Source organism: Isoptericola sp. b515 (genome assembly GCF_030588125.1).
GTDB classification, from domain to species: Bacteria; Actinomycetota; Actinomycetes; order Actinomycetales; family Cellulomonadaceae; genus Isoptericola; species Isoptericola sediminis.
The window spans coordinates 871,622-983,602 of record NZ_JAUQYR010000001.1; the positions used below are offsets into that span (position 1 = coordinate 871,622).

General features: G+C 72.9%; 107 protein-coding genes, 3 tRNA genes and 2 riboswitches (2 of these 112 only partly in view). Of the genes, 49 read left to right on the forward strand and 61 right to left on the reverse strand.

Features of this window, described 5'->3' with window-relative positions:
* Positions 1-71 carry the 5' portion of a M15 family metallopeptidase gene (locus Q6350_RS03920; protein ID WP_305065353.1) on the reverse strand. It extends 2,230 nt beyond the left edge of the window, so the window shows 71 of its 2,301 coding nt (coding positions 1-71); it begins with the start codon at positions 69-71; the stop codon falls past the left edge of the window.
* Between the two features lie 181 nt (positions 72-252).
* On the opposite strand from Q6350_RS03920, the gene Q6350_RS03925 reads away from it, so the two are divergent.
* From Q6350_RS03925 to Q6350_RS03935, 3 genes are all read left to right on the forward strand, one after another.
* The gene (locus Q6350_RS03925; RefSeq protein WP_171246758.1) at positions 253-1,041 is read left to right on the forward strand and encodes a LamB/YcsF family protein; all 789 of its coding nucleotides are present in this window, start codon (positions 253-255) and stop codon (positions 1,039-1,041) included.
* Positions 1,038-2,612, forward strand: a complete 1,575-nt coding sequence (locus Q6350_RS03930) for an urea amidolyase family protein (RefSeq protein WP_305065355.1) — start codon at positions 1,038-1,040, stop codon at positions 2,610-2,612. The genes Q6350_RS03925 and Q6350_RS03930 overlap by 4 nt, the downstream gene beginning before the upstream one ends.
* A 116-nt stretch (positions 2,613-2,728) precedes the next feature.
* Positions 2,729-3,214 carry a hypothetical protein gene (locus Q6350_RS03935; RefSeq protein ID WP_304602921.1) on the forward strand — a complete coding sequence of 162 codons (486 nt, stop codon included), beginning with the start codon at positions 2,729-2,731 and terminating at the stop codon, positions 3,212-3,214.
* 23 nt (positions 3,215-3,237) lie between these two features.
* Here the strand turns inward: Q6350_RS03935 and Q6350_RS03940 are convergent, their stop codons facing one another.
* Positions 3,238-4,485: an amidohydrolase gene (locus Q6350_RS03940; RefSeq protein ID WP_305065358.1), complete on the reverse strand. Its 1,248-nt coding sequence runs from the start codon at positions 4,483-4,485 to the stop codon at positions 3,238-3,240.
* A 58-nt stretch (positions 4,486-4,543) separates the two neighbouring features.
* Here Q6350_RS03940 and Q6350_RS03945 point away from each other — a divergent pair, with 58 nt between their 5' ends.
* Complete coding sequence (locus tag Q6350_RS03945; RefSeq protein WP_171246754.1) at positions 4,544-4,822, forward strand: YrhK family protein; 279 nt, start codon at positions 4,544-4,546, stop codon at positions 4,820-4,822.
* Positions 4,823-4,841: 19 nt separating this feature from the next.
* Here Q6350_RS03945 and Q6350_RS03950 read toward each other — a convergent pair whose 3' ends face one another.
* On the reverse strand, positions 4,842-5,690 hold the full coding sequence (locus tag Q6350_RS03950; RefSeq protein ID WP_305065361.1) for a siderophore-interacting protein: 849 nt from the start codon (positions 5,688-5,690) through the stop codon (positions 4,842-4,844).
* 208 nt (positions 5,691-5,898) lie between these two features.
* Between Q6350_RS03950 and Q6350_RS03955 the strand changes: the two genes are divergently transcribed.
* From Q6350_RS03955 to Q6350_RS03965, 3 genes are all read left to right on the forward strand, one after another.
* Positions 5,899-6,285, forward strand: a complete 387-nt coding sequence (locus Q6350_RS03955; protein ID WP_305065362.1) for a hypothetical protein — start codon at positions 5,899-5,901, stop codon at positions 6,283-6,285.
* Between the two features lie 36 nt (positions 6,286-6,321).
* Positions 6,322-10,938 carry an ATP-dependent RNA helicase HrpA gene (hrpA, locus tag Q6350_RS03960; RefSeq protein WP_305065364.1) on the forward strand — a complete coding sequence of 1,539 codons (4,617 nt, stop codon included), beginning with the start codon at positions 6,322-6,324 and terminating at the stop codon, positions 10,936-10,938.
* Between the two features lie 75 nt (positions 10,939-11,013).
* Complete coding sequence (locus tag Q6350_RS03965) at positions 11,014-11,244, forward strand: PspC domain-containing protein (protein ID WP_171246750.1); 231 nt, start codon at positions 11,014-11,016, stop codon at positions 11,242-11,244.
* Between the two features lie 62 nt (positions 11,245-11,306).
* On the opposite strand, the gene Q6350_RS03970 is transcribed toward Q6350_RS03965, so the two are convergent.
* The gene (locus Q6350_RS03970) at positions 11,307-12,611 is read right to left on the reverse strand and encodes a DUF2254 domain-containing protein (protein ID WP_304606472.1); all 1,305 of its coding nucleotides are present in this window, start codon (positions 12,609-12,611) and stop codon (positions 11,307-11,309) included.
* A gap of 70 nt (positions 12,612-12,681) precedes the next feature.
* Between Q6350_RS03970 and Q6350_RS03975 the strand changes: the two genes are divergently transcribed.
* Both Q6350_RS03975 and Q6350_RS03980 read left to right on the forward strand, forming a co-directional pair.
* On the forward strand, positions 12,682-13,203 hold the full coding sequence (locus Q6350_RS03975) for an O-acetyl-ADP-ribose deacetylase (RefSeq protein WP_171246739.1): 522 nt from the start codon (positions 12,682-12,684) through the stop codon (positions 13,201-13,203).
* 38 nt (positions 13,204-13,241) lie between these two features.
* A complete protein-coding gene (locus Q6350_RS03980) occupies positions 13,242-13,820 on the forward strand; it encodes a DNA-3-methyladenine glycosylase I (RefSeq protein WP_304602928.1) in 579 nt (192 codons plus the stop codon).
* Here Q6350_RS03980 and Q6350_RS03985 read toward each other — a convergent pair.
* Together Q6350_RS03985 and Q6350_RS03990 are read right to left on the reverse strand one after the other, a co-directional pair.
* Positions 13,796-14,266, reverse strand: coding sequence for a hypothetical protein (locus Q6350_RS03985; RefSeq protein ID WP_304602929.1), 471 nt, complete (start codon positions 14,264-14,266; stop codon positions 13,796-13,798). The genes Q6350_RS03980 and Q6350_RS03985 overlap by 25 nt on opposite strands.
* Before the next feature lie 30 nt (positions 14,267-14,296).
* Positions 14,297-14,755: a hypothetical protein gene (locus Q6350_RS03990; RefSeq protein ID WP_304602930.1), complete on the reverse strand. Its 459-nt coding sequence runs from the start codon at positions 14,753-14,755 to the stop codon at positions 14,297-14,299.
* A 77-nt stretch (positions 14,756-14,832) separates the two neighbouring features.
* Between Q6350_RS03990 and Q6350_RS03995 the strand changes: the two genes are divergently transcribed.
* The gene (locus Q6350_RS03995) at positions 14,833-15,954 is read left to right on the forward strand and encodes an App1 family protein (protein ID WP_304606471.1); all 1,122 of its coding nucleotides are present in this window, start codon (positions 14,833-14,835) and stop codon (positions 15,952-15,954) included.
* A gap of 75 nt (positions 15,955-16,029) precedes the next feature.
* Here Q6350_RS03995 and Q6350_RS04000 read toward each other — a convergent pair whose 3' ends face one another.
* Positions 16,030-16,677 carry a 1-acyl-sn-glycerol-3-phosphate acyltransferase gene (locus Q6350_RS04000; protein ID WP_304602932.1) on the reverse strand — a complete coding sequence of 216 codons (648 nt, stop codon included), beginning with the start codon at positions 16,675-16,677 and terminating at the stop codon, positions 16,030-16,032.
* Positions 16,678-16,724: 47 nt separating this feature from the next.
* Positions 16,725-17,915, reverse strand: a complete 1,191-nt coding sequence (locus Q6350_RS04005; RefSeq protein WP_304606470.1) for an NYN domain-containing protein — start codon at positions 17,913-17,915, stop codon at positions 16,725-16,727.
* Between the two features lie 104 nt (positions 17,916-18,019).
* On the opposite strand from Q6350_RS04005, the gene Q6350_RS04010 reads away from it, so the two are divergent.
* The 4 genes from Q6350_RS04010 to Q6350_RS04025 all read left to right on the forward strand — a co-directional run bounded on the left by Q6350_RS04010 (position 18,020) and on the right by Q6350_RS04025 (position 23,423).
* Positions 18,020-18,922, forward strand: coding sequence for an NADP-dependent oxidoreductase (locus tag Q6350_RS04010; protein WP_305065370.1), 903 nt, complete (start codon positions 18,020-18,022; stop codon positions 18,920-18,922).
* Positions 18,923-18,985: 63 nt separating this feature from the next.
* A riboswitch (SAM riboswitch) is annotated at positions 18,986-19,093 on the forward strand.
* Between the two features lie 68 nt (positions 19,094-19,161).
* Positions 19,162-20,127: a methylenetetrahydrofolate reductase gene (locus tag Q6350_RS04015; RefSeq protein WP_370375359.1), complete on the forward strand. Its 966-nt coding sequence runs from the start codon at positions 19,162-19,164 to the stop codon at positions 20,125-20,127.
* Positions 20,128-20,216: 89 nt separating this feature from the next.
* Positions 20,217-22,658, forward strand: a complete 2,442-nt coding sequence (metE, locus tag Q6350_RS04020) for a 5-methyltetrahydropteroyltriglutamate--homocysteine S-methyltransferase (protein ID WP_305065373.1) — start codon at positions 20,217-20,219, stop codon at positions 22,656-22,658.
* A 264-nt stretch (positions 22,659-22,922) separates the two neighbouring features.
* Positions 22,923-23,423, forward strand: a complete 501-nt coding sequence (locus Q6350_RS04025; RefSeq protein WP_304602937.1) for an FBP domain-containing protein — start codon at positions 22,923-22,925, stop codon at positions 23,421-23,423.
* 90 nt (positions 23,424-23,513) lie between these two features.
* Here Q6350_RS04025 and Q6350_RS04030 read toward each other — a convergent pair whose 3' ends face one another.
* Positions 23,514-23,732 carry a hypothetical protein gene (locus Q6350_RS04030; protein WP_171246728.1) on the reverse strand — a complete coding sequence of 73 codons (219 nt, stop codon included), beginning with the start codon at positions 23,730-23,732 and terminating at the stop codon, positions 23,514-23,516.
* 62 nt (positions 23,733-23,794) lie between these two features.
* Positions 23,795-24,358 carry an MOSC domain-containing protein gene (locus Q6350_RS04035; RefSeq protein WP_305065376.1) on the reverse strand — a complete coding sequence of 188 codons (564 nt, stop codon included), beginning with the start codon at positions 24,356-24,358 and terminating at the stop codon, positions 23,795-23,797.
* A 50-nt stretch (positions 24,359-24,408) separates the two neighbouring features.
* Here Q6350_RS04035 and Q6350_RS04040 point away from each other — a divergent pair, with 50 nt between their 5' ends.
* The gene (locus Q6350_RS04040) at positions 24,409-25,005 is read left to right on the forward strand and encodes an AAA family ATPase (RefSeq protein WP_305065378.1); all 597 of its coding nucleotides are present in this window, start codon (positions 24,409-24,411) and stop codon (positions 25,003-25,005) included.
* A gap of 13 nt (positions 25,006-25,018) precedes the next feature.
* Here Q6350_RS04040 and Q6350_RS04045 read toward each other — a convergent pair whose 3' ends face one another.
* The 7 genes from Q6350_RS04045 to Q6350_RS04075 all read right to left on the reverse strand — a co-directional run bounded on the left by Q6350_RS04045 (position 25,019) and on the right by Q6350_RS04075 (position 32,243).
* Complete coding sequence (locus Q6350_RS04045) at positions 25,019-25,405, reverse strand: glyoxalase/bleomycin resistance/extradiol dioxygenase family protein (RefSeq protein ID WP_304602940.1); 387 nt, start codon at positions 25,403-25,405, stop codon at positions 25,019-25,021.
* A 106-nt stretch (positions 25,406-25,511) separates the two neighbouring features.
* A complete protein-coding gene (locus Q6350_RS04050; RefSeq protein ID WP_171246724.1) occupies positions 25,512-25,925 on the reverse strand; it encodes a (deoxy)nucleoside triphosphate pyrophosphohydrolase in 414 nt (137 codons plus the stop codon).
* 118 nt (positions 25,926-26,043) lie between these two features.
* Positions 26,044-26,277, reverse strand: coding sequence for a LuxR C-terminal-related transcriptional regulator (locus tag Q6350_RS04055; RefSeq protein WP_304602941.1), 234 nt, complete (start codon positions 26,275-26,277; stop codon positions 26,044-26,046).
* A 270-nt stretch (positions 26,278-26,547) separates the two neighbouring features.
* Positions 26,548-26,916, reverse strand: coding sequence for a glycine cleavage system protein GcvH (gcvH, locus tag Q6350_RS04060; protein ID WP_171246722.1), 369 nt, complete (start codon positions 26,914-26,916; stop codon positions 26,548-26,550).
* A 47-nt stretch (positions 26,917-26,963) separates the two neighbouring features.
* Entirely contained in the window at positions 26,964-28,118 is a 1,155-nt protein-coding gene (gene gcvT, locus Q6350_RS04065) for a glycine cleavage system aminomethyltransferase GcvT (RefSeq protein WP_304602942.1), read from the reverse strand.
* Positions 28,119-28,124: 6 nt separating this feature from the next.
* Positions 28,125-31,025 carry an aminomethyl-transferring glycine dehydrogenase gene (gene gcvP, locus Q6350_RS04070; protein WP_304606462.1) on the reverse strand — a complete coding sequence of 967 codons (2,901 nt, stop codon included), beginning with the start codon at positions 31,023-31,025 and terminating at the stop codon, positions 28,125-28,127.
* A 140-nt stretch (positions 31,026-31,165) separates the two neighbouring features.
* Positions 31,166-31,261, reverse strand: a riboswitch (glycine riboswitch).
* Positions 31,262-31,334: 73 nt separating this feature from the next.
* A complete protein-coding gene (locus tag Q6350_RS04075; protein WP_304602944.1) occupies positions 31,335-32,243 on the reverse strand; it encodes a LysR family transcriptional regulator in 909 nt (302 codons plus the stop codon).
* 177 nt (positions 32,244-32,420) lie between these two features.
* Between Q6350_RS04075 and Q6350_RS04080 the strand changes: the two genes are divergently transcribed.
* Entirely contained in the window at positions 32,421-32,768 is a 348-nt protein-coding gene (locus Q6350_RS04080; RefSeq protein ID WP_216077440.1) for a hypothetical protein, read from the forward strand.
* A 64-nt stretch (positions 32,769-32,832) separates the two neighbouring features.
* On the opposite strand, the gene Q6350_RS04085 is transcribed toward Q6350_RS04080, so the two are convergent.
* On the reverse strand, positions 32,833-34,011 hold the full coding sequence (locus Q6350_RS04085; RefSeq protein ID WP_304606461.1) for a pyridoxal phosphate-dependent aminotransferase: 1,179 nt from the start codon (positions 34,009-34,011) through the stop codon (positions 32,833-32,835).
* Positions 34,012-34,071: 60 nt separating this feature from the next.
* Between Q6350_RS04085 and Q6350_RS04090 the strand changes: the two genes are divergently transcribed.
* Positions 34,072-34,650 (forward strand): DUF1992 domain-containing protein, encoded by a 579-nt coding sequence (locus tag Q6350_RS04090; protein WP_305065385.1) that lies wholly within the window; start codon positions 34,072-34,074, stop codon positions 34,648-34,650.
* Between the two features lie 63 nt (positions 34,651-34,713).
* Positions 34,714-35,859, forward strand: a complete 1,146-nt coding sequence (locus Q6350_RS04095; RefSeq protein ID WP_305065387.1) for an alpha/beta hydrolase — start codon at positions 34,714-34,716, stop codon at positions 35,857-35,859.
* Positions 35,860-35,912: 53 nt separating this feature from the next.
* Here Q6350_RS04095 and Q6350_RS04100 read toward each other — a convergent pair whose 3' ends face one another.
* The 3 genes from Q6350_RS04100 to Q6350_RS04110 all read right to left on the reverse strand — a co-directional run bounded on the left by Q6350_RS04100 (position 35,913) and on the right by Q6350_RS04110 (position 37,290).
* On the reverse strand, positions 35,913-36,218 hold the full coding sequence (locus tag Q6350_RS04100) for a transcriptional regulator (protein WP_304602948.1): 306 nt from the start codon (positions 36,216-36,218) through the stop codon (positions 35,913-35,915).
* Positions 36,211-36,678, reverse strand: a complete 468-nt coding sequence (locus tag Q6350_RS04105) for a hypothetical protein (RefSeq protein ID WP_305065390.1) — start codon at positions 36,676-36,678, stop codon at positions 36,211-36,213. Before Q6350_RS04105 ends, Q6350_RS04100 begins: the two co-directional genes overlap by 8 nt.
* 117 nt (positions 36,679-36,795) lie before the next feature.
* Entirely contained in the window at positions 36,796-37,290 is a 495-nt protein-coding gene (locus Q6350_RS04110; RefSeq protein WP_171246794.1) for a low molecular weight protein-tyrosine-phosphatase, read from the reverse strand.
* A gap of 120 nt (positions 37,291-37,410) precedes the next feature.
* Between Q6350_RS04110 and Q6350_RS04115 the strand changes: the two genes are divergently transcribed.
* Complete coding sequence (locus Q6350_RS04115; protein WP_305065392.1) at positions 37,411-38,340, forward strand: SDR family oxidoreductase; 930 nt, start codon at positions 37,411-37,413, stop codon at positions 38,338-38,340.
* A gap of 187 nt (positions 38,341-38,527) precedes the next feature.
* Here Q6350_RS04115 and Q6350_RS04120 read toward each other — a convergent pair whose 3' ends face one another.
* Both Q6350_RS04120 and Q6350_RS04125 read right to left on the reverse strand, forming a co-directional pair.
* Complete coding sequence (locus Q6350_RS04120; protein ID WP_304602950.1) at positions 38,528-39,175, reverse strand: hypothetical protein; 648 nt, start codon at positions 39,173-39,175, stop codon at positions 38,528-38,530.
* 114 nt (positions 39,176-39,289) lie between these two features.
* Positions 39,290-39,778: a DUF6328 family protein gene (locus Q6350_RS04125; protein ID WP_304602951.1), complete on the reverse strand. Its 489-nt coding sequence runs from the start codon at positions 39,776-39,778 to the stop codon at positions 39,290-39,292.
* A 234-nt stretch (positions 39,779-40,012) separates the two neighbouring features.
* Here Q6350_RS04125 and Q6350_RS04130 point away from each other — a divergent pair, with 234 nt between their 5' ends.
* The 3 genes from Q6350_RS04130 (at position 40,013) to Q6350_RS04140 (ending at position 41,525) form a co-directional block, all read left to right on the forward strand.
* Positions 40,013-40,411 (forward strand): hypothetical protein, encoded by a 399-nt coding sequence (locus Q6350_RS04130; RefSeq protein WP_304602952.1) that lies wholly within the window; start codon positions 40,013-40,015, stop codon positions 40,409-40,411.
* Positions 40,412-40,451: 40 nt separating this feature from the next.
* Positions 40,452-40,841 (forward strand): DUF302 domain-containing protein, encoded by a 390-nt coding sequence (locus Q6350_RS04135; protein ID WP_304602953.1) that lies wholly within the window; start codon positions 40,452-40,454, stop codon positions 40,839-40,841.
* Positions 40,842-40,922: 81 nt separating this feature from the next.
* Positions 40,923-41,525 (forward strand): dihydrofolate reductase family protein, encoded by a 603-nt coding sequence (locus Q6350_RS04140; RefSeq protein ID WP_305065395.1) that lies wholly within the window; start codon positions 40,923-40,925, stop codon positions 41,523-41,525.
* Between the two features lie 26 nt (positions 41,526-41,551).
* On the opposite strand, the gene Q6350_RS04145 is transcribed toward Q6350_RS04140, so the two are convergent.
* From Q6350_RS04145 to Q6350_RS04160, 4 genes are read right to left on the reverse strand one after another with little or no spacing between them, the layout of a single operon-like run.
* Positions 41,552-42,649, reverse strand: coding sequence for an NAD(P)/FAD-dependent oxidoreductase (locus tag Q6350_RS04145; protein ID WP_304602955.1), 1,098 nt, complete (start codon positions 42,647-42,649; stop codon positions 41,552-41,554).
* Positions 42,646-42,825, reverse strand: a complete 180-nt coding sequence (locus Q6350_RS04150; RefSeq protein WP_305065398.1) for a hypothetical protein — start codon at positions 42,823-42,825, stop codon at positions 42,646-42,648. Before Q6350_RS04150 ends, Q6350_RS04145 begins: the two co-directional genes overlap by 4 nt.
* Positions 42,826-42,835: 10 nt before the next feature.
* Positions 42,836-44,431 carry an HD domain-containing phosphohydrolase gene (locus Q6350_RS04155; RefSeq protein ID WP_305065400.1) on the reverse strand — a complete coding sequence of 532 codons (1,596 nt, stop codon included), beginning with the start codon at positions 44,429-44,431 and terminating at the stop codon, positions 42,836-42,838.
* Between the two features lie 38 nt (positions 44,432-44,469).
* A complete protein-coding gene (locus Q6350_RS04160; RefSeq protein WP_304606450.1) occupies positions 44,470-45,306 on the reverse strand; it encodes an alpha/beta fold hydrolase in 837 nt (278 codons plus the stop codon).
* Positions 45,307-45,385: 79 nt separating this feature from the next.
* Between Q6350_RS04160 and Q6350_RS04165 the strand changes: the two genes are divergently transcribed.
* Positions 45,386-46,651 carry a threonine/serine exporter ThrE family protein gene (locus Q6350_RS04165; protein ID WP_304606449.1) on the forward strand — a complete coding sequence of 422 codons (1,266 nt, stop codon included), beginning with the start codon at positions 45,386-45,388 and terminating at the stop codon, positions 46,649-46,651.
* Between the two features lie 20 nt (positions 46,652-46,671).
* Here the strand turns inward: Q6350_RS04165 and Q6350_RS04170 are convergent, their stop codons facing one another.
* Positions 46,672-48,324: an RNA-binding domain-containing protein gene (locus tag Q6350_RS04170; protein WP_305065403.1), complete on the reverse strand. Its 1,653-nt coding sequence runs from the start codon at positions 48,322-48,324 to the stop codon at positions 46,672-46,674.
* A 296-nt stretch (positions 48,325-48,620) separates the two neighbouring features.
* On the opposite strand from Q6350_RS04170, the gene helR reads away from it, so the two are divergent.
* Together helR and Q6350_RS04180 are read left to right on the forward strand one after the other, a co-directional pair.
* On the forward strand, positions 48,621-50,891 hold the full coding sequence (gene helR, locus Q6350_RS04175; protein WP_305065405.1) for an RNA polymerase recycling motor ATPase HelR: 2,271 nt from the start codon (positions 48,621-48,623) through the stop codon (positions 50,889-50,891).
* Between the two features lie 114 nt (positions 50,892-51,005).
* Positions 51,006-51,776, forward strand: a complete 771-nt coding sequence (locus Q6350_RS04180) for a SurA N-terminal domain-containing protein (protein ID WP_304602960.1) — start codon at positions 51,006-51,008, stop codon at positions 51,774-51,776.
* A gap of 54 nt (positions 51,777-51,830) precedes the next feature.
* On the opposite strand, the gene Q6350_RS04185 is transcribed toward Q6350_RS04180, so the two are convergent.
* Positions 51,831-52,634: an alpha/beta fold hydrolase gene (locus Q6350_RS04185; protein ID WP_304602961.1), complete on the reverse strand. Its 804-nt coding sequence runs from the start codon at positions 52,632-52,634 to the stop codon at positions 51,831-51,833.
* Between the two features lie 111 nt (positions 52,635-52,745).
* Between Q6350_RS04185 and Q6350_RS04190 the strand changes: the two genes are divergently transcribed.
* From Q6350_RS04190 to Q6350_RS04200, 3 genes are all read left to right on the forward strand, one after another.
* Positions 52,746-53,822, forward strand: coding sequence for an NAD(P)/FAD-dependent oxidoreductase (locus Q6350_RS04190; RefSeq protein ID WP_305065743.1), 1,077 nt, complete (start codon positions 52,746-52,748; stop codon positions 53,820-53,822).
* Positions 53,819-54,709 (forward strand): RNA polymerase sigma-70 factor, encoded by an 891-nt coding sequence (locus Q6350_RS04195; RefSeq protein ID WP_305065408.1) that lies wholly within the window; start codon positions 53,819-53,821, stop codon positions 54,707-54,709. Before Q6350_RS04190 ends, Q6350_RS04195 begins: the two co-directional genes overlap by 4 nt.
* Positions 54,710-54,885: 176 nt before the next feature.
* Positions 54,886-55,362 (forward strand): cupin domain-containing protein, encoded by a 477-nt coding sequence (locus tag Q6350_RS04200; RefSeq protein WP_171246701.1) that lies wholly within the window; start codon positions 54,886-54,888, stop codon positions 55,360-55,362.
* A 118-nt stretch (positions 55,363-55,480) separates the two neighbouring features.
* On the opposite strand, the gene Q6350_RS04205 is transcribed toward Q6350_RS04200, so the two are convergent.
* From Q6350_RS04205 to Q6350_RS04215, 3 genes are all read right to left on the reverse strand, one after another.
* Positions 55,481-56,488, reverse strand: coding sequence for an NAD-dependent epimerase/dehydratase family protein (locus Q6350_RS04205; RefSeq protein ID WP_305065410.1), 1,008 nt, complete (start codon positions 56,486-56,488; stop codon positions 55,481-55,483).
* 36 nt (positions 56,489-56,524) lie between these two features.
* Positions 56,525-57,076 carry a TetR/AcrR family transcriptional regulator gene (locus Q6350_RS04210; RefSeq protein ID WP_304602964.1) on the reverse strand — a complete coding sequence of 184 codons (552 nt, stop codon included), beginning with the start codon at positions 57,074-57,076 and terminating at the stop codon, positions 56,525-56,527.
* A 63-nt stretch (positions 57,077-57,139) separates the two neighbouring features.
* The gene (locus Q6350_RS04215; protein WP_305065413.1) at positions 57,140-57,724 is read right to left on the reverse strand and encodes a TetR/AcrR family transcriptional regulator; all 585 of its coding nucleotides are present in this window, start codon (positions 57,722-57,724) and stop codon (positions 57,140-57,142) included.
* A 145-nt stretch (positions 57,725-57,869) separates the two neighbouring features.
* Here Q6350_RS04215 and Q6350_RS04220 point away from each other — a divergent pair, with 145 nt between their 5' ends.
* The 3 genes from Q6350_RS04220 (at position 57,870) to Q6350_RS04230 (ending at position 60,858) form a co-directional block, all read left to right on the forward strand.
* On the forward strand, positions 57,870-59,042 hold the full coding sequence (locus Q6350_RS04220) for an epoxide hydrolase family protein (RefSeq protein WP_305065414.1): 1,173 nt from the start codon (positions 57,870-57,872) through the stop codon (positions 59,040-59,042).
* Complete coding sequence (locus Q6350_RS04225) at positions 59,039-60,142, forward strand: alpha/beta hydrolase (RefSeq protein WP_305065416.1); 1,104 nt, start codon at positions 59,039-59,041, stop codon at positions 60,140-60,142. The genes Q6350_RS04220 and Q6350_RS04225 overlap by 4 nt, the downstream gene beginning before the upstream one ends.
* Before the next feature lie 125 nt (positions 60,143-60,267).
* Entirely contained in the window at positions 60,268-60,858 is a 591-nt protein-coding gene (locus Q6350_RS04230) for a dihydrofolate reductase family protein (protein WP_305065418.1), read from the forward strand.
* Between the two features lie 748 nt (positions 60,859-61,606).
* Here Q6350_RS04230 and Q6350_RS04235 read toward each other — a convergent pair.
* Positions 61,607-61,690 (reverse strand) — tRNA-Leu (locus Q6350_RS04235).
* Between the two features lie 239 nt (positions 61,691-61,929).
* Between Q6350_RS04235 and Q6350_RS04240 the strand changes: the two genes are divergently transcribed.
* The 7 genes from Q6350_RS04240 to pknB are packed head-to-tail and all read left to right on the forward strand — an operon-like array spanning position 61,930 to position 71,054.
* The gene (locus Q6350_RS04240) at positions 61,930-62,649 is read left to right on the forward strand and encodes a DUF3662 and FHA domain-containing protein (protein ID WP_171246694.1); all 720 of its coding nucleotides are present in this window, start codon (positions 61,930-61,932) and stop codon (positions 62,647-62,649) included.
* 10 nt (positions 62,650-62,659) lie between these two features.
* Positions 62,660-63,139 (forward strand): FHA domain-containing protein, encoded by a 480-nt coding sequence (locus Q6350_RS04245; RefSeq protein ID WP_304602966.1) that lies wholly within the window; start codon positions 62,660-62,662, stop codon positions 63,137-63,139.
* Between the two features lie 7 nt (positions 63,140-63,146).
* On the forward strand, positions 63,147-64,484 hold the full coding sequence (locus tag Q6350_RS04250; RefSeq protein WP_305065422.1) for a PP2C family serine/threonine-protein phosphatase: 1,338 nt from the start codon (positions 63,147-63,149) through the stop codon (positions 64,482-64,484).
* On the forward strand, positions 64,481-66,109 hold the full coding sequence (locus Q6350_RS04255; protein ID WP_304602968.1) for an FtsW/RodA/SpoVE family cell cycle protein: 1,629 nt from the start codon (positions 64,481-64,483) through the stop codon (positions 66,107-66,109). Before Q6350_RS04250 ends, Q6350_RS04255 begins: the two co-directional genes overlap by 4 nt.
* Entirely contained in the window at positions 66,106-67,566 is a 1,461-nt protein-coding gene (locus Q6350_RS04260; RefSeq protein ID WP_305065424.1) for a penicillin-binding protein 2, read from the forward strand. Before Q6350_RS04255 ends, Q6350_RS04260 begins: the two co-directional genes overlap by 4 nt.
* A complete protein-coding gene (locus tag Q6350_RS04265) occupies positions 67,563-68,975 on the forward strand; it encodes a serine/threonine-protein kinase (protein ID WP_304606442.1) in 1,413 nt (470 codons plus the stop codon). The genes Q6350_RS04260 and Q6350_RS04265 overlap by 4 nt, the downstream gene beginning before the upstream one ends.
* Positions 68,976-71,054: a Stk1 family PASTA domain-containing Ser/Thr kinase gene (gene pknB / locus Q6350_RS04270; protein ID WP_304602971.1), complete on the forward strand. Its 2,079-nt coding sequence runs from the start codon at positions 68,976-68,978 to the stop codon at positions 71,052-71,054.
* A 340-nt stretch (positions 71,055-71,394) separates the two neighbouring features.
* Here the strand turns inward: pknB and Q6350_RS04275 are convergent, their stop codons facing one another.
* The 4 genes from Q6350_RS04275 to Q6350_RS04290 are packed head-to-tail and all read right to left on the reverse strand — an operon-like array spanning position 71,395 to position 73,761.
* Entirely contained in the window at positions 71,395-72,048 is a 654-nt protein-coding gene (locus Q6350_RS04275; RefSeq protein ID WP_171246688.1) for an aminodeoxychorismate/anthranilate synthase component II, read from the reverse strand.
* A complete protein-coding gene (locus Q6350_RS04280) occupies positions 72,045-72,212 on the reverse strand; it encodes a hypothetical protein (RefSeq protein ID WP_171246687.1) in 168 nt (55 codons plus the stop codon). The genes Q6350_RS04275 and Q6350_RS04280 overlap by 4 nt, the downstream gene beginning before the upstream one ends.
* Positions 72,212-73,033, reverse strand: a complete 822-nt coding sequence (locus Q6350_RS04285; protein ID WP_304606440.1) for a class E sortase — start codon at positions 73,031-73,033, stop codon at positions 72,212-72,214. Before Q6350_RS04285 ends, Q6350_RS04280 begins: the two co-directional genes overlap by 1 nt.
* Positions 73,030-73,761 carry a DUF881 domain-containing protein gene (locus Q6350_RS04290; protein ID WP_305065428.1) on the reverse strand — a complete coding sequence of 244 codons (732 nt, stop codon included), beginning with the start codon at positions 73,759-73,761 and terminating at the stop codon, positions 73,030-73,032. Before Q6350_RS04290 ends, Q6350_RS04285 begins: the two co-directional genes overlap by 4 nt.
* Positions 73,762-73,890: 129 nt before the next feature.
* Between Q6350_RS04290 and Q6350_RS04295 the strand changes: the two genes are divergently transcribed.
* Positions 73,891-74,148, forward strand: coding sequence for a cell division protein CrgA (locus Q6350_RS04295; RefSeq protein ID WP_304606438.1), 258 nt, complete (start codon positions 73,891-73,893; stop codon positions 74,146-74,148).
* Between the two features lie 87 nt (positions 74,149-74,235).
* Here the strand turns inward: Q6350_RS04295 and Q6350_RS04300 are convergent, their stop codons facing one another.
* A complete protein-coding gene (locus tag Q6350_RS04300) occupies positions 74,236-74,979 on the reverse strand; it encodes a rhomboid family intramembrane serine protease (protein WP_369810789.1) in 744 nt (247 codons plus the stop codon).
* 157 nt (positions 74,980-75,136) lie between these two features.
* A complete protein-coding gene (locus tag Q6350_RS04305; protein WP_171246683.1) occupies positions 75,137-75,676 on the reverse strand; it encodes a peptidylprolyl isomerase in 540 nt (179 codons plus the stop codon).
* 88 nt (positions 75,677-75,764) lie between these two features.
* Here Q6350_RS04305 and Q6350_RS04310 point away from each other — a divergent pair, with 88 nt between their 5' ends.
* The gene (locus tag Q6350_RS04310; protein WP_305065430.1) at positions 75,765-76,694 is read left to right on the forward strand and encodes a hypothetical protein; all 930 of its coding nucleotides are present in this window, start codon (positions 75,765-75,767) and stop codon (positions 76,692-76,694) included.
* A 73-nt stretch (positions 76,695-76,767) separates the two neighbouring features.
* Here Q6350_RS04310 and Q6350_RS04315 read toward each other — a convergent pair.
* The 11 genes from Q6350_RS04315 to dnaA all read right to left on the reverse strand — a co-directional run bounded on the left by Q6350_RS04315 (position 76,768) and on the right by dnaA (position 89,284).
* Positions 76,768-76,840 (reverse strand) — tRNA-Ala (locus tag Q6350_RS04315).
* 9 nt (positions 76,841-76,849) lie between these two features.
* Positions 76,850-76,969 carry a DLW-39 family protein gene (locus Q6350_RS04320; RefSeq protein WP_304602977.1) on the reverse strand — a complete coding sequence of 40 codons (120 nt, stop codon included), beginning with the start codon at positions 76,967-76,969 and terminating at the stop codon, positions 76,850-76,852.
* A gap of 26 nt (positions 76,970-76,995) precedes the next feature.
* A tRNA-Ile gene (locus Q6350_RS04325) sits at positions 76,996-77,069 on the reverse strand.
* Positions 77,070-77,188: 119 nt separating this feature from the next.
* Positions 77,189-78,229 carry a DUF3566 domain-containing protein gene (locus tag Q6350_RS04330; protein WP_305065435.1) on the reverse strand — a complete coding sequence of 347 codons (1,041 nt, stop codon included), beginning with the start codon at positions 78,227-78,229 and terminating at the stop codon, positions 77,189-77,191.
* Positions 78,229-80,835 carry a DNA gyrase subunit A gene (gene gyrA / locus Q6350_RS04335; RefSeq protein ID WP_304606872.1) on the reverse strand — a complete coding sequence of 869 codons (2,607 nt, stop codon included), beginning with the start codon at positions 80,833-80,835 and terminating at the stop codon, positions 78,229-78,231. The genes Q6350_RS04330 and gyrA overlap by 1 nt, the downstream gene beginning before the upstream one ends.
* A 124-nt stretch (positions 80,836-80,959) precedes the next feature.
* Positions 80,960-83,056 (reverse strand): DNA topoisomerase (ATP-hydrolyzing) subunit B, encoded by a 2,097-nt coding sequence (gene gyrB / locus Q6350_RS04340; RefSeq protein ID WP_305065436.1) that lies wholly within the window; start codon positions 83,054-83,056, stop codon positions 80,960-80,962.
* A 335-nt stretch (positions 83,057-83,391) separates the two neighbouring features.
* Positions 83,392-83,907, reverse strand: a complete 516-nt coding sequence (locus tag Q6350_RS04345; protein ID WP_304603094.1) for a DUF721 domain-containing protein — start codon at positions 83,905-83,907, stop codon at positions 83,392-83,394.
* Between the two features lie 61 nt (positions 83,908-83,968).
* Positions 83,969-85,144 carry a DNA replication/repair protein RecF gene (recF, locus tag Q6350_RS04350; protein ID WP_304602980.1) on the reverse strand — a complete coding sequence of 392 codons (1,176 nt, stop codon included), beginning with the start codon at positions 85,142-85,144 and terminating at the stop codon, positions 83,969-83,971.
* Positions 85,145-85,162: 18 nt separating this feature from the next.
* Entirely contained in the window at positions 85,163-86,062 is a 900-nt protein-coding gene (gnd, locus tag Q6350_RS04355) for a phosphogluconate dehydrogenase (NAD(+)-dependent, decarboxylating) (protein ID WP_304606433.1), read from the reverse strand.
* A 111-nt stretch (positions 86,063-86,173) separates the two neighbouring features.
* On the reverse strand, positions 86,174-87,307 hold the full coding sequence (gene dnaN / locus Q6350_RS04360) for a DNA polymerase III subunit beta (protein WP_305065439.1): 1,134 nt from the start codon (positions 87,305-87,307) through the stop codon (positions 86,174-86,176).
* A gap of 546 nt (positions 87,308-87,853) precedes the next feature.
* Positions 87,854-89,284 (reverse strand): chromosomal replication initiator protein DnaA, encoded by a 1,431-nt coding sequence (gene dnaA / locus Q6350_RS04365; RefSeq protein ID WP_171246677.1) that lies wholly within the window; start codon positions 89,282-89,284, stop codon positions 87,854-87,856.
* A 314-nt stretch (positions 89,285-89,598) separates the two neighbouring features.
* Here dnaA and rpmH point away from each other — a divergent pair, with 314 nt between their 5' ends.
* The 8 genes from rpmH (at position 89,599) to Q6350_RS04405 (ending at position 95,500) form a co-directional block, all read left to right on the forward strand.
* Positions 89,599-89,736: a 50S ribosomal protein L34 gene (rpmH, locus tag Q6350_RS04370; RefSeq protein WP_171246676.1), complete on the forward strand. Its 138-nt coding sequence runs from the start codon at positions 89,599-89,601 to the stop codon at positions 89,734-89,736.
* Between the two features lie 3 nt (positions 89,737-89,739).
* A complete protein-coding gene (rnpA, locus tag Q6350_RS04375; protein WP_304602983.1) occupies positions 89,740-90,099 on the forward strand; it encodes a ribonuclease P protein component in 360 nt (119 codons plus the stop codon).
* Positions 90,096-90,392, forward strand: coding sequence for a membrane protein insertion efficiency factor YidD (gene yidD / locus Q6350_RS04380; protein WP_171246674.1), 297 nt, complete (start codon positions 90,096-90,098; stop codon positions 90,390-90,392). Before rnpA ends, yidD begins: the two co-directional genes overlap by 4 nt.
* Before the next feature lie 48 nt (positions 90,393-90,440).
* The gene (gene yidC / locus Q6350_RS04385; protein WP_304602984.1) at positions 90,441-91,394 is read left to right on the forward strand and encodes a membrane protein insertase YidC; all 954 of its coding nucleotides are present in this window, start codon (positions 90,441-90,443) and stop codon (positions 91,392-91,394) included.
* 10 nt (positions 91,395-91,404) lie between these two features.
* Positions 91,405-91,926 carry a R3H domain-containing nucleic acid-binding protein gene (locus Q6350_RS04390; protein ID WP_171246672.1) on the forward strand — a complete coding sequence of 174 codons (522 nt, stop codon included), beginning with the start codon at positions 91,405-91,407 and terminating at the stop codon, positions 91,924-91,926.
* 138 nt (positions 91,927-92,064) lie between these two features.
* Positions 92,065-92,703, forward strand: a complete 639-nt coding sequence (gene rsmG / locus Q6350_RS04395) for a 16S rRNA (guanine(527)-N(7))-methyltransferase RsmG (RefSeq protein WP_305065444.1) — start codon at positions 92,065-92,067, stop codon at positions 92,701-92,703.
* A gap of 448 nt (positions 92,704-93,151) precedes the next feature.
* The gene (locus tag Q6350_RS04400) at positions 93,152-94,069 is read left to right on the forward strand and encodes a ParA family protein (RefSeq protein WP_171246670.1); all 918 of its coding nucleotides are present in this window, start codon (positions 93,152-93,154) and stop codon (positions 94,067-94,069) included.
* Positions 94,070-94,180: 111 nt separating this feature from the next.
* Entirely contained in the window at positions 94,181-95,500 is a 1,320-nt protein-coding gene (locus tag Q6350_RS04405) for a ParB/RepB/Spo0J family partition protein (RefSeq protein WP_305065446.1), read from the forward strand.
* A 571-nt stretch (positions 95,501-96,071) separates the two neighbouring features.
* Here the strand turns inward: Q6350_RS04405 and Q6350_RS04410 are convergent.
* From Q6350_RS04410 to Q6350_RS04445, 8 genes are all read right to left on the reverse strand, one after another.
* A complete protein-coding gene (locus Q6350_RS04410; RefSeq protein ID WP_304606430.1) occupies positions 96,072-97,064 on the reverse strand; it encodes a D-alanine--D-alanine ligase in 993 nt (330 codons plus the stop codon).
* Between the two features lie 29 nt (positions 97,065-97,093).
* A complete protein-coding gene (locus tag Q6350_RS04415) occupies positions 97,094-98,329 on the reverse strand; it encodes a PLP-dependent aminotransferase family protein (protein ID WP_171246786.1) in 1,236 nt (411 codons plus the stop codon).
* A gap of 250 nt (positions 98,330-98,579) precedes the next feature.
* On the reverse strand, positions 98,580-98,918 hold the full coding sequence (gene trxA, locus Q6350_RS04420; protein WP_304602989.1) for a thioredoxin: 339 nt from the start codon (positions 98,916-98,918) through the stop codon (positions 98,580-98,582).
* 29 nt (positions 98,919-98,947) lie between these two features.
* Positions 98,948-99,961 carry a thioredoxin-disulfide reductase gene (gene trxB / locus Q6350_RS04425; RefSeq protein ID WP_304602990.1) on the reverse strand — a complete coding sequence of 338 codons (1,014 nt, stop codon included), beginning with the start codon at positions 99,959-99,961 and terminating at the stop codon, positions 98,948-98,950.
* Between the two features lie 82 nt (positions 99,962-100,043).
* Entirely contained in the window at positions 100,044-101,864 is a 1,821-nt protein-coding gene (locus Q6350_RS04430) for a hypothetical protein (RefSeq protein ID WP_305065450.1), read from the reverse strand.
* A 91-nt stretch (positions 101,865-101,955) separates the two neighbouring features.
* On the reverse strand, positions 101,956-103,689 hold the full coding sequence (gene murJ / locus Q6350_RS04435) for a murein biosynthesis integral membrane protein MurJ (protein WP_304602992.1): 1,734 nt from the start codon (positions 103,687-103,689) through the stop codon (positions 101,956-101,958).
* Entirely contained in the window at positions 103,686-105,800 is a 2,115-nt protein-coding gene (locus Q6350_RS04440) for a DUF6049 family protein (protein WP_304602993.1), read from the reverse strand. The genes murJ and Q6350_RS04440 overlap by 4 nt, the downstream gene beginning before the upstream one ends.
* 10 nt (positions 105,801-105,810) lie before the next feature.
* Positions 105,811-106,416: an NUDIX hydrolase gene (locus tag Q6350_RS04445; protein WP_304602994.1), complete on the reverse strand. Its 606-nt coding sequence runs from the start codon at positions 106,414-106,416 to the stop codon at positions 105,811-105,813.
* Positions 106,417-106,587: 171 nt separating this feature from the next.
* Between Q6350_RS04445 and Q6350_RS04450 the strand changes: the two genes are divergently transcribed.
* Complete coding sequence (locus tag Q6350_RS04450) at positions 106,588-108,009, forward strand: CCA tRNA nucleotidyltransferase (RefSeq protein WP_305065744.1); 1,422 nt, start codon at positions 106,588-106,590, stop codon at positions 108,007-108,009.
* Here Q6350_RS04450 and Q6350_RS04455 read toward each other — a convergent pair.
* The 3 genes from Q6350_RS04455 to Q6350_RS04465 form a co-directional block, all read right to left on the reverse strand.
* A complete protein-coding gene (locus tag Q6350_RS04455) occupies positions 107,979-110,192 on the reverse strand; it encodes a SpoIIE family protein phosphatase (protein WP_305065452.1) in 2,214 nt (737 codons plus the stop codon). The two genes, Q6350_RS04450 and Q6350_RS04455, sit on opposite strands and share 31 nt — an antisense overlap.
* Positions 110,193-110,338: 146 nt before the next feature.
* Positions 110,339-111,838 carry an MDR family MFS transporter gene (locus tag Q6350_RS04460; protein WP_304602996.1) on the reverse strand — a complete coding sequence of 500 codons (1,500 nt, stop codon included), beginning with the start codon at positions 111,836-111,838 and terminating at the stop codon, positions 110,339-110,341.
* Positions 111,839-111,970: 132 nt separating this feature from the next.
* Positions 111,971-111,981: the end of an MFS transporter gene (locus Q6350_RS04465; RefSeq protein ID WP_304602997.1), read on the reverse strand. Its footprint extends 1,330 nt past the window's final position; the window shows 11 of its 1,341 coding nt (coding positions 1,331-1,341); its start codon lies beyond the right edge, outside the window — the gene reads right to left on this strand; the stop codon is at positions 111,971-111,973.

Below are 111,981 nucleotides of genomic sequence, written 5' to 3' on the forward strand. Positions count from 1 at the left end.
GCATCGTCGGACGTCAGAGGGCGCGCCACGTCCTCGCTGCCGATCTCCGTCGAATCGAGCTCGTCCGCCACGTCGTACCCTTCTCGACCCCGTTTGTCCTGGCTGGACGCATCTTCGCACAACACCTCGAGGATACGTGGCCCCTGTCACATTCCACCACCTACTGTGTGCCACGCATTCGCTGCCCGCCACCCCTCCGGCACCGACGAGCGGGCGAAGTTTTCCCGGCCCGGGACGGGGCACACTGGCGTCATGAGGACGTCGGACGCGGACACCCCGCGACGCATCGACCTGAACAGCGACCTGGGCGAGGGCGTGAGCACCTCGGAGCACGCCGGGGACGCCCGCATGCTCGAGATCGTCTCGAGCGCCAACATCGCCTGCGCGTTCCACGCGGGCGACCCGGCGACCATCCACCGCACGGTCCACGCGGCGGTCCGTCGGGGCGTGACCGTCGGGGCGCACGTCGCCTACAACGACCGCGAGGGGTTCGGGCGCCGGGACCTGGAGGTGCCCAGCGACGAGCTCCGGGCCGACCTCGTCTACCAGCTGGGGGCGATCCGCGAGATCGCCCGCAGCGCGGGCACCACGGTCCGCTACGTCAAGCCGCACGGGGCCCTCTACAACACGGCGGCCGTCGACGCGCGGGTCGCCGAGGACGTCGCCGCCGCGGTCGTCACCGTCGACCCCGAGCTCGTCCTGCTGGGCCTGCCCGGCAGCGTCGCCCTCGACGCGGCCCGTGCGGCGGGTCTCGTGACGGCCGCCGAGGCGTTCGCCGACCGCGCCTACACCGCCACCGGCCGGCTCGTGCCGCGCAGCGTGGAGGGAGCCGTCCTGCACGACCCGGAGGAGGTCGCCGCCCGGATGCTGCGCCTGGTCCACGAAGGTGTCGTCCGGTCGATCGAGGGCACGGACGTGACGATCGTCGCCGACTCCATCTGCGTGCACGGCGACACCCCGGGCGCCGCGAGGATGGCGGCCCGGCTGCGGGAGGTGCTCACCGGGGCCGGGGTGAGCCTGCGTCCGTTCGTGACGTCATGACGCCGCAGATCCGGCCGGTGGGCGACGACGCCGTCCTGGTCACGTTCGACGCCCCGGGATCGGCCGTCGCCCTGCACCGGTCGCTGCGACGCCGGCCGCTGCCCGGCGTCGGGCACACCGTGCCGGGCGCGCGGACGCTGCTGATCCCCTTCGCGCCGGGCCGCACCGACGCCGCGACGCTCGCCCGGGCGCTGCGGACGCTCACCGCGGACCCGCCGCCCGACCCGGAGGAGGCGCACCGGCACGAGCTCGCCGTGGTGTACGACGGCGAGGACCTGGCGACCGCGGCGGAGCTGCTCGGATGGTCCGTCGAGCAGCTCGTCCGCCGGCACACGACCGCCACGTGGCGGGTCGCGTTCATGGGGTTCGCCCCCGGCTTCGGCTACCTGGCGGGCGACGACCCCGCCCTGTCCCTGCCGCGCCGGGACACGCCCCGCACGCGGGTCCCGCCCGGTGCGGTGGCCATGGCCGGCGACTACAGCGGGGTCTACCCGCGCGAGAGCCCCGGAGGATGGCAGCTGCTCGGGCGGACCGACGCCGTCGTCTGGGACACCGCACGCCGGGCACCCGCCCTGTGGCGGCCCGGGGACACCGTGCGCTTCGCCCCGGCACGGGAGGTGGCCACCGTCCGCGTCCCGCGGCCGTCGACCCCGCCGGGCGCTCCCGCCGACCCGGTGCTGGAGGTGCTGGCTCCCGGGCTGCAGACGCTCGTGCAGGACCTCGGCCGCCCGGGGAGCGTGGACCTCGGGGTCTCCGGCTCCGGTGCGGCCGACCCCCGCAGCTTCCGGGCGGCGCAGCGGGCCGTCGGCAACCGGACGGACGCCGCCGCGCTGGAGACGCTCGGCGGCCTGAGGCTGCGCGCCCTGCGCCCCGCCGTCGTCGCCACGGCGGGCGCGGCCGCCGACCTCGAGGTGACCGGCGGGACCGGGCCCTCCCGGGCTCCGCTCCCCGGCCGGCCGTTCGTCCTGGGCCCCGGCGAGGAGCTCTCCGTCGGCGCGCCGCGCCGGGGGCTGCGCACCTACGTGGCCGTCCGCGGCGGCCTCGACGTCGCCCCGGTCCTGGGGTCGCGTGCCACCGACCTGCTCGCCGGCCTGGGACCGGACCCGCTCGCCGCCGGGGACGTCCTCGGTACCGCCGGGGACGCCGTCGAGGCCGTGGCGACCGCGGACACCGGCGCCCCGGACCCCAAGAGGCTGCCCGCCCCCGGCGACGTCGTGACGCTGCCCGTGGTCCTCGGCCCCCGGGACGACTGGTTCACCCCCGACGCGCTCGACCTGCTCGCCTCCCAGGAGTGGGAGGTGACGGCCCGGTCGGACCGCGTCGGCCTGCGTCTGACCGCGGAGCAGCCGCTCACCCGGACCGCGACGGCACAGGGTGCCGAGCTGCCCAGCGAGGGTGCGGTGACCGGTGCGCTGCAGGTACCGCCCGACGGCCTGCCCGTGCTGCTCGGACCCGACCACCCGTTGACCGGCGGATACCCGGTCGTGGCCACCGTCGCGGCCTCGCACCGGTGGCTGCTCGGCCAGATCCCGCCCGGTGCGCGGATCCGGTGCCGGCCGGTCCGGACCTGACCGCCGACCGGGCATCCGTCGACGACGCCGCGTCACCGCCCACTGTGCGCAACATCTCCACGAGTCGCCCCGACGTCCCCCCGGCACCCAGGGCGCTGACCAGGCAGAATCGGGCCATGACGTCAACGCTGACCATGCCGCCGGCCCGCGCGAAGCAGCGCGGGGCCACCCGGATCGCCGCCGCCAGCCTGCTCGCCCTGGCGATGATGCTCGGCGCGTGTTCCGCCCCGGCGGACGTCCAGCAGTTCATCGACGACGCGCAGAGCCAGGCCGAGGCCATCGAGGGCGACCTGCGCGAGCTCGAGGAGCAGGTTCCCGACGTCCCCGACGAGGTGCAGACGTCCATCACCGACGCCGTGGCGTCGGCTCAGGCCGCCACGGACGAGGCCCGCACCGCCCTCGACCAGGCCGCGGAGTCCGAGGACGGGGCGGTCGTGGCGCTGCAGGACGCGCAGGTCGCGCTCGAGGCGGCCTCGGCGGAGGTCGCGAACGCGACGGAGGAGGCCCGCTCCGCCGGGTCCGAGCAGGTCGCCGACCTGCTCGCCCAGCTCCAGACCCAGCTCGACGAGCTGCGCGGCGAGACCGAGGACGCCGCCGGCTGACCCGACCCGGTCCGGCAGGGCCCTCAGTCGAGCCAGGCGGTCGCGGCACCGACCAGCAGGGCGACCCCGAGGTCGAGCGTCGGGTCGAGGACCGGCGCGAACTCCGGCGAGTGGTTCGGTGCGACGCCCGCGGGCAGGCTGCCCATCCCGGCGAGCGACGCCGGGTCGACACCGGCGAAGAGCGCCGGATCCGCCCCGCCCACGTGCCAGTAGACGAGCGGGGCCCCGGCGGCCGCCGCCAGCTCCCCGACGTCCTCCGAGCCCGCGATGGGCGGCATGGCGACCACGGCGGGAGCCCCGCCGGCCCGGCGGATCGCGTCGTCGTGCGCCGTCAGGACGCCCCCCAGCGCCGCGCCGGTGCGGTGCGAGGCCTCGGGGTCGTTGACCAGCACCCCGAACCCGGCGATCTGCTCGTACTCGGGCGGTCGCGGCGCCCCCGAGGCGACGGCCTCGGCGTCGACGATCCGGTGCACGGCCGCGAGCACCCGCTCGCGCACGCCCTCGTCGAAGGTGCGGACGTTGACCAGCAGCTCGGCCCGGTCGGGGATGATGTTGGCCTGCGTCCCGGCCCGGATCGACCCCACGGTCACGACGGCCTTCTCCGCGATGCCGACCTCGCGGGACACGACGCCCTGCAGCCGCTGGACGACCGCGGCCGCCAGGAGCACTGGGTCGACCGTCGACTCGGGGCTGGAGCCGTGACCGCCGCGTCCGTGCAGGGTCACGCGCAGGGAGTCGGCCGCGGCCATCGCGGGTCCCGGCGTGAGGTTGACCGTCCCGACCGGGAACGGCATCACGTGCTGCCCGAGCACCACGTCGGGGGTCCCCACCCGCTCGTACAGCCCGTCCTCGACCATGGCCCGCGCCCCGGCGCCGACCTCCTCGGCGGGCTGGAACAGCACCTGCAGCGTCCCCGACCACTCCCCGCGACGTGCGGCCAGGGCGGCGGCGGCACCCAGCAGACAGGTGACGTGCACGTCATGACCGCAGGCGTGCATGGTGCCGGTCTCCTGCGAGGCGTACGGCAGGCCGGTGCGCTCCGTCACCGGCAGCCCGTCCATGTCGGCGCGCAGCAGCACCGTCGGCCCGTCGCCGTTGGCCAGCACGCCCACCACGCCGGTGCCGCCGATCCCCCGGTGCACGGCGTACCCCCGGTCGCCCAGGCGGTCGGCCACGATCCCGGCGGTGCGGTGCTCGGCGAACGCCAGCTCGGGATGGGCGTGCAGGTCGGTGCAGATCGCCGTCAGGTCGGCGCCGGTGAGGGTGCTCATGGCGGCATGATGCCGCGCCACGGGTGCCGCCGCCGCTCCCGGGTGCCACCATGGCGAGATGCCCGAGGATCGCGACATCACCCTGCGCATCGGTCACGAGGAGCTCGTCGTCCGGCAGCGCTACGAGACCGCCAGCATCGCCAACGACGTCCTGATCGGCCTGTGGTTCGTCGTCGGCTCGGCCCTGTTCTTCTCCGAGTCCACGGCCACCGCCGGCACCTGGCTGTTCCTGCTGGGCAGCATCCAGATGCTCCTGCGCCCGGGGATCCGCCTCCGGCGACGCCTGCACCTGCAGCGACTGGGCTCCCCGCACGCGGAGACCGCGCGCGACTTCTGAGCGTGTCGCCGCCCGCTGCTCAGTCGGGGTCGACGGGATCCAGCGGCTGCTCGTGGTCGTGGTTGACCGTGCCGCGACGCCAGTAGCCGGCGATCGACATGCGATCCGCGCCCAGGCCGAGCTCCCGGCGCAGGTGACGGCGCACGGGCACCAGGTCCCCGGCCTCACCCAGCCCGACGACGTACTCCCCGTCGTCCAGGGGACCCAGGGCACGGACCGCCTCGGCGAGCTGGCCCGGGCCGTCGGTGCGGTAGAGGATCTCGACGTCGGCACCGCCGAGCTCCGACTCCACGAACTCCTCGTCGACGTCGTCGCCGATCTCGACGATCGCGGTCACCCGCACGTCCGGTCCGACGGCCGCGACCCAGCGGGCGGCGGCGGGCAGGCCGGTCTCGTCGACGGCCAGCGTGAGTCGGTCGACGCCGTCCGGCACCCCGTGGCTGACGTGCGGTCCGGCGAGCACCAGCTCGTCGCCGGCCTCGGCCCGGGCGGCCCAGGCCGACGCCTGACCCGCGTTGCCGTGCAGCACCCAGTCCAGGTCGACCTCGGCCGCGCCGTCCCGCGTCCGCGCGTCGCGGACGGTGAGGTCCCGGGACACCGAGACGCCCGCGGTGGGCCGCTGCAGGCCGCCGTCGGGGGCGAGCGTGGGGGCGTGCAGCTCGCCGGTGGCCGGGTCCGGCAGGAAGACCTTGACGTGGTCGTCCGGGCCGGGGGCGCGCAGAGCGGCGAGGGACGACGGCGCGGCCGGGTCGGCGCCGTCCACGTCGCGCAGGGTCGTGCGCACCATGGACCCGGTCAGCTCGTGCACGGCGTGCACGCGGACCCGTCGCGGGACGAGGTCGAACGAGGTGCGGGGTCGGGACGACATCTTCCGATTCCATCACGCCCGACGCCCAGCCCGACCCGTACGGCGCACCGCCGCCCGCTCTTTCGCAGCAGCCCTTCCACCCGCCCACGGGCCCCGGATGACCTCGTCGTCCGACGTGCTGACCGGTGTCTGCGGGATCAGCCGGCGCCCGGTCCGCCGGGGCGGCGGACGTCGAGCGACGAACCGCGAGGTCGGTGACACTGGAGGGGTGAGCGATCCGTACCAGCCGCCTCAGCCGGACGAGCCGACCCCGCCGGAGAACCCGCAGCCCGGGCAGCCGCAGCCCGGCTATCCCCCGGCGGGCTACCCGCCGCCGTACGCACCGGACCCCCCGGGCAAGGTCATGGGGATCGTCGGCTTCGTGCTCGCGTTCGTGTTCGCCCCGGCGGGCATCGTCGTGTCCGCGCTGGCGCTGTCGGACTCGAAGAAGGTCGGCTACGACAACGTCCTGGGCAAGTGGGGGCTGTGGTTGTCGATCATCTTCACGTCGATCGGCGTGCTCCTGGTGATCGGGTACCTCGTGTTCTTCATCGCCGTGTTCGGGACGATGGGCACCGAGATGACCGTGTCGTCGGGCGTCCTGTCCGGCGTCTGATCAATCAGCTTGCGTCTCTTGCGACAATGAGAGGTCGTGAGCACCGAGCCCTCCCCCGCCCCGCAGCCCGTCGGCGACCCTGGCCGCCCGACGGGCGGTAGCCGACGGCGGCGCCGCGGCCGCGGGAAGGGGCGCGGTCCCGGCGCCGGGACCGCGGGACCGACCCGTGTGAGCCGTGCCGAGCTCGACCGTGCCGCGGAGATCCGGGACGCCGTCGTCGTCCCGGAGATCACCTACCCGGAGCAGCTCCCCGTCTCGGCCCGACGCGAGGACATCGCCGCGGCGATCCGCGACCACCAGGTGGTGGTCGTCGCCGGCGAGACCGGGTCCGGCAAGACGACCCAGCTGCCCAAGATCCTGCTCGAGCTGGGCCGCGGGCGGGCCGGGCAGATCGGGCACACGCAGCCCCGACGCATCGCCGCGCGGTCCGTCGCCGAGCGGGTGGCCGAGGAGCTCGACGTCGAGCTCGGCGGTGTCGTCGGCTACCAGGTGCGGTTCACGGACACCTCGTCCGACGAGACGCTGGTCAAGGTGATGACGGACGGCATCCTGCTGGCGCAGATCCAGCGGGACCCGGAGCTGCTCGCCTACGACACGATCGTCATCGACGAGGCGCACGAGCGGTCGCTCAACATCGACTTCCTGCTCGGCTACCTGTCCCGGCTGCTGCCCCGGCGCCCGGACCTGAAGCTCGTCATCACCTCCGCGACCATCGACTCCGAGCGGTTCGCCGCGCACTTCTCCCCGGCCCACCTGGCCGAGGTCGGTGGCGCACCGCCCGCCGTCGTCGAGGCGCTGCCCGACGCCGCCCCCGTCGTCGAGGTCTCCGGCCGCACCTACCCGGTCGAGATCCGCTACCGCCCGCTGGTGCCCGACGCCGAGCAGGGCACCGGGAAGAAGAAGGCGGCCGGCGGTGACGAGAAGGACCTCGTCACCGGCATCGTCGAGGCCTGCGACGAGCTGATGCGCGAGGGGTCCGGCGACATCCTCGTGTTCCTCTCCGGCGAGCGCGAGATCCACGACGCCGCCGACGCCCTCGAGGGGCACCTGAAGGAACGCGTCCGCGACCCGAAGCGCCCCGACCACGTCGAGATCCTGCCGCTGTACTCGCGCCTGTCGTCCGCCGAGCAGCACCGTGTGTTCCAGTCCCACCCGGGCCGGCGCATCGTGCTGTCCACGAACGTCGCCGAGACGTCGCTGACGGTGCCAGGCATCCACTACGTCGTCGACCCGGGCACCGCCCGCATCTCGCGGTACTCCAAGGCCACCAAGGTCCAGCGCCTCCCGATCGAGCCGATCAGCCAGGCCTCCGCGAACCAGCGCTCCGGGCGGTCCGGGCGCGTGGCCGACGGCATCGCGATCCGCCTGTACTCGCCGGAGGACTTCGAGAACCGCCCGGAGTTCACCGAGCCCGAGATCCTGCGCACCTCGCTCGCCTCGGTCCTGCTGCAGATGATCTCGGTGGGCGTGGTCGGCTCCCCCGACGACGTCGCACGGTTCCCGTTCGTCGAGCCCCCGGACACGCGCGCCGTCCGCGACGGCGTGAACCTGCTGGCCGAGCTCGGCGCCCTCACCCTGCGCGACGGGGAGACCCGGCTCACCGACGTCGGACGCCGGCTGGCCCGGCTGCCCATGGACCCGCGGCTCGCCCGGATGGTCCTCGAGGGGTCACGGCTCGGCGTCGCCCGCGAGGTCGCCATCATCGCCGCGGCGCTGTCGATCCAGGACCCGCGGGAGCGTCCCGCCGACTCCCGCGAGCAGGCCGACCAGTCGCACGCCCGGTTCACCGACCCGACGTCGGACTTCCTCACCTATCTGAACCTGTGGGAGTACCTGCGCGAGCAGCAGCACCAGATGGGCTCCTCGGCCTTCCGCCGGCTGTGCAAGAGCGAGTACGTCAACTTCCTGCGGGTGCGCGAGTGGCAGGACGTCGTCGCCCAGCTGCGGCAGATGGCGAAACAGCTCGACGTCGACATGCGCTACCGCCCGGCCACCACCGGCCCCTCCGAGACCGACGGCGCGGCGCCGGACGCGGAGAGCTGGAAGCGGCCCTGGGACGGCGACACCATCCACCGGGCGCTGCTGTCCGGGCTGCTGTCCCAGATCGGCATGCAGGACACCGGCGAGATCAAGGCGTCCTCCGTGGCACACCTGCGGGGGGAGGCCCGGGCGCGGGCGTTGCGCCAGGCCGCCAAGCGGGCCCGGAACGAGTACCTCGGCGGACGTGGCGCCCGGTTCGCGATCTTCCCCGGTTCCCCCCTGAGCAAGAAGCCGCCGGCGTGGATCATGGCCGGCGAGCTCGTCGAGACGTCCCGGCTGTGGGCCCGCGACGTCGCGCGCATCCAGCCCGAGTGGGCCGAGGAGCTCGCCGGCGACCTGGCCAGACGCACCTACTCCGACCCGCACTGGTCGACCAAGCAGGGTGCCGCCGTGGCCGTGGAGAAGGTGCTGCTCTACGGCGTCCCGATCGTCGCGGACCGCAAGATCCTGTACGGCAAGGTCGATCCCGAGGCGGCACGGGAGATGTTCATCCGGCACGCTCTGGTCGAGGGGCAGTGGACCACGCACCACGCCTTCTTCGCCGAGAACCGTCGGCTGCTCGCCGAGGCCGAGGAGCTCGAGGCGCGGTCGCGTCGGCGCGGGCTGGTCGCCTCCGAGGACGACCTGTACGCGTTCTACGACGAACGGGTCCCCGAGTCCGTGGTCAGCGCCCGGCACTTCGACTCCTGGTGGAAGAAGGCCCGCCGCGACGACCCGGACCTGCTGACCTTCACGCTCGACCAGCTCGTCGACGCCGAGGCGGTGGACACCTCCGAGTTCCCGGAGACGTGGACCCAGGGCGAGGTCACCCTGCCGCTGACCTACCAGTTCCAGCCCGGGACCGACGCCGACGGCGTCACGGTCCACATCCCGCTGTCGATCCTCAACCGGGTCTCCCCCGACGGGTTCGACTGGATGGTGCCCGGGCTGCTCGACGAGCTGTGCACGGCCACCATCCGGTCGCTGCCCAAGGCCGTGCGCCGCGAGCTCGTGCCGGCACCCGACGTCGGCGCCGCGGTCGCCGGCTGGCTGCGGGAGAACACCCCCACCTGGGAGGACATGACCCGGGCGGGCGACATGGCCTCGCCGTTCCACGTCGAGTTCTCCCGGGCCGTGCGGGCGCTGCGCGACGTCGTGATCCCCGACGAGGTGTGGGACGCCGAGCGGGTCGAGCGGCTGCCCGCGCACCTGCGGATGACCTTCCGCGTCGAGGGCACCGCGGACACCACCGGTCCGGACGGCGACGGCCGCGCACGCGACGGCGGGCCGGCCGGGGGCGGACGACGGCGGAGGTCCGGCGGGAAGAAGCAGCGCGGACGGGGCGCCGCGCGGTCGAGCGGTCCCGTCGTGCTCGACGAGTCGAAGGACCTGCTCTCGCTGCAGAAGAAGCTCGCGCCGCAGGCGGAGGCGGCGGTGCGGTCGGCCGTGAAGGGCGCGATCGGCGTGGCGCTCGAGGAGGCGGCGCGGGCCACCTCAGGTCGCTCAGGAGCGCCCGGGGTCGAGGCGTCGGACGCGCCGCCTCGCTCACGGGCCCCGGGGAGCCCTCCGCTACGGCTGGACGGCGGCGCATCCGACACCCCGACCCCCGGCTCCGCAGGTTCGTCCGGGTCCGGGCGGTCCGACGGCGGTACCAGCGCCGGGGCTTCCGGTGCTGGGTCCGTCGTGGCGGAGCAGGCGGGGCTGACCACGTGGCCGGAGCTGCCGGGTGGTGAGCTGCCCCGGACGGTGTCCACGGATCTCGGCGGGGGCGTCGTCGTGCAGGGGTACCCCGCGCTGGTCGAGGAGCCGGGGGCGAAGGGCTCGCCCCCGTCGGTGGCGCTGCGGGTGCTGGCCGCCGCCGCGGAGCAGGACGAAGCGCACGCCCGCGGGGTGCGCCGGCTGCTGCTGTCCGAGACGGCGCTGCCGACCGGGCGCATCACCTCGCGGTGGTCCGCGAAGCAGTCGCTGACGCTGGCGGCCGCCCCGTACCGGAACACCGACGCCCTGGTCGACGACCTGCAGCTCGCCGCCGTCATCGCGCTGACCAGCGCGGACGAGGACAAAGCTCCCGGGACGCCGACCGGCGGACCCGTTGCTGTACAGATTCGTGATGCGGACTCGTACGCGAAGGCCCTCGCGTTCGTGCGCCGGCACCTGGAGGACGAGGTGCACCGGGTCGTGGGCCACGTCGTCGCCGCCCTCACCGCCTGGCGGACGGTCGAGAGCGAGGTCAAGGCGTCCTCGTCCCTCGCGCTGCTCAACACCCTCCAGGGCATCCGGGAGCACGTCGCGGGCCTGGTCCACGACGGTTTCGTCTCCGCGACCCCGCCGCGCCGCGTGCCGCATCTCGTGCGCTACCTGCGCGCTGCCTCGTACCGGCTGGAGAAGGCCGAGGCGAACCCCCACCGCGACGCCGAGCTGGCGTGGCGCGTCCAGGACGTCACCGGCGTGTACGAGAAGGCGCGCGAGGCCTACGCCGCCGGGGCCGCCGACCCGGCCCGCGCCGCCGAGCTGGCCGAGGTCCGGTGGCTGCTGGAGGAGCTGCGGGTCTCGCTGTTCGCCCAGCAGCTCGGCACCGACGGGTCGGTCAGCGAGAAGCGGATCCGCAAGGTGCTCACCCCCGGAGGCTGGTAGGCGGACCTCGTGATCAGGGTCGGACCAGGGCGTTCCCGGATGCCGGAGCGTCGTCGTCCCGCCTAGGGTCGGACCATGAGCAATCCGCAGAAGGACTCCGCAGCCAGTTCCCGCAAGCTCTACCGCCCCCGCCAGGGCCGAGTCATCGGCGGCGTGTGCGCCGGCATCGCGGACTACTTCGGGTGGGACCGGACCCTCGTCCGGGTCCTGACCGTCGCGTCCATCTTCATCCCCGGCCCGCAGGTGCTGGCGTACATCGTGTTCTGGATCCTCATGCCGGACGAGCGCAAGGCGTTCGCGGCCTGACCGGGGGCTGACCAGCGGGACGCGGTCGCCGCCCGGTCACCGGCCGCCGACCGGCCCGCGGCTCATCGCTCGGAGGTCGACAGGCCCGACGCCGCGCCGAGCCGCCCCTGCAGCGCGTCCATCCGCTCGAGCACGGGGGTGGCGTCCGCGTCCAGGGGTTCGCTCGCCACGTAGGCCGCGCGCAGCACCTCGACCTGCTCGCGGATCGCCTCGCGCACCGCGGACCGTTCCGCGGCCTCCTCGAGACGCTCGAGCAGCCGCAGCAGCGCATCGAGCGCGACCGGCGCGTCCACCCCGTAGGTCCGCAGCGCGGTCACGACCGACCGGACGAGCTCCTCCGCCGTCGGCCACGGGACGACGAGGCGCACCGTGCCGTCCGCGTCGGTCCGCCCGCGCGGCGCCGGCTCCCGGGACACGACCCGGACGAGCCCGTTGCCCAGCGCGTCCAGCGCCGAGGCGGCCGTGTACGGGTCGTTGGCACCCTGGGACAGCGCACGGACGGCCATCTCCGTGAGGTCCTGCACGGCGAAGCCGACGTCCTGGTGCGGGGTCCGGGCCGGTCCGAGGACGACCCCGGTGCGCACGGCGTCGGTCAGGCCGTCCAGGTCGCCCCGCACGCGGGCGAGCGGCTCGCCCTCGATCACGTGGTCCCCGGGGCCGACGACGAGCTCGATCCGCCCGTCGCAGGCCTTCGCGCTCCGCACCAGCCCGGCGAGATCGACGTGCTCGACGTGACCGCTCCCGTTCGCCCGCACCTGCGGCGGTCCGTCGAGCTCGGCGTCGGCCGTGACCTGGTGGTCGGCGGGGTCGGCCGGGAACACCCGGTCCACGGCCGTCTCGAGCTCGTGCCGGACCCGCTGCTCCAACGTGGTCACCTGGACGGACTGCGCGATGTGATGGATGAAGAACACCAGCACGGCGACGTTGACGACGGCCAGGACGATCGCGAGGTGGATGGCGAGGGTCGGGACGGACTCCCCGGACCCCTGCGGCTGGATGTCGCCCAGCACGACGAGGGCGTACAGGAACGTCGCGGTGAAGGTCGCCAGCACCCACTGGTTCGCGCGGTCCGCCATGAAGTTGCGCACGAGCCGCGGCCCGTACACCGAGGACGTGGTGGCCATGACCGAGATCGTGATCGAGAAGGACGTCGCGGCCACGGTCAGGACCGACCCCGCGATGGCGGTGAGGACCGCCCGCCCTCCGTCGGCGCTGAGGGAGTCCAGCAGCGTCAGGGTGATCCCGGCATCCTGCAGGGTCCGGTCGACGACGACCATCGCCCTGGCGGTCACGAGCGCGACCGCTCCGAGCACGGCGGGCAGGAACCAGAAGGACTCCCGCGCACGGGACAACCAGGCGCTGATCATGGGCTCACCGTAGCCGGGCGACGGAGTACGGTCGAAGAAGGCGACGGCGGCCCGATCCCAGGAGGACGACATGAGGATCACGCACGAGCAGGGTGACATCACCACCGCCGCGGTGGACGCGATCGTCAACGCGGCCAACTCCTCGTTGCTGGGCGGCGGCGGCGTGGACGGCGCCATCCACGCCGCCGCCGGGCCGCGGCTGCTGGAGGCCTGTCGCGAGCTGCGCCGTACGACCCTGCCCGAGGGGCTCGGGGTGGGCGACGCCGTCGTGACACCGGGGTTCGACCTGCGGGCCGACTGGGTGGTCCACACCGTCGGCCCGAACCGGCACCGGGGCGAGACCGACCCCGAGCTGCTCTCCTCCTGCTTCCGCACGTCCCTCGGACTCGCGGCGGACGCCGCGTCCCGCACGGTCGCGTTCCCGGCGATCGGCGCCGGCGTCTTCGGCTGGGACGCGGAGGACGTCGCGCGGATCGCGGTCGAGACCGTGCGGGTCTGGGACGAGGAGAACCCGGCAGCGCTCCACGAGGTGCGGTTCGTGCTGTTCAGCGCGGAGGTCCGAGCGGCCTTCGCCCGCGCCCTGGACGGATGAGCCGGGCGGACGTCGGTGGCGTGCGGCAGGCTGCGGGCATGACCACGGCTGCACGATGCTTCGGCGACGGCGACCCGCTCTACGCGGAGTACCACGACACCGAGTGGGGTCTCCCCGTGCACGGGGAGAGCGCCCTGCTCGAACGCATCGCGCTGGAGGGGTTCCAGTCGGGACTGTCGTGGCTGACGATCCTGCGCAAGCGCGAGGCGTTCCGTGAGGTCTTCCTCGGCTTCGAACCGGCAGCGGTCGCGGCCATGACGCCGGACGACGTGGAGCGGCTGATGTCGGATGCCCGCATCGTGCGCAACCGGGCCAAGATCGAGGCGACGGTCGCGAACGGCAGGGCCGTCGTCGCCCTGCACGCGGCGGGCCGGAGCCTCGACGAGCTGTTCTGGTCCTTCGCCCCGCCGCCGCGGGACGAGCGCCCCGCGACGCACGCCGAGGTCCCCGCCACGACACCGGAGTCGGTCGCCCTGGCGAAGGCCCTCAAGGCCGAGGGGTTCCGGTTCTTCGGGCCGACGACGGCGTACGCGGCCATGCAGGCGTGCGGGCTGGTCGACGACCACCTGGCCACGTGCCCCGTCGTCACCGGTCAGGGGGTCGCGTCCGGGCGATAGCGCTCGGCGTCCCCCGGTGACACCTCGTGCCCCGGGTGCCCGGCGGTCCGGCGGTCCTGCTTCATCCGTGCCTCGGCGAGGTGCCGCACACCTCCGGCGAGCTCCTCGCGGGCACGCCGCTCGTGGTCGCGGAACACCTGCCAGTACCCGTCGTCGTACTCCTCGACGATCTGGAAGGTCCAGCGGCCCGGGAGCACGTTGCGGCCGACGAGGTCGTCGGCGATCCGCCGCGCCACCTCGTCGTGCCCGGCCTCGCGGAGCTGGTCGACAGCGGCGCCGAGCGCCAGGTCCGCCTCGCCGGTGAGCTGGTGGAAGGTGTACAGGTGCCCACGGGCGCGCTCGACCGTCTCCAACGCCTCGCTCAGCGCGCCGAGCGCCTCGACCGTGGCGTCGGAGACACCGGGGGGCGTCGTGTGCTCGCCGTCGGGCAGGTCGGTGTCACTCATCGCTGCATGCTAGGCACGGCTGCCCGCTGCTCACCCCTCGGAACCCCGGCCGTCGCGCAGGGCCCGTCGCGCCGCGGACCAGGCCCCGGTCGACCACAGGGCCAGCGCCACGAGCACCGGCTGGAAGAACAGCCGGCCGAAGCGCTTGGCGTCGGTGTCCAGGCCGAAGCCGTCCCTGTGCTCGAGCCACTGCGCCACGTTGCCGGGGAAGATCACGACGAAGAAGGCCGCCGCGACGAGCCCCACCGCGACCTTCCACCGGGACAGGGCGACCAGGGACCCGCCGATGACGATCTCGACGACGCCCGAGGCCAGCACCGTGACGTCCTCGTCGACCGGGAACCATCCCGGCACCTGGGCCTGGAACTCCTCCCGGGCCACGGTGAGGTGCGCGACGCCGGCGCCGAGCAGGGCCGTGCCGAGCCAGAGTCGGGCGATCGTCCGGGGCAGCGAGGTGGGGGTCGGCCTGGTGAGCTCGGCGAGGTCCATGCCGCCGATCGTCGCACCGGCGCCGCGACGGTGCAGCGCAACGCGCGCGGACGGCTCCGACCTGGTCGAATGACGCCATGGATGAGTTCTCGCAGGACGCGGTGACCGGAGCCCCCCACGACGACCTGCGCGCCACCCCGACGGCGCACCCGTCCCAGCGCCCCCACCTGGCCGCCGTCGTCGAGGACCGCCTCTACGCCGTCGCGGGCCGCGTGCTGCGCCGCTTCGGCTGGCGTCCCCGGTTCCAGGTGTACACCGGGTACGGCTCGCCCGAACGGGTCCGGGTGCTGGCCCGGATGCTCCTGGCCCCGGCCGGCGCGTCCCGGCGCGACGAGCGACGGCCGCTGCGCCGCGGGTTCCGGCACTTCCTCACGGTGCCGGCCCCCGACAGCCCGGTCCGGGTCCGGATCGGTGGGCACGAGGTCGAGGACGTGACCGACCGGTCCGGGTACGTCGACCTCGAGCTGGACCTGCCCTCCCGGGAGCCGTTGCCGGCCGGGCTGCAGGAGGCCGAGCTGTCCAGCCTGGGGTCGCCGGACGGACCGGAGGTACCCGCCCCCGTGCTGGTCCTCGGCCCGGAGACACGGTTCGGCGTCGTCAGCGACATCGACGACACGACGCTGGTCACCGGTGTCCCCCGTCCGCTCCTGGCCACCTGGAACACGTTCGTGCGCCGGGCGGGCTCCCGCCGCGCGGTGCCCGGCATGGCGGCGCTGTACCGGGAGCTCGAGGAGACCCATCCCGCGGGCGCGTTCTTCTACGTCTCCAACGGCGCCTGGAACACGGCCGGGGCGCTGCGGGCGTTCCTCGCGCGGGAGGACTACCCCGCCGGGCCGATGCTGCTGACCGACTGGGGGCCGACGCTCACCGGGTGGTTCCGCAGCGGCCGGGAGCACAAGGCCGCCAGCCTCGACCTGCTCATGTCGTGGTTCCCGCACGTGCGCTGGCTGCTCGTCGGGGACAACGGGCAGCACGACCCGGAGATCTACGCGGAAGCCGTCGACCGGTGGCCGGACCGGATCGCCGCTGTCGCGATCCGGCAGGTCGCCGGGGCGGACCGCGCCCCGGTCACCGACCCCGCGTCCGGGACGACGGACCCGCTGGACGACGCGGCGGCCCCGACACCGGTGATCCGGGGCGAGGACGGCACCGTCCTCGCGCGGGGTCTCGGCCGGGTGCCCGGGGTGCTCCGGGACTGAGTCGCGCGGTGCCGTGCTGACTCGCCGAGCCTGGTACTGACTCGGGCCGGGATGCGGCCGGCCGGCTGCCGGTGGTCAGGCGCCGAGCTCCTGGCCGCTCATGGCGTGGATCGAGGCCATGACCTCGTCGGTGAGCTCGCGGCGGGCCTGCGCCGGCCGCATGCCGGCGGGGAGCTGCCGCTGCGGCGCGATCGGGGTCCCGAAGTCGACCTGGATCCCCCGGTACGGACGGGGCAGGCGCCGGCCGACCGGCTGGACCCGGTCGGTCCCGCGCAGCGCCACCGGCACGATCGGCGCGGGTCCGGCCAGCGCCAGCCAGGCCACACCCGTGTGCCCCTTGTGCAGCCGGCCGTCGCGGGATCGGGTCCCCTCGGGGTAGATCCCGAACGCGTCCCCGCGCTGCAGCACCAGCAGGGCGTCCTGCAGGGAGCGCTGTCCGGCACGGGGGTCCTCGCGGTCCACGGGGATGTGACCCATGGTGGTGAAGAACCAGCGGTAGACGCGCCCCTTGAGCCCCCGACCGGTCCAGTACTCGGCCTTCGCGATGAACGTGACGTGCCGCGGGGTCACCAGCGGGATGATGATCGAGTCGATGAACGACAGGTGGTTGCTCGCGAGGATGACCGGCCCGCGTCGCGGCACGTGGTGCAGCCCCGTGACCCGGGGCCGCAGGAACACGTACACCAGGAGCGACAGGATCAGCTTGAGGACGCGGTAGGTCACCGGCCTATTGTGCCCGAGCCGGTCCGGCGACCGTCCGCGTCGGCGTCTCAGCCGAGGCTGACGAGGTAGTCCTCGGCGTCGTCGTCCCAGGCCAGCTTCACGGCACCCGCCTCCTCCGCACCGCGGCAGAACTGCAGGAAGCCCCGGTAGCCGAGTGCCTTCTCGGAGAAGTCCGGACGCTGCTTGCGCAGCAGGTTCTTCAGCCCGGACAGCGGCGTGCTGTCCCCGGCCTCGCCGACGACGACCCGCAGCAGGTCGAACGCGTGGGCGCTGTCCGGCTGCGCGGGCAGCTCGACCACGGGGTCACCCGTCGACGGTCCCTCGGACAGCACGACGAAGTCTCGGTCGGCGAGGTAGCGCAGGAACTCCGTGAACGTCCGGAACCCGTAGTCGGACTCGGTGAACGTCGGCTCCTTGCGCACCAGCGTGCGCTTGAGCTGGGACGCCGTGACGGAGCCGGACGAGGAGGCCTGCAGCCCGGCGAGCGTCTGGGCGACCTTGACCTCCATGCTCGGCGGTTCGCCGGCGGGGGTGTCGTCCTCGTCGACCTCGGGCGCCAAGGAGGCCTGCGGCGCCGGTTCGGGCGCCGGCTCGGCCTTCTTGCGTCGGCTCTTCGCGCCCGATGCCGGGGCCTCGATGGCCTCGGCGGCCGTGGTCGGGGTCGTGGTCCGTCGGCCGCCACGAGCCGTCGCCCCCGTGGCGGCGCCGGACTTCCTGCCCGACGACTTCTTGCGCGCGGACTGCTCGGCCTCGTCGGGCACGTCGACGCCCTCGAGCCGGTCGTAGAAGAGGAACTCGTCGCAGGCCCCCGGCAGCAGGCGGGACGTGGACTTCTCCACGCCGACGCCGATGACGTTCTTGTCGAGCTCGCGCAGCTTGGTGACCAGCGGGGAGAAGTCCGAGTCGCCGGTGCACATGACGAACGTGGTGATGTAGTCGCGTTCGAACGCCATCTCGATCGCGTCGACGACCATCTTGATGTCGGCGGCGTTCTTGCGCGACGCCCCCATGCGCTGCGGCATCTCGATGAGCTCGACCTGGTGGCGGGTCAGCATGCGGCGGTCCTCGTCGAAGTAGGACCAGTCGGCGTACGCCCGGCGGGTCACGACCCGGCCGCGCACGGCCAGGGCGTCCGCGATCGGACCGAAGTCGAACTGCATCCCACCCAGGTGCTCCCGGGCGCCGAGCGCCAGGTTCTCGTAGTCGAGGAAGACGGCCAGGCGCTCTTCACGTTCCATGGCGCCACACTATGCCCCGCGCGAGCCGGGGGTCGCCCCGGGACGGCCGGAGCCGACGTGAGACGCTCGACGGACCGGCAGGTCCACAGCCCCAGGAGGTACCCGTGCGCGCGATCGTGTTCACCGAGCTCGGCGGACCCGAGGTCCTGCACCTCGCCGACGTCCCGGCACCGGAACCGGCCGCCGGCCAGGTCCGCGTGCGGGTCGAGGCCGCGGCCGTCAACGGCTGGGACCTCAAGACCCGCGCCGCCCGGATCCCCGGTGTTCCCCTGCCGGAGTTCCCCGCCGTGCCGGGGCTGGAGGTCGTGGGTGTCGTGGACGCCGTGGGCGACGACGTGACGGGCGTGCGGCCCGGTGACCGGGTCGTCGGGTTCGCCGACACGGGCGGGTACGCCGAGCTGGCCCTGACCTCCACGTTCGCGCTCGTCCCGGACGGCCTCGACCCCGCCCGTGCCGTCACGGTGCCCGTCTCGGCGGAGACCGCGCACCGAGTCCTGCGCGTGCTCGGGGTGACCGACGGCGAGACCCTGCTCGTGCACGGCGCGTCCGGGTCGGTGGGCGAGCTCGCCGTGCAGCTCGCCCGACGCCGGGGGGCGACGGTGATCGGCACCGCCTCGCCGGCGAACCAGGACCGCGTCGCGGCGCTCGGCGCCACGCCGACCACGTACGGGCCGGGCCTCGTCGAGCGGGTGCGGGACCTGGCACCGTCGGGCGTCGACGCGGTCCTGGACACCACCGGCGCGGGCGTCCTGCCCGACTCGATCACGCTGCGCGGCGGGACGGAGCGCATCGTCACCATCGCGGACCCGGCGGCCTCCGACCTCGGGATCACCTTCAGCTCCGGGGCCCGGCGCGACCCCGACGAGCTGGCCGAGGACGTCACCTCCCTCGCGCGGGGCGAGCTCACCACGACGCTCGGCGAGGTCCTGCGGCTCGACGACGCGGCACGCGCCCACGCGCTGGTCGAGAGCGGCCGTGGCGGGGGCAAGGTCGTCCTCACCCCCTGACACGTCTCATCATGCGACATCGCTTGTCCGCAGGCTGAACAGCGCGTAGGGTCGGACCCCGACAAGCCATCCAGAGCGGCCGAGAGTCCTGGCTCGACGACGCCGCAGCAACCCGTTCTCCGACGGAAGCCTCCCGAGGACGAAGGTGCTCAACACCAGGCCCGATGGAGTGACGCATGGTCGCCGAGGCATCCCCGCATCTCCCCGCGCCGCCGCGCCCGGAACCGTCCCGCCCGACGGTGAGCTTCGAGCTCATGCCGCCGCGGCGACCCGACGCCGCCCCGAAGTTCTGGGAGACCGCCCGTCGGCTCGTCGCCGCGCGCCCGGACTTCGTGTCGGTGACCTACGGCGCGGGCGGCGGGGACCGGGACACCGCCCGCGACGTCGTCTCCCGACTCCTCGCCGGCACGCCCGTGCTGCCGATCGCGCACCTGACCTGCGTCGGCGCCTCGCGGGAGAACGTCTCGGAGGTCGTCGACGAGTTCCTCGAGGCCGGGGTGCGATCCTTCCTCGCGCTGCGCGGCGACCCGCCGCGGGACCAGCCCGACTGGCGACCGCCCGCCGGCGGCGTCCACTCGGCCGTCGAGCTCGTGCACCTGCTGCGGGAGGTCGAGGCCCGGCGGTGCGCCACCGACCCGGCTGCCGCCGTCCGCGGCGCCGCCCGCCCGCTGACGATCGCCGTGGCCGCGTTCCCCGACGGCAACGTCCAGGCCGGCACGACCCGTGCCCAGGAGGTCCGGCGCCTGCTGGAGAAGCAGCAGGCCGGCGCGTCCTTCGCCGTCACCCAGTTCTTCTACCAGGCCGACTCCTACACCGACTTCGTCGCCGAGGCCCGCGCGGCCGGTGTGACGATCCCGATCCTCGCCGGGCTGCTGCCCACGACCGAGCCGCGCCGGCTCCGTCGCGTCGAGGAGCTCACCGGCGTCCGTGCGCCCCAGCACCTGCTGGACGCGCTGGACTCCCGGCCGGACCCGGAGGCGCAGTACGCCTACGGGACCGCGTACGGCACCGAGCTCGCCCAACGGGTGCTCGACGCCGGCGCGCCCGGTCTGCACGTGTACACGTTCAACAAGCACCGTCCCGCTCTGGACCTGCTCGAGGGTGTCCACCTCGGCGGTCCGGCGTCCGTCCCCGTCGACGACGCCGACCTGGCCGGCAGGCCGTGGGTACCGAGCATCCCGACCCCCGCACCGGCCGCGCTCTGAGGGGACGGACCGCTGCCCGGGACGCACCCGCGTCCCGGGGAGCCCCGTCGTCCCCACCACGCGTCCCGGAGCCCGCGAAAGGACTGCTCATGACCGTTCCGACCACCACCCCGTTCCCCGGCGGCACCATCCTCGGCTACCCCCGGATCGGCCGCCGCCGTGAGCTCAAGCGCGCCGTCGAGGCGTACTGGGCCGGCCGCACGGACGCCGTCGACCTCGAGGTCGCGGCCGGCACCCTGCGCCGCGAGACCGTGCAGCGGCTCGTCGCGCTCGGTCTCGACCCCGAGGACGGCTCCGTCCCGGGTTCGTTCTCGTACTACGACCAGGTGCTCGACGTCGTCGCCCTGCTCGGCGCCGTCCCGGCCCGGTTCCGGGACCTCCTGGACGCCGACGACGGCTCCCTCGACCTCGACGGCTACTTCACCGTCGCCCGCGGACGCGGCGAGGACGCCCCGCTGGAGATGACCAAGTGGTTCGACACGAACTACCACTACCTGGTCCCCGAGATCAGCGAGACGACACCGATCTCCTTCGCCGACCACCGCGTCGTGCGCGAGTACGCCGAGGCGAAGGAGGCCGGGGTCACCACGCGGCCGGTGCTCGTGGGACCCGTGACCTTCCTGGCGCTGTCGAAGGCGGCCGACGACGCGGGCGACGGGTTCCACCCGCTCGACCGGCTCGACGACGTCGTCGCGGCGTACGCCGAGCTGCTGCGGGCCCTCGCCGCCGTCGGCGTCCCGTGGGTGCAGCTCGACGAGCCCGTGCTGGTGACGGACTCGGTGGACGCCGACCCGGAGCGGGTCGACGCCGCGATCGCCCGGGCCTACCGGGAGCTGGCGACCGGTCTGGCACCCGCGTCGGCGGACGACGCGCTGGACACCGTGCCCGAGCGACCGCGCCTCCTCGTGGCCGCGCCGTTCGGCGGGCTGGCCGCCCCGGGCGCCGACGGCCGACCGGCCCGGGACGGGCTCGCGCTGCTGGCCGGGACGGACGTCGACGCCATCGCGATCGACCTGGTCCAGGGTGCGGTGCCGAGGGGCTCCGCCCCCGACGGCTCGGTCCCGGGCCTGGGCACGAAGACGCTGGTGGCCGGTGTCGTCGACGGGCACAACGTCTGGCGCACCGACCTCGCTGCGCGACGGGGCACGCTCGAGGCGTTGCGCGGGCTCGGCGCCCGGTCGTTGGCCGTCGGCACGTCGACGTCCCTGCTGCACGTGCCGCACGACGTCGACGACGAGACCTGGTCCGGCCCCGCCGCCGAGCGGGCCGGGCGGACCGAGGCGCTGCGCCGCTGGCTGGCGTTCGCCGACCAGAAGGTCGGCGAGGTGACGACGCTCGCCCGGGCCCTGACCGACGGGCCGGACGCGGTGCGCGCCGAGCTCGAGGAGGCGAGCGCCGCGCTGGCCGACCGGGCCGCCGCGACCGGCGTCGTCGTCCCCGCCGTCCGGGAGCGGCTCGCCGCGCTGTCCGCGACGGACTTCGCCCGGGGTGATCACGCGGGACGCGTCGCCGCCCAGCGCGAGAGCCTCGACCTGCCGCCGCTGCCGACGACGACGATCGGTTCGTTCCCGCAGACGGCCGAGATCCGCCGCACGCGGTCGGCGTGGGCGAAGGGCGAGCTGGCCGACGACGCGTACCGCGCCGCGATGCGGGACGAGATCGCCCGGGTGATCGCGCTGCAGGAGGACATCGGCCTGGACGTGCTGGTGCACGGTGAGCCGGAGCGCAACGACATGGTCCAGTACTTCGCCGAGCTGCTGGACGGGTTCGCGACGACGGACCTCGGCTGGGTGCAGTCGTACGGGTCGCGGTGCGTGCGCCCGCCGATCCTGTGGGGCGACGTCACGCGGCCCGCCCCGATGACGGTGGAGTGGACCCGCTACGCCCAGTCGCTCACCGCGCGCCCGGTCAAGGGCATGCTCACCGGACCGGTGACGATCCTGGCCTGGTCCTTCGTCCGCGACGACCAGCCGCTCGGCGACACCGCCCGCCAGGTGGCGCTCGCCCTGCGCGACGAGGTGACCGACCTCGAGGCCGCGGGCACCGCCGTCGTCCAGGTGGACGAGCCGGCGCTGCGCGAGCTGCTGCCGTTGCGGCGGACCGACCAGCCGGCCTACCTCGACTGGTCGGTGGGGGCGTTCCGTCTGGCGACGGCGGGTGCCGCGTCGTCGACCCAGGTGCACACGCACCTGTGCTACTCGGAGTTCGGCGAGATCATCGGCGCGATCGACGGGCTCGACGCCGACGTGACCTCGATCGAGGCGGCCCGGTCGCGGATGGAGGTCGTCCCCGAGCTGCACGAGGCCGGGTACGCGCGCGGGGTCGGCCCCGGCGTCTACGACATCCACTCCCCGCGGGTGCCGTCGACCACCGAGGTCACCGAGCTGCTGGGGCTGGCGACGTCGGCGATCGACCCGGGCCTGGTCTGGGTGAACCCGGACTGCGGCCTCAAGACCCGCGGGTACGCGGAGGTGGAGCCGTCGCTGCGGCACCTCGTGGAAGCCGCGCGGACGGTGCGGGCCGGCCTCTGATCGCACCGGGGTTCCGCCGGACGGTCGCACGGTCGAATGACCTGGACGCGGCCGGGATGCTGTGCCAGCATCGGTCCCGGCCCGCCGACCGGTGGGCCGGGACCGGAGTCGAGGAGCGAGTGATGCAGCGCGTCACGGGGAGCGGGGTGGCCGTGCAGGCCTGCTCGGCCGACGCCACCCACCGGGTCCCTCGCCGCTGACCGCCCGGTCGGCGTGAGGGCCCGGCGTCAGCCTGCCCACTCCCCCGCCGACCGAAGGCACCCCATGACTCCCCTCACCGAGCAGCAGCTCCGTGCTGCCCTCGTCAACGCCACCCGCAGCGAACGCCAGCGTATGCTCCCCCCGGACCTCGACGCCCAGCGGTGGGACCGCCTCGAGTTCCTCGGCTGGCGCGACCGCAAGCAGCCCCTGGCCGCCTATGTCGTGGCCGAGATCGACGGCGCGCCGACCGGCATCATCCTGCGCGCCCCCGAGACCAGCGCCCGGCGCTCGGCGATGTGCGCCTGGTGCGAGCACGCCGGCGACCCCGGCGACGTCGCTCTGTTCGTCGCCCGACGGGGCGGGGCGTCCGGACGGAAGGGCAACACCATCGGCACGCTGATCTGCACGGACTTCCGGTGCTCACGCAACGCGCGGCGTCGGCCGACCCTGGCCGAGGCGGGGTCCGACGACGACGCGGCCCGCGCCGCCGTCGTCGAGCGGCGCGTCGCGGGCCTGGGCTCGCGCGTGACCGCGTTCGTCGAGCAGGTCCGCAGCACCGCCTGACCCGCTCACGGCTGTGGGCATGAGATCCGCAGTCCCGGACCGCTCCGGTCTGCAGATCTCATGCCCACAGCCGAGGTGGTGCGCTCCTGTTCAGCGCTCGCTGCCGCCGATCATCGGCAGGCCGAACGCCAGCCCGACCGCGACGATCCCACCGGTGAAGACGAACGGGGCGAGCGAGGGGTCGGCCGTGGCGCCGACGCCGATGAGGACGAGCCCCGCGACGAACAGCACGAAGGACACGATGACGCGCCCGAGCATCGCCCCGGGGGCGTCGTTCTGCGGGGCTCGGTTGACCTGGAAGTCGCTCATGGGACCAGCCTAGCCCGCCGGGCGTCCCCGGCATCGGCGGCCGGTCCAGGTCGACGACGGCGTCACGGCAGCCGCGGGCGCCGTACCGCCTCGCCGGCGCGAGCCGGGTCGAGCTCCACCGGGCTGACCAGCACGGCGGGTCCCCGGTGCAGCACACCGTCCGTGACCGGCATGCACCGCACTCCCCCACGTCCCCGCATCGCGGCGTGCACGCCGGGCGCCAGCATGCGGTCCATCCAGGCGCAGGGGTGGGCCGGCCGGCCGCCGCGCAGCGTCACGGCCGAGCGGCGGGAGCGGATCTCGAACTCCTGCCCGATCAGCGGTGCCAGCTCGGCGCCGCGCAGCACTACGTTGCGCCGGGTCAGCAACGGGTCGAGCGGGCCCGTGCCGAGCTCGCGAGCGATCTCCTCGAGGGCCTCGGCCGCGAACACCGTCACCGCGGCGTCCATGTGGGCGGCCTTGCCGTAGAACCGGTCGCCCACGATCCCCCGACCCGCCACGACCTCGGCCTCGGCGCGGTCCGTCGTCGGGACGTCCGCCGCACCCTCGCGGGGACGCCCGAAGTAGGCGTGCTCGGGGGACACGAGCAGGTGCTCGATCACGACCGGGTAGTCGTACGCCGTCATGCCCCGAGTCCGGCAGCATCCGGGCGACGGGACCCCGCTAACCTGGCGGGATGCCCGCCGACGCGCCGCCCGCCCTCCCCCGCCGCGTCCTCGTGGCCGGGACCTCGGGCGCCGGGAAGTCGACCCTGGCGGGTCGGATCTCGACGCTGCTCGGCATCACGCACACCGAGCTCGACGGGCTCTACCACGGCCCGGGATGGACGCCGCGACCCGCGTTCGTCACCGACGTCGAGCGCCTGGTCGCCGGGGAGTCCTGGGTGACGGAGTGGCAGTACCGCGCGGTGCGACCGCTGCTCCTCGAACGGGCGGAGCTGCTGGTGTGGCTCGACATGCCGGTCCGCGTCCGGATGCGGCGCGTGGTCACCCGGACCGTGCGGCGTCGGGTCCGCGGGACCGAGCTGTGGAACGGCAACCACGAACCACCGCTGCGCACGTTCGTCGGCGACCCGGACCACATCGTGCGCTGGGCCTGGCGCACCCGTCACGGGTTCCGGGGACTCGCGTCGCACGTGGCGGAGGTCGCGCCGCACCTGACGGTGGTCCGGCTGCGGAGCCAGGACGACGTCGAGCGCTGGCTGGCCGAGCTCGCGGGACGGGTCGGCCGTCCGGTCCCGCCGCCGCGTCGCGACGCCGACCGCCGGTCCTGAGAGCCGCGCGGCCTCACGCCTCGGCGCCGGGCGCGTACGTCCCGAACGACCACTCGTGCCCCTCCGGGTCGAGCACCCGGGCACGACGACTGCCCCACCCGGTGTCCTCCGGTGCGACGAGGAGCGTGCCACCCGCCTCGACGGCACGCGCGGCGAGCGCGTCGACGTCGTCGCTCACCAGGTACAGGCCCTGCCCGACGGAGATGCCCCGCACCGGGAGGCGACCGTAGTCGGCGTCCGCCGTCGCGACCATGAGCACGACACCGTCACGCACGAGCTCGCTGTGCACGACGCCGCCGTCCGCGTCGTCCTGCCGCGCGACGGTGCGGAACCCCAGGTGCTCCAGCCAGGCGATCCCGGCGGGCGCGTCGGTGTAGCTGAGGTAGAGGGCTGAAGACACCGGCGTCGTCCTCGGCACCACGGTGACCTCCTCGGGCCGACTCCGTCGTCGGCACCAGTGTCGTCGATGCGCCCGGGGACGCAACGCGGCGCACACCGTGAGGGGGCTAGGCGATCCGCCCGGCGAGCTCCTCGACGATCCGGACGTCGCCGTCGAGCCAGTCGACCTCCCACAGCGAGCCGGCGTCCAACCAGCGCAGCTCGTCGTGCTCGATCAGGGGCCGCGGGAAGCCGGTGGCCACCGAGGCGAGCCAGAGCCGCAGGACGTGCCGGTCCGTGATGATCCAACCGCCGTCGTCGGGCCCCACGACCTCGTCGCCGAGCTCCACCCGCACCCCGAGCTCCTCGTGCAGCTCGCGGTGCAGGGCGTCGACCGGGTGCTCCCCCGGCTCGGCCTTGCCCCCGGGGAACTCCCAACGTCCCGCGATGGCCGCGGGACGGGTCCGGCGTGCCGCGAGCAGCCGGGTGGGCCGGTCGAAGGCATCGACGATCGCAGCGGCCACGACGAGTCGACGAGTCATGGCGCGAGTGTGTCACCCGCGGCGACGACGACGCCGTCGCGGAGGTCACATTCCGTCGACGTGCCCGCCCTGCCCACGACATCCCCCGATAGGGGGCAGGGCGTCCGGTGCCGACGCCTCAGCTGGACCGGATGCCCGCCCGGCGGGCCCAGGCCACCGCGTCGGCCCGCGTCGAGACGCCGAGCTTGCGGTAGACGCTGCGCACCTGAGACTTCACGGTGTTGCGCGTGACGAACAGCTTGCTGGCGATCTGCTCCAGCGTGACGTCCTCGGACAGGTTCGACAGCACGACCTGCTCACGACGCGTCAGGGTCGGCTTGAGCGTCGGCCGCTCGAGTTGAATGGCACTCATCGTTCCGCTCCTCCACGACGGCCGCCGATCGCTGACGATCGACCTGGGGATCTGCCGTCATGGATGTGAGAGGGGAACGGAAGACGATCATGACGCGGATCACGGCGAAGAAGTCTGCGCGGACGCCGTCATCGGGCACCGTCACGGCGTCACGGGCGGGAGCGCGGTCACGTCGTCGCAGGTCACCACGTCCTCGAGGCCGGGTGCCGCGGGCAGGTGTCCGATCATCACGATTTGGTCACAGCGCCCGCGGCCCCGGTCCGGAGCACCTCAGCCTGCGTGCTGCGCGTACTCCTCGGCGCTGAGCAGCTGGCCCTCGCCCGACACCTCGATCTTGAACAGCCAGCCCGCGCCGAACGGCTCGGTGTTGACCAGTGCCGGGTCGTCGACGGCGGTCTCGTTGACCTCGACGACCTTCCCGGACACGGGCGTGTAGAGCTCGGAGACGGACTTGGTGGACTCGATCTCGCCGACGACGCTGCCGGCCTCGATCTCGGCGCCCACCTCGGGCAGCTCGAGGTACACGACGTCTCCGAGCGCCTCGACGGCGTAGGAGGTCACGCCCACGGTCGCCGGGGTGCCGTCGTCGATCCACTCGTGCTCGACGGAGTAGCGCAGGTTGCTGGGGTAGTCGGCCATGCTGGGTCTCCTCGGTGGGTGGCTGGTTCTCGGACCGCGCGGCGGGGTCAGCCGCGACGGTAGAACGGCATCGCGGTGACGACGAACGGTTCGGCGCGTCCGCGCACGTCGACGGCGAGCTCGGTCCCCTCGGCGGCGACCTCCGGGCGCACGTACGCCATCGCGATCGGGTGGCCGAGCGTGGGCGACGGCACGCCGGAGGTCACGGTCCCCACCTGCTCGCCGACCTCGCCGTCGTCGGTGGTGCGCACGACGGCGTACCCGGACCGGGCCGGGCGGCGTCCGGTGCCGCGCAGGCCGACCAGGACGCGCTCCGGGTCGGCCTCGCTGCGGGCGGCGAGCGCGTCGCGCCCGACGAACTCCAGCGGCGTGCCGTCCTCGGAGGTCTTGTCGAGCTTGACGATACGGCCCGCGCCGGCGTCGTACGGCGTCGTGGTCGTGTCGAGCTCGTTCCCGTACAGCGGCATGCCGGCCTCGAGGCGCAGCGAGTCGCGGGCCGCGAGCCCGGCCGGCACCAGGCCGTAGGGCTCGCCGGCGGCGAGCAGGGCACGCCACAGCGCCACCGCGTGCGGGGCGTCGACCCAGATCTCGAACCCGTCCTCGCCCGTGTACCCGGTGCGGGCGACGAGCACGCTCTCCTCGCCGAACCGCATGCCGAGGCAGGCGTAGTAGCGCAGGTCGTCCAGCGACGTCCCGCCGGAGATCTCGGCGTCCTCGGTGAGGACCTCTCGGAGGATCTCCTCGGCGCGCGGACCCTGCACGGCGATCAGGGCGAGACCCGCGGAGATGTCCCGCACGGCGACGTCGAAGCCGGCAGCGCGCTCCAGCAGGGCCACGAGCACGGTGTCCGCGTTCGCCGCGTTGGGCACGGCGAAGTACTCGTCGGTGCCGTTGTGGTAAACGATCAGGTCGTCCAGCACTCCCCCGTCGTCGGCACAGATCATGGTGTAGCGCGCCCGCATCGGCCGCAGGGCGGAGAAGTTGCCGACCAGTGCGTGGTCGAGGAAGGCGGCGGCCTCCGGGCCGGTGACGCTGATCCCGCCCATGTGCGACAGGTCGAACAGACCGGCCGCCTCGCGGACCGCCCGGTGCTCGGCGAGGTCGGAGGTGTAGCGCAGCGGCATGTCCCAGCCGCCGAACTCGGTCAGGTGGGCGCCCAGCGCGACGTGCTCGTCGTGGAGCGGCGACTTGATCGTGGTCATGATCCCTCAGTTCTCGGCGTAGGCGTCGACGGGCGGGCAGGAGCACTGCAGGTTCCGGTCACCGTGCGCCTGGTCGATGCGCCGGACCGGCGGCCAGTACTTCGCCGACCGCAGGCTCGGCACCGGGAACGCCGCCTCCTCGCGGGTGTACGGGTGGTCCCAGGTGTCCACCATGACGGACGCGGCGGTGTGCGGCGCGTTACGCAGCGGCGAGTCCTCCAGCGGCCAGCGGCCGGCGGCGACGGCGTCGATCTCGCCGCGGATCGCCACCATGGCGTCGACGAACCGGTCCAGCTCGCCCAGGTCCTCGGACTCGGTGGGCTCGACCATCAGCGTCCCGGCCACGGGGAACGCCATGGTCGGGGCGTGGATCCCGAAGTCGACGAGCCGCTTGGCGACGTCGTCGACGGTGACGCCGGTCTCCGCGGTGATCTCCCGCAGGTCGAGGATGCACTCGTGGGCGACGAGGCCGTGGTCGCCCGTGTAGAGCACCGGGTAGTGCGGGGCGAGCCGCGAGGCCACGTAGTTGGCGGTGAGCACGGCGTGCTCGGTGGCCGAGGTGAGCCCGTCCGGGCCCATGAGCGCGAGGTAGGCGTACGAGATCGGCAGGATGCCGGCCGACCCGTGCCTCGTCGCCGACACGGGCGGCACGGGCCCTGCCGGCTGCGCCGCACCCGTGCCGGACGGTGTGGGGTCGCCCGGCAGGAACGGCACGAGGTGCTCGGCGACGCCGACGGGACCGACGCCCGGACCTCCCCCGCCGTGCGGGATGCAGAACGTCTTGTGCAGGTTCAGGTGCGACACGTCGCCGCCGAACCGGCCCGGCCGGGCCAGGCCCACGAGCGCGTTGAGGTTGGCGCCGTCGATGTACACCTGACCACCCGCATCGTGTACGGCGGCGCAGACGTCCTGGACGTGCGGCTCGTAGACACCGTGCGTCGACGGGTAGGTGATCATGATCCCGGCCACGCGGCCGGCGTGCTTCTCCAGCGCGGCCTGCAGGTCGTCGAGGTCGATCTCGCCGTCCGAGGCGGTCTTGACGACCACCGCCCGGAGCCCGGCCAGCGTCGCCGAGGCGGCGTTGGTGCCGTGCGCCGAGGCGGGGATGAGCACGACGTCGCGCTCCCCCTCGCCCCGCGAGGCGTGGTACGCGCGGATCGCCAGCAGACCGGCCAGCTCCCCCTGCGACCCCGCGTTGGGCTGCACCGAGACGGCGGCGTACCCGGTGATCTCGGCCAGCCACGACTCGAGGGTCCCGACCAGCTCGGCGTAGCCCAGCGCCTGGTCGGCGGGGACGTACGGGTGCAGGTCGGCGAACTGGGGCCAGCTGATCGGCTCCATCTCGGCCGTCGCGTTGAGCTTCATGGTGCACGAGCCCAGCGGGATCATCGTGCGGTCGAGGGCGAGGTCCTTGTCGCTGAGCGCCCGCAGGTAGCGCAGCATCGCGGTCTCGGAGCGGTGGCGGTGGAAGACGGGGTGCTGCAGGTAGTCCGTGGTGCGCAGCAGCGCGTCCCCGAGGGCGGGCTCGTCGGACGCGTCCGCGGCGGACGCGCCGAACAGGCCGAGCAGCGTCTCCACGTCCTCGCCGGTGGTGGTCTCGTCGCACGCGATCTGTACGTGATCCGCACCGTCGATGTACAGGTTGTACCCGGCCTCCACGGCGGCGGCGCCGATCGCGGCGGCCCGCCCGGGGACGGCCACGCGCACGGTGTCGAAGAACTCGGCGTGCACGACCTCGACGCCGGCCGCTCGCAGACCGGCCGCCAGGGACAGCGCCCGGCCGTGCACCCGCTCGCCGATCGCCCGCAGGCCCTCGGGGCCGTGGTAGACGGCGTACATCGCGGCCACGACCGCAAGCAGCGCCTGGGCGGTGCAGATGTTCGACGTCGCCCGCTCGCGCCGGATGTGCTGCTCGCGGGTGGCCAGCGCCAGGCGGTAGCCGATCTGGCCGTCGGCGTCGATCGAGACCCCGACGAGCCGACCCGGGAGCTGGCGCTCCAGGCCCTTGCGCACGGCGATGAACGCGGCGTGGGGTCCGCCGTGGAACAGGGGGACGCCGAACCGCTGGGCCGAGCCCACGGCGACGTCCGCACCGAGCTCGCCGGGGGAGCGGAGCAGGGTCAGCGCGAGGGGGTCGGTCGCCACCGTCACCTGGGCGCCGCGTTCCTTGGCCTCGTCCACCACGGTGCGCAGGTCGAGGACCCGCCCGGAGGCACCGGACTGCTGGACCACCACGCCGACCAGCGACCCCTCGGGCAGCTCGACGCCGGCGGCCGTCAGCTCCGCGAGGCCGGCCTCCAGCCCGTCGGTGAGGTCGGCGACGACGACGGGCAGCCCGACCGCCTCGGCCCGGCCCCGGGTGACGGCGAGCGACTGGCCGAACAGGTCCGCGTCCAGCACGACGTACCCCTGCTTGGCCCGCGAGGCCCGCCACATCAGCGCGACGGCCTCCGCGACGGCGGTCGCCTCGTCGAGCAGGGAGGCGCCGGCGATCTCCAGGCCTGTGAGGTCCTCGATCACCTGCTGGAAGTTGAGGTGCGCCTCGAGGCGGCCCTGGGAGATCTCCGGCTGGTACGGCGTGTAGGCCGTGTACCAGGCGGGGGACTCGAGCACGTTGCGCCGGATGACGGCGGGCGTGACGGCGGGGTAGTAGCCCTGCCCGATCATCTGCCGCTTGACCTGGTTCTTCGCGGCGATCCCGCGGAGGTGGTCCAGCACCTCGGACTCGGTCCGCGCCGCCGGCAGGTCGAGCTCGTCGGGCTGGCGGATCGACGCGGGGACGGCGGCGTCGACGAGCGCGTCGAGGCTCGGGTAGCCGAGCTGGTCCAGCATCGCCGCGGTCTCGTCGCCGCGCGGGCCGATGTGCCGGTCGGCGAAGACGTCCGGGTCGAAGGGGGAGTGGGTCACGAGGAGCGCTCCGAAGGTCGGTGGGCCGGGACCCTCCCCGCTCTGTCATGGGCCTGAGAGTTTGGCCGCCCCGCGCACGGCGGGACGGGATGCACCGTCGGCGGGCCCGTCCCGTCGGGCGGACCGCTTTTCAGAGTTGCCTCACCGTGGCGGTACTGGGGCCTGAGAGATTCCCGGGGAGGGGTCTTGCTCCTTCGGCGCTGCCGGCGCGCGGCAGACTCTCCCGGCACGGTTCGAGCGGCGTGTTCGGTTGTGGTCGAGCGGTCGAGCGCGGTCAGTCTACCCGGCCCGCCACGACGGCCGAAGGGCTCAGGTCAGCTCGAGGTCGCGGGCGATCTCGACCATCGTGTCGACCACGGCACGGACCGCCGGCCCCGGCTCGTGGCGCGTCGAGCGGTGCCGCACGACGATCCGCCGGGACCCGAGCCCGGGCATCGCGACCACCTCGGTACCCTCCGGCGGCTCGCTGCGGCGCACGGCCAGCGCCGGCAGCATCGCGACGCCCTGCCCGGCGTCCACGAGGGCGAGCGCCGTGTCGAAGTCGAAGTAGCCGTGCCGCACGTTCAGGGTGGTGCCGAGCGTGCGGCCGAGGCGGCGCAGGGCGCGGTCGGCGGCGGTGTTCTGGACGGCGCCGATCCACGGCATGTCCCGCAGGTCGTCGAGCCGCTCGGGCGTGGGCAGGGTGGACGGCACCACGAGCAGCCACGGCTCGTCGATCAGGGGGATGTCGTGCGCGCCGCGAGGGGCAGGGGAGTCGACCTCGACGTCGCGCTCCAGCAGGACGACGTCGAGGTCGCCGGCGCGCAGCATCCGGATCGCGTCCGCCGGCTCGTGCTCACGCACGTCCAGCGTGACCCCGGGGTGGTCCTCGATGAACGGCTGGAGCATCGGGGCGACCACGGACCGGATGGCGGACTGGAACGCACCGATCGTCACGGTGCCGCTCACCCCCTCGCCGAGGTTGGCGATCTCCTGGTGCGCCTCCAGCAGCTCGGCCTCGATGCGTTCGGCGGCATCGGCGAGCACGCGACCGGCCGGCGTCAGGCTGACGCCCCGGGGGCCGCGGTCGAGGACCGGGAAGCCCTCCTCGGCCTCTAAACGGGCGATCTGCTGGGAGACCGCCGAGGGGGTGACATGCAGAAGATCTGCTGCCGCGAGCACGCCCCCAGAGCGGTGCACGGCAAGGAGAAAGGCAAGTCTTCGTGGGTCGGCAGCCATGTAGCAATGCTAACCGGCTTCTGCAGGAGCGTTCGATTGTCCTGAAGCAACTTCATGCTCCAGAATGGTGCCTGCGCCCGCAGGTAGCACATCGCTCCCGGCTCGGCCGGCTTCGTGGCGCCCACCCCTCAACGTTCGTCGTCGACGACCGTCCCCACTTGTGTTAGGAGGCTAAGCATGTCGCAGACCCTGTCCCTCGTCATCACCGGGCTCGGGTGGTTCGGAGCTCTGATCGGGCTGGTCGCGTATGCGATGGTCTCGAAGGGGCGCTGGGCACCGAACTCGCTCCCGTTCCAGACCGCCAACCTGACCGCCACGTCGACGCTGTTCCTCGTCGCCGCGGTGGAGGGTGTCTGGCCCTCGGTCTTCGCCAACGTCGCCTGGATGGTCATCGGCGCCCAGGCCCTGATGGTCATGGCCAAGGCCCGTCGCACCGGCCGCGAGCACGTGACGCGCGTGCAGGTCGCCCCGCGCGAGCCCGCCGCCGAACCGGTCGTCGCGGCCGCCCCGGCCGTGCTGCGCTAGACCACGGCGCGCGGCGCGACGACCGCCCCCGCTCCCGGGACGACCCCGGGTGACGGGGGCGTTCTCATGCCCGGGACAGACCGTCCTGCCAGGCCACGATCCGGTCCACGGCCCGCGCGACCGTCACCGGGTCCGCGGCGAACGACAGCCGGACCCAGTCACCACCGGTCCGGCCGTCGAAGTCGGTGCCGGGGGTGATCGCCACGTCGGCCTCGGCCAGCAGCCGCGAGCAGTAGGTCACCGCGTCCAGGCCGAAGCGGGAGACGTTCCCGTACAGGTAGAACGCGCCGTCGGCCGGCGCCACGGGTCGCCAGCCGAGCTCCTCCAGCCGGTCCAGCAGCGCGGCGCGCGACGCCCGGTACCGGACCACGTTGTCGGCCGCCGCCTGGTAGCCCGCGGGGGAGAAGGCCGCGATCGCCGCGTGCTGCGCCAGCGCCGGCGGCGACAGCGCCACGTTCCCGGCGAGCGCCCCCACCGGGCCGACGAGCTCCTCCGGCAGGACGAGCCAGCCCAGCCGCCAGCCGGTCATGGCCCAGTACTTGGAGAACGAGTTCACGACGACGGCGCCACCGTCGCCGTGCACCGCCGCGGTCGCCTGCCCGAGGTCGTCCCCGTAGGCGATGCCGTGGTAGATCTCGTCGCTGATCAGGCGCACCCCGTGGTCGGCGCACCAGCGCGCCACCGCGTCCAGCTCGGCGGGCGCGATCATCGTCCCGGTGGGGTTCGCGGGCGAGGCCACGATCAGACCCGCCAGCGGCCCGTCGGCGACGAGCTGCTCGAGCTGGGCGACCGTCGGCTGGTAGCGCGTCTCCGGTCCGCAGTCGATCTCGACGACCTCGCAGCCCAGGGCCGCCAGGATGTTCTTGTAGGCGGGGTAGCCGGGGCGGGCCAGCGCGACCCGGTCGCCGACGTCGAACGCCGCCAGGAACGTCAGGACGAACCCGCCGCTGGATCCCGTCGTCACCGCGACGCGGCCGGGGTCGACGTCGACCCCGTACCACCGCCGGTAGTGCCCCGCGATCTCCTCGCGCAGCGCCGGGACGCCGAGCGACTCGGTGTAGCCGAGGTCGCCCTGCCGCAGCAGGTCGGCGGCACGGTCACGGACGACGTCCGAAGCACCGGCCGACGGTTCGCCGGCGCAGAGGTTGAGGACGTCGTGCCCGGCGCTGCGCCGGACGTTGGCGGCCGCCAGGACCTCCATGACGGCGAACGGGGGGACCTGGCTGCGGCGGGAGACCTTCATGCCCCCATGATGCCCGTCCGCCGAGGTCCGGGGCCCGGCCACGGTGCGTACCGTGGCGTCATGGGCAGCGACGACCGCACCGACGGACCGGACCCCGGTTCGCCCCGGGCGTCGGCCGCGTCCGGGGACGACCCGGTGCGCCGTGCCGCGCAGTACCGGGTGGACCGCGAGATCGAGCGCGAGCGCGCCGGGGCCGGGCTCCCGCCCCGCACGGCGGAGGAGGCCGCGGCGGACCGCGCCGACGGGCGCCGCGTGCCCATGTCCGAACGAGCCCGGTTCGCGGACACGGCGATCGACCAGGCGATCCGCCGGGGCGAGTTCGACGACCTGCCGCTGCAGGGCAAGCCGCTGCCCGGCATCGGCGGCTCGCACGACCCGGACTGGTGGCTGAAGAACCTCGTGCAGCGCGACCACATCACCGGCGTCCTGCCCGCCGCCCAGCTGCGCCAGGAGGACGCCGTGCTGGAGGAGACGCTCGACCGCGAGGGCGACGAGAACCGGGTCCGCCAGGTGCTCGAGGACTTCAACGCCCGGGTGGTGGACGCCCGTCGTCAGCTCCGGGGCGGACCCCCCGTCGTCACGCCGACGCGCGACGTCGAGCAGGAGGTCGCACGGTGGCGAGCGCGCCGACGGCGCTGACACGACCACGGGGCGGCACCGCACCGTTCGCGTCCCGCCGCGGCCGTGCCTAGGTTGAGCGCCATGCAGGACGGGGGACCCGAGAGCGCGACCCGGACGCCGGGCACGGACCCGGCGGCCGGTGCCGCCGAGCCCGTGACCACCCCGGGGTGGGAGCCTGACGTGCTGCCCGGGTTCGAGCAGCGGACCCTGCGCCTGGCGCCCGACTTCGAGGGCGAGGTCGACACCACCCTCGTCCGGCCTGTCCCGCCCGCACCGGACGAGGCAGCCCGGCCCGACGTCGGCGTGGACCTGCTCTACGTGCACGGCTGGACCGACTACTTCTTCCAGACGCACCTCGCCGACTTCTGGGAGCGGCTCGGCGTCCGTTTCCACGCCCTGGACCTGCGCAAGTACGGCCGGAGCCTGCGCCCGCACCACACCCCGGGGTTCGTCACCCGGCTGGAGACCTACGACGAGGACCTCGAGGCGGCACTGGCGACGATCGGGCACGGCCGGGACGACCGGGCGGACCGGCGTCTGGTGCTCATGGGGCACTCGACCGGCGGGCTGATCCTGAGCCTGTGGGCCGCCCACCACCCCGGGCGCGCCGCGGCGCTGGTCCTGAACAGCCCCTGGCTGGAGTTCCAGACGCGCAAGGTGGGCCGCCGCGTCCTGGAGCCCGGTGTCCGCGCGCACGCGGCGCTCGCGCCGCGCAGCCATCTGGTGAACGTCGACCAGGGGTTCTACGTCCGGTCCATCTCCCGGCGGTACGAGGGCGCCTGGGACGTCGACCCGGCGTGGCGGCCCGACGACGGATGGCGTGCCACACCCGCCTGGCTGTCGGCGATCTTCGACGGCCACGAGGAGGTCGCCCTGGGTCTCGACCTCGATGTCCCGGTGCTCGTCATGCTCTCGACACGGACGGTCCGCCCGGTGCGGTGGTCGCCGGAGATGCTGCGGGCGGACACCGTGCTCGACGTCGAGGGGATCGCCGAACGCGCCGCCCGGCTGGGCCGCCTGGTCACGATCGCCCGGATCGAGGGGGCCCTGCACGACGTCACGCTCTCCGCGCCGGACGTGCGCGCCGTCGTGCGGCACGAGACCGAACGCTGGTTCCGCGCCTACGTACCGACCCGTCCGCCCGCACCCGAGCCCGCTCCGGAGGCGCCGTGGTGGCGCCGGTTGTTCGGGTCGGCGCGGGAGCGCTCCGCCGGCTGGGACGCGTGACCCCGGAGCACTCGCGGCCCACCGCAGGCACGGTTCTGCCGGCAGCTGCGGGGTCAGTGCCCCGGACCGGCGATCTCCCGCAACGTGCGCATGTGGGCGTCGAACGCGGACCGGCCGTCCTGGGTCAGGGACAGCCACATGATCCGCCGGGCGTCGCCGCGCTGGGTCGATGCGGCCTTGCGCGAGCAGACGTAGCCGGCAGCGGCGAGGGTCTTGACGTGCTTGGACAACGTGGCGTCGGAGACCTCGAGAGAATCGCGCAGCAGTGCGAAGTCCACGCTGTCGACGTGGCGCAGGAGCCCGCAGATGCGCAGACGCAGTGGTGCGTGGATGATCTCGTCGAAGCGCGCCTCAGCCACGGCCCAGCTGCTCCACGGCGGAGCGGCAGGCGACACCGGCCAGCCAGGTGGTGATCCCGAACGCCGCGAGGCTCGTCACGGCGACCGCCCAGCGCAGGTCGAGCGACACCAGGCCCAGCGACACGCTGAACAGTCCGAGGCACGCCACCACGGCCCCGGCGATCGCCCAGCTCGCGCGCGCACCCAGGGCGCGGAAGCGGATTCCGGTCTCGCGTTGCAGCAGATGCACGACGACGAGAACACCGAGGAGTGCTGTCCAAGCGGTCGCCGGCGGCTGGTAGTCCGCTCCGGTGTCGGTGGTCGCGGCCGAGGCGACCCACCACGCGCCCAGCGCGCCGAACGCTGCCATCAAAGCCCCCGGCACCCGCACCCGCTGCGTGAGGCGCTGCCGATCGGCAGACATCGCCTCCAGCACCTCGGTGCCCTCGGTGCGTTCCTCATCATCAGGCTTGTCGTCCACGCCGGAACGCTATGGGAGAGTTTCCATCATGGCAAGTGAAGTGCTCGGCGGCCGACGACGACCACCCAGGTCGCGCCCGTCCGCCACGCACGCGTTGCCGTGCGGCGGCCCGCGGGGTCAGGCGAGGCCGAGCTCGACCCGCACGTGCGCCACGATCCCGTCGGCGGCGGCCTCGATCTCGTCGAGGCACACCTCGAAACCGTCCGCGTCGCCGTACCAGGGGTCGTCGACGTCGAGCCGTGACTCCTCGCCCCGGCCCCCGACCTGCGGAGCGTCCGGGTCGAAGGACCTGTACATCCGGATCTGTGGATCTGTACCGTTCGCGAGCCGTCGCAGGACGTCCGCGTGCCGCGACGTCATCGCCAGCACGAGGTCGCGCTCACCGAGCTCGTCGGCCGAGACCTGCCGCGCCCGGTGGCCGTCACCGACCGCGTAGCCCCGGGCGGCCAGGGCGCGCCGGGCCCGGGGGTCGACGGGGTTCCCGTGCTCCTCGTCGCTGACACCGGTCGAGTCGACCGTGACGCGGTCGGCGAGACCCGCCCCGTGCAGCCGGTCGCGCAGCACCACCTCGGCCATGGGGGAGCGGCAGATGTTGCCGGTGCACACGGTCATCACGCGGTAGATCGTCTCGCTCACGACCCCATGCTGCCACGGCCTCGCGGACCCGTGCCGGGCGTCCGCGGTCGGCGTGGTCGCGCGGCGTGAGGACCCACGACCCCGTACCGTGACCGCATGAGGTGGTCCGCCGAGGGTCTCATCGCCGTCACCGGGGCGTCCGGGCGCGTCGGGTCCCGGCTCGCGTTCCGGCTCGCCGCGGAGGGTGCGCACCAGCGCCTCGTGGTGCGGGACCCCTCCCGCGTCCCACGCCTCGACGACGGCCGCCCCCTGCCGGAGTGCGAGACCGCGGTCGCCGACGGGTACCACGACGACGAGGGCATGCGGGCCGCGTTCGACGGCGTCCAGACGGTGTTCCTCGTCAGCGCCCGCGAGTCGGAGGACCGCGTGGCCGAGCACGTGGCCGCCATCGACGCCGCCGTGCGGGCCGGCGTCGAGCGCATCGTCTACGTCTCGTTCGTCGGCGCCGCCCCCGACGCCACCTTCACGTTCGCCCGGGACCACTTCCACACCGAGCAGCACCTGCGCACCACCGGGCTGCGCTGGACCGTCCTGCGGGACAACCTGTACCACCAGGCGCTGGCGTCGTTCGTCGGGCCGGACGACGTCATCCGCGGCCCGGCCGCGAACGGACGCGTCGCGTCGGTGGCCCACGACGACGTCGCCGACGTCGCCACCGCCGTGCTGCTGGACGAGGATCCCCGCCGCCACGACGGCGTCGTCTACGACGTGACCGGCCCGGAGGCGATGAGCCTGCTCGAGGTGGCGGCCGCGCTGACCGTCGCCACCGGCCGCGAGATCCGGTACCACGCGGAGTCCGTGCCCGAGGCGTACTCCTCCCGCGCGCAGTTCAACGCCTCCGCCGTCGAGCTCGCGGGGTGGGTCTCGTCCTACGAGGCCATCGCGGCCGGCGAGATGGCCACCGTCTCGCACGACGTGGAACGCCTGGTGGGCCGTCCCGCCCGGTCGTTCGTGCAGTGGCTCGACGACTACCCGGACGAGTGGGAGTCGCTCCGCCGCAGCGGCCCCGTGGGTCCGGTCGAATGAATCGCTGGGCACCTCCGGCCGCCGGGCGTAGCGTGCTCGGCGTACGCGAAAGGAGGTGATCCGCACGGTGAAGAACCGACGGACGCACGAGGTGGTCGCGGTCTGAGCACCGCGACCACCCGGGACCCGCGGGGGCCACGCCGTCGTCCAGCGTGGCAGGAGGACCACCTCCGACCCGCGGGTCCTGTTATCCCTTGACGCAGAACCCCGTGATGGCGTCGGCCGCGATGATGTCGGCCACCGGGTCCGGGCTGGCCGCGCAGTTCGCGACCCCGGACTCGACGATCTCGAAGCCGGTCCAGGCGACCTCGACCGACGTGCTGCCGTCCGCGCACGACACGAGCGCGGTCTGCGTGCGGTGCTTGGCGTAGTCGTACAGGACGTACTTGCCCTTCTCGGCACCGGCCAGCGCCTCGGCGGGGTCGGCCGGCCGCGGGACCTGGTCGGCCTCCAGCAGCCCGCCCGCCACGGCGTCTGACACGACGGCCCGCTGCGCGCCGTCGGCGTCGGACAGGTGCCGGGCCCCGGCCTCCTCGCCTCGCTGCCAGTCGTCACGCACCGTCAGCCCGTCGTCGCCGACCTTGATCACCTGCGCCGAGGTGTACATCTCCTGGGTGTCCGGCTCCCCCTGCCACTCCACGACGACGCCGTCCGTGCAGCTGCTCTCGACGGCCGGTGCGGCCGCCTCCTCGGACGCGGCGGCCGACGACGAGGGCTCGCCGCCCGGTTCGTCAGCCCCTCCGCAGCCGGCCAGCACCAGCGCACCGGCGCTCACCAGCGCCACACCCACGGTCCCTCGACGCACCCTCGTCCACATCGCCTCATCGCGTGTCATGCGCCGCAAGGTAGCGGAGCGGAGCCGCTCCCCGGCACCCCTCAGGACAACGATTCGGCAACGGTTGACACGTGTCACCCCTCGAGCCCGTTCTTCCCGCACGGCGGAGGGGCCTCAGTCCCGTCGACGCACGACGACCGGCAGCACCCCCCAGAGCCCGAGCAGCAGGGCCGCGACCGCTCCACCCACCACCAGGCCGACGGCGCGGCTCACCACCACGTCGAAGACGAGCAGGGCCGTGGCCGACAGCGCGACGGCGAGCAGCACCAGCCCGAACCGCGTCATCCGGTCCCCGAGGCTGACCACGGCGAGCTTGAGGCGTCGGCGGAACAACCCCCGGTGGATCGCCACCGGGGCGATGAACAGGCCGGACGTCACCAGGCACACCAGGACGTCGACCAGGTACACCGTGTGCTGGAAGGGGTCGAGGTCGGAGAACCGCGCCTGGAACGGCAGGATGAGCAGGAACCCCGTGAGGATCTGCACGCCCGTCTGCAGCACGCGCAGCTCCTGCAGCAGCTCGTTCCAGTTCCGGTCCGACCGCTGCTCCGCGGTCTCCGGCCGTCCGCCGCGCAGGCGGATCCGGCCCGTCTGGTCGCTCATCTCCCCATCGTGGCTCCTCCGCCGCTCCCGCACACTCGACCGCATACCCCTAGGGGTATTACAGTGGATCGTGTCCGGAGGCGCCCCTTCGCCCCGGAACTCCCGCCGGAAGGAGCACGCCATGTGCAGTCCCGCTCGTTGTCCCCGCTGCGGCAAGGTCACCTGGACCGGCTGCGGCATGCACGTCGACCAGGTCATGGCCGACGTCCCGCCCGCCGAGCGCTGCACCTGCCGATGACGTCGGCGCCGGACACCCGGGCGCGCCCGGCGGCACCGGCGCGTCGACCGGTCAGCGCACGCCGGGTCGTCGTCGGCGTGCTGGCCGCCGCCGCCCTGGCCGTCTGGTACGTCACCGCCGCCGGCGTCCCGGGCGCCGCGGCCACCGGACTGCTGGTCGTCAGCGCCGCGATCGGCGGCTCCACGCTCGCCACGTACGTCCCGCCGACGGGGACCCGGTGGCGTGCGGTGCTGGGCTGCGGACCCTGCGACGTCGCGGCGGCGGCGACCGTGCTGGTCCCGCCCGTCCTGCTGGCCGGCTCCCCGACTGCCACCATGGCAGTCGTCGCCGTGCTCGCGACCGCCTTCGGGCGCTACCAGCGCCGGGCCGCCGCGGCGACGGCCTGCCCCGTCTGAGCACCCGCGATCCGGGGGAACGCCCCGGGAAGGAGTTCGTATGAGCTACACCCTCACCGCCACCGTCACCGCGCCCTTCGACGAGGCCGTCTCGGCGGTCCGCGCGGCGCTGTCCGACCAGGGCTTCGGCGTGCTGACCGAGATCGACATGGCCACGACGCTGCGGACCAAGATCGGGGCCGAGATCGAGCCCTACCTGGTGCTCGGCGCCTGCAACCCGCCGCTCGCGCACCGCGCGCTGCAGGCAGACCGCTCCGTCGGAGCGCTGCTGCCGTGCAACGTGGTCGTGCGTGACGCCGGGGACGGGACCACGACGGTCGAGGCGATGGACCCCCACGCGATGATGTCCGTCGCCGACAGCGCCGAGCTGGAGGCCGTCGCCGACGACGCCGCCCAGCGGCTGCGCACCGCGCTCGGGTCGCTGTCCTGATCCGTCCGCCGCCCGGGCGATGAGTCCGGGCGGTGCCGGCGGTCCACCCGGGTGACACCGACTCGAGGAGCGAGGACACCCGTGCACACGATCGTCGCCGTGGAGAACGTCTCGCTGGACGGCGTCATGCAGGCGCCGGCCGGCCCGGACGAGGACCCGCGAGGGGGTTTCACCCGGGGTGGCTGGGCCACCCCGTACCTGCAGGCCGACCCCGAGGCCGCGACGGCGGCCTTCACGGGACGCGCCGCCCACGGCGCCGCGCCGGGCGGGATGCTGTTCGGGCACCGCACCTACGACGACGTCGTCGGGTACTGGTTGACCACCACCGAGCCGAACCCGTTCAGCGAGGTGCTGCGCGAGTCCCCCAAGTACGTCGCGACGCGCGACCCGGACGTCGAGCTCGCCTGGCCGGCGTCGTTCCCGCTGGTCGGCGAGGCCACCCAGACCGTCGCCCGGCTCAGGGAGCAGGGTGACGGCGACCTGGTCGTCCTCGGCTCCGGCGCGCTCGTGCGCGATCTCGCCGCCGCAGGGCTGGTCGACCGGTACGTGCTGACGACCCTGCCCGTCGTGCTGGGTCAGGGCACCCGCCTGTTCGGCGGGACACCCCTGGACCTCGAGGTCCGGTGGTCGACCACGTCCCCGAGCGGGATCGTCACCACCGAGTACGCGGTGCGGCGGCCGTAGCGCCCGCCGCACCGCGCCCCGGCCGCTCACCCCGCGGCGACCGGTGCGCCGCGGCGCTGCCGGGCGAGGTGCTCCGCGACGTACCGCGCGTCCCGGCTCACGCCGGGGATCTGCTCGGACGCCTTGGCGTACTGGAAGTCCTGGCCGACGGAGTACAGCCCCGGCACCTCGGTGACCCCGCGGACCTGACGCACGCGTCCTCGCTCGTCCAGGACCGGCAGGTCGATCCACTCCTCCAGCCCGGTCCGGTACCCGGTGCACCAGACGACCGTGCCGACGTCGAGCACCGTGCCGTCCGCCGCCACGGGCAGGCCGTCACGGGCCGCCTCGATGCGCGGGACCCGGTGCACCCCGGCCCGCCGCAGGTCCCGGGGTCGCTCCCGCACCAGCAGGTCCGCCCGGGACTGCAGCACAGGTTGCGCGCGGCGCCCGACCGGGGTGTCGATCGTCAGCACGTGGCGGAACACGAGCCCCACGACGCGGGTGCCGAGGTTGCGCCCGAACCAGCCGTCCACGCGGAACGGCAGGTGCCCGGTCTCGGTGCCGGCCAACCAGGTCTCGTGGTCCCGGGCGGCCTCGACGGCGATCTCCGCCCCGCTGTTGCCCACGCCGACCACGAGGACCGACCCGTCGGCGAGCTGGGAGGGGTTGCGGTAGTCCGCGGAGTGGAGGGTCCGGATGCCGGGCCGCAGATCGCCCGCGACCGCCGGCACCCGGGGAACCTGGAGCCCACCCATCGCCACGACGACGGCCTCCGCCCGGTGCTCGCCGTCCGAGGCCTCCAGCCGGAACCCCGCACCGTCGGACGCGAGCCGTCGCACCCGGACACCGTGGCGGACGGGCAGGTCGAACTCGTGCTCGTAGCGCTCCAGGTAGTCCGCGAACTCGTCCTTGGTCGGCACCGGGCCGCGGCGCCCGAGGTCCAGGCCGTCCAGGTGGTCGACCCGCGCCGGGGTGAAGAGGCGCAGGGAGTCCCAGCGCCGACGCCAGGAGTCCCCCGCCCGGGCGGCGGCGTCGAGCACCACGTGCTCGACACCCTGTCGCGAGAGGTGGTACGAGGTGGCCAACCCGGCCTGGCCCCCGCCGACCACCACGACGGGTACCTCGTGCTGCTGCGTGCTCATGACTCCTCCTCGGGTCGGACGGAACGCAGGAAGCTCAGCGCCTGGACGGAGCCGGAGACGACCACCACGGCGGCGCTGCCGGAAGCCCCGAGCGCGCACCGGCGCCGGGTGCGCGGCCGCTCCGCGAGATCCCCGGGGGAGACCGGGGCCGCGGACCGGGTCGGCACGGTGTCCATGCCGTCGACGCTACGGAGCCGTGCGCCGCCCCGGTATCAGGAGTTCTCCCCAGGCGAGCAGGCCGTGCTCGGCCGCGAAGAGCGCGACGGCCGCCCGGCTCGACACCCCGATCTTGCGGTACGCGTGCTGCAGGTGCTGGTCCGCCGTCTTCGGGCTGATGCCGAGGGTTCGCGCGACCTGCTTGGTCGCCAGCCCGCGGGCGACGAGCCCCACCACCCTGCTCTCCTGCTCCGTCAGCCCGGCCGGCCGGCGCAGCGGCGGGGGCTCGAGCCCGGCGGCCTCGACGACGGCGGCGACCGCCTCGGCGTCGAGGCGTCCCTCGCGCACGTCACGGCCCAGCGCGTACACCGCCGCGGCGCGGCTCAGCCCTCGGCCGTGCGGCGGTGTCTCGCAGGCCGACCGCATCGCGTCGGCGGCGGCGAGGAGCCGCGCCGGGACCCCGAGCGCCGCGGCCGGCAGCCCCCGGTGGTACCCCGACCCGTCCAGCCGCTCGTGGTGGCAGACGGCGTCCCGGGCCAGGTCGCGCAGGAACGGGGAGGCGGCGCACACCCGCTCGGTGAAGTACGGGTGCAGGCGGACGTGCTCCCGGTCCTCGGCGGACAGCGTCCGGTGGGCGTGCCAGATCCGCGCCGGGACGCTGATCCGCCCGACGTCCTGCAGCAGCGCGGCCCGACGGACGTGCCGGACCTCCGCGGGGTCCAGTCCGGCCAGCTCCGCCGCGTCGCCCGCGAGCGCCGCCACCGCCCGGGACCGGCCGGCCCACGCCGGCCCGACCACGTCGGCCAGCTCGCCGAGCGTCGCCACGGCGTCGTCGACCTGCTCGGCGGGGATCTCCCGCGGGGTGCCCGGTTCGGCGGCGAGCACCTCGTCCCAGGTCGCCCCCTGCTCGTGCGGCTCGCGGAGGATCTCGTGGTGGTGCCGCACGAGCATCCCCGCCACCCACGGGTCGTGCGCACGTCCCGCCCGGTCGGCGATGACGTCGGCCGCGTACCCGCTGCCGCCGACGGACGCCTGGTGCGCGGCGTCCCGGGCGACCAGGACGATCCGCAGCGCGGTCGGGATCTCCTCGCCCCGACCCCGCCCCAGCACCCCGGACCCGTCCCACCGGTCGGTCAGGTGGTGCAGGTCGTCGGCGACGCCGTCGAGACCCAGGTGGCGGGACAGGTGCTGGGCGACCTCGCACAGGGCGAGCTGCTCGCGCGGCTCGTGGGCGACGGCACGCGGCAGCCGGGCGACCGTCTGCCCGACGGCGGCGGGCACCGGCGCACCGGGGTCGGGCAGCGACCGCAGCACCACACCCATCTGCTCGCGCCGGGTGCCCCAGATGACGTCGACGATCGACTCGGTGATGGGCCCCCCGAAGAACTCCGCCTTGACCGTCGCGTCGGCGGCGCAGCCGGCGTACGCCAGGAGGCTGAGGAAGTACGCCTGCCGGCGCACCGCCTCGTCGGCTCCCGCGACGTCGCACAGCCGCATCGTCGCGGCGGTCGCCTCGAGACCGTGCGCCCAGGGGAAACCCATGCCGAGGTCGGTGGCCAGGCAGAGGGCCGCGGCGACCTCGGCGGCGCGCACCGGCCGTGCGGTGGCCGACGCCGTCTCAGCCATGCTTCGACGATAGTCCTCGGCGGGCGGCTCGCCGCCGGTCACCCGTCGTGGGCGCGGAGCCAGCCGACGGCCGCGGGCAGAGCGGCCAGCACGCCGATGTGCCCGTCGTGCGGCCGGAGCCACAGGTCGGCCTGCGGCAGCGCGTCGCGCAGCGACGCCCCGTGCCTGCGCGGGACCACCCGGTCGGCGCCACCCTGGACCACCAGCGTCGGGACGGTGACCTCGGCCGGGTCGACGCCCCAGGGCCGGACGAACGCGACGTCGTCGTCCACCAGACCCTCCGGCCACTGCTCGCCGGCCCGGCCGGCGTCGGCCCCGAGCGCGCCCCAGGGCCCGGACAGCATGGCGACGTCGGCGTCGGTGAAGCTCGCCGGGTCGAACTCGGCCGTCTCCTCGTAGGTCTCGCGCGCCGTGGTGCCGTCGAGCGCGGACCGCAGCCCGCCGTCGTCGGCCATCGCCGCGAACCAGGCCTCGGTCCCGTCGTACGGCGCGATGCCGGCAAGCGTCACCGCCCCGCGGACCAGGTCCGGGCGCAGGGCCGCGAGCGCCAGCGCGTGCGGACCGCCGCCCGAGGCACCGACCACGTGACAGGCGGTGACCCCGAGCTCGTCCAGCAGGTGGCCGACGTCGCCGGCGGCGTCGGCCACGCTGCGTCCGGGACGCCGGGTCGACCCGCCGTACCCCGCACGGGCCACGGAGACCACCCGCATCCCGCCGACCGCGGCCGCCCGGACGACCGGCGCGAGCAGCTCGCCGGACTGCGGCGACCCGTGGTGCCACACCAGGACGGGAGCACCGCCCGGTCCGCCGCTGTCGTGCCCCACGAGCACGCGCCCGTCGGGCAGGTCGATCTCGTGCCGCACCGTCTCGGTCATGCCACGCTCCTCGTCGCCGCCCCCATCGTCGCACCTGGTCCTGTGGCGCGGGCCCCCGCCCGCCCCCGAGGATGGACCCGTGCCCACCGCACCTGACGACGCCGAGATCGAGCTCATCCGACGGTCCGGCGTGGCGTTGCGCGTCGGCCGGCTGTCCCTGTCCGCCGGGACCGGTTCGTACCGGGTCAAGGCCTCCATGGCCCGTGCCGCCCGGGCCCTGGGGATCGAACGGCACCAGGCGCACGTCACCCTGACCGAGATCACCACGACCTCGCACCGCGGCCCGAGCTTCCGCACGGAGGTGACCGAGGTCCGCAGCGTCGGCATCAACGCCGACCGGCTGTGCGCCCTGGAACGGTTCGCGCAGGACGTCGAGCGGGACCAGCCCGTCAGCGTCGAGGACGCCACCGCGCGGCTCGACCGGATCCAGGACAAGCCCCCGCTGTACCCCGCCGCCCTCAACGCCCTGTGGGCGGCGATGGCGTGCGCGGCGTTCGCCTTCCTCAACCACGGCGGCGTCGTCGAGATCGCCGGGGTGTTCCTCGGGGCCGGCCTCGGGCAGGCGCTGCGCCGCGCCCTCATCCACCGGGGATGGAACCAGTTCGGCGTGACGATGCTCGCCGCGGCGCTGGCCACCACCACCTACGTGGGGTTCCTCGCCGCGTTCGGCGCGCTCGGGGGAGCGGCCACCAACCACGAGGCCGGGTACGTCTCCGCCGTGCTGTTCCTGGTGCCCGGGTTCCCGCTGGTCACCGGCGCGCTGGACCTCGCGAAGCTGGACTTCTCCGCGGGCCTGGCCCGGCTGACCTACGCCCTGATGATCCTCACCTCGGCGGCGCTGTCGGTGTGGGGCGTCTCGATGGTGGTCGGCCTGGACCCGGTCCCGGCCGAACCCATGGACCTGGACCCGGCGCTGCTGGTGTCGCTGCGGGCGCTGGCGAGCTTCCTCGGCGTCCTCGGGTTCGCGCTGATGTTCAACAGTCCCTGGTCCATGGCGCTGGCGGCCGCCTCCATCGGGATGGTCGCCAACACCGGGCGGCTGTGGCTCGTCGACGCCGACGTCCCCGTCCAGGCGGCGGCCGCGGCCGCGGCCCTGCTCGTCGGGCTGCTGGCCGCCGTCGTCGCCCCGCGCATGAACGTGCCGCGGGTGACCGTCTCGGTGCCCGCAGTCGTCATCATGGTCCCGGGCGCGTCCGCCTACCGGGCGATCTACCACGTGTCGAACGGCGCGACGTCCGAGGCCCTCACCTACGCGGTGGAGGCGACGCTGGTGGTGGCGGCGCTGGCGATCGGTCTGGCGATCGCGCGGATGCTCACCGACCCCGAGTGGGGGTTCGAGCGATGACGCGGGCCGGTCGAGGCAGCTCAGGCACCGCCGTCCACCGCCTCGTACCGCGCGGTCCGACGCTCGCCGACGACCCGCAGTCTTCCGCCGTCGACGAGCCGCTTCAAGATCGTTCGGGCCTGCGGCGGGGAGGTCTGGCAGAGCTCGGCAGCGCGACCTCGGGTGATCGAACCGAAAGCATCGACGTAGTCGAGGATCATGCGCTCCTGCTGCAGCGGGTCGACCCCCTTCACACGGACGTAGGCGTTCCGGTCCTGCGCCCTGTCGTAGAAGCGGGCCGTGAGGTGGTACCGACGGCTCCGGCCGTCGCCCCTGGCCTCGAGAATGCCCATCTCGACAAGGTGCGTGGCCACCGCACGCGCTCGACCGACGGGCAGCCCCGTCATGCTCGCGATCTCGTGGCTGCCGGCGGACCCTGCTGCCTTGACCTCGTGCACGACCTGCAGCTCCGGGAGGCCGAGCGCTTGCTGGCGCTCGTCTTCCCAGGCCAGAAGAAATCGCACCAGGTCCAGATCGGCAGTGCCGAGCGGAACAGTGACCGTGACGGAGTCGGGGGTGCTCCTCGTGTAGTCGGGGGAGTCCCGGCCTGCCCGCAGCTGCTGCTCGAACATGTCGTTGACACCCTTGCCCCGTCGCTCCACCAGGCCTGCTCGCTTGAACGCGTCCGCGAGCAGTGGGCTCCGCGGTCGGGACTGTTCCAGGATGTTGTCCACGGTGACACCCGGGGGGAATCCTCCCGGGCTCGACACGGCGAACTCGGCATCGGTCAGCTGGACCGTCGTCGGGCCCAGCGCCGAGTAGTCGCGGTGCACCAGTGCGTTCGCGACCGCTTCTCGACGCGTGACCGACGGGATCAGCGGGATATCGACACGGTGCAGGCCGATGACGAACTCGTGGGACGTGTTGCGCTCGTCGAGCAGTCGCGCGAGCTCCTCGGCCACCTGGAGCAGCGGACCGACGAGCCGCCGATTCGTCCGTGAGGTTCCACGGAGATCCTGGAACAACAGCTCGGCGTTCGGAGTCCATCGCTGAACGGCTGCTCGCCGCCCGAAGAGCAGGACCGCCCCCAGGCTCACCGGGGCCTGCAACGGCTCCAGTCCGAGAGCCTTGAGGACGTCGCGGTCAGACAACTGTTCAACATGATCTCCGCTGGTGGCGCAGAGCCGCCGGAACCGCTTGAACTCGTCCGGGTCGAGATCGTCCTCCACCGTCGCCCCGGCCGCGGCGGCGGCCGCGAAGTCCTGTCCCCGTGTCACCATGCCGAGACTCACGATCTCGTGCGCCGACATGGGGAGACACTGCGGTCGCCCGTTGGTGTCGATCGAGCGCCTCGTGAAGACGCCGGACTTCGTGCCCACTGGCCCGGGATCACCCCGCGGCACCTCGATGCGTACCACGTCCTCGCCGTCGATCTGCTCGAGCTCGGCCGTGACCGGAAGCGGGGGGTCGGTGGTGTTCTGGATGTACGCGGCCATGAGTTCCGGGTCCGGACGGGAACCACCTGGTCCCCTGGCACCGACCACCGTGCCGTCGTCGTCCACGCCGATGAGGAGCACACCGCCGTCGCCGTTGGCCAGGCACGCGGCAGCCTTCGTCAACTCGTGGTTGAGGGCCTCGGACTTGAACTCGGTCGTCAGGGTCTCACCCGCCTCGATGAGGCTGCGCGTCTCCACGATCTCAAGCCTATGCATAATTTTGAGGCTCGCGAGCCGTGACTGTCCATCGTCCATAGTTTTGAATGGACTTTGGTGGGCCGGCTGTCGCGCACAGCGGACGTGGGGTCCAGCAGCGCGCGTCCTGACGGCGTTCGACGCGTCCGTCGTCGTCGCTCACCGAGTGGGGGTTCGAGCGGTGAGCACACCTCCCGCCACTTTCAATCTATAGCGCGGAGGGGGTCTTGCGGCAAGACCCCCTGGCAGGCGCAGAATCACAGGCCTCACCGGCCCCCCGGGCCGACCGACCAGAGCTGATGCCCGTGCTGCCTCGCCGACCGTTCCGCCTGTCCGAGCACCTCGCCGCCAAGGACGACCCCGCGCTGATCGCCGCCGACGAGGCGCACTTCGCCGCGATCGCCACCGCGATCGACCGGCAGGTCGTCGACCTGACCACCCGGCTGGACGCCGCCCGCCGGGCACCGGGCCGGTCCGGGCAGGCCGCCTTCGACCGTGACCAGGAGATCCACCGCCTGTCCGCCCGGCTGCGGATGCTGCGGCGCTTCGGCATCGACCTGTGCCTGGGCCGCATGGTGCGGGCCGACGGCGTCGTCACCTACCTCGGCCGGGTCGGGCTGACGGACGCCGCGGGGGAGCGGTTGCTGCTCGACTGGCGCTCACCCGCCGCCGAGCCCTTCTTCGGCGCCACCCACGGAGACCCGAGAGGGCTGGTCAGCCGCCGGCGCTACCGGTGGACCGCAGGGCAGGTCACCGACTACTGGGACGAGGTCTTCACGTCCGACGCGCTCGCGGGGCACGCCGCGCTCGACGACCAGTCCTCGTTCGTCGCGAGCCTGGGAGCCAGCCGTTCGCCCCGCATGCGCGACGTGCTCACGACGATCGCCGCCGACCAGGACGCGATCGTCCGGGCCGGCTCGGCCGGCACCCTCGTGGTCGACGGCGGGCCGGGCACCGGCAAGACCGTCGTCGCCCTGCACCGCGCCGCCTACCTGCTGTACTCCGACCCGCACGTCGGCGAGCACCACGGGGGCGTGCTGTTCGTCGGCCCGCACCGGCCCTACCTCGGCTACGTGGCCGACGTGCTGCCCGGCCTGGGCGAGGAGGGGGTCCGCACGTGCACGCTGGCGGACCTGCTGCCCGAGGGGGACGGCGCCCGGCCGGAGCCCGACCCTGAGGTCGCCCGGCTCAAGGCGGACGCGCGGATGGTGGCCGCCGTCGACCCGGCCGTCGCGCTCTCGGAGGAGCCGCCGACGGAGGGCATGCTCCTCGAGACCGCGTCGGGCGACGTGTGGCTCGACCCGCGCGACTGGGCCGAGGCGTTCGCCGCCCCTGATCCGGGGACACCGCACAACGAGGCGGCCGACGTGGTCCTCGCCGAGCTGCTGACGATCCTGGCCGACAAGCTCGCCGACGCGGCCGGGGAGCCCGCGGAGGAGGGGTTCGGGTCCGACGAGAACCCCGGCTGGGACGCCGTGCCCGGGGTGCACCTCGGTGACGACGAGTTCGACGCCTACGGGATCGCGGGCCCCGAGCCCGGGACCGACCTGCGGGAGGAGCTGGCCGCCGACGACACGCTGCGGCGCGCCGTGGCCCGGGCCTGGCCGCTGCTGGAAGCCACCGACGTCGTCGGGGACCTGTGGACCGTGCCCGCCTACCTGCGCCGGTGCGCGCCGTGGCTCACGCCGGACGAGGTCGCCGCCCTGCAGCGTCCGGACGCCCGCGCGTGGACCGAGGCCGACCTGCCGCTCCTGGACGCGGCGCGGCGCCGGCTCGGGGACCCGGACGACGCCCGACGCCGTCGCCGGGCCACGGCCGCGCGCGCCGCCGAGCGCGCCCGGATCGCCGACGTCGTCGACCACCTGATCGCCACCGACGACTCCGACCTCGGCGTGATGTCCATGCTGCGCGGGCAGGACCTGCAGGCTGCGCTGGTGGGCGACGCGGGCCTCCCGGTCGTCACCCCGGACGCCCTCGCCGGGCCGTTCGCGCACGTCGTCGTCGACGAGGCCCAGGAGCTCACGGACGCGCAGTGGCAGATGCTGCTCGCCCGCTGCCCGTCGCGCAGCCTCACCGTGGTGGGGGACCGGGCCCAGGCCCGGCACGGCTTCGCCGAGTCCTGGACCGAGCGGCTGGCGCGGGTCGGGCTGGACCGCGTCGAGCAGGCGTCGCTGACGATCAACTACCGCACGCCCGAGGAGGTCATGGCGGCGGCCGCCCCGGTGATCCGCGCGGCCGTCCCCGACGCCAACGTCCCGACGTCGGTGCGCCCCGGCGGGACTCCGGTCCGGTACGCCACGACGGCGGAGCTCACGGACGTGCTGGACACCTGGCTGGCGCAGCACCCCGAGGGCACCGCGTGCGTGATCGGTGCCGGTCCGCCGGCCGCCGCCGTCGAGGACCGCGACCGGGTGCGGTCCCTGACCCCCGCGACCGCCAAGGGCCTCGAGTTCGACCTCGTGGTGCTCGTGGAGCCGGAGGGGTTCGGCGACGGGATCGAAGGGGCCGTGGACCGGTACGTCAGCATGACCCGGGCGACCCGCGAGCTGGTGGTGCTGGGTCGGCCGTGAGCGGCCGGGAGTGTACCCACGCGCACCTGAACAGGACCTGATCACCACCTGCTCCCGTTCCCAGACTCGTGTGTTTACGCTCGATGCTCCGCACCCCCTTGTCTGGAGTCACCCATGTCGATCAAGCGTCCCCTCGCCGCCGTCACCCTGGCGGCGGTCGTCGCCCTCGCCGGCTGCAGCGCCGGGTCCGACGGCGACGACACCTCGTCCGCCCCGGCCTCCCCCAGCGCCGAGGCCGCGCCGGACGCCGGCGCCGCGCCCGAGGCCGACCTCGAGGACGTGCCCGACGTCGTCGCCGAGGTCAACGGGGAGGAGATCGGCCGCGAGGAGTTCGTCACGAGCTTCGAGGGACAGCTGCAGCAGGCGGCCCTGTCCCAGCAGCAGAGCGGTGCCGGTGAGGTCGACCAGGACGCGCTGAAGAAGCAGGTCGTCGAGCAGCTGGTGAACAACCGGCTCCTGACCCAGGCGGCGGCGGACGCCGGGATCGAGCCCACCGCGAAGGACGTCCGGTCCACGCTCGAGGACGTCGCCGCGCAGAACGGGCTCGAGTCCGCCGACGCGGTCATCAGCGCGTTGAAGGAGCAGGGCCTGACGGAGGAGCAGGTGCGCGCGGACGCCGCGACCCAGTTCCAGGTCTCGACCTACATCGAGCAGGAGGCCGACGTGCAGGAGCCGTCCGAGAAGGAGCTGCGCGCGCAGTACGACGAGCTCGTCGCGCAGATGGAGTCCCAGGGCGGCGACGGCGCGTCGGCACCGGAGGTTCCCCCGTTCGAGGACGTGCGCGACCAGCTCGCCCAGCAGGCCACCAGCCAGCAGCAGAGCGCGGCGATCGACACGATCGTCACCGACCTGCGCGAGGACGCGGACGTCACGATCAACCTGTGAGCTCCGCCGGGCGGAACGCCCGGCCGGGACGTCCGGCCGCCGTCGGCCGCCGCCTCAGCCCCGGAGGAACTCCCGGACCACGGCCGCGAAGGTCTCCGGGTCGGTCTGGTCCGCGACGTGCTGCTGGCCCTCGAGCGTCACGACCCGGCAGTCCGGGACCGACCCGGCCACGGTGCGGATCGCGTCCTGCAGGAACTCCGGGCTGTCCCCGCCGCGGATGAGCAGGGTCGGGGCCGTGACGCCGGCCGCCTCGGCGGGGTCCAGCAGCAGCGGGACGCTCTCCTCGCGGGGCAGGGTCGGCGCGGTGGCCACGCGGGCCGGCCAGCTCGGCTGCTCCCGGAGCATCGCGAGCTCCGCCTCGGGCATGTGCAGGACGTCGCGCATCATGATCTCGACGGCCTCCTCGTACCGTCCGGCGTCGACCGCCGCCTGCACGCGGGCGACCAGCTCGGGCGGCTGAGGGTGCTGGACGACGGCCGGTTCGTAGAGCACCAGCCGCCGCACGTGCGGGGTGCGCCCCGCGGCCCGGACGCAGAGGTAGCCGCCGAACGAGTGGCCCAGCACGTCGGTCGGCCGCCCCGCGTCCGCGGCCACCGCCTCGATGACGGCGACGACGTCCTCGACCTCCCGCTCCGGCGTCCAGTCGAGAGCGTCCGTGCTGCCGCCCCGACCGCGCCGGTCCATCGCGTGCACCGTCCGGTCCTGCGCGAGCAGGTCGACGATGCGCCAGCGCCGGTGGTCGGACATCGACCCGTGCACGAGCAGCAGCGGGGGACCGGTGCCCGTGCTCCACACCGCCAGACGGGTGCCGTCCGTCGACGTGACGTGCCAGGGACCTGAGGACTGGTGCTGGACCATCGCGACCTCCCGGGGACGCCCTTCCAGGATCCCACCGGGTGTGCCGCCCGGCCATGTCACATCCCGGCCTCCGCCGGTGTCGTATGGGCGACACGAGAGGACGTGAGGGACATGCAGCACATCGTCGTGGTGGGCGCCGGGTACGCCGGGGTCGCCGCCGCCAACCACCTGTCCGCCGAGGCGCCGACGCCGGTCCGGGTGACCGTCGTCAACCCGCGGGACGAGTTCGTCGAGAGGATCCGGCTGCACCAGCTCGTGGCGGGCACCGGGTCGGCCGTGCGCCCGCTGCGGCCGCTGCTCCGCCCCGGGGTCGACCTGCGGCTCGACACGGTCACGCGGATCGGTGCGGACGGGGTGGCGCTCGCCGGCGGGGGAGACCTGGCCGCCGACCGGATCGTCTACGCGGTGGGCAGCGGTACCGGCCCCGCGATGCCGGGGGCGCTGCCCGTGCGGCACCTGGACGGGGCCGTCGCGCTGCGCCACCGGGTCGACGGGGCAGCTGCCGGGACGCCGCTCACCGTCGTCGGCGGCGGACTGACCGGCATCGAGGCCGCGTCCGAGCTCGCCGAGGCCCACCCGCACCTGCGGGTGCGGCTCGTCGCGGGGACCCTCGCCGCCGGGCTGTCCCGGGCCGCCCAGGACGCAGTGCGCCGCGGCCTCGAGGCGCTCGGTGTCGAGGTGCGCGAGGGTGAGCACGTGGACGCACCCCGCGACGGCATCACGGTGGACGCGACGTCGTTCACCGTGCCGGACCTCGCCCGGGACAGCGGCCTCGCGGTGGACGACGCCGGACGCCTGCGGGTCGACGGCGCCCTGCGCGGCGTCGACGTGCCGACGGTCGTGGCCGCCGGGGACGCAGCGTCGACCCCGCTGCGGATGAGCTGCCAGACGGCGATCCCGCTGGGGATCGCGGCTGCCGGCACGGTCCTCGCGGAGCTGCGGGGCGAGCAGCCGCGGCCGGTCTCGGTCGGCCTCACGATGACCTGCGTGAGCCTGGGTCGCCGGCGCGGCGTCGTGCAGCCGACGGACCGTCTGGACGTACCGCGGGGCCCGGTGCTGCGCGGGCGGGCCGCCGCCCTGGTCAAGGAGCAGGTCTGCCGCGCCACCGTGCGGTTCGTCCGGCATCCTGCCCGGGCCGTGACCCGTGCCGGGGACGGTCCGCTGCTGCCCGCGACGGTGCCGGCATGAGCACCGACCCGTTCGTCGAGCACCGCCCGCTGCTGTTCACCATCGCCTACGAGCTGCTGGGCAGCGCCGCCGACGCCGAGGACGTGCTGCAGGAGACGTGGCTGCGCTGGTCCGCCGCCGTCGCGGCCGCCGAGGAGCCGGGGCGGGAGATCCGCGACCCTCGCGCCTACCTGGTCGCCACCGTGACCCGGCAGGGGCTGAATCACCTGCGCACGCTCCGCCGGCGACGCGAGGACTACGTCGGGCCGTGGCTGCCCGAGCCGGTCCGCACCGCTGCCGACCCGGCCGCCGATGCCGAGCTGACCGAGTCGGTGAGCATGGCGATGCTGCTCGTGCTGGAGACGCTGAGCCCGATCGAACGTGCCGTGTTCGTGCTGGGCGAGGTCTTCGGCTTCTCGGGGGCGGAGATCGCCGCCGCGACCGGTCGCACGCCGGCCGCGGTGCGGCAGACGGCGCACCGTGCGCGCGAGCACGTGCGCGCACGGCGCCCCCGGTTCGAGGCCTCACCGGAGCAACGTGCCCAGGTGGCGCGCCGCTTCGTCGTGGCGGCGCAGGCGGGCGACCTCGCGGGGCTGATGGACGTGCTCGCCCCGGACGTGGTCTCGCTGTCCGACGGCGGCGGGCTCGCCTCGGCCGCACGGCACCCGATCCGCGGGGCGGAGAAGGTGGCCGCGTTCGTCTCCGGGCTGGTGCGGACCGCTGGCAACGGCACCCGGTGGGAGGAGGCGACGTACAACGGGCTGCCCGCCGTCGTGGTCCGACGGGACGGCGCGGTCGAGGTGGTCGCCCTGGTCGAGACCTCCGGCGACGCGGTCACGGCGCTGTACTTCGTGCGCAACCCCGAGAAGCTCGGCGGCGTCGACGAGGTGCGGCCGCTGGTGCGATGACCCGAGGACCAGCGGCGACGTGCGCGGTCACCGTCCCGACGGGTCTCCCGGTGGCCACGGTCCTTCCCGTCGGGCATGCGTCACCGCGCCGGCGGCAGCATGCTGACAGGAGCCGGCATCGGACGGCCCTGTGGCACCGTCGCGCCCCGCGCGAGCTGAACGAAAGGACACCGCACATGACTGTCACCGACGAGGGCCCCCGTCCTCAGGCCTTCGACATCGAGGCTGCCACCCGGCACAACGACGCCTACCGAGCGGTCGTCTGGACGGGGGTGCATCTCCAGGTCACGCTGATGTCGATCCCGGTCGGAGAATCCGTCGGGCTCGAGGTCCACCCGGACACCGACCAGTTCCTCCGGCTGGACGCCGGCCGGGGTCGGTGCGTCATGGGTCCGGCGCGCGACGACCTGGACTTCGTGCAGGACGTCGCCGACGGCTGGGCGATCCAGGTGCCGGCCGGCACCTGGCACGACGTGATCAACACCGGGGACGAGCCGATGCGGCTGTACGCCGTGTACGCCCCCACCCATCACGCGGCAGGAATCGTGCAGGAGACCGCTGACGAGGCCGAGCGCGACGAGTCGAGCGGGCGCGACGAACCGCCGTCGTGGACCGAGCAGCCGGAGGAGGGCGAACCCGACCGGCACGCTTGAGTCGCGCCGATCGCCGGGCCCCCGGGAACGACGAAGGCCCCGGTTCGAGGAACCGGGGCCTTCGTGCCACGCACCGTGGGGAGGTGGGAAAGCCGGTGGGGGTGACGGCGAGCTGGGGTCAGCCCGCGGATCGGACGGGCTGGCCGGCCCCCACGGAGGCCGCCGACGCCAGCAGCGCCTCGCGGGAGGGGATGTACTCGAAGCCGAACTGGCGCGGCGCGTCCGAGCCGTCCACGTCGGCGTTGAGCCCCAGGCCCGAGGAGGCGGTCTTCATCGTCGGCATGACGACCGACATCGCCCGGATCAGCCAGTTCGGCGCGACCCGGTTCGTGATGCCGGCGTCCGGGTAGGCCGAGCGGAGCACGCCGGCCATCTCGGGGATGGACATCGGCCCCGCGTTCGCCGGGAACCGCTGCCCGACGGCGCCCTCGTCCGACATCGCCCGCACGTGGATCCGCGCGACGTCGCGGACGTCGACGACGGGCATGTTCATCTGCGGCAGCATCGGCAGCTGCCCGGTCACGAGCTGCTCGACGGTGCCGAGCGAGGACCCGTAGTGCTCGTCCATCGCCGGGCCGAACACCATGCCGGGGTTGACGACGGTCAGCCGCATCTCGGGGTGCTCGGCGACGAACCGCCACGCCGCCTGCTCGGCCAGCGTCTTGGACGCCTCGTACGGGGTAGTCCTGGGGCCGTCGGTCTCGGTCCAGTCCTCGCGGGTCTTCCGGCGGGACCACTCGTGGTCGGCGGGCTTGTAGATCGCACCGCAGGTCGAGGTGAGCACGACGCGGTGCACCCCCGCGGCCCGGGCGGCGCGCAGGGCGCGCATGGTCCCGTCCACGGCGGGACGGATGAGGTCCTGCGGGTCCTTGGGCGGGTCGGTCGGGAAGGGGGACGCCGTGTGCATGAGCATGTCGACACCGACGAGGGCGTCGTCCCAGCCCTCGTCGGAGGTCAGGTCGAGCGAGACGAACTCGAGGTCGGCGTCCGGGAAGAGCGCCTCGACCTGGGCGCGCCGCCGGTCGGACCGGACGGTGGCCCGGACGGTGTGCCCGTCGGCGAGCAGCTCGCGCAGGATGTGCTTGGCGATGAATCCGGAGGCTCCGGTGACCAGGACGGTGGACATGATGCTCCTTCGGGGGTGGTTCCGGGCGAGGTGCCGCTAGCGGGCGGCGTTCCGTGCGGTGATCGAGGCCCACGCCATCTCGAACGCGACGGCGCGCTCGGCCTCGGCGAGGTCGCGGGAGACCGCGAGGTCGATCTGGGTCTCGACGACCTCGGCGAGGTACGGCAGCGGCATGTCGACGAGCTGCCCGTCGGCCGCCGCCTCGGCCAGCACGTCGGGCACGGCGGCGAAGTAGGTCTGGGCCTCCTCGACGGCGGCCCGCCGGATCAGACCTGCGCCCTTGAGCAGCAGGACCACCCGGTGGCGCGCCGGGTGCGCGGTGCCCCAGGCGACCCACCGGTCCCAGATCGTGCGGGACCGGTCCTTCGTCGAGCCGGTGGCGTCGACGTCGCCGATCGCCGTCGCGAGGTCGCGCTTGAGGTGCAGGTACAGCTCGTCGAGCAGGTCCTGCTTGGTGCGGAAGTAGTGGAAGAGCGTCCCGTTGGACACCCCCGCGGCCGCCGCGACCTTGGCCGTGGACACGCCGATCCCGTCCGCGTCGATCAGGGTCACCGCGGCGTCGAGGATGTCGGCCGGCACGAACTTCATGAGCCTAGAGTAGACACTCTAGAGTGATCGGTCAACGGCGTGGCGGGCCAGCCGGTCGTCTCCTCACGGGGAGACGGGCCCCGCGCTCCCCGGTGCGCCGAGGCCCGTGAGCCAAGCACGCAGGACGGCCCCCGCGTCGACGGGGGTGCCGTGCAAGCCATGGCCGACGAGCCGGTCGTAGAAGAGGCCGTTCATGATGCCGGCGAGGTCGATGGCGCGCTGCCCGCTGTCGGGCACCCCCAGCCCGTCGAGCAGCCGCCGCGCCTGCTCGAGCACGGTCGCGCGGACGGGAGAGTCGGTGGTGAGCAGGGCGTGCAGCTCGGGGTCGTGCAGCGTGTCGATGGACAGCGACATGCGCGCCCGGGTGTCGACCCCGCGCGCGACGACGCCCTCGAACGCCTCGGTGAGCTGCTCGACGGCCTCCTCGACGGTGCTGGGGGTCGGCGCCTCCGGCGGGAGCAGGTGCGCGACGGCGGCCACCTGCTGAACCACCAGCAGCATCAGCTCTCGCCGCGACCGGGCGTGGTTCGACGTCGTGCCCTCCGGGAGGCCCAGCCGTCGGTCGACCCTGCGGTGCGTCAGCGCATGGGTGCCGCCCTCGGCGACCAGCTCCATCGCCGCGGCGGCGATGTCGTCCCGCCTCGTCATGTGAGAACCCCTTTCGTTCACTACGCTCGTAGTCTACGATCACAACGATCGTAGTAACGCCACCTGCGCTACCGCTCCGCCCGCCATCGGGTCGGCCAGCAGACCCGCTCGTCCGGCAGGCATGTCTCCGGAAGGTGTCAGCGACATGACGAACGCCGAGCCCACCACGCGGACCACCGCGCCCGTCCGCCCCTTCACCGCGGCGATCCCGCCGGAGGTGCTGGAGGACCTCCACCACCGGCTCGAGCGGACCCGGTTCGCCGCCGCGGCGCCCGGTGACGGGTGGGATCACGGGACCCCGACCTCCTACCTGCGCGACATGGTCGAACGCTGGAAGGCCTTCGACTGGCGTGCCGTCGAGGCCCGCATCAACGCGGTGCCCAACTTCCTGACCGAGATCGAGCACCAGACGATCCACTTCGTCCACGTGCGGTCACCGCACGAGGACGCGACCCCGCTGCTCCTGCTGCACACCTATCCCGGGTCCTTCGCGGAGTTCCTGGACCTGATCGGCCCCCTCACCGACCCCGAGCGACACGGTGGCGACGCCGAGGACGCGTTCCACGTGGTGGTCCCGTCGATGCCGGGCTTCGCCTTCAGCACCCCGGTCGTCGAGCAGGGGTGGACCATGGACCGCGTGGCCAGCGTCTACGACACGCTGATGCGTCGGCTGGGCTACGACTCCTACGGCGCCCACGGCAGCGACGCCGGCGCCATGGTCTCGCGGGAGCTCGCCGTGCTGGACCCCGAGGGCTTCCTCGGCGCCCACGTGCTCCAGCTGTTCTCCTTCCCCTCCGGCGACCCCGCTGAGCTCGAGCGGTTCGGCCCCCAGGACTACGCCGCTCTGGAGTTCGCGGGCTGGTTCCAGTCCGTGGCGGGCTACCACCAGATGAACGCGACGCGACCGCAGACGATCGCCGCCGCGCTGGCCGACTCGCCCGTGGGCCAGCTCGCCTACCACGAGCTCTTCGAGAACTTCGGCAACGGCACCAGCCTCGTGACACCGGACCAGGTCCTGGCCCAGGTCTCGCTCTACTGGCTCACCAACACCGCGGCCACAGCAGTCCGCTACCACTACGCCGAGCAGCACCCCGCCCGCGACACCACGGTGAGCCACGGGCGCATCGGCGTCGCCCTGTTCGCCGACGACTTCCAGACCATCCGGCCACTGGCCGAGCGTGACAACGCCTTCATCGACCACTGGTCGGAGTTCGACCGCGGTGGACACTTCGCCGCCCTGGAGGTGCCCGACCTTCTCGTCGGCGACCTGCGCACGTTCTTCGGGCCGACGGGACGTCCCACGGGGGAGCGCGGATGAGTGGCGCCCTCACCACGGCAGCGATCGTGGCGCTGTCCGCCCTGGTGGCGTGGCGGCCCCTGGTGCCGCGCCGCTCGGCGCCCTTCACTCTGCAGCACGCCCTGGGGTGGTGGGTCAACGAGGTCCCGTTCCTGGGGGCGTGCTGGCTCGCGGCGGGCACCCTCGGAGCGCTGAGCCATCCTGAGCCGGGGGTGTGGTGGTGGGTGGTGCTCGCGGTGACCGTGGCCGCCGTGCTCCTTCTGGCCCGGCTCGCGGTGCGTGCCCGCTCCGCCCGACCCGCGCTCGCAGCGGCGCTGCAGGATGTCTACGGCCCACGCGCGCGGCCGCGCCGCACCCGCCTGCCCTGGTGGCGGACGCTCGTGCCCTTCGTTGCCCGGCGCCCGGACGTGCGGCGGGTGCGCAACCGTCGCTACGGCCCGGCACGGCTCGGGAACCGGCTCGACGTCTACGTCTCCCGCCGGACCGGCCAGTCCGGGGGACCGGCGCCGGTGCTCGTGTACTTCCATGCCGCGTTCAGCAGCAAGATGCTCGGGTCACAGCCGTTGATCCACCGACTCGCCGCGCACGGGTGGGTGTGCGTCAGCGCCGGGCGTCGCCAGCTCGGTGTCGACCATCGTGCACAGCTCGCCGACGTGCGCGCCGCACTGGACTGGGTGCGTGAGAACGTCGCGGCGTACGGCGGTGATCCCGGACGGATGATCGCCGTCGGCGGGTCGGCGGGGGCGAACCTGGCCGTCACCGCCACGATGACCGACGGTGGCGTCGCCGGGCTCGTCGGGCTGTACGGCTACTACGGCGACTTCGGTGACCCCGGGGCGGCGTCGCCGCACCGGGCGATCCACCGTGACGCGCCCCCGACCCTCCTGATCCACGGCGCCCTGGACACCCTCGTTCCCGCGCGCGAGGCCCGTGCCTTCGCCGATCGGCTCCGCCGGACGTCGGCACAGCCGGTCGTCCATGCCGAGCTGCCCGGCGCGCACCACAGCTTCGACGTGTTCCCGTCGATCCGCTCCCGCGCCGTGGACGACGCGATCGTCCGTTTCGCGGACCTCACCGTCACGGGCGATCCGGCGCCGCGTCCACCCGGGCCCGCTTCCTGATGTCCGCCCGATCCGGCCGTAGGCTCGAGATCCCGCCGGGGACGTCGGATGCCGATGCAGTTCATGACCGCAGTGCCACACGTCAACACAGGGGAGAGACGCTGATGTCCGAGACCACGTGTCACATGTCCATCTCGCTCGACGGGTTCGTCGCCGGTCCCGAACAAGGTCGGGACCACCCGCTCGGAAAGCGCGGCGGCGAGCTGCACGGCTGGCATGTCGGCGACCCGCGTGCGACCGAAGCCGACAGGACGGCCGACCGATGGCTCATGCGTCCCCGAGGCGCCTACGTCATGGGCCGGAACATGTTCGGGCCGATCCGCGGGCCGTGGGACCAGGAGTGGGACGGTTGGTGGGGACCCGAGCCGCCGTATCACGCCCCGGTCTTCGTGCTGACCCATCATGCCCGCGAGCCGATCCAGATGGAGGGTGGGACGACCTTCCACTTCGTCACTGAGGGATTCGCCGCCGCGTACGAGCAGGCGCTCGAAGCGGCCCGAGGTCGCGGCGTGGACATCGCCGGCGGCGCTTCGACAGCTCGGCAAGCGCTCAACGCCGGTGCGATCGATAAGCTCACCCTCGACGTCGCACCCGTCCTGCTGGGCGACGGCGAGCGCTTGTTCGACGGCGTCGAGACGTTCGACTTCGAGCCTGTCGAGGTGCTCCACTCACCGCTGACGACCCACATCCGTTATCGCCGGCGCAGCGCCGCCTGACCAGCGACCGCCGTCGGATCCCTGCCCGGGGCAGCCTGCGCAAAGCACCCAGAAACGACAAAAAGTCCTCTCGATCCAGGTCGATCACGACGGCATCCGACTCGGCCGCCAGCCCATCCAGCAGCGTCGACTTGCCCACACCACGGGGCCCTTCGAGGAGAAGCACCGGGGTGGTCGCCGAGCGGTCGCGGACAACTCGGGTCAGTCGGCGTGCGATCAGGCTGGTCACGCGCCCCAACGTAGCGGCAGGTCGGAATCTGCCGCCCCGAATCTCGGATCCTGCCGACATAGGACGTCGGACCATGCCGACCCGTCCTGCTGACCGCCTGGTCCCGCCGCTTCATCCGGGTCCGCCGGCTGAACCCGACCGCCCTGCTGCTCGCCTTCGTCCTGGCGGCCTACAACGCCTGCGAGCTGCACCGCTGGTACGTCGCCGCCGGCATCACCGAGCCCTGGCAAGCCACGCTCGGCGAACCACCGGACGACCGGCCGATGGGCTACACCACGCGCTCAGTGCCGAACCCGCACCGAGGACCACCTGACACCTACCGGCACCCGCCGGACGGACCGGCACGCCCGATATCGGGCCGGAGCGGCCCCCGCAGCAGCGCCACACAGAGCCGCGACGGCCGTGAGACCGCCGACCAGGCTCATGCCAGCACAGCGCCAACCTCCAGAGCCCTGCGCGAACCGCCCAGAAACGACAAAAGTCCCGGCCGGGTCACCCCGGCCGGGACTCAGTCTGCGGTGCGCGAGGGGGGAGTTGAACCCCCACGCCCTCTCGGGCACACGGACCTGAACCGTGCGCGTCTGCCTATTCCGCCACTCGCGCTTGCCGGAGCAGATTAGCACGCACCCGCCCCCGCATCCCAACCCGATCCGGGGCCTCGTGCGGGGACGTACGTCACACCTGCACCGCGCGCTCCGCGTCGTGATCCGGCCGTGATCCGGAGCGCCACCTCTTCCCGAGGGATTCGCACGAAATCCACAGGTTCACGGGCGCGGATGGTGCAGCGATGCCTACGATCTGGATAGTCTGCCCGCACACGCGGGCTGACGGAAGGAGGTGGCATGGGAGCGCTGGACCGCTTCGAGAAGAGCGTCGAGCGGGTCATGAACAACGCGTTCGCGAAGGTCGGGCGAGGCAGCGAGGTCAAGGCGGTCGAGCTGGCGAGCAGACTGCGGCGCGAGATCGACGACCGTGCCGCCGTCGTCGGCTACGACCGGACCGTGGCGCCGAACGAGTTCACGATCGAGCTCGGCCCGGAGGACTTCGACCACGTGCAGTCGTGGGGAGCGGAGACCATGGCCGACGAGCTCGCCGCGAACCTCACCGAGTACGCCTCCTCCCAGCACTACGCGTTCGTCGGTCCCGTCAGCGTGACCTTCGAGCGCAACAGCCAGCTGACCCGGGGCCGGTTCGAGCTCCGGTCGGCGACGGTGCGGGGCAACGTCGCGCCGGCGACCAACCCGGCACCCAGCACGCGCCACCCGCTCATCGACATCGACGGTCAGCGCTACCTGCTCACCGGCCCCGTCACGGTCATCGGCCGTGACGCCGAGGCGGACATCGTCGTCGACGACCCGGGCGTCTCGCGCCGACACCTGGAGATCCGGGTGACGCAGGAGGGCGCGGTGGCCACCGACCTCGGCTCCACCAACGGACTCTTCGTCGAGGGCCACCAGGTCCCGGCGGCGACGCTGCTGGACGGCAACACCTTGACCATCGGACGGACCCGGATCATGTTCTGGACCGGCACGTCCGCCGGACGATCGAACGAGGAGTGGTGATCCGCCCCGGATGAGCGAGCTGACGTTCACCCTGCTGCGGCTGGGATACCTGGTGCTGCTCTGGGTGTTCGTGCTCTCCGCCGTGGCCGTGCTGCGCCGCGACCTGGCGCTGCGCGGCACCCCCCGGGCGCCCAAGAAGTCGGACGACGTCGCCGCGGCGGCGGCGCCGGTCGCCGCTCCCCGGCCCTCCGGCCGTTCCGGCCCGACCCGCCTGGTCGTCACGCAGGGGCCGTTGACCGGCACGACCCTGCCGCTGTCCGGTTCGTCGATCCTCATCGGCCGCGCCCCGAGCTGCACCCTCGTGCTGGACGACGACTACTCCTCCTCCCGGCACGCTCGCATCTTCCCGCAGGGCGACCAGTGGTACGTCGAGGACCTCGGGTCCACGAACGGCACCTACCTCGGCGACCAGCGCGTCTCGTCGCCCGCCCAGCTCGCCCCCGGTGTCGGCGTGCAGATCGGCCGCTCCGTCGTCGAGCTGCAGGGATGACCGCCCCGTGACCCTCGCCCTGCGCTACGCCGCGCGCTCCGACGTCGGTCTGGTGCGCCACGACAACCAGGACTCCGCCTACGCCGGACCCAACCTGCTGGTGGTCGCCGACGGCATGGGCGGGCACGCCGGCGGCGACATCGCCTCCAGCCTCGCGATCTCCGCCCTGGCGCCGCTCGACACCCCGGAGCACGGCCCCGACCAGGCGCTGCAGGACCTCGAGGAGACGGTCGAGCGAGCCCGCCAGGACCTCGTGCACGCCTCGGAGATCTCGCCCGAGCTCGCCGGGATGGGCACCACCGTCACGGCGCTGCTGCGCTCCGGCAACACGCTGGCCATGGCGCACCTGGGTGACTCCCGCGCCTACCTGCTGCGCGACGACAAGCTCACCCAGGTCACCGTCGACCACACCTTCGTCCAGCACCTCGTGGACACCGGCCGGATCTCACCGGACGAGGCCGAGACGCACCCGCAGCGCAACGTCGTCATGCGCGTCCTGGGCGACTTCGACGTCGACCTCACCCCGGACATGTCGATCCGCGAGGCACGGGCCGGCGACCGCTGGCTCCTCTGCTCGGACGGCCTGTCCGGGTTCGTCCCCGTGGACCAGATCACCGAGGTCCTGGCCCGGTGCGAGTCGCCGGACGAGGCGGCGGACATGCTGATCACGCTGGCCATGACCGCGGGCAGCACCGACAACATCACCGTCGTCGTCGCCGACCTGGTCGACGACGAGACCACTCCGGCGGCGGCCCCGACCGAGACGACCCAGGTCGTCGGGGCGGCGGCCACCGACGTGGCCGCCCCGGTGTCTCGCGACACGGGCACCGAGCCGGCGACCACGGAGTCGGCACCGACCGACCCGACCGACGACGCGGACGACGAGGACGACGGCACCGACGACGTCCGCCCGAAGCGTCGCCCCTGGGTCGGGGTGCTCGTGCTGCTCCTCGTGCTCGCCGGGGTGGGCCTCGGGGGCTGGTGGGCCTACGGCTGGACGCAGGACCAGTACTACCTCGGGGTCGCGGATGGCCAGGTCGCCGTCTACCAGGGCATCCCGCAGGACGCCGGCCCGTTGACGCTCTCCCGCGCCGTCGAGGTGACGGACACCTCGGTCGACGACCTGCCCGCCTACTGGGTGGAGCGCCTCGACGGCTCGATCCGCACGGGCTCGCTGGACGAGGCGCTGGAACGCGCCGACCGTCTCGCCGAGGAAGCCGCACCGACGCCGGTCCCGAGCCCCTCTCCCAGCCCGTCGTCCCCACCGAGCCCGTCGGGCAGCCCGCGCCCCGACTCCTCGCCGAGCGAGGAACCCGCGCAGGCGGCGGAGGAGGGTGACGCGTGACCGTTGACGAACCCGCCGTGACGCCACGGCAGCGTCGTCCGCTGCGCCTGGCCGAGGTCTTCCTGCTCCTGCTGGCCCTCGCCGGCGGCATCGGCGGCTACGCGATGGTCGGGACGTCCATCCGCGGGGAGCTGCCGGACAGCTTCTGGGGGAGCAGCGCCCTGCTGGCCGCCACCGCCCTCGTCGCACACATCGTCCTGCGGCTGCGCGCCCCGTGGTCCGACCAGGTCATCCTGCCCGCGGTCGTGCTTCTCAACGGCATCGGGCTGTCGATGATCTGGCGGCTGGAGATCTCCGGCTCGCCCGGCATGGCCCCGGCGGACGCCGTCGGCAACATGACCGCGTCCCTGCTGGGCGCGAGCGTGGCCTTCACCCTCCTGTGGCTGCTGCGCGACCATCGCTGGCTGCGCCGCTACACGTACATCTTCATGCTGGTGGGTCTGCTGCTGGTGTCGCTGCCGCTGATCCCGGGCCTGGGCCAGCAGATCAACGGCGCCCGGATCTGGATCACGATCGGCGGCTTCTCGCTGCAGCCCGCCGAGTTCGCGAAGATCGCGCTGGCCGTGTTCTTCGCGGGCTACCTGGTCGTCAACCGGGACACCCTCGCCCTGGCCGGCCCCAAGGTCCTCGGCCTGCACCTGCCGCGCCTGCGGGACCTGGGGCCGATCATGCTCGTCTGGGGCGTGTCCCTGGTCATCCTCGTGTTCCAGCGCGACCTGGGGACGTCGCTGCTCTTCTTCGGCCTGTTCGTCGCGATGCTGTACCAGGCGACGGCCCGCTCGAGCTGGATCCTGCTCGGCATGACGCTCTTCGCCCTGGGGGCGTTCTCCGCGGCCCAGCTGTTCCCGCACGTCGGCGCGCGCATCGACGTCTGGCTGCACCCCCTGGACGCCGAGCAGTACGACCGCGAGGTCGGTGGCTCCTTCCAGCTCGTCCAGGGCATGTTCTCCATGGCGAACGGCGGGTTGTTCGGCACCGGCTGGGGCGAGGGCCGGCCGTTCCAGATCCCGTACGCGTACTCGGACTTCATCTACGCGGCCCTCGGCGAGGAGCTGGGTCTGACCGGCCTGGCCGCCGTCCTGCTGTCCTACCTGCTCATCGTGCAGCGCGGGTTCAAGGCTGCGTTGACCGTGCGGGACGGCTTCGGCAAGCTGCTGGCCGCCGGGCTGGCGTTCGTCATGGCCCTGCAGATCTTCGTCGTCGTCGGCGGGATCACGCGGATCATCCCGCTGACGGGTCTGACGTTGCCGTTCATGGCCCAGGGCGGGTCGTCCCTGCTCGCCAACTGGATCGTCATCGCACTCCTGCTGCGCATCTCCGACAGCGCACGGCGCCCCTCCGACCTGCCCGTGCGGGGCCAGGTCGGCGCGGCCGAGCGTGAGCCCGTCCTCGTCGGCGGCACGTCCGCGGACGACGGCACCCCTGTGGCCGGCACCCCGTCCGTGGGCGGGACGCCCCCGCCCCCGCCCGACGGCGGCACCCCGGTGGCCGGCAACCGGCTGCCACGCCGCAGCCTCGCCGAGCGCGACAGCTCGGGCACCACCGGCGCGAGCGGTTCGTCGGACCCCACCGAGTACATCGACCCGACCACGCCCGAGGCCCCGCGAGGAGGTGACCGCCCGTGAACAAGACCGCTCGTCGTCTGGCCTCGATCGTGATGGTCATGTTCCTCGCGCTGCTGGTCTCCACCACGTGGATCCAGTTCTTCGCCGCGGAGTCGCTCAACAACGACCCGCGCAACGCCCGCACGCTCTACGAGCAGTTCGGCACCGACCGCGGCCCCATCGTGGTCGGCGGCGAGGCCGTGGCCGACTCCGTCCCCGTCGACGACGAGTGGAACTATCAGCGCGAGTACGCCCAGGGACGCCTCTACGCGCCGCTGACCGGGTACTACTCGCTGGTCAGCGGCACCTCCGGCATCGAACGAGCGGAGAACGACTTCCTCGCCGGTTCGGCCGACGCCCTGTGGGCGGACCGGCTGCAGAACCTGCTGACCGGGTCCGACCCGCAGGGGTCCGCCGTCGAGCTCACCGTGAACCCGGCCGCCCAGCAGGCCGCCTGGGACGCGCTCGGTGACCAGCGCGGCGCCGTCGTCGCCCTCGAGCCGTCCACGGGCCGCATCCTGGCGATGGTCTCCAAGCCGACCTTCGACCCGAACGAGCTGGCGACGCACGACACCAAGCAGGCCAACGACGCCTACCTCGCACTGTCGAACAGCGACGACAAGCCGCTGAACAACCGCGCGACCTCCGAGATCTACCCTCCGGGGTCGACGTTCAAGCTCGTCACCGCCGCCGCGGCGCTGGAGAGCGGGGACTACACGGCCGAGTCGGTCGTGGACGCGCCCGAGACCTACACCCCGCCGGGCACGAACAGCGCCATCCGCAACTACGGTGGCACCGCCTGCTCGCCGTCCGGGAAGCAGACCCTCGCCGACGCGCTGCGGATCTCCTGCAACACGGCGTTCGCCCAGCTCGGCGTCTCCCTCGGCGACGAGGCGCTGCAGGAGCAGGCCGAGGCGTTCGGGTTCAACGAGAGCTTCGCCGTCCCGTTCGGCACGGCGGCCAGCGTCTTCCCGGACCCGCCGATCGACCCGGCCTTCGTGGCGACCTCCGCCATCGGCCAGTGGGACGTCAGGGCGACACCCCTGCAGATCGCCATGGTCTCGGCCGGCATCGCCAACGACGGCGAGGTCATGGAACCCCACTCGGTCGCCCGGGTGCGTGACCAGAACCTCGACGTCGTCTCCGAGACGCGGCCCAGCGGACTCGGCCGTGCCGTCTCCGCCGACACGGCCCAGCAGCTCACCGAGATGATGATCGGCGTCGTCGAGGGCGGGTCCGGCACGGGGGCGCAGATCTCCGGCGTGACGGTGGCCGGCAAGACGGGCACCGCCCAGCACGGCACGGGCTCCGAGCCGCCGCACGTGTGGTTCACCGGGTTCGCCCCGGCCGACGACCCGCAGGTGGCCGTCGCCGTCATGGTGGAGGACGGCGGGTCCATCGGGACGTCCGAGGCGACCGGCGGCAGGGTGGCCGCGCCGATCGCGCGGGCCGTCATGGAGGCGGTGCTCAACGGATGAGGCCGACGACCGGACTGTCCCTGGGGGACCGTTACCGCCTGACCCGACGGATCGCCGTCGGGGGCATGGGCGAGGTGTGGGTCGCCGACGACAGCTACCTGGGCCGGGACGTCGCGGTGAAGGTGCTCCGTGAGGAGTACACGGGCAACGAGGACTTCCTGCGTCGGCTGCGCATCGAGGCGCGCAACAGCGCCTCGCTGTCCCACCGCAACATCGCCCAGATGTACGACTACGGCGAGCAGGACGGCGCCGGGTTCCTCGTCATGGAGCTGGTGCTGGGCGAGCCGCTGGCGGACCTGCTCGAGCGCGAGCCCGTGGTGGCGCCCCGCAAGCTGCTGCCGATGCTCGCCGCCACGGCCCGCGGCCTGCACCACGCCCACAAGGCCAAGGTCGTCCACCGCGACGTCAAGCCCGGCAACATCCTGCTGGAGCACGACGGCGGGGTGAAGATCACCGACTTCGGCGTCTCGCTGGCGGCCAACCAGGTGACGATGACCGCGACGGGCATGGTCATGGGGACCGCGCAGTACCTGTCGCCCGAGCAGGCCGTCGGGCAGGCCGCCACCCCCGCCTCCGACCTCTACGCCCTCGGTGTGGTGGCCTACGAGGCCACCGCCGGCAAGCGGCCGTTCACCGGGTCGACCCCGGTGGACATCGCCGTCGCGCACGTCAACAACGCCGTCCCGCCGCTGCCGCAGGCGGTGCACCCGGGCCTGGTCGACGTCATCATGCGGATGCTCGCCAAGGACCCGGGCAAGCGACCCGCGTCCGGAGCCGACCTGGCCGACGAGCTCGACGCGCTCGCCGCCGAGATCGCCGAGGACCCGCTCGGCGCCCGGTCCCGGTCCGCGCGACGCGCGGCCCGCACCGGCCGGCCGGCACCGGTCCGGCACGCGCGCACCGAGGAACCGTCACCCCCGGCCGAGCGCCGGACGGCTCCGGCCCGTCCGGACCGGTCGGCGGGCGTCGCGACGCCGGACGCGCCGGAGGTGCCGGCACGTCCGCCGCGGGACCCGGCCCGTCCGCCCGTCCCGCGCGCCTACCCGGCGCGGCGCGACGTGCACGGCGCCACTCGCGCGACCCCGGCACAGGTCGAGGAGCGGACCCGCCGGAGCGGCTCCTCCCGCAGCAGGAACCGGTCGGGGCCGGAGCGGACCTCCACGACGACCGGGCACCGGCTCGGGCCGCTCGGTCGGCTCTCCTGGCCGCTGCTCGCGCTGCTGGGTCTGCTCGGCGTCCTGCTGGTGGCGACGCTGGTCAGCGGCTCCGGCGGCGACGGGGACGCCTCCGCGACCGCAGGCACGACACATTCCGTGAACGTGGGGGCGATGACCGTGACCGACTCTGGGATGATGCTCCCAGACCCGCCGCGCCCCGTCGGCGCGGCCATGACCGAGAAGGACGTCTGAGTGGTGGAGAACACGCCCCGAGTACTCGCCGGCCGTTACGAGGTCGGTGAGCTCATCGGCCGTGGCGGCATGGCCGAGGTGCACATCGGCCACGACGCACGCCTGGGCCGCACGGTCGCGATCAAGGTGCTGCGGTCCGACCTCGCACGCGACCCGTCGTTCCTCGCCCGGTTCCGCCGCGAGGCGCAGTCCGCCGCAGCACTGAACCACCCGGCGATCGTCGCCGTCTACGACACCGGCGAGGACATCTCCACCGACGCCGTCGGTCACCAGGTCCACATCCCGTTCATCGTCATGGAGTACGTCGAGGGCCACACGGTCCGGGACATCCTCGCCGACGGCGCCGCCGTGCCGATCGAGGAGGCCGTCGAGATCACGGTCGGCGTGCTCAGCGCGCTCGAGTACTCCCACCACGCGGGCATCGTGCACCGCGACATCAAGCCCGCCAACGTCATGATCACGCCCACGGGTGCGGTCAAGGTGATGGACTTCGGCATCGCCCGCGCCGTCGCCGACTCCGCCGCGACGATGACCCAGGGCCAGGGCGTCATCGGCACCGCCCAGTACCTCTCGCCCGAGCAGGCGCGAGGCGAGCAGGTGGACGCCCGCAGCGACCTGTACTCCACCGGCTGCGTGCTGTTCGAGCTGCTCACCGGCCGTCCGCCCTTCATCGGCGACTCCCCGGTGGCGCTGGCCTACCAGCACGTCGGCCAGGCGCCGCAGCGACCCAGCGAGTTCGCCAACGACGTGCCCGAGGTGCTCGACCGCATCGTCCTGACCGCCCTGACGAAGGACCGCGACCAGCGGTACTCGACGGCCGCGGACTTCCGTTCGGACCTCGAGTCCGCGATGCGCGGCGGTGCCGTGGGGGCGCCGGCCATCGGTGCGCTGGCGGCCGGCGCTGCTGCCGGCTACGCCGCGACGCAGGTCCTGGGTGACGGCAGCTCGACCCAGGTCATGAACCCCGCCCAGCAGTCGCCGTGGGGGACGGCGGGAACGACCGCCGACCAGTCGGCCGTCGGTGCGGGGCCGCCGGAGAGGGACGACCAGAGCCGCAAGGGCCTGATGTGGACCCTCATCGCCGTCGCCGTGCTGGCCCTCGCCACGATCCTGTTCTTCGCGCTGCGCGGCGGCGACTCCGCCCCGGAGACCGTGACGGTGCCCGAGCTCACCTCGGACATGAGCCCGACCGAGGCGGAGCGGGCACTCGAGGCCGTCGGGCTCGGCTTCTCCCAGCGGCCAGACCCCGACTCCGACGAGCCGGAGAACACCCTGACCCGGTCGGACCCGGCGTCGGGCGAGGAGGTCGAGGCCGGCTCGACGGTCGACGTCTTCTTCTCCACCGGCCCGGAGACCTTCGGCATGCCGGACCTCACCGGCCTGTCCCAGGACGAGGCCGAGTCCCAGATCGAGGACGCCGGCCTCGAGGTCGGCGAGGTCTCCGAGCAGGCCAGTGCCGACTTCGACGAGGGCGAGGTCATCTCGACCGACCCGGCGCCCCGCGAGGCGGTCGAACCCGGCGACAGCGTCAACCTCACCGTGGCCAACGGCCAGGTCGAGCTGCCGAACCTCATCGGCATGTCCGAGGACGAGGCCAAGAGCACCCTCGACGGCCTTAACATCAGCTGGAACACAGAGCGCCAGGAGGTCGACGACGCCAACGACGCCGGCCGCGTGGTCAACCAGTCGCCCGAGGCCGGCACGATCGGTCGCGACGAGTCGGTGACGATCTCCATCGGCGAGGAGCGTGAGGTCGAGACCGTCCAGCTGCCCGACGTGGTCGGGCTCTCGGCCCAGGAGGCCGAGCAGCGGCTCAACAGCGAGGCCAACGTCAACGTCCAGCAGACGACCGCCAGTTCCGCGGACTACTGCTCCGGCTTCGTCTCGGCCATGGACCCGGGCGCCGGCTCCGAGGTCGAGGTGGGCTCCACCGTCACGATCACCGTCTCGACCGGCGAGCCCGGGCAGAACTGCACCGGTGGTCCGACACCGGAGGAGCAGCCCCCGGGTCAGCAGGACGGGAGCGGCAGCGCCGACGACGGTGCGTGGCTCCCGGTCGAGCCGGACCCGACCGACTGACCGCCGGTGGCGGGGAATCCAGAGGTCCCCGCCATCGCACCGTCGGCATCGGCCAGCGACCTGTGGTCGGCCGCTCGCTGTCGATTCAGAACAACTTCTGTCGACTCAGGACAACTCCTGTCGAGTCAGGGCGTTCCTGCCGCGAGTCAGTACATTCCTGCCGCGAGTCAGGACGACCTCGATCGAGTCAGGGCGCGGGCATCAGCCGGGTTCCCCGACGAGATCAGGCCATGCCGGCCCTGACCGGGCCACGCACGTCCTGACTCGGCGAGGATCGGCCTGACTCGGCGGCCTTGGTCTTGACGCGCGCAGGGTCCTGGCCGGCCGGCCCGTGGGCTGATCAGGCGGCGTGCACGAGCGGGGCCATACCGGCCGACCGCTCCACGGCACCGGCGTCGCCGCACACGGCCAGCCAGTTGGCGAGGAGCCGGTGACCCCCCTCGGTCAGCACCGACTCCGGGTGGAACTGCACCCCGTGCAACGGCAGCTCGCGGTGCTGGAGGCCCATGACGACCCCGCTGGCGGTCGCCCCCGTGACCTCGAGCTCGGCCGGCACCGTGTGCGGCTCGACGGCGAGGGAGTGGTACCGCGTCGCCGTGAAGGGCGAACCCAGGCCAGCCAGCACGCCGACTCCCCGGTGCTCGACCTCGCTGGTCTTGCCGTGCATGAGCTCGGGCGCGTGGGAGACCGTGGCGCCGTAGACCTCGGCGAGGGCCTGGTGCCCGAGGCAGACGCCCAGCATCGGCGTCGTGGAGCGGGCGCAGGCCCGGATGACGTCCTCGGAGGCCCCCGCCTGCTTCGGCGTTCCCGGCCCCGGGGAGATCAGCACGCCGTCGAACGCTGTGCCGTCCTCGGTGCGGTAGCGCCCGTCGGCATCCGGCTCGGGCACGGCGTCGTTGCGCACCACGGTGGTACGCGCGCCGAGCTGGTCCAGGTAGCCGACGATCGTGTAGACGAAGGAGTCGTAGTTGTCCACGACGAGGATGGAGGTCATGGTGCGTGCGCCTCGACGGTGTTGTCGTTGATGGGGACGTACTCGGAGAACCAGGGGAAGACCCACTCGAAGCAGACCCAGACGGCCGCGACGAAGAGCGCCAGGAGCAGGAGCGCCCGGAACCAGGCCGGACCCGGCAGGGCGCGCCACAACAGGCCGTACATCATCTCACCCCCGCGTCGTCGTCGGCCAGGGCCTGGATCTCGACCCCGGCGTCGAGGAGCTCCGCCGGGACCCCCTCGTCCACCGGCGCCCAGTAGTCCAGCTCGCCGTGCACGACGTAGCGCTGCGCCGCCGAGTACATCGGGTGGCACGCCGTCATCGTGAGGAAGCGCTGGGTCAGCTCGGGCAACGGTTCGCCCGGCCGCACGCCGGGGACCGGGGAGACGACCTCGACCTGGTTCGGCCAGACGATCTGCGACGAGGTCATCTTGTAGACGTACCAGGTGTCCCGGGTCCGCACGACGAGGGCGTCACCCTCCCGGAGATCGGCGATCTGGTGGAAGGGACGTCCGTAGGTGGTGCGGTGGCCCGCCATCGCGAAGTTGCCGAGCTCACCCGGGTTGGCGCTGTCCGGGTAGTGACCGATCCCGAGCCGGTCGAGCACGGTGGCCTTGTCGATGCCCTCGGCGATCGGCTCGACGTAGTCCGTGCCGAACCTGGGCACGTAGAACTGCGCGAACACCTCGGCGAACGCCGCGTCGTCGGCGGCGGGTGGCTCGCCACGGTGCTCCGAGGCGACCGCCGGGCCCTCGGCAGCGGTGTTGCCGGACGGCACCTCCGCTGCTGGCGGCTCGGGCCAGTCGAGCTCGGCGAGCACCTGGCTGTGGATGCGCTCCGCCTGGACGTCCGTCCACCAGAGCTGCCACACGACGAACAGTCCGAGGACGACCCCTGCGGTGATGAGGAGCTCGCCGAAGACGCCGATCACGGTGCTGAACGCGCCGCCACGGCGCCCGGCCCCGGCCCCGGTCGCGTGCCTCACGAGAAGACGTCCGTTCCGTCGGGCACACCGGCGAACTGCAGGTCCTGGCCACCGGACGCCGCCGGCACCTCGATGTTCTCGACGGGGTCGGCGGCGTACCCGAGATCGATCCAGTCCACGTAGTCGCGGTAGATGGCGACGCCGGGGGAGGAGTCGAGCGCCGCCTGGAGCCGGTCGGGGTCCCCGACGGCCTCGACCACGTACGGCGGGGAGAACACCTTGCCGTGCAGCAGCATGATGTTCCCCGAGCACCGGAAGGCGCTGGTCGGCGTCACCCGCTCGCCCTGCAGCGTCATCGCCTCGGCGCCGCCGGCCCACAGGGCGTTGATGACGTGCTGGACGTCCTGCTGGTGCACCACGAGGTCGTCGGCCGTGACGTTCTCGATGGACAACGAGGACGACGGCGCGTCCTCCAGGCTGACCCGCATGCCCGGACCCTCGACGGGCCAGGCTCCCGAGACGACGCCTTCCTCGGCCCGCAGCTCGGCGGGACGGCGCGGGACGTCCCCCGACACGGACGAGCTGAGCTCCTGGATCTGCGCGTCCAGCGCGGCGACCTCGTCGCTCAGGGCGGCGACACGGTCGGACTCCTCGGCGACGACGGCGGAGAGATCCTCGGCGTGCCGGCTCTCGCCACCGCGGCTGAGCTGTGCGCTGACCGTGAAGAGCACACCCGACAGCGCCAGGACCACCGCGACGGTGATCCCCGAGCGGATGCGTGGTGACACGGTGGGCCCCCTTCGTCATGATCGTGCCCGGAGCGGTGCTGCTGACCACTACGCTAGACGACGAACCGTCGTCGGCGTGCCGGGATCTCGTCCCGGACGTCGCACCATCGTCCTGACAGGAGCCGATCCGTGCCCGAGAAGTCCGAGAAGCCCCGCAAGAAGTCCGACGCCTCGGAGCCGTCGCTGCCGCACAAGGCCTCGGCCAACCCGCGCTGGCTCGTCCCGACGATGCTGACCCTCATGGTCGCCGGACTCGCCTGGATCGTCACCTACTACCTCACGAGCCAGGGCCTCGGCCTGCCGGTCCCCGCCCTGGGGAACTGGAACCTGCTCGTCGGCTTCGCGCTCATCATCGCCGGCTTCTCGCTGACGACCAGGTGGAAGTGACGCTGCTGTACAGGTGACACCGGTGTGATTCCACACCTGTGCATATCCCTGGGGACGACGGCGCGCGGGCCCCGACGGGGCCCGCGCTCAGAACAGTCCCAGCACTCCCGCTGCGGTCGGCACCGTCGAGTACTTCCACACCGCCGCCGCGACCAGGAGCACACCGACCGCGGTCGGCAGCGCCCAGCCCACCAGCCGCTGCCGCTCCCGGGGAGCGAGCGCGAAACCGGCTCCGAGGGCGAGGCCGACCACGAGTCCGCCCACGTGCGCCTGCCAGGCGATGTTGGGCAACCACAGCGGCAGCGCCATGTTGATGGCGATCAGCACGACGATCTGTCCCGCGTTGCGACCGAGCCGTCGCAGCACCGGGATGATGGCGCCGAAGAGGCCGAAGACGGCTCCGGAGGCGCCGACCACGCCGACGTACCAGCTCTCCTGCAGAGGATCGGCGAGCAGCAGCACCCCGACCTGGCCGCCGACCGCGGCCAGCACGTAGAGCGCGATGAACCGGGCGCGCCCGAACGCCTGCTCGAGGAACGGCCCCACCAGCCACAGCGCGTACATGTTGAACAGGATGTGCAGCGGGGTCGTCGAGTGCAGGAACGCGGCCGTGAGGAAGCGCCAGGGCTCGACCTGACCGATCGCCGGCGAGAACGCCCACTGCTGGGTCCAGGCGCCCCCGGTGGCGAGCTGGAGGATCCAGCTCACCGCGCACAGGCCGATGATCGTCAGGGTGACGACCGGGCGACCTCCCCGCGCCGTCCCGCCGAACACGGTGCGCGCGCTGCGCGTGTTCCGCTGCGCCTCGGCGACGCAGTCGACGCACTGCACGCCGACGGCGGCCGGCCGCTGGCACTCGGGGCACGCCGGACGGCCGCACCGCTGGCAGCGCACGTAGGAGACGCGGTCCGGGTGGCGCGGGCAGACGGGAGGCGCGTCCGTCGGCGGACCCGACGGCGGGAGCGGCGGGGTGCTGATGTCGGGTCCTTCAGTCCTCGATCGTCACGCTCTGGATGACGACGTCCTCGACGGGACGGTCACCCGGTCGCGTCTGGGTGGTGTTGACGGCGTCCACCACGGCGCGGGACGCGTCGTCGGCCACCTCGCCGAAGATCGTGTGCTTGCCGTTCAGCCACGGCGTCTCGGCGGTCGTGATGAAGAACTGGGACCCGTTGGTCCCCTCGGCCGCACCGGTCACCGGGTTGCGCCGCTTGCCGGCGTTGGCCATCGCCAGCAGGTACTTGCGGTCGAACGAGAGCTCCGGGTGGATCTCGTCGTCGAAGGTGTAGCCCGGACCGCCGGTACCGGTGCCGAGCGGGTCCCCGCCCTGGATCATGAAGTTCTCGATGACGCGGTGGAAGATCACGCCGTCGTACAGCGGCTCGTTGCGCTCGGCGCCGGTCCGCGGGTCGGTCCACGGCGTCGTCCCGCGGGCCAGACCGACGAAGTTCGCGACGGTCTTCGGCGCGTGGTTCGGGAACAGCTCGAGGCGGATGTCACCAGCGGTGGTGTGGAGGGTTGCGAACATGGCACCCATCATGTCACCACCCGGGGAACGGGCGAGGCACCTGGCGTGTGACGCTGCGCCCTTCTACCAGGGGTGGCAGAGTGGGGCCATGGTGCAGACTCCCAAGATCGACCCCGCCAAGGTGAAGGACTCCACCGCGGAGGTCACGGCCGCGCTGTACGGCGCGGGCACCCGTGCCGCGGGCAGCGCCAAGGACGCCGCAGGTCAGGCCAAGGACTGGGCCGGGCCGCGCTACGACGCCTTCGTCGAGTGGCTCAGGCCACGCGCGGAGAAGGCGTGGTACGACAGCGTCCAGGCTGCCGCACCCCGCGTGGAGGAAGCGGCCGGCAAGGCCGCACCGCTCGTCGACAAGACCCACGACAAGATCGTCGACGACTATCTCCCCCAGATCGTGACCGCGTTCAACGCCGCGGCCGCCAAGGCGGCGCTCACCGCGGAACAGGCCAACAAGGCCGCGAAGAAGGCCGCCGCGGCGGCCGAGAAGTCGGCGCGCAAGTCGCAGCGCCGGTCCCGCCGGCGCAAGACCGTCGGCTGGTCCGTCGTGCTCGGCGCTCTGGCGGCCGTCGGCTACGCCTTCTACCGCCGTGCCCAGCCGCAGAACGACCCGTGGGCCGAGCCGTGGGAGCAGTCCCGGACGCCGGACTTCGACGGTGTCGCGCGGGATGCCCGCCACGCGGTCGGTGACGCGGCCGAGGCCGTCGGCGAGGCCGCCGGCTCCGCCGTGGCCAAGGGTAAGGAGGCCGTCTCCGACGCCCGCGAGAAGGCCGCCTCCCGGACGTCCAAGTCCCGCCAGAAGGCGACCGAGGCGACCGGCGAGACGGCCGAGAAGTCCGGCGCGGCGGCAGGCACCGGTGCCGACAAGACCACAGGCTCCACCCCGAAGACGGGTGCGGCGGCAGCCACCGGTGCCGACAAGACCACAGGCTCCACCTCGAAGACCGGGTCCTCGACGAAGGCTGCCGAGGACGCGAAGAACTCCGCGGGCCAGGCATCGCCCGCCGAGGACAAGAAGGAGTAGTCGTCAGCTGATCCCCGACGACGACGAGAGCCCCCGTCCGCGACGGACGGGGGCTCTCGTGCTGTCTCGTGGGTGGAGCCAGGGGGACTCGAACCCCCAACCCCCTGCTTGCAAAGCAGGTGCGCTACCAATTGCGCCATGGCCCCTGGGGGTCGTCAGTCGAGCGAGTCGGTGACCTCGGTCCACAGGTCCCGGTCCGCGGCGTCCTCCGAGAGGCGGCGCCAGACGACGTAGCCGACGGTCGCGGTCAGCAGGGCGACGACGATCTTCTTCACTTCGGACCTCCTCGTCGACCGTGGAGTGGGGCTAGGAGGACTTGAACCTCCGACCTCTTCCTTATCAGGGAAGCGCTCTAACCGTCTGAGCTATAGCCCCTCGCGGCACGTCCTCGGTGAGGGCGTGCAGCACGGAACATTACCGTACCGGCCCCACCGGTCCCAAACCGGAACCGGGGCGGCCGGGTGTGACGTCCGTCGCGCGGTGGCGACGGGTCGTCACTCGTCCGTCAGGGTGAGGTGCACACCGCCGACCAGGGCCGCAGTGATGTTGTACAGCATCGCCATGATGGTCGCGATGGCCGTGAAGAGGACGACGTTGACCAGGGCGATCAGGGTCGCCAGGGACAGCGTGCGCTCGAACTGGACGATCTGGGTGATGTCGACGGCCTGGGGCCCGAGCGTCGAGATGAGGAACTCCTGGATCGTGGCGAACGTCCCGATCGAGTTGAGCGAGTACCAGACGACGGCGGTCGCGACGACGGTCATGATCCCCAGGGCCACGGAGAGCAGGAACGCCAGCTTCATGATCGACCAGGGGTCGATCCTCGACACCGACAGGCGGACGCGACGCGGGCTGCCGAGGCCCTCGGGCCCGGCGACCGACGGCTGCGTGCCGGTCTGCGGCGACCCGTCGGCGGTCGGCGACTGCTGCGCGGTGCCGTGGACGCCACCCGCCGAGTAGTGCATCTCCGGGCGGGGTCCCGAGGACGTGCTGCTCGGCGGCGGGGGAGGTGCGGACGACCCGGTGGAGCTGCTGTCGTGCGACCCGGACGTGGACATCCCGGCCGAGGCGGCGGACGCGGCGGACTGGACCTTCTTGGCCGCCGTCCGCGCGGCGGCCAGGGCGACCGCGGCGGCCTTGACGGCACCGTTCTTGTCGGACGTCTCCACTGCGGGACCGGCGGCGGGCCGGTCCGAGGTCGGCGCCGGGCGGCCGGCCGTCGGAGCCGGGTCGGACGTCGGAGCCGGGTCGGACGTCGGAGCCGGGTCGGACGTCGAGGCCTCGTCGGCCGCCTGACCGTGCGTGGTCGGCTGGGCGGGCTCGGCGCGGTCGGCCCCGGCCGTGGACTCGCTGCGACCGTTCGGCGTCGAGGACTCCGACGTCTCGCCGGCCTCGTCAGGGGCGGTCGCGGAGGTCCCCGCGGCGGTGGCGGACGACGACTCCTTCGCCGTCCCGGACCCGTTCGTGGGCTCGCTGCTGTCGACCGGTGCGGTCGCGGAGGTGTCCGCCTTCGGCGTCGTCTTCTGGCTGACCATCAGATGTTCCCGTCCCCGGTCTCGTCCTGCTCCGGCGTGCCCGCCGTCGCCTCCTGCGTCGGCTCGACGTCGTCGGCCTCGTGTTCAACGCTAACCGACTCCGCCTCCGCGCGGCGCTCGACGTTCCGTGCGACGGCGATGATGCGGTCTCCTCTGTCCGGCTTTGCGAAGGTCACACCCTGCGTGGTGCGCCCCGTCAGGTTCACCTCGTCCACGCGGGAGCGGACGATCTTGCCCTTGGACATGATCACCAGCACCTCGGTGTCCGGTTCGGTGACGAGTGCCCCCACGAGGTCGCCGCGCGCCTCGACGAGGTTCGCCACCTTGATGCCGTAGCCGTTGCGACCCTGGAGACGGTACTCCTCGATCCGGGTGCGCTTGGCGAACCCGCCCTCGGTGACGACGAACAGGTCGGTGTCCGGCTCGACGACGTCGGCCGCGAGCAGCTCGTCGCCCGTCCGGAACTTCATGCCCGTCACGCCGGAGGTGGCGCGTCCCATCGGCCGGAGCGTGTCGTCGTCGGCCGCGAAGCGGATCGACTGGCCCTTCCGCGACACGAGGATCAGCTCGTCGTCGGCGTCGACCAGGCGTGCCGCGACGAGCTCGTCCGGGGTGCCGTCCTCGTCCGTGCGCAGGTTGATCGCGATGAGTCCGCCGCTGCGCGGGGAGTCGTAGTCGGTCAGCCGGGTCTTCTTGACCAGTCCGCGCCGGGTCGCGAGCACCAGGTACTCGGCGTCGTCGTAGTCCCGCAGCGCCAGGACCTGGGCGATCTGCTCGCCCGGCTGGAAGGCGAGCAGGTTGGCCACGTGCTGGCCCTTGGCGTCGCGCGCGCCCTCGGGGATCTCGTACCCCTTGGCGCGGTAGACGCGGCCGGCGTCGGTGAAGAACAGCAGCCAGTGGTGCGTCGTGGTCACGAAGAAGTGGTCGACGATGTCGTCCTCGCGCAGCTGCGCCCCGCGGATCCCCTTGCCGCCGCGCCGCTGGGCCCGGTAGGAGTCGGTGCGGGTGCGCTTGGCGTACCCGCCGCGGGTGATCGTGACGACCACGTCCTCCTCGGGGATGAGGTCCTCGATGGACATGTCGCCGTCGAACGGCAGGATCTGCGTGCGGCGCTCGTCGCCCCAGCGCTCGACGACGGCGTCCAGCTCGTCGGCGACGATCGTCCGCTGCCGCTCGGGCCGGGCCAGGATGTCCTGGTAGTCGTCGATCTGCGCCTGCAGCTTGGCGTGCTCCTCCAGGATCTGCTGCCGCTCCAGGGCCGCGAGACGGCGCAGCTGCAGGGCCAGGATCGCGCTCGCCTGCTGCTCGTCGATGTCGAGCAGGTCCATGAGCCCGGAACGTGCCTGCTCGGCGTCCGGGGAGCGACGGATGAGGGCGATGACCTCGTCGAGGGCGTCGAGGGCCTTGAGGTAGCCCTCGTAGATGTGGATCTTGTCCTGGGCCTCGCGGAGCAGGAACTCGGTCCGGCGCCGCACGACCTCGATCTGGTGCGTCGTCCAGTGCCGCACGAACGCGTCGAGGCTCAGGGTGCGGGGCACGTCGTCGACGAGCGCGAGCATGTTCGCGCTGAAGTTCTCCTGCAGCGAGGTGTGCTTGTACAGGTTGTTCAGCACGACCTTCGCGACGGCGTCGCGCTTGAGCACGATGACCAGACGCTGACCGGTGCGCCCCGAGGTCTCGTCCCGGATGTCGGCGATGCCGGCGATCCTGCCGTCGTTGACCAGGTCCGCGATCTTCGTGGCCAGGTTGTCCGGATTGACCTGGTAGGGCAGCTCGGTGATGACCAGGCAGATCCGGTTCTGGATCTCCTCGACGTTGACCACGGCGCGCATCGTGATCGACCCGCGACCGGTGCGGTACGCCTCCTCGAGGCCCTGGGTCCCCAGGATCTGGGCGCCGGTGGGGAAGTCCGGCCCCTTGATGCGCTGGAGCAGCGCCTCGAGCAGCTCCTCCTTCGAAGCCTCGGGGTGGTCCAGGTGCCACCGCACGCCCGCGGCGACCTCCCGCAGGTTGTGCGGCGGGATGTTCGTCGCCATGCCGACAGCGATGCCGGCGGACCCGTTGACCAGCAGGTTCGGGATGCGCGAGGGCAGGACCGTCGGCTCCTGGGTGCGGCCGTCGTAGTTGTCCTGGAAGTCGACGGTGTCCTTCTCGATGTCCCGCACCATCTCCAGGGCGAGCGGGTCCATCTTGCACTCGGTGTACCGCGGGGCGGCCGCCGGGTCGTTGCCGGGGGAGCCGAAGTTCCCCTGGCCGGCCACCAGCGGGTAACGCATCGACCAGTCCTGCACGAGGCGGACCAGGGCGTCGTAGATCGCCGTGTCACCGTGCGGGTGGTACTTGCCCATGACGTCGCCGACGACGCGCGAGCACTTGGAGAACGAGCGGTCCGGCCGGTAGCCGCCGTCGTACATCGCGTACAGCACCCGCCGATGGACCGGCTTGAGGCCGTCTCGCACGTCGGGCAGGGCACGCCCGACGATGACGCTCATCGCGTAGTCGAGGTAGCTGCGCTGCATCTCGAGCTGCAGGTCGACCTGCTCGATGCGTCCGTGCGCGATGGCCGTCAGGGCCTCCGGGGGACCGCCGTCGGCGCCCTCGGCCATGTCCAGGCCGGGAGTCTCGTCCGTCACCGTGAATCTGTTCCTTCCTGCGCCGCCGGGGCGCTGGTCCTGCCTCGATCACCCGATGTACAGGACGAGACGTCGCCCTGTACGTGCCGTCGTCGACTCAGATGTCGAGGAACCGGACGTCCTTGGCGTTGCGCTGGATGAAGCTGCGGCGGGACTCGACGTCCTCGCCCATGAGCACCGAGAAGATCTCGTCCGCCGCGGCCGCGTCGTCCATCGTGACCTGCAGCAACGTCCGGTGCTCGGGGTCCATCGTGGTGTCCCAGAGCTCGGAGTAGTCCATCTCGCCGAGGCCCTTGTACCGCTGGATGCCGTTGTCCTTCGGGATCCGCTTGCCGGCCGCCACGCCCTGCTCGAGGAACGCGTCGCGCTCCCGGTCCGAGTAGACGTACTCGTGCGGGGCGTTGGACCACTTGAGCCGGTAGAGCGGCGGCTGGGCCAGGTAGACGTGCCCGTGCTCGATGAGAGGGCGCATGTACCGGAACAGCAGCGTCAGCAGCAGGGTGCAGATGTGCTGGCCGTCGACGTCGGCGTCGGCCATGAGCACGATCTTGTGGTACCGCAGCTTGGCCAGGTCGAAGTCCTCGCCGATGCCGGTGCCGAACGCCGTGATGAGCGCCTGGACCTCGTTGTTCGACAGGGCCTTGTCCAGGCGCGCCCGCTCGACGTTGAGGATCTTGCCGCGGATCGGCAGGATCGCCTGGTGGTGCGGGTCGCGGCCGCGCACGGCCGAACCGCCGGCCGAGTCACCCTCCACGATGTAGATCTCGCACTCGTCGGGACGGTTCGACTGGCAGTCCTTCAGCTTGCCCGGCATGCCGCCGGAGCTGAGGATCCCCTTGCGGCGGGTGGCCTCGCGCGCCTTGCGGGCGGCGATGCGCGCCTGGGAGGCGGAGATCGCCTTGCGGATGATGTCGCGGCCCTCGTTCGGGTGCGCGTCGAACCAGTCCGTCAGGCGCTCCCGCACGATGCGCTGGACGAAGGTCTTCGCCTCGGTGTTGCCGAGCTTCGTCTTCGTCTGGCCCTCGAACTGGGGCTCGGCGAGCTTGACGCTGAGGACGGCGGTGAGCCCCTCGCGGATGTCGTCTCCGGTGAGGTTCTCGTCCTTGTCCTTGAGGATGGCCTTGTCCCGCGCGTAGGTGTTGACCAGGCTGGTCAGCGCCGCACGGAAACCCTCCTCGTGGGTACCGCCCTCGGTGGTGGAGATCGTGTTCGCGAACGTGTGGACCGACTCGCTGAACGCCGTCGTCCACTGCATCGCGATCTCGACCGAGACCTTGAGGTCCGTGTCCTCGGCCTCGAGGTCGATGATCTCGGGGTGGATGATGTCCGACTTCTTCGCGGTGTTGATGTGCGCGACGTAGTCCCGCAGCCCGCCGTCGTACTTGTACGTGACGGTGCGCACGGCACCCGCCGCGGACTCGGAGTCGTGCACCTCGTCGTCGGGCGAACCGGCCGTCTCGGCACCGTCCCCGGTCGACCCCTCGCCGTCCAGGGCCGCGACGACCGCCCGCGAGTCGAGCGCGCCGGTCACCTCGTCCGGGCCCGAGACGTGCTCGGTGCGCTCGTCGGTCAGCGTGATGCGCAGGCCCTTGTTGAGGAACGCCATCTGCTGGAACCGCGCGCGCAGCGTCTCGAAGTCGTAGTCCGTCGTCTCGAAGATCGTCGGGTCGGCCCAGAACGTCTGCGTGGTGCCGGTACGGTCCGTCTCGCCCAGACGCTGCAGCTCGCCCACCGGCGCACCGCCGTCGGCGAAGTCCTGCCGCCAGGCGTAGCCGTCGCGCTCGACCTCGGTGATCACGCGGCTGGACAGCGCGTTGACCACGGAGATGCCCACGCCGTGCAGACCGCCGGAGACGGCGTAGCCGCCGCCACCGAACTTGCCGCCGGCGTGCAGGATCGTCATGACGACCTCGACCGTGGGCCGCCCCTCGGTCGGGTGCATGGCCACCGGGATGCCACGCCCGTTGTCCCGGACGCGCACCCCGCCGTCGGCCAGCAGGGTCACGTCGATCCGGTCCGCGTGGCCGGCCAGGGCCTCGTCCACGGAGTTGTCCACGACCTCGTAGACCAGGTGGTGCAGACCGCGTTCACCGGTCGACCCGATGTACATGCCGGGTCGCTTGCGGACGGCCTCGAGTCCCTCGAGGACGGTGATGTTCCCGGCGTCGTAGCCGCCGTCGGATCGCTGAGCCACAGGCTGGAGCACTCCTCGTCGTCCATGCACGCGACAGGGCCACCCGGGTGGTGCCCGGGCTGCAGCACACAGGATTGACGCGCGGGGCGCCGGCTGCGGGTCGGTGCTCGTTCGTCCCGGGGCAGCCTCACGACCCGAGCAGCCGACGACCGGCCCGAGGGCCGGTCGTACGCCGTTGACACGAGCCCGGGAGGCGGCCCGGGAACATCTGCTCAGTCTACCGTGAAAGCGCAAGAAATAGCGGGTCCCACGTGTCTGGGCGTGTGGGTTCCCCCACGTTGTCCACAGGCGTTGTCCACATCGGTGGTTGCTCGGGCCAACATCGCTCGCCCGGGTCAGCCGTAGGTGTCGCCCGGACCCGGTCCGCGCACCGTCCGACGGCCGCGCCGGAAGCTCGGACCCGACGGCCCGAGGACCGTCACCTGCTCCACGACGCCCTCACCGACCTCCTCGGCCAGCCGGCGCAGCAGGGTCGGCACGAGCAGCCGCACCTGCGTGGCCCACGCCGTGGAGTCGGTGCGCACCACCAGCACCTTGTCCTCGAACGTCTCGGGCGTGCAGTGGTCGGCCACCTGGGCGCCGACGATCTCGCGCCAGCGCCCGACGACGCCCCCGACCGACACCTCGGCCGTCCAGCCCTTGTCCCGCAGCAACCGCCCCACGACGTCCGACATCAGCTGCGGGTCGCGCGCGTTGGGGCCCTTGCCCTGGTCCTTCCGTGGTTCGGCCAGGGGGGAGCGCCGCGCGGGGGAGCCGGGCCGCAGGCCCTTGGCGCGGGCTGCTGCCTTGGCACGGTTGAGCGCCTCGCGCGCCACCTCCGAGGGCGGGGTGAGGTCGGTGCGGTCGACCACCGGCCGCGGATCACGGGGCCGTGGCTCGTCGTCGTCCGCCGGCTCCCGGGCGAGACCGTGCTCAGACACGCTCGACCCGCCCCTCGGCGACCTCGAAGCGGGCCCCGAGCAGTCGTTCCGGAACGTCACCGGGCACGGCCGCCGTGACCAGCACCTGACGGGCCTCGACCACGAGCTCCGCGAGCCGTTCACGACGCCGGACGTCCAGCTCGGCGAACACGTCGTCCAGGATCAGCACGGGGTCGGCGTCCGAGCCGTGGTCCGGGTCCCAGAAGACGTCGTCGGGCGCCGACGGCTCACCCCCGCCCAGGAGCCGGAACGAGGCGAGCCGCAGCGCCAGGGCGAACGACCACGACTCCCCGTGGCTGGCGTACCCCTTGGCCGGCAGCCCGCCGAGCGTGAGCTCCAGGTCGTCCCGGTGCGGGCCCACGAGGCTCTGGCCCCGGTCGATCTCGGCCGCCCGGCGCTCCTCGATCGCGGCGAGCATGAGCTTCTCGAGCTCGTCCGCGGGGACGGGGGCGCCGTCGCCCGCCACCACCGTGGACCGGTACACCAGCTCGGCGGCGCTGTCCGCATCGCTGACCTGCTCGTACGCGGTCGCCACCAGCGGCCCCAGGGCACGCACGAGCGCCGTGCGCCAGGCCAGCACCTGCCCGCCGAGCTGGGCGAGCCGGCCGTCCCACACCTCGAGGGTGGAGGTGTCCACGTCCCGCCCGCCGGCGCGGTGGCCCCGCAGCGACTTCAGCAGCGCCGAGCGCTGGCGGAGCACCCGCTCGTAGTCGGCGAGGACCCCGGCCGCGCGGGGCAGGAGCTGGACCACGAGCTGGTCGAGGAAGCGCCGGCGCCCCTCGGGGTCACCCTTGACCAGCGCGAGGTCCTCCGGGGCGAACAGCACCGTGCGCAGGATGCCGAGGACGTCGCGGGCACGACCGAGCTGACCGCGGTTGATGCGCGCGCGGTTGGCCTTGCCGGCGGTGATCTCGAGCTCGACGGTCGAGGCGCGGTCCCCCCGCACGACGCGTGTGCGCACCACGGCACGCTGTGCGCCGGCGCGGATCAGCGGGGTGTCGTTCGGGACCCGGTGGCTGCCCAGCGTGGCCACGTACCCGACGGCCTCGACCAGGTTCGTCTTGCCCCGCCCGTTGCGCCCCACGAACGCGTTCGGTCCGGGCTCCAGCTCGACGTCGACGGTCTCGTAGGACCGGAAGTCGAGGAGGGAGAGGTGCGAGACGTACATGACTCCAGTGTGGCGGGACTACTCGGCGGACGGTCTGACCGCGTGCCCGCCGAACTGCTGACGCAGCGCGGCGACGGACTTCATCGCGGGCGACTCGGGCTGGCGCGAGGAGAACCGCGCGAACAGCGCCGCCGAGATCACGGGCAGCGGCACGGCGTTGTCGATCGCCTCGTCGACGGTCCACCGACCCTCGCCGGAGTCCTCCACCCAGTCGTCGATGGCCTCGAACCGGGGGTCGTGCTCCAGCGCGCGGACCATGAGGTCCAGCAGCCAGGAGCGGACGACGGTGCCGCGCTGCCAGGCGCGCATCGTGCCGTGCACGTCGGTGATCAGGCCCTTCTTGGCCGCCAGCAGCTCGTAGCCCTCGGCGTAGGCCTGCATCAGGCCGTACTCGATCCCGTTGTGGACCATCTTGGCGTAGTGGCCGGCTCCCACCGGCCCCGCGTGCACGAAGCCTTCCTCCCGCGGTCCCTCGGGACGCAGGGCGTCGAAGACGGGCATGAGCTCGGCGACGTCGTCGTCGCCGCCGCCGCACATCAGGCCGTAGCCGTTCTCCAGACCCCAGACGCCGCCGGAGACGCCGACGTCGACGTACCCGACGCCACGCTCGGCGAGCTCGGCCGCCCGTGCCTGGTCCTCGGCGTAGTGCGAGTTGCCACCCTCGACGACGACGTCGCCCTCGCCCAGGAGTCCCGCCAGCTCGCCGAGGACGTCGCGGGTGGGGTCGCCGGCCGGCACCATCACCCACACCACGCGCCGCGGACCGGGCAGCGCGTCGACCAGCGCGGCGAGCGACTCGACGTCGGACACCTCGGGCCGGGGGTCGAACCCGGTCACCTCGATCCCGGCGCGGCGCAGCCGTTCGCGCATGTTGGCGCCCATCTTGCCCAGACCGACGAGACCCATGTGGGTGACCATGTGGAAAACCTCCGGAAGTGCGTCGCTGCGAGCGTACGTGGTGGGGCGCGCGGACGCGCGGGAAACCGGACCGGGCGGGCGGCTACCCGGCCGGTGACGCCGGCCCGGTCGTCAGGAGGAGAACCGGATGGGTACCAGGAGGTACCGGTACTCGGACGAGTCCTCGCCGTCCAGCGACTCCTGCCCGGTGAACTCCACCGGCTTGTTCGGGTGCGTGAACGACATCCGCACGAAGTCCGTGCCGAGCGCTCCCAGCCCGTCGAGGAGGAACTGCGGGTTGAACGCCACCTGGATGTCCTCGCCGACCAGGACGGCCTCCAACGCCTCGGACGCCTGCGCGTCGTCGCCCTGGCCGGCGTCGAGCACCACCTGGCCCTCCGAGAAGGCCAGCCGGATCGGGGTGTTGCGCTCCGCCACCAGGGAGACGCGCTTGGCGGCGTCGATGAGCGCCTGGGTGGGGACCACCGCGTGGATCGGGGTGGCGTCGGGGAAGAGCCGGCGCACCGCGGGGTAGTCGCCGTCCACGAGCTGGGAGGTGGTGTGCCGGCCGCCGGCCTCGAACCCGATCAGGTCGACGCCCTCGCCGGTGGACAGCCCGACGTTGACGAGGCCGCCGCCGGAACCGAGCGACTTGGCGACGTCGTTGAGGGTCCGCGCCCGGACCAGCGCGACGGCGCTGAACCCGGGGGTCGCGGGGGTCCAGGTGAGCTCGCGCAGCGCCAGACGGTACCGGTCGGTGGCGAGCAGCGTGATGCGCTCACCCTCGATCTCCATGCGCACACCCGTGAGCAGCGGCAGCGTGTCGTCCCGGCTCGCCGCGACGCTGACCTGAGCGACGGCGTGCGTGAGGGCGTCGCCCGCGACGGTGCCGCTCAGCTCGGGCATGGCGGGCAGGGCCGGGTAGTCCTCGACCGGCATGGTCAGCAGCGTGAAGCGCGAGGCCCCGCAGGTCAGGACCACCTTGTTGCCCTCGACCGTCACGTCGACCGGCTTGCTCGGCAGCGCGCGGGAGATCTCGGCGAGGAGTCGGCCGGAGACCAGCACGGTGCCCGGTTCGGACACCGCGGCCGCGATCTCGGAACGGGCGGAGACCTCGTAGTCGAAGCTCGCCAGCACGATGGAGCCGGCGGCGTCCGCCTCGATGCGCACACCGGCGAGCACGGGTGCGGGCGGCCGCGTGGGCAGGGTGCGGGCCGTCCAGGTCACGGCCTCGGCCAGGACGTCGCGCTCGACGCGGAACTTCATCCCACTCCTCGGGGCTCTCGTGCGGGTGGGGGCGGAGGTCTCGGCTGGTGGGGACCGAACCGCCCGTGGCCAAACACTACCGTGCCGCGGCCGCTCCGGTCCGCTCACCAGCAAGGGGTCGTCCGGCCCATGAAGGCGGAGGGGTCATCTGCAGAGAGAACACGTTCATCGTCGTCATAGGGCTTGTGGATTCTGTTGACGAACGCCGTTGCCGCAGGTCAGGGCGCTTGCAGCCGTGTGGAGACGGCTGGGGGCGAACCTGTGGGCAACCGGGGTCGCCTGGGGACTGCGGATTCTTTCCCCACAGGCGTCCACCGACGGAAGGGTGTTCGTCCACCGCGCTGACGGCGTGTTCCACAGGCGTCCACAGCAGAGTCCACAGGCGTGCTGCGGCGCTGGTCGGACCGGGGCCGAGTTGTCCACCACGCGGGTCCACAGCATGGGGACGACGCGGGTGAGGATCCCGTCGTCCCGGGGCAGTGCCTGTGGGCAACCCTGTGCACGGCCGTTGTCCACAGCTGTCCACAGGCCTGTGGAGAGGTGGGTTCAGCCGCGGTGCTGCTGCTTGATGCGGCTCGTGAGCTCGGTGACCTGGTTGTAGGTCGACCGGCGCTCGGCCATCTGACCGGCGATCTTCTTGTTCGCGTGCATGACCGTGGTGTGGTCGCGGCCGCCGAACTGCTGGCCGATCTTCGGCAGGGAGAGGTCGGTCAGCTCACGGCACAGGTACATGGCGATCTGCCGGGCCGTCACGAGGACCCGGGACCGGGACGACCCGCACAGGTCGTCGATCGTCAGGCCGAAGTAGGCGGCGGTCTGGGCGATGACGACGGCCGGGGTGATCTCGGTGGCCTGGTCGTCGTCGGTGATGAGGTCCTTGAGGACGATCTCGGCCAGGGCGAGGTCGACCTGCTGCTTGTTGAGGTTCGCGAAGGCGGTCACCCGGATCAGCGCGCCCTCGAGCTCACGGATGTTGGTGGAGATGCGCGAACCGATGTAGCTGAGGACGTCGGCCGGCACGTCCAGGCGTTCGCTCGCGGCCTTCTTGCGCAGGATCGCGATCCGCGTCTCGAGGTCCGGCGGCTGGACGTCGGTGATCAGGCCCCACTCGAACCGGGACCGCAGCCGGTCCTCGAAACCGTCGAGCTGCTTGGGCGGGACGTCGGACGTGATGACGACCTGCTTGTCGGCGTTGTGGAGCGCGTTGAAGGTGTGGAAGAACTCCTCCATCGTCTGTTCCTTGCCCTGCAGGAACTGGATGTCGTCGATGAGCAGGACGTCGACGTCCCGGTACCTGCGCTGGAAGGCACCGGTCCGGCCCTCACCGATGGAGTTGATGAAGTCGTTCGTGAACTCCTCGGAGTTCACGTACCGCACCCGCACGTGCGGGTAGAGGTTGTTCGCGTAGTGCCCGATGGCGTGCAGCAGGTGCGTCTTGCCGAGCCCCGAGTCGCCGTAGATGAACAGGGGGTTGTAGGCCTTGGCGGGTGCCTCGGCGACCGCGACGGCCGCCGCGTGGGCGAAGCGGTTGGAGGAGCCGATGACGAAGGACTCGAAGATGTACTTCGGGTTCAGCCGCGTGGGTTCGCTGTCCGCCGGGCGCTCGTCCGGCAGCCGGCCCGGGGGAGGGCCCGGCGTCGTCCGCTCGGGTTCCTCCATGCTCGGGGGCGGCGTGTAGTCCTGCGCCGGGCCCGTGAGGGCCTCGTGGCTCAGCTCGGGGTCGACCGTGATCCCGAAACGGGTGTCGCGTCCGAGGGTCGCCGACATGGCCGAGACCAGCTGGTCGCGCACGCTCGTCTCGAGGTACGTGCGCGTCTGCTCGTGCGGCACCGCGATGAACACGGTGTCGTCGAGGATCGCCATGGGCTTGGCCAGCTTGATGAACGCGAGCTGGCGTGCACTCATGTCGGGCCGTGCCTCGAGGGTCGCCAACGTCTGGTTCCAGACGTCGGTGATGTTCTCGTCGGGCTGTGGCACGGTGTCCTCCGGACTGTTCGCGAGCGGTGTCCACATAGTTTTCCACACCCTGTGGAGCCTGTGGACATCGGTGTGGACGATGAGGCCGGACCGTCCGTCCGTGTCGCCGTCGTCACGTCGGGAGCAGTTGACCTGACGGTGTCGGACGGCGTAACGTCGGACAGCCGTTCCAGGTACTTTTGCGCGCCTTCTTCCGGGCGCGAGCCTCGGGTCGGCTCGGTCGACACACTGCCTCGGCAGGTGTTGACCTGCAACCTGACCGACATCGTCGAGGAACTGACGGTGTACCTCCCCGACGTTTCTTGGAGTACCTCGTGAGCAAGCGGACCTTCCAGCCGAACAACCGCCGTCGCGCGAAGACCCACGGCTTCCGTCTGCGCATGCGCACCCGCGCCGGCCGCAGCATCCTGGGCAACCGCCGCCGCAAGGGCCGCGCGCAGCTCTCCGCCTGAGCCATGCTTCCCGCGGCGCACCGCATGCGCCGTTCCGTCGACTTCGAACGGGCGGTGCGCCGCGGCGCGCGCGCAGGCCGATCGACCGTGGTCGTCCACCTCTCCCGGGATCCGGAGAGGGGCGGGGGACCGCTGGTCGGTCTTGTCGTGTCCAAGGCTGTGGGCAATGCGGTTCGTCGCAACCTCGTCAAGCGCCGGCTGCGCAGCATCGCCGCCGGTCAGCTCTCGCGCGTCCCGGAGGACTCGCTCGTCGTCCTGCGGGCGCTGCCGCGCGCCGCGACGGCTGAGTACGCCCGCCTCGAGCGGGACGTCATGAGCGCGACGTCCACGGTCCTCCGACGCCTCGAGGAGCCGGTGCGATGAGCAGCACCGTGCTGTCCCGGAGCCGTGAGCTGATCCGCACGCTGCCCACCGCGGTACTCGTCGGAGCGATCCGCGTCTACCAGGCGGTCGTGTCACCGTGGACGGGACCGACCTGCAAGTACTACCCCTCCTGCTCGCAGTACGCGGTGGTGGCGCTCCGGCGCCACGGGCCGTTGCGCGGCACCGGGATGGCCCTGTGGAGGATTCTGCGGTGCAACCCGTGGAGCCTGGGCGGCGTCGACGACGTGCCGCCTGCTCGTGAGCACGAGCACCGCGGCGCCCACACGCACTGACATCCCGGGAGCGCGCCGCCCGGAGCCGCTTTTCGACAGAGGAGACATATGGGGTTTTTCGACACCATCCTGTACCCCATCCAATGGGTCGTGGCCTGGATCATGTACGGGTCGCACCAGATGTTCATGGCTCTGGGCATGCAGCCGGGACCGAGCTTCGCCTGGGTCCTGTCCATCGTCGCCCTGGTGATCGTCATCCGGATCCTGCTGATCCCGCTGTTCTTCAAGCAGATCAAGGCGTCCCGCGGGATGCAGATGATGCAGCCGGAGCTGCAGGCCATCCAGAAGAAGTACAAGGGCAAGACCGACCCCTCGTCGCGTGAGGCCATGGGTCGCGAGACGATGGAGCTCTACCGCAAGCACGGCACCAACCCGATGGCGTCGTGCATGCCGATCCTGCTGCAGTCGCCGATCTTCTTCGCGCTGTTCCGCCTGCTCTACAACCTGGGCAACATCGCTGCCGGCACGCAGGACCCCATCGGTCCGATCGACCAGCCGGTCGCCGCCGACATTGAGAACTCCGCCCTCTTCGGCGCGAAGCTCTCGGACGTCTTCCTGCAGACGGACGACTGGGGCGTCCGCCTCGTCATCCTGTTCCTCATCGTGGCGATGAGCGCGACCACGTTCTTCACGCAGCGCCAGCTGACGATGAAGAACATGCCGAAGGCCGCGCTCGAGGGGCCGATGGCGAACACGCAGAAGATCCTGCTCTACATGCTGCCGCTGATCTTCCTGATCTCCGGCGTCAACTTCCCCGTGGGTGTGCTGATCTACTGGACCACGACGAACCTGTGGTCGATGGGCCAGCAGTTCTACACGATCAAGCGCATGCCGGCCCCGGGTTCGGAGGCGGAGCGTCTGCTCAAGGAGAAGCGCGCGGCCAAGGCGGCGAAGAAGGGGATCCTCCCGGAGGAGGAGAAGACCCCCGAGCCGCCGAAGCCGCAGGGCCAGCGCCAGCAGCCGGTGAGCAAGAGCCGCCAGAAGAAGAAGAGGAAGAAGTGAGGTCTGCGCGATGACCACGGACACGACGCCCGAGGGCTCCTCCGATCTCGTCACCCGTCTCGAGGAGGAGGGCGAGATCGCGGCCGACTACCTCGAGGAGTTCCTCGACATCGTCGACCTGGACGGTGACATCGATCTGGACATCAAGCACGACCGCGCGATCGTCGAGGTCGTCTCGGACGACGGCCCCGAGTCGCTCGAGGTGCTGGTCGGCGGCGACGGTGCGGTGCTGGACGCCCTGCAGGACCTGACCCGCCTCGCGGTGCAGGCCCGGACGGGGGAGCGCAGCCGGTTGATGCTGGACATCGCCGGGTTCCGCGCCGGCCGCCGGGGCCAGCTCGAGCGACGGGCGGAGGAAGCGATCCAGCAGGTGCGCCGGTCGGGGGAGGCGCTCTCGCTGGAGCCCATGAACGCGTTCGAACGGAAGGTCGTCCACGACGCCGTGGCGGCCGCGGGGCTGGTGAGCGACTCGGCCGGCGCTGATCCCCAGCGCCACGTCGTGGTGCACCCGGAGGCGTCGGCCTCCTCGTGATCGGTGACGAGAGCCCGTCGTTTCACGTGAAACGACGGGCTCTCGTCGTGTCCGGACCCGGTGGGCGGGGCGCCGCCGGGCCGGGGCGCGAGGCGCCCCGGAATCGTCAGGTGAGCGGAAGGTGCCAGGATGGGCGACATGACAGATGGCGACGATGTGCTGGGTACCGGAGCTGCGGTGCGTGACTACTTCGGAGATCGATACGAGGTCGTGGCGGAGTACGCGCGGCGCCTGCGCGACGAGGGCGAGCTGCGCGGTCTGATCGGACCGCGTGAGGTCGACCGGCTGTGGGAGCGACACATCCTGAACTCCGCGGCCGTGGTGCCCTTCCTGTCCTCGGCGTCGACCGTCGCGGACATCGGCTCCGGGGCGGGCCTGCCCGGCATCGTCGTCGCGATCATGCGGCCGGATGCCGAGGTCTTCCTGGTCGAACCCATGGAACGCCGCACGACGTGGCTGACCGAGGTGTCGCAGGACCTCGGGCTCGAGAACGTCGTGGTCAAGCACGGGCGTGCGGAGGAGTACGACGGCGCGTTCGAGGTGGATGCTGTGACCTCCCGCGCCGTCGCTGCCCTGTCGAAGCTGGCGCGGCTGTCCCTGCCCCTCGTGCGCCCGGGCGGGGAGATGGTGGTCCTCAAGGGCCGGAGCGTCGAGCGGGAGATCGAGCCGGCGCGGAAGGTTCTGCGGAAGTTCAAGGCATCCGAGCCCGAGATCCTCGAGGGTCGGACGGTCGAGGGGGCCGAACCGACCACGGTCGTCCGTATCCGTCGCCGCTGAGTGTCATCACCGCGGCACGGGCGCCGCGTGGTCCAGTGCGCGTCCCGATGCCGGTGTGCCGTCCGGCACATGCGGGACCATGACCCGGGAGCACGGTCCACGTTTCACGTGAAACCGAGCACGCCCAGGTTGCGGGCGAGGGGCCTGCGTCCGCACGCTCTCGCGCCGATGGATGCGGTGGCAGCCGACCGCGGTGCACGGGGGTGTCAGGGCCGCGCCGGGGGGCGCGAGGCCGTAGAGTGTTCGCGGCACTGGTCAACGCCGACGCGACCTGGAGGATCGACCCGTGAACATGAGCAGCGATCGGCCGCACCACCCGTCGGAGGACGGTCGAGACGGATCTGCGTCGGGTGACGCGGACGGCTCCGTTTCACGTGAAACCTGGTCGGCGTCGTGGGTCGGCGACGACCTCAGCGGGCCGCATCCGGAGGATCACCGTGAGGCGCTGATGGACTCGGTGCCGGAGGTGGACGACAGCACCCCGCTCGCTGCCCAGCTCGCACTCGACGCCCGTCGCCGGATCGAGCTCGACGGGCGTCGGTTCCCCCGCCCCGCGCACACCCGGATCCTGACGGTGGCCAATCAGAAGGGCGGCGTGGGCAAGACCACGACGACGGTGAATCTGGCCGCCGGTCTCGCGCGGGCCGGGCTCAAGGTGCTCGTCATCGACAACGACCCCCAGGGCAACGCGTCGACCGCTCTCGGGCTCGAGCACAGGGCCGGCACACCGTCCATCTACGAGGTGCTCGTGGACGAGGCGCCGCTGTCGAGCACCGTGCAGGAGTGCGCAGAAGTTCCCGGCCTCTGGGGCGTGCCCGCCACCATCGACCTCTCGGGCGCGGAGATCGAGCTCGTGTCGCTGGTCTCCCGGGAGACCCGTTTGCGCAAGGCGCTCGACACCTACCTGGACGAGCGGGAGGCGCGGGGCGAGGAGCCCATCGACTACGTGTTCGTCGACTGCCCGCCCAGCCTCGGCCTGTTGACCGTCAACGCATTCGTCACCGCTCGCGAGGTCCTCATCCCGATCCAGTGCGAGTACTACGCACTCGAGGGTCTCAGTCAGCTGCTGAAGACGATCGAGCTCATCAAGTCCCATCTCAACCGGGACCTCATCGTCTCGACGATCCTGTTGACGATGTACGACGGTCGGACCAATCTGGCCCAGCAGGTGGCCGCCGAGGTGCGGACCCACTTCCCGGACCAGACCCTCCGGACGACCGTGCCGCGGTCCGTGCGGATCTCCGAGGCCCCGTCTCACGGGCAGACGGTCATGACGTACGACCCGGGTTCGACGGGTGCGCTGGCGTACCTGGAGGCCGCCCGGGAGATGGCCGAGCACGCGGTCCAACGCGCTGACCTGCGATGACGCGCGTACGATCGGAGGAGTCAGGGTGAGTGACCTCGTGTGCACGATGCCGCAAGGACGCGGTGCGGACGGACCGACTCGCCCCGTTCACGACCAGGAGGCTGGTGGAGCATGAGCCAGAAGAAGCGCGGACTAGGCCGCGGACTCGGTGCCCTCATTCCCCAGGGCCCCGCCCCGGAGAAGCCGACCGACGTCTTCTTCGCCGGTGCGGAGGAGAGCGGGAACACCAACGTCCTCACGACGTCCGCCGAGAGTGCTGCGGACCCCGAGGAGGGGGGAGGTGCCCGGTCGGGGCGTCGCTCGGCTTCGTGGGACTCCGCGATCGCCGGTGGCCGACTGTCGATCAACGCGTCGTCGGCACGATCGGTGACGAGCGCTCCCGAGGCAGACGCCGGCTGGTCGGGGGAGACGATCGGCGCCCCGGGGCGGGACGGTGCGGTGGACTCGGCGACGCTCCGTACCCCGGCATTCGCCGTCTCGGAGCACGACGCCTCGGATGATCCTGCGTCGGCGGTCCTGACCGACTCCGGGGACCGCGAGCGGTCGGCCACGGTTCCGTCTGATCGGGCCGCCGACGGAGACGGACTGCTCCCGGTGCCGGGAGCACGGTTCGCCGAGGTTCCCCTGCGGGCGATCCGCCCGAACGCTCGACAGCCGCGGACGGTCTTCGACGAGGGGGAGCTCGACGAGCTCGTCGACTCGATCCGTGAGATCGGTGTCCTGCAGCCGGTCGTCGTGCGTCCTCATCCGGAGATCGCGGGCGGCTTCGAGCTGATCATGGGTGAGCGGCGGTGGCGCGCAGCGGAACAGGCGGGGCTCGAGACCATCCCCGCCATCGTGCGTCAGACCGAGAACTCCCAGATGCTGCGAGATGCACTGCTGGAGAACCTTCACCGGGCCGCCCTCAACCCGCTGGAGGAAGCCGCGGCCTATCGTCAGCTCCTCGACGACTTCGGTTGCACGCATGACGAGCTCGCGGCTCGGATCGCTCGGTCCCGGCCGCAGATCTCCAACACCCTGCGGCTCCTGCGTCTCCCGCCGCTCGTCCAGCGACGTGTCGCCTCGGGCGTGTTGTCGGCCGGCCATGCCCGGGCACTCCTCGGCCTGTCTGATGGCGCCGAGATCGAGCGCCTGGCACAACGGATCGTCTCCGAGGGTCTCTCGGTCCGTGCGACCGAGGAGATCGTCACCCTCAAGCAGTCCGGGGACGACGAGTCGCCCCGTCGCAGGAAGCCTCGGGCCGGGCAGCGGGTCGAAGCGATGGACGAGTTGTCCTCCCGGTTGTCCGACCGGTTCGAGACCCGCGTGAAGGTCAACCTCGGCAAGACGAAGGGCCGGATGACGGTCGAGTTCGCCTCGGTCGAAGACCTCAACCGCATCTTGGAAGTCATGGCGCCGGAGGACCCCGGGGTGCTCAAACCGTCGGAGTAGGCGAGCAGAACTCAGGCCCGGGTGCCGTTTCACGTGAAACGGCACCCGGGCCTTGGTGTGTCCACCCATCCGCGCTCTCGCGTCCCGCGGCATCAGCCTCGCGTCCTGACTCCCCGGGCCTCGACGGCACTCCGTCGCCGCGCCGGGATGCGCCCACCTCGCAGTCCTCCGGAGGTGGGGGAAGGGTTTGTCACCGGGCCTCACGCCCGGTAGGGGGCGGTGGAGGCAGGAGTGTGTGGCGGGCAGGCCGTTTCACGTGAAACGCCGTGCCGTCGACGATGCGGAGCGCCACCCCGGTGAGCGATGCGGCGAGGAACGGAGAAGCCGCCGGACGTGGCGTGTGAAGAGGGAAGGCGGCACGAGGTCGCCGCGCCCGACCGCGTCGGCCGACGCGGCAGCGGCAGGAGGGTATGGGCCCGTCCCTCGGCAGATCCGGGGCCGCGCTCGTTCCACGTGGAACATGCCACGAGGCCAGAGGCCAGACGCCAGAGGCGAGAGGCCAACGACCGCCGATCAGCACCCGCCGGTCAGCGGCGCGCAAACGCGACCGCCCACCGCCGGCGGCCCGCACTCAGTGCGTCGGAGCCAGAGCGTGCTCGACGATGCGCCGGTAGAGGGTCGGCAGCTCGTAGCCGGCGGCCGCGGCCGCCTGGGGAAGCAACGAGGTCTCGGTGAGGCCGGGGGAGACGTTGACCTCGAGCACGTGGGGTGTGCCGTCCGCATCGAGGATGATGTCGGTCCGCGACAGGTGCTTGAGCCCGAGGATCTCGTGCGCCCGGAGCGCGACGTCGGCGACCCGGGCACTGGCCTCGGCGTCGAGACGTGCGGGGGTGAAGTACTCGACGGGGCCCGGGTTGTAGCGGGCGTCGTAGTCGTAGGACCCGCTGGTGACGATCTCGACCGCCGGGAGCGCTTCGAGGCCGTCCGGACCGTCGATCACCGACACCGCCACCTCGATCCCGTCCACGGCCCGCTCGATGAGGGCGGTGTCGCCGTAGGAGAAGCAGTCCACCATCGCCCGCGGGAACTGCGACGCCTCGTCCACGCGAGTGACGCCGAGTGCTGAGCCGCCCTGCACGGGCTTGACCACGAGCGGGAGACCCAGACGTTCGACGATCATGTCGAGGATCGTCTGCGCGCCGAGGTCGCGGAAGAGCGCCTGGGGCAGGGTGACGTAGTCGGGGGTGCTGATGCCGCCCTGGAGCAGCTCGGCCTTGGCGACCGGCTTGCTCCATGCCTGGCGGCTGCGGCGAGGTCCGGTGCCGACCGTGGGTACCCCGACCAGCGCGAGCACGTCCTGGAGAGACCCGTCCTCACCGCTCGCACCGTGCAGCACGGGCCACACCAGCGCCGGTTCGGTCTCCCGCAGGAAGCGCAGCAGGTCGGCGTCGACGTCGTGCACCTGGACCTCGACGCCGGCCTCCCGCAGGGCTTCGGCGACGCGGCGGCCCGACCGGACCGAGACGTCGCGCTCGTGGGAGAGCCCGCCGGCGAGAATCACGACAGGTCCGACACTTCCGGACGACACGGTCGTGGTGGCGGCGTCGGGCGCGGGGGCAGTCATGCGAGTGGTCACCTCAGAGGCTGGATGGGTCACGCGAGGTCGGGCGAGGGGATCTCGACGTCCGTCGGGTCGTCGTCGGGCTGGGCCGTGGTGCCGAACAGCTGCACGAGCTCGGACTCGGCGTTGACCACCGTCGCCAGGCGACGCACGCCCTCCCGGATGCGGTCCGGGGTCGGGAAGCAGAACGACAGCCGCATGTGGTCGGAGCCCTGGCCGTCGAAGTAGAACGCCGTGCCCGGGACGTAGGCCACGCGTTCGGTGACGGCACGCGGCAGCATCGACTTCGCGTCCAGCCCCTCGGGCAGCTTCACCCAGACGAAGAACCCCCCGACGGGTACGTTCCAGCTCGCGGCGGGGATGTGCTCGGCGAGCGCACCGACCAGGGCGTCGCGACGCTCGCGGTACATCTCCCGGTAGTCCTTGATCTGTGCTCGCCAGTCGCAGGTGTCGAGGTAGGTCTCGACCGCGAGCTGCGAAGCGTTCGAGGGCGACAGGATCGCGGACTCCGAGGCGAGCACGAGCTTCTCGCGCACGGCGTGCGGCGCGATGACGAAGCCGACGCGGTAGCCGGGGGCGAAGGTCTTGGAGAAGGAGCCGAGGTAGATCACGCCGTCGGCGTCGTAGGAACGCAGCGCCGGGTAGGGGTCGTCCTCGAAGCCGAGCAGACCGTACGGGTTGTCCTCCACGACGAGCACGCCGTGCCGGCGGCAGATCTCGAGGATCTGGGGGCGGCGCTCCACCGACATCGTCACGCCGGCGGGGTTGTGGAAGTTCGGGATGGTGTAGAGCATCTTGGCGCGGCGCCCCTCGGCCGCGAGCCGGCTCAGCGTCGCCTCGAGGGCCGCGGGAACCAGACCGTCGGCGTCGAGCTCCACGTGGACGACGTCGGCCTGGTAGGAGCGGAAGACGCCGAGGGCACCGACGTACGAGGGTGCCTCGGCGACGATGACGTCACCGGGATCGATGAAGATCCGCGTGACGAGGTCCAGTGCCTGCTGGGATCCCGTGGTCACGGTGATGTCGTCGGGGTGGGCCTCGACGCCCTCCATGGCGACGACCTCGGTGATGCGTTCGCGCAGGGACTCCTCGCCCTGCCCGGAACCGTACTGGAGCGCTCGGGTGCCCCGGGTGCGGATCAGGCGGTCCATGGCCTCGCCGATGACGTCGAGGGGGAGGCCCTCGATGAAGGGCATGCCACCTGCGAGGGAGACGACCTCGGGGCGGTTGGCGACCGAGAACAGTGCGCGGATCTCCGACGCTCGCATCCCGCGCGTCCGCTCTGCGTACGCGCCGAACCAGGGGTCGAGGCGCGTGCCGGAGGTCTGCTCGGTGAGGCGGTTCTGCTCAGTCACCTCGCCAGTGTCCCACGCCACCCGTGAAGGTCCCGTGAGCGGACCACGGTGCGGTCGTGGCCGCGGGGTCGGACCCGGGCCGCGAGCCGGGACGACAGCGGCCTCCCCCGTCGAGGACGGGGGAGGCCGCTGGACGTCGTGCCCCGGAGGTCGGGACGGTGTGTCAGGAGGAGGGGGCGGAGGCGAGCACGCCCTCGATCTCCTCGGTGAGGGCCCGCTTGGGACGGGCACCGATGATCGACTTGACGATCTCGCCACCGTGGTAGATGTTCAGCGTCGGGATCGACGTGATGCCGTAGGCCATCGTCGTGGCCTGGTTCGCGTCCGTGTCGAGCTTCGCGATCTTCACCTGGCCGGCGTACTCGTCGGAGAGCTCCTCCAGGATCGGGGCGACCATGCGGCAGGGACCGCACCAGGTCGCCCAGAAGTCGACGAGGACGGGGACGTCGGACTCGAGAACCTCGGTCTGGAAGGTGTCGTCGGTGACGGCGACGGTAGGCATGGTGTCTCCTTCGGTCGGGGAGCGGTGGGTCAGCCGGCGACGCTGTCGAGGGCGGCCGGAAGCTCCTCCGGGTCCGTCTCCGACATGTCGGCGAGGTCGGCGAGGTAGGCCTGGGCGTCGAGAGCGGCGGAGCACCCCGACCCGGCGGCGGTGATCGCCTGCCGGTAGGTGTGGTCGACGAGGTCGCCGCAGGCGAAGACGCCGGGGAGGTTGGTCCGGGTGGACCGGCCCTCGGCGAGCACGTAGCCGTCCTGGTCGAGGTCGACCTGACCCTGGAGCAGCTCGCTGCGCGGGTCGTGCCCGATCGCGACGAACACCCCGGTCACGTCCAGGTCGCGCTCCTCGCCGGTGACGGTGTCCCGCAGCCGCAGCCCGGAGACCTTGTCCTCGCCGTCGATCCCCACGACCTCGCTGTTCCAGGCGAAGTCGATCTTGGGGTCGGCCATCGCGCGGTCGGCCATGATCTTGGAGGCGCGCAGCGCGTCCCGGCGGTGGACGATCGTGACCTTCGACGCGAAACGGCTGAGGAACGTGGCCTCCTCCATCGCGGAGTCGCCACCGCCGACGACGGCGACGTGCTGGTCGCGGAAGAAGAAGCCGTCGCAGGTGGCGCACCACGACACGCCCCGCCCGGAGAGCTTCTTCTCCGCGGGGAGGCCGAGCTCGCGGTAGGCGGAACCGGTCGCCAGGACGACGGCGTAGGCGCGGAAGGTCTTCCCGCCGCCGGTGACGACGGTCTTGATCTCGCCGTCCAGCTCGAGCGTCTCGGCGTCGTCCCAGAGGATCTCGGCGCCGAAGCGTTCGGCCTGCTCACGCATGGCGTCCATGAGGTCCGGGCCCTGGATGCCGGGCGGGAAGCCGGGGTAGTTCTCGACCTCGGTGGTGTTCATCAGCGCGCCGCCGGCGGTCACGGAGCCGGCGACCACGACGGGGGCGAGTCCGGCGCGGGCGGCGTAGATCGCCGCGGTGTACCCGGCGGGGCCGGACCCGACGATGACGATGTCGCGCACCGGGGCGTCCTGGCTGTTCGACTGGTCGGTCACAATCTCTCCTGGAAGTCTGGGATCCGGTCGGAGGCCGGCACCTGGTGGCAACATGCGATACCCCCGGGACATTCCGAAGGGGTCAGGACACCGTGATCTCGTTGAGCTCGAGGCGGAACTCTCCCTCGGAGGTCGGCAGCTCGGAGGTCCACAGCACGAAACCGTCCATCACGACGGGCTCGTCCAGCTCGATGACGGTGTCGGACGAGTAGGACCCCGACGCGAGAACCTCGCCGTTCTCCGGGGCGTCGCTCCCGACACGGCGGAGCTCCCACGCACCGCCCTCGCTGTTGGTGTTCAGCTCGATCTCGGTGACGGGCGCGGGCTCGCGCAGCTCGACCTGGTAGCCGAGCCCCTCCTTGAAGCCCCCGAAGACCGGGTCGTTCTCGTAGGTGTACGTGTGCCAGAACGTCGACGGGTCGGAGTCGAAGGCGAACTCGACCTTCTCCGGCTTCTCACCGTTGCCGAGCGGGTCGATCTCACTGCCGGCCTCGATGATGGGCCGGACCTCGGGGCTCTCCGACTCGGTCGGTTCCGGCTCGCCGCCCTCGCCGCTGCTGCCGTCGGTGCCCTCGCTCGCCGCGGGGGCCGGTTCCTGGGACGGGTCCTCGGCGACGGTGGTGACGTCGAAGGGGCTGAGCGCCTGGCTCACCGCCCAGACGGCGGCGATCACGACGCCGACGAGGATCATGGCCAGAACGATCGGCGTGGGGTTCACGCCGCGCCGACGCGGGGCGGCGGTCGAGTCGAAGGAGCCCGTGGTCGGGCTCCCGGCGGCCGCCGGGCCGTACCCGGCTCCCGGCGGCGGAGGGGGGACCTGCCCCGGGGCGGCGGCCGGGGCCTGGCCGTAGGGAGCCTGCTGACCGTAGGCCGGGGGCTGAGCCTGGGTGGGCTGCTGCGCGTAGCCGCCCTGGGCGGCACCGTAGGCGGCGCCTGCCGCGCCTCCCATCGCCGCACCCCGGGCGATCCGGCCGCTGGAGGGCCGGCGCACCGGAGGAGCGGGCGGAGGCGTCCCGGGCAGGCTCTCGGTGCCGGCCGGGCTGCCGGCACCGAGCACGGACGAGCGCACCGGGCGTTCCGGCGTCGGCTGGACGAACTGCGGCAGGGATCCCAGGACGGAGACCTGGCCCCAGGGCTCGAGCGTGGCGACGACCTCGCCGGGATCGGCGGGCGCCTGGCCCTCGTCACCGAAGGTCCGTCGCACCAGCTCGTCGATCTGCTCGTCGACGTGCGGCACGAGCTCCGAGACCCCGAGGACCCCGTGCGGGCCGGTCTGGGCGGGCAGCGGTCGCACGGCGTCGGGCGCGATCCAGCTCACGTCCAGAGCCTCGCCGGGCCACCGCGCGGTGAGCGCGTAGTAGCCCAGGGCAACGACACCGCGGGCGTCCCGGGCCGCTGCGTCGCTCCCCGCCGCCTCGGCGTCGGCCAGCCCGGCGTCGATCCCGAGCCCGGTCACCACGACGCGGTGACCGTCGACCCGCACCGCCTCCGGCCGCAGCGCCAGGTGGTGCACGCCCCGCTGACGCGCGGACTCCAGGGCCGTGGCCGCCTCCCCCATGAGCGCCCGTGCCTGCTGGGCGTCCACGAGGCCGCGCGAGACGATCTGCGTGAGGGACTCCCCGGTGTACGGCTCGGTGATCACGTAGGACACCTCGCCGGTGCCGAGGTCGGTGCTGCCGACGTCGAGGACGCGGCACAGCCGTGGGTCGGCCACCAGCGCGGCGCGGCGGGCGGCGTCGATCGCCGCCGGCGCCTGCGGGCCGGTCACGAACGTGACGCGGACCGGACGGTCCAGGATCTGGTCGTGGGCCTCCCAGGCCTCGGCCGCCGCCAGGTCGGTGGCGGCGTGCTGGTTCAGCCGGTAGCGGTCGACCATGACGGTCCCGGGCTGGGCGGTGGTCACCTGGAGGCCTCCGTGGTGGTGTGGGGGAGCGTGGATCGTCGGGACGGTCCGGCGGGGCGTTCCTGCCGACCATGGTAGAGGGAGAGACCCGTCATGCGGGTCCCCGGCGGAGGCGACGCAGGATCGGGGCGAGCGCGTCGTCGAGCTCCCGGACCCGCATCAGCTTCAGCAGCCCGGCGTACGCAGCACCCATGACCAGGCCCGCGACGGCCGTCGTCAGCACCGCGAAGCCCCACGAGGACGACGCCGACGCGTCCAGCAGCCGGATCGTCAGCCACCCGAAGCCCCCCGCGACCGCCGCGGAGAGCAGGGCGCGGACGTACAGCCGCAGCACGCGGGCGCCGTCCATACCGTGCAGCTTGCGGTTCATGCCGCGGATGCGCAGCAGCAGGGAGATCCACGTGGCCAGGGCGAAGGACCCGCCGGCCGCGGCCGCCCACGCCGTGTAGGGCAGCGTCTCCGTGGCGATCCACAACCCGGCCACCAGCGAGACGGTGGCGATGATCTGGATGACGAAGATGCTGCGACCGTCCTCGAAGGCGAAGTACATGCGTCGCACCAGCACGGTGGCGCCGAGGGCGATGGTCCCGACCGCCATCGCCCGCAGGATCGGCGCGATCGCCTCCACCTCGAGCTCGGACGCGGAGGGGAGCAGCGCCTTGGTCAGCGGGAACGCGAGGACGAGGAGCGCCGTCGCGGAGAAGACCGAGAAGATGCCCGCCGAACGCAGTCCGAGCGACATGTCCCGGCGCACACCCGGCAGGTCGCCCGCGTTGACGGCGGCGCTCATCCGGGGGAACAGCACCGTGACGATCGAGACCACGACCAGCGAGTGGGGCAACAGGTAGATCGACATCGCCTGGGTGTAGGCGGCAGGCCCGCCCGCGACCTCACCGAGGTCCTCGGCGAGCTGGCCGGCGGCACCGGTGACGTTCGTCAGGTAGATGACACCGAGCTGTTCCAGGACGACGGCGCCGATGGTCCAGCCGACCACCTTGCCGGCCGACCGCAGGCCGATGCCGCGCAGCCCCAGCCGGAAGCCCCAGCGGAACCCGGCCTTGCGCAGCGCGGGCACGAGGATCGCGGACTGCGCGGCGATCCCGAGGGTCGCGGTGCCGGCGAGCACCAGGGTCTGCACCGTCGTCCAGGCCCCCACGTCGTCCAGACCCGCGTCGGGCGCCTGCCCGAACAGCAGGATGAAGGTGCCGAAACCCACGATCGAGACGACGTTGTTCGCCACCGGGGCCCAGCCGTACGCCGCGAACCGGCCATGCGCGCTGAGCACCTGACCCAGCAACGTGTACAGGCCGTAGAAGAAGAGCTGCGGCAGGCACCAGTAGGCGAAGACCACCGCGAGCTGCCGGGCCTCGGGCGTCCAGGCGTCGCTGAGCGTCATGAGGTGCACGACCAGGGGCGCCGCCGCCACCAGCACGATCGTGCCGGACAGCAGGCCGAGCCCCGAGATCGTGAGCAGCTTGTCGAGGCGTTCGCGGGCGTTGCGCGCCGACATCGCCTTCATGATCTGCGGCACCAGGACCGACTGCAGGAAACCCGCCGAGATCAGCGCGAACAGCATGTTCGGCAGCTTGTTCGCGATGTCGAAGGCGTTGGCGACCGTCCCGACGGCACCGACCGCGCCGACGAGCAGCATCGTGCGCACCAGGCCCGACGCCCTCGAGGCGGCCGTGCCCAACGACATCGCCAGCGAGCCCTTGCCCAGGCTCGCCCTGCGCACCCCGTGCGGGTCCGCCGTCCGACCGGACGCGTCGTCGGGTCCGGCGGGGGTGGCGTCGGGTGCTCCCTGCTCAGGGGGATCGGTGGTCATGACGCGGTGTCCTCCGGGGATGGGGCCTGGGGCGGGACGGTCGTGGTCCGGCCCGTCGGGACGGCGGACTCGGCGACCTGCTCGCCGGTGGTGCGGCGGTCGGAGCGTCCGCGGCGGACGGTCCGCCAGATGCCGGTGAGGAACAGCAGGCCGATACCGGCCGCCATCACGGCGGTGCCGACCGTCTCCCACCCCGCCCGCACCCGCAGGGCGAACTCGGTGGGCGGGGCGACCTCGACACCGCTCGGTGCCAGCACCTCGACGGCGAGCGTCACGTCACCGGAACCGATCGCCCGGACCCGGACCTGGGCGTCCCGGGAGGTGCCGGCCGGGACGACGATCTCGGGGACCGTCTCCACGACCAGCCGGGGGTCGTCGGGCCGCAGCCGCACGGTGACGCGGGTGTCGACGGGCAGGTCGTTGCGGATGCGGACCGGGAGGTCTCCGGCGTCGCTGATCAGCAGGACGTCGGCCCGGTCCAGGACGCTGATGCCGGACCGCACCTGGGCGGCGTTCGCCTGCGCCAGCTCCACGGCGCCGGCCCGGGCCTCGGGGGTGTCCCGATAGGCGATCGACAAGGGCGCGAAGAGGTCGCGGTCCACCCCGGCGGTGAGGGTGCCCGGGTCCGCGGCGACGGTGGCGAAGGCGGCGACGTCCTCGGAGGTGGAGATCAGGCCGCGGACGGAACCGGGGGACAGCTCGGCGTCCGTCACCGCCTCCTCGGCGACGCGGGCGGACCGATCGTCGCCGGCGGAGGCCAGCGCCTCGCCGAGGTCGGTGAGCTCGACCCAGCTCTGCGCGGCCAACGCCCCGAGCACGGCGTCGAACGTGGCGACGTCCGGTGACCAGCCCCGCGGCAGCGCCGCCACGACGGGGGTGGCGGCCGCCGCCTCGGCCGCGTCCGCGGCGAGCACCGCCGTGTCGGCGAGGAGCCGTTGCACCGTGGCGGCGGGCTCGGACACCGCACCGCCGGAGCCCGTGGCGTCGTCGAGCACCGCGCTGATCGTCGCGTCCGGCACGGCGACCCGCAGCGGACCGGACCCGCTCGCCACGGAGCCGAGGGAGCCCGGGGCCTCGGGCAGCGCGATGCCCTCCGTGCCGAGCAACGCCCGGGCGCCCGCGGCGTCGGCGGCCGCGACCGTCGGTGCGTCCACCACCCCGGCGGGCCAGGCGATGCGGGGCCCCCAGTCGTCGGCCGCCTCCCAGTCCTCGGGCAGCACCTCCCGGCCCCCGGCGATCCGGGCGATGTCCGGCGCGTCGACGTCCGCATGGGCGAGCGCCGCCAGATCGGGGTCGCCGACGGGGAGGGTGACCACACCGGGACCGCCCTCCCGGAGCATCCGGTCGGCCCACCGGGCGGCGTCCTCGTCGACCGACCGCTCGGCGGTCGCCACGACGGCGGGGTCGACGGCGAGCGAGAGCGCGCCGACCTCGGAGGTGGCCGCCGCGAGGAGCTCGTCGTACGGGGCACCCGGCGCGCTCCAGGCCGCGACCGCGTCCGCGTAGTCCTCCGGTGCGGCCGGGTCGAAGGCCGGACCGGTCACGGGCGCGGCCACGCTGAGCGCGACGGGCGCCGGAGCACCCTGCCGTGCGGAGGAGGCACCGCGGCCCGGGTCGTACATCATGAACGTGTGCAGGGTCTCCAGCGTCGTCCGGGCGTCGTGGAGGCGGATCGACATCTGCCGGGGCCCCCACGGCGCGTTCTCCCCGAGGAGGAGGTCCTCGACGTCCAGCGTCAGCGTGACCTCCAGGGACTCGCCGGGCGGCAGGGGGTCGAGCTGCTCGCGCAGCTGGGTCGCGGCCAGACCCGTCTCCGCCGTCGACCAGGAGGCGACCTCGGTCCGTGTGGTGACCGGCCGCCAGCCCACCCCGAGCTCCGCGGTGAGGCCGGTGAACGCGCTGTCGCCGTCGTTGGTGACGCGGAGCGTGACCTCCTGGGTGTCGTCCGGGCCGACGACCGTCGGCGAGATCGCCACGATCTCGGTCGTGAGGTCTTCGTGGGCGGACGCCGGGACGGTCGGCAGGAGCACCAGGGGGGCGACCAGCAGCAGGGTGGACAGCAGGAGGAGCAGGGCGCGGCTGGGGGCGCCCCTCGTCCGGGAGTGGATCACGCGCAGGGCCTCACTCGACCAGGTCCGGGGTATGGGTCAGGACGTGCAGGGCCGTCGCCGCGAGGCGCTGCTCGTTGGGATACGCGAGCCGGTCGGGCAGCTCGGTCAGTGGCACCCAGCGGGCGTCCTCCGCCTCGCCGTCCGGGTCGTCGGCCGCCGTGATCAGGCCCCCGTCGGCACGCAGCAGGAAGTGGTGGACCACCTTGTGGACCCTGCGGTCCTCCCCGCTGAACCAGTAGTCGATGACCCCGAGGGTCCGGCGTACGGTGCCCTGGATCCCGGTTTCCTCGCGGATCTCGCGCACCGCGGCTTCCTCCGGGGTCTCGGCTCCCTCCAGGTGACCCTTGGGCAGGCACATCTCGAGCCGGCCGGCGCGGTTGCGCCGCAGGATGACCGCGGCCCGGTGACCCGAGACGTGCCGTTCGACGACCAGCCCGCCGGCCGACGTCTCGTCGACCACCGGCAGATGGCCCGTGCTTCCCGCGGTGCTCGGCACCGTCGCGCGGCGACGCAGCCGCGCCGGGTCGACCTTGAGGGGGTGCCCGCCCGGGGGGACCGGTACCGGCACGGGTGGGCGCTCCTCAGGAGCGCCGGGTGCCGGTACCGCAGATGACATGGACCTACCCTACCGAGAGAACCCGCTGGCCCTGACGACGTCGCCGACCGGGGACGACGGGGGCGGGCGCGCAGCGGGCACGGGGATCTGGGAAGATAGGCAGTCGTGTCGACCCCAGATTCTCCCGCCCCCGCGGCGCTGCTGCGCCGAGCCCTCGGTGTGCTCGCCCAGATGGCGCCGGCCGCCGTCGAGCTCGGCGAGATCTTCGCCGCCGCCGGCCACGAGCTCTCCCTCGTCGGCGGTCCGGTCCGCGACGCCTTCCTCGGCCGGACCAGCGCCGACCTCGACTTCGCCACCTCGGCGACGCCGGACGAGACCGAACGTCTCCTCGCCCGCTGGGGCGACGCGCACTGGGACATCGGCAAGGAGTTCGGCACGATCGGCGCCCGGCGGTACGCCCGGGACGCGGACGGCGGGACGGGTGGTGACGACGTCGTCGTGGAGGTCACCACCTACCGCTCCGACACCTACGACCCCGAGTCGCGCAAGCCCGTCGTGGCGTTCGGCGACACCCTCGACGGCGACCTCTCGCGGCGCGACTACACGGTCAACGCCATGGCGGTGCGTCTGCCGGACCTGACGTTCGTGGACCCCTTCGGCGGGCTGTCCGACCTGGCCGCCCAGGTGCTGCGCACGCCCATCGCACCGGAGCGGTCCTTCGACGACGACCCGCTGCGGATGCTGCGCGCCGCGCGCTTCGCCGCCCAGCTCGGGTTCACCGTCGAACCCGCCACCCGGGCGGCTATCGACGAGATGGCCGGCCGGCTCGAGATCGTCTCGGCCGAGCGGGTCCAGGCCGAGCTCTCGAAGCTGCTCTGCTCGGACCGGCCCCGTGCCGGTCTCGAGGTGCTGGTCGACACCGGGATGGCCGACCACGTGCTGCCCGAGCTGCCGGCCCTGCGCCTGGAGATCGACGAGCACCACCGGCACAAGGACGTCTACGAGCACTCCCTGATCGTGCTCGACCAGGCGATCGCGCAGGAGACGGGGCCCGACGGCGCCGTGCCCGCTCCGGATCTCGTGCTGCGGCTCGCGGCGCTGCTGCACGACATCGGCAAGCCCGCCACCCGACGTTTCGAGCCCGGCGGCGGGGTGAGCTTCCACCACCACGAGGTCGTCGGCGCGAAGCTGACGGCCAAGCGGCTCCGCGCCCTGAAGTACGAGAAGCAGGTCGTCAAGGACGTCTCGCGGCTCGTCGAGCTGCACCTGCGCTTCCACGGGTACGGCGACGGCGCGTGGACGGACTCGGCGGTGCGGCGCTACGTCACCGACGCGGGGCCCTTGCTGGAACGGCTGCACCGGCTGACGCGGGCCGACTGCACCACCCGCAACCGGCGCAAGGCCAAGCGGCTCGCCGACGCCTACACCGACCTCGAGGAGCGGATCGCCCGGCTGCGCGAGCAGGAGGAGATCGACTCGATCCGGCCCGACCTGGACGGCACGCAGATCATGGCGATCCTCGGTGTCGGCCCCGGCCCGGTCGTGGGGCAGGCGTACCAGCACCTGCTGGGCCTGCGGATGGAGCACGGCCCGCTCGGCGAGGAGCGGGCGACCGCCGAGCTTCAGTCCTGGTGGGCGGCCCGGCAGGACTGACCGCTTCCGCGCCGGGAGCCGGTGCGGTTCTCGTGCGGGCCGACGATCTCCGTGTCGGCCTCGCCCGAGGACGGCACCGGGATGTTGCGCACCACGAGGATGCAGGTGTCGTCCTCCTGGGTGCCGTCCGCGCAGGCCTCGACGATCGCGTCCCGCGACGCCTCGGCCTCCAGGTCGGGGTCGACCTCCTCGACGCAGGTCAGCAGGTTCTCGAGCTGGGTGCGCAGCGGCCGGTCGCGGCGTTCGATGAGACCGTCGGTGAACAGGACCAGCGAGTCGCCGGGGTGCAGCACCGTCGAGGCCTCCGGCACCTCACCGGTCAGCAACGGCGCCCCGATGGGCGTCGTGAGGGCCTCGTCGAGCTTCTCGACGTCGTGGTGGGAGTGGATCAGCAGCGGTGCGTGGTGCCCGGCCCGGGTGTAGGTGATCCGGCGGTTCCCGCGGTCGTCCGGGGGGTCGACGATCGCGAACACGCACGTGGTCATGTCCGCCATCTGCAGGCTCCGCACGAGGTCGTCGACGCCGGCGATCACCGCGCTCGGTGACAGCCCCGCCCAGGCCTCCGAGCGCAGCACGGAGCGCAGCTGGCCCATCGACGCGGCGGCGCGGATGTCGTGGCCGACGACGTCACCGACGGAGATCGCGACGCGACCGTCGGGCAGCGGCACGACGTCGTACCAGTCGCCGCCGACGTCGGCCCCCGCGGAGGCCGGCTCGTACAGCGCGGCGCAGTCCAGGCCCGGGGCCTCGACGATCTCCGGGAGCATGCTGTGCTGCAGGGTCAGGGCCGTCTGCTGCTCGCGGCGGTAGAGCCGGGCGTTGTCGAGGGCGAGCCCGGCCCGCGCCCCGAGGGCCACGATGTCGTGGACGTCGGAGGACGGGAAGGCGGTCGCGACGTCGCCGTCGTCGCTGACGACGATCAGGACGCCGATGTCGCCGGCGCGCCCGCGCAGCGGCACCACCATCGCCGAGCCGAGGCCGAGGCGCCGCAGCGCGTCGAGCTCCTCGGGGCCCGTGCGGGCCGGCAGCGACTCGATGTCGACGGGGAACGGTTCGGAGATCTCCTCGGTGCCGGTGGTGAGCACCCTGAGGACGGTCGGGGACTCGCGGATCCAGCGGTGCGAGCGTTCCAGCACGGCGATGTCGTCGGCTCGCTCGGGGTCGCGGGAGGCGCCGTGCACGATGCGCGGTGCGCCGTGCTCGTCGACGAGCAGCACGGCGCACCAGGAGCCGTAGTGGGGTGCCACGAGGGCCGGCAGCGCGGCCGCTCCCGACTCCTCGTCGAACAGGTCGACGAGGGCCTGGGTGATCGAGGCGAGCCGCCGCAGGCTCTCGGTCTGCCGGTTGGCGGCGTCGAGCTCCAGCGCCTGCCGGCGGTCGTGGTGCACCCGCTCCGTGACGTCCGTCTGGATCCCCACGTGGTGGGTGACGTTGCCCTCGTCGTCGTGGATGGGGGAGACGACGACCTGGTTCCAGAACGGGGTCCCGTCCTTGCGGTAGTTGAGCAGCGTCTCGCCGACGGCCTGCCCGGCGTCCAGCGCGGCGCGGATGCGGGCCACGGTCTGGCGGTCCGTCCCCTCGCCCTGCAGGAAGCGGCAGTTCGTGCCCAGGACGTCGTCCGTCGTGTAGCCGGTCACCTCGCAGAAGGCCGGGTTGACCCAGATGAGCGGGTCGTCCGGCAGCGACGGGTCCGAGATGGTGAAGCTGAGGTGGCTCGCCACGGCCGCGCGTCGCTGCAGCCCGTCGAACTCGGAGGGCGGGTGCGACTCCTGCAGGCCCGTCCCGGGCAGCATCACCACGAGGGCACGGTTCGCCAGGGTCCCGGGGGCCCCGGCGAGCGGGACGCCGACGGCCCAGAGGTCGTCGGGAGCGTTCTGCCGCGCGGAGAGCACCGCCACGCCGGAGCTGCCGTCCACAGCGGCCGCCAGGGCCCGCTCGGCGGAGATGTCGGCGTCCCGGACGGACAGGCCCGCCGCCGCGCACCAGGCACCGAGCGAGGTCGGCAGCTCGAGGCCGCCGACCATGCGCGCGCCGACCGGGTTCGTGTCGACCACCTCGTGCGTGCGGGTGTCGACGAGGAGCACGGCACCACCCGTGACCACCTTCGCGGGGTCGTGGACCTCCGGCAGGAGATCGCGCGCCAGCGTGGTGATGTCGGTCGGCGCCGACTGTTGCTGCGTCATTCGTGGAACCTTCCCCCCGTCCCTCCGACCCGCCGTCGGGAGGACCGGAGATCCCTATGATGCGGCGAACCGGAACGGCCTGTCCACATGATGGCGGTGCCCGCGGCCGCGTGCGACGCGGGTCACGACGGGCCGGACCGGTCCCGTCAGTGCGCCGCGGGGGTCTCCCGGCGGACGTCGTCGGCCTTGCGCAGGCGCGTGGCCAGCAGCACCGCACCGATCATGACGCCGGCCGCCACGCCGAAGGCGAGCCGCGCGCCGCCCGCCGTCGCCGCGGCCTCGGTGGCGCCGTCGTCGAGCAGGGCGACGGACCGCAGCGTGAGCAGGGCGACGAACAGCGCCGTCCCGGCCGCGCCCGCGAGCTGCTGCAGCGTGGTGATCGTGGCGGACCCGTGGGAGTACAGCCGGGGTGCCAGCCCGCCGAGGGCCGACGTGAGGGTCGGGGTGAACACGCAGGCCAGCCCGAGGCTGAGGACGACGTGCCCGACCATCACCCACCAGACGGGCGAGGACGGCGACAGCGTGGCGAACAGGACCATCGCCACCGCGACGGCCGACACGCCCGGCAGGACGAGCGGGCGCGGGCCGACCCGGTCGTACAGGCGGCCGACGACCGGGCCGAGCAGGCCCATCATGAGACCACCGGGCAGCATGACGAGCCCGCTGGCGAGCGGGGCGAGGCCGATCGCCTCCTGCAGCACCAGCGGCAGGCCGATGATCATGCCGAACATCGCGATCATCGCGACGACGAGCACGCTCAGACCGGCGGGGAAGCCCGGCGCCCGGAAGACCCGCAGGTCCAGCAGGGCGTCGTCGGTGCGCTGCAGGCGGAGCTGGCGCCGCACGAACAGCGCGAGGAACACGACCCCGCCCACGATCGGGAGCACGGGGGAGACCGGCGGCGTGTGCCGGGCCGCCTCACCGAGGGAGGACAGCCCGTAGACCAGCCCGCCGAACGCGAAGGCCGACAGCACCACCGACAGCGCGTCCAGGTGCTTGCGTGCCCGCTCGGCGACGTCGCGGACCAGGAACAGGCCGAGGGTGAGGCCCACCAGCGCGATCGGCAGCACGACCCAGAAGACCTCGCGCCAGCCCAGGGCGTTGACCACGGCGCCGGACATCGTCGGGCCGAGGGCCGGGGCGACCGCGATGACCAGGGACACGTTGCCCATCACCCGTCCGCGGTGGTGGGGCGGCACGATCGTCATCACCGTGGTCATGAGCAGGGGCAGCATGACCGCCGTGCCGGACGCCTGGACGACGCGGGCGGCGACCAGCAGCCCGAACACGGGGGCGAGCCCGGCGAGCAGGGTGCCGAGGCTGAACAGGGACATCCCCAGGATGAACGCCGTCCGCGTCCCGACACGCTGCAGCAGCCACCCCGTGGTGGGGATGACGACGGCCATCGTCAGCAGGAACGCGGTGGTCAGCCACTGCCCGGCCGACGGCTCGATCCCGAACTCGCTCATGACCGACGGCAGCGCCACACCCATGGTCGTCTCGTTGAGGATGACGATGAACGCCGACACCATGAGCAGCGCGATGACACCCAGGTGCTCGCGCGACAGCTTGTCGGTGTCGCGGGCGGGCACCTCCGCGGCGGGGGTCGCTCCGCCGGGCGGGGTCTCGGTGCTGCGTACGGTCATGAAACCTCCCGGTGGTTCGCTCGGACGTCGTCGACCGCGGGCGGCGCTGCGCACGGACGGACCCGTCGGATCAAGGCGTTCTCAGCCTGCGGTATTCCCTGTCACGGTGGCGACCTGATTTCGTCGCCGGACTCATCTGTCGA

Excerpts from the sequence above, each read along its gene's own strand:
- Q6350_RS03925 (WP_171246758.1), top strand. The coding sequence starts at position 253 with ATGAGGACGTCGGACGCGGACACCCCGCGACGCATCGACCTGAACAGC.
- Q6350_RS03930 (WP_305065355.1), top strand. The coding sequence starts at position 1,038 with ATGACGCCGCAGATCCGGCCGGTGGGCGACGACGCCGTCCTGGTCACG.
- Q6350_RS03935 (WP_304602921.1), top strand. The coding sequence starts at position 2,729 with ATGACGTCAACGCTGACCATGCCGCCGGCCCGCGCGAAGCAGCGCGGG.
- Q6350_RS03940 (WP_305065358.1), bottom strand. The coding sequence starts at position 4,485 with ATGAGCACCCTCACCGGCGCCGACCTGACGGCGATCTGCACCGACCTG.
- Q6350_RS03945 (WP_171246754.1), top strand. The coding sequence starts at position 4,544 with ATGCCCGAGGATCGCGACATCACCCTGCGCATCGGTCACGAGGAGCTC.
- Q6350_RS03950 (WP_305065361.1), bottom strand. The coding sequence starts at position 5,690 with ATGTCGTCCCGACCCCGCACCTCGTTCGACCTCGTCCCGCGACGGGTC.
- Q6350_RS03965 (WP_171246750.1), top strand. The coding sequence starts at position 11,014 with ATGAGCAATCCGCAGAAGGACTCCGCAGCCAGTTCCCGCAAGCTCTAC.
- Q6350_RS03970 (WP_304606472.1), bottom strand. The coding sequence starts at position 12,611 with ATGATCAGCGCCTGGTTGTCCCGTGCGCGGGAGTCCTTCTGGTTCCTG.
- Q6350_RS03975 (WP_171246739.1), top strand. The coding sequence starts at position 12,682 with ATGAGGATCACGCACGAGCAGGGTGACATCACCACCGCCGCGGTGGAC.
- Q6350_RS03980 (WP_304602928.1), top strand. The coding sequence starts at position 13,242 with ATGACCACGGCTGCACGATGCTTCGGCGACGGCGACCCGCTCTACGCG.
- Q6350_RS03985 (WP_304602929.1), bottom strand. The coding sequence starts at position 14,266 with ATGAGTGACACCGACCTGCCCGACGGCGAGCACACGACGCCCCCCGGT.
- Q6350_RS03990 (WP_304602930.1), bottom strand. The coding sequence starts at position 14,755 with ATGGACCTCGCCGAGCTCACCAGGCCGACCCCCACCTCGCTGCCCCGG.
- Q6350_RS03995 (WP_304606471.1), top strand. The coding sequence starts at position 14,833 with ATGGATGAGTTCTCGCAGGACGCGGTGACCGGAGCCCCCCACGACGAC.
- Q6350_RS04005 (WP_304606470.1), bottom strand. The coding sequence starts at position 17,915 with ATGGAACGTGAAGAGCGCCTGGCCGTCTTCCTCGACTACGAGAACCTG.
- metE (WP_305065373.1), top strand. The coding sequence starts at position 20,217 with ATGACCGTTCCGACCACCACCCCGTTCCCCGGCGGCACCATCCTCGGC.
- Q6350_RS04025 (WP_304602937.1), top strand. The coding sequence starts at position 22,923 with ATGACTCCCCTCACCGAGCAGCAGCTCCGTGCTGCCCTCGTCAACGCC.
- Q6350_RS04030 (WP_171246728.1), bottom strand. The coding sequence starts at position 23,732 with ATGAGCGACTTCCAGGTCAACCGAGCCCCGCAGAACGACGCCCCCGGG.
- Q6350_RS04035 (WP_305065376.1), bottom strand. The coding sequence starts at position 24,358 with ATGACGGCGTACGACTACCCGGTCGTGATCGAGCACCTGCTCGTGTCC.
- Q6350_RS04040 (WP_305065378.1), top strand. The coding sequence starts at position 24,409 with ATGCCCGCCGACGCGCCGCCCGCCCTCCCCCGCCGCGTCCTCGTGGCC.
- Q6350_RS04050 (WP_171246724.1), bottom strand. The coding sequence starts at position 25,925 with ATGACTCGTCGACTCGTCGTGGCCGCTGCGATCGTCGATGCCTTCGAC.
- Q6350_RS04055 (WP_304602941.1), bottom strand. The coding sequence starts at position 26,277 with ATGAGTGCCATTCAACTCGAGCGGCCGACGCTCAAGCCGACCCTGACG.
- gcvH (WP_171246722.1), bottom strand. The coding sequence starts at position 26,916 with ATGGCCGACTACCCCAGCAACCTGCGCTACTCCGTCGAGCACGAGTGG.
- gcvT (WP_304602942.1), bottom strand. The coding sequence starts at position 28,118 with ATGACCACGATCAAGTCGCCGCTCCACGACGAGCACGTCGCGCTGGGC.
- Q6350_RS04075 (WP_304602944.1), bottom strand. The coding sequence starts at position 32,243 with ATGGCTGCCGACCCACGAAGACTTGCCTTTCTCCTTGCCGTGCACCGC.
- Q6350_RS04080 (WP_216077440.1), top strand. The coding sequence starts at position 32,421 with ATGTCGCAGACCCTGTCCCTCGTCATCACCGGGCTCGGGTGGTTCGGA.
- Q6350_RS04085 (WP_304606461.1), bottom strand. The coding sequence starts at position 34,011 with ATGAAGGTCTCCCGCCGCAGCCAGGTCCCCCCGTTCGCCGTCATGGAG.
- Q6350_RS04090 (WP_305065385.1), top strand. The coding sequence starts at position 34,072 with ATGGGCAGCGACGACCGCACCGACGGACCGGACCCCGGTTCGCCCCGG.
- Q6350_RS04095 (WP_305065387.1), top strand. The coding sequence starts at position 34,714 with ATGCAGGACGGGGGACCCGAGAGCGCGACCCGGACGCCGGGCACGGAC.
- Q6350_RS04110 (WP_171246794.1), bottom strand. The coding sequence starts at position 37,290 with ATGACCGTGTGCACCGGCAACATCTGCCGCTCCCCCATGGCCGAGGTG.
- Q6350_RS04115 (WP_305065392.1), top strand. The coding sequence starts at position 37,411 with ATGAGGTGGTCCGCCGAGGGTCTCATCGCCGTCACCGGGGCGTCCGGG.
- Q6350_RS04120 (WP_304602950.1), bottom strand. The coding sequence starts at position 39,175 with ATGACACGCGATGAGGCGATGTGGACGAGGGTGCGTCGAGGGACCGTG.
- Q6350_RS04125 (WP_304602951.1), bottom strand. The coding sequence starts at position 39,778 with ATGAGCGACCAGACGGGCCGGATCCGCCTGCGCGGCGGACGGCCGGAG.
- Q6350_RS04130 (WP_304602952.1), top strand. The coding sequence starts at position 40,013 with ATGACGTCGGCGCCGGACACCCGGGCGCGCCCGGCGGCACCGGCGCGT.
- Q6350_RS04135 (WP_304602953.1), top strand. The coding sequence starts at position 40,452 with ATGAGCTACACCCTCACCGCCACCGTCACCGCGCCCTTCGACGAGGCC.
- Q6350_RS04145 (WP_304602955.1), bottom strand. The coding sequence starts at position 42,649 with ATGAGCACGCAGCAGCACGAGGTACCCGTCGTGGTGGTCGGCGGGGGC.
- Q6350_RS04150 (WP_305065398.1), bottom strand. The coding sequence starts at position 42,825 with ATGGACACCGTGCCGACCCGGTCCGCGGCCCCGGTCTCCCCCGGGGAT.
- Q6350_RS04155 (WP_305065400.1), bottom strand. The coding sequence starts at position 44,431 with ATGGCTGAGACGGCGTCGGCCACCGCACGGCCGGTGCGCGCCGCCGAG.
- Q6350_RS04160 (WP_304606450.1), bottom strand. The coding sequence starts at position 45,306 with ATGACCGAGACGGTGCGGCACGAGATCGACCTGCCCGACGGGCGCGTG.
- helR (WP_305065405.1), top strand. The coding sequence starts at position 48,621 with ATGCCCGTGCTGCCTCGCCGACCGTTCCGCCTGTCCGAGCACCTCGCC.
- Q6350_RS04180 (WP_304602960.1), top strand. The coding sequence starts at position 51,006 with ATGTCGATCAAGCGTCCCCTCGCCGCCGTCACCCTGGCGGCGGTCGTC.
- Q6350_RS04185 (WP_304602961.1), bottom strand. The coding sequence starts at position 52,634 with ATGGTCCAGCACCAGTCCTCAGGTCCCTGGCACGTCACGTCGACGGAC.
- Q6350_RS04190 (WP_305065743.1), top strand. The coding sequence starts at position 52,746 with ATGCAGCACATCGTCGTGGTGGGCGCCGGGTACGCCGGGGTCGCCGCC.
- Q6350_RS04195 (WP_305065408.1), top strand. The coding sequence starts at position 53,819 with ATGAGCACCGACCCGTTCGTCGAGCACCGCCCGCTGCTGTTCACCATC.
- Q6350_RS04200 (WP_171246701.1), top strand. The coding sequence starts at position 54,886 with ATGACTGTCACCGACGAGGGCCCCCGTCCTCAGGCCTTCGACATCGAG.
- Q6350_RS04205 (WP_305065410.1), bottom strand. The coding sequence starts at position 56,488 with ATGTCCACCGTCCTGGTCACCGGAGCCTCCGGATTCATCGCCAAGCAC.
- Q6350_RS04210 (WP_304602964.1), bottom strand. The coding sequence starts at position 57,076 with ATGAAGTTCGTGCCGGCCGACATCCTCGACGCCGCGGTGACCCTGATC.
- Q6350_RS04215 (WP_305065413.1), bottom strand. The coding sequence starts at position 57,724 with ATGACGAGGCGGGACGACATCGCCGCCGCGGCGATGGAGCTGGTCGCC.
- Q6350_RS04220 (WP_305065414.1), top strand. The coding sequence starts at position 57,870 with ATGACGAACGCCGAGCCCACCACGCGGACCACCGCGCCCGTCCGCCCC.
- Q6350_RS04225 (WP_305065416.1), top strand. The coding sequence starts at position 59,039 with ATGAGTGGCGCCCTCACCACGGCAGCGATCGTGGCGCTGTCCGCCCTG.
- Q6350_RS04230 (WP_305065418.1), top strand. The coding sequence starts at position 60,268 with ATGTCCATCTCGCTCGACGGGTTCGTCGCCGGTCCCGAACAAGGTCGG.
- Q6350_RS04240 (WP_171246694.1), top strand. The coding sequence starts at position 61,930 with ATGGGAGCGCTGGACCGCTTCGAGAAGAGCGTCGAGCGGGTCATGAAC.
- Q6350_RS04245 (WP_304602966.1), top strand. The coding sequence starts at position 62,660 with ATGAGCGAGCTGACGTTCACCCTGCTGCGGCTGGGATACCTGGTGCTG.
- Q6350_RS04265 (WP_304606442.1), top strand. The coding sequence starts at position 67,563 with ATGAGGCCGACGACCGGACTGTCCCTGGGGGACCGTTACCGCCTGACC.
- Q6350_RS04275 (WP_171246688.1), bottom strand. The coding sequence starts at position 72,048 with ATGACCTCCATCCTCGTCGTGGACAACTACGACTCCTTCGTCTACACG.
- Q6350_RS04280 (WP_171246687.1), bottom strand. The coding sequence starts at position 72,212 with ATGTACGGCCTGTTGTGGCGCGCCCTGCCGGGTCCGGCCTGGTTCCGG.
- Q6350_RS04305 (WP_171246683.1), bottom strand. The coding sequence starts at position 75,676 with ATGTTCGCAACCCTCCACACCACCGCTGGTGACATCCGCCTCGAGCTG.
- Q6350_RS04310 (WP_305065430.1), top strand. The coding sequence starts at position 75,765 with ATGGTGCAGACTCCCAAGATCGACCCCGCCAAGGTGAAGGACTCCACC.
- Q6350_RS04330 (WP_305065435.1), bottom strand. The coding sequence starts at position 78,229 with ATGGTCAGCCAGAAGACGACGCCGAAGGCGGACACCTCCGCGACCGCA.
- gyrA (WP_304606872.1), bottom strand. The coding sequence starts at position 80,835 with ATGGCCGAGGGCGCCGACGGCGGTCCCCCGGAGGCCCTGACGGCCATC.
- recF (WP_304602980.1), bottom strand. The coding sequence starts at position 85,144 with ATGTACGTCTCGCACCTCTCCCTCCTCGACTTCCGGTCCTACGAGACC.
- gnd (WP_304606433.1), bottom strand. The coding sequence starts at position 86,062 with ATGGTCACCCACATGGGTCTCGTCGGTCTGGGCAAGATGGGCGCCAAC.
- dnaN (WP_305065439.1), bottom strand. The coding sequence starts at position 87,307 with ATGAAGTTCCGCGTCGAGCGCGACGTCCTGGCCGAGGCCGTGACCTGG.
- rnpA (WP_304602983.1), top strand. The coding sequence starts at position 89,740 with ATGCTTCCCGCGGCGCACCGCATGCGCCGTTCCGTCGACTTCGAACGG.
- yidD (WP_171246674.1), top strand. The coding sequence starts at position 90,096 with ATGAGCAGCACCGTGCTGTCCCGGAGCCGTGAGCTGATCCGCACGCTG.
- yidC (WP_304602984.1), top strand. The coding sequence starts at position 90,441 with ATGGGGTTTTTCGACACCATCCTGTACCCCATCCAATGGGTCGTGGCC.
- Q6350_RS04390 (WP_171246672.1), top strand. The coding sequence starts at position 91,405 with ATGACCACGGACACGACGCCCGAGGGCTCCTCCGATCTCGTCACCCGT.
- rsmG (WP_305065444.1), top strand. The coding sequence starts at position 92,065 with ATGACAGATGGCGACGATGTGCTGGGTACCGGAGCTGCGGTGCGTGAC.
- Q6350_RS04400 (WP_171246670.1), top strand. The coding sequence starts at position 93,152 with ATGGACTCGGTGCCGGAGGTGGACGACAGCACCCCGCTCGCTGCCCAG.
- Q6350_RS04405 (WP_305065446.1), top strand. The coding sequence starts at position 94,181 with ATGAGCCAGAAGAAGCGCGGACTAGGCCGCGGACTCGGTGCCCTCATT.
- Q6350_RS04410 (WP_304606430.1), bottom strand. The coding sequence starts at position 97,064 with ATGACTGCCCCCGCGCCCGACGCCGCCACCACGACCGTGTCGTCCGGA.
- Q6350_RS04415 (WP_171246786.1), bottom strand. The coding sequence starts at position 98,329 with ATGCGAGCGTCGGAGATCCGCGCACTGTTCTCGGTCGCCAACCGCCCC.
- trxA (WP_304602989.1), bottom strand. The coding sequence starts at position 98,918 with ATGCCTACCGTCGCCGTCACCGACGACACCTTCCAGACCGAGGTTCTC.
- murJ (WP_304602992.1), bottom strand. The coding sequence starts at position 103,689 with ATGACCACCGATCCCCCTGAGCAGGGAGCACCCGACGCCACCCCCGCC.
- Q6350_RS04445 (WP_304602994.1), bottom strand. The coding sequence starts at position 106,416 with ATGTCATCTGCGGTACCGGCACCCGGCGCTCCTGAGGAGCGCCCACCC.
- Q6350_RS04450 (WP_305065744.1), top strand. The coding sequence starts at position 106,588 with ATGGCGCCGGCCGCCGTCGAGCTCGGCGAGATCTTCGCCGCCGCCGGC.
- Q6350_RS04455 (WP_305065452.1), bottom strand. The coding sequence starts at position 110,192 with ATGACGCAGCAACAGTCGGCGCCGACCGACATCACCACGCTGGCGCGC.
- Q6350_RS04460 (WP_304602996.1), bottom strand. The coding sequence starts at position 111,838 with ATGACCGTACGCAGCACCGAGACCCCGCCCGGCGGAGCGACCCCCGCC.